Below are 115,100 nucleotides of genomic sequence, written 5' to 3'. Positions count from 1 at the left end.
AACACCGCAGAGAAAGCGGAATGTACGCGTGGTACATGAGCATTTCGAAACGGTACTCACCGTGCCACGTCTCGCGACGCGCAGCGATCGTCAACAGGTTCTGAGGCCGCGAACAGACACCGCGGCTATCGCCTTGCTATCGGCAAGTGGCGCGCACGCCCCCGCCGACGCCTGCATGGAAAAGCAATGGCGCCGTTTCCTGCTGCTCGTCTTGAACGGCGGAACTGAGTTGTTGCAGGCGGGCGGCATAGTCATCCAGCACTTCGATGGATAGACGCGCCAATAAATATTGGTGGGAGCCGGGAATGGACTTGGCCTGGATGGCAGCCAAGGTGGAACGCAATAGAGAGAAGCCGTTCAAGGCCAGCGCACAAGCGTCCAAGGTTTGGGACAGCAGGCGCAGTTGATCTTGCCCGTTGACCGGGGGCGGTTTGGCTAAAGGAAGAAGGGAAAACAGTGGAGTCATTGCAATCTCCAAGTCAGCTTTGGAAGCCTGCTCGGATACGAGCAGGAGCGTGACAAGGTGGCAAGACCGGTTCTCCGTGATGTCGACCGGCAGCCCCGAGAGGCTCCCTGCCACGCCCTGCTCAGATGCAGATGCGTGGCAACAGACGTGCAGCGCCCAAGTGGACGCAACATGACTGCGATCACGGAGATTGATAGGCTTGCCTGCCCGGCGCGGCGTTATTTGGCGCAGCGCGAGGCAAAGAGTACTGAGATGGGGGCGTAGCGTCAAGCCGGAGACGGCCGCCCGGACAGGCGGAAAGCGGGAGGGAAGGTTTAAAGAGCCTGTTCAAAGCCCGGCGAGCCAAAGCGGGACTTTGAACAGCATCTTGGCAGGTTTCAAATAGTGGACAGCAGCTTCAATACGGTAGCGGACAGCCGCTCCGCGCACAACTCAATGCCATGCTCGGGCGTACCGGTATCCTGGCCTTGGCCGTCAATGATATTGCTGACCGCCCGCAAGACCAGCACCGGGGTGGAACCCACCCGGCGCGCGGCGCGCATCACGCCGGAGGACTCCATTTCAATCACGCCGCGGCCCAGTTCCAGCATTGCGGGAAACTTGTCGGCGGGCACCGGAAACTGGTTGCTGCTGAAGATCAGCCCCGGCTTCACCCTGGGCAGGGCTTTCAGCTTCGCCAGCCAATAGGGGTCCGCGTCCCATTCCGTTTCCAGCTGGCCATGGGTATTGCTGTTAAACAGACAGGACTCAAACGGCGTGCCTTTCAGGATCTTGTCGATGCCGTAAAGATCCATCTGCACGACTTTGTTGCCGGCAACGACATCGCCAATCCCCCAGCCATCCCCCACCGCGCCGGAAGTCCCCAAAAACAAGACCAGATCAATATCGCGCTGTTGCAGTAGCGCCAGCGTGGTCAACGCGGCGTCTTCCGTGCCCACGCCGGTCTCGGCCAGGTAAAGTTGGTGGAGATTGTATTGAAGGCTGCGACAGGACAAGGCGCCGAGCACAGGATCCGGCATCCACGTCGCGGATAATTGCTGCGACAGATGAGCGGATTCGGCGGGGAATGCCGACAATAGCAAAATATTCATATAAAGCCCCAAATTAGGTGGTTTAACGGCGAATACGCTAGCGCCTTCCGGCAAGCTACGCCGCATCAGGTTCAAACTGGCTGCGCGCCGGCTTGCCCCCAAGGCCGATGTTGATCGGCGGCTGTTGAATTGGCAGACCCAAACCTACCAATGATCTCCAGAGGCTCCAGATAGCATGATGTGCTGAGGGGTATTACGCGCTTCTGTCGGCAATGAGTAGGCGCGCCATGGGGCATGCATGGACTTCAAGATATCCTGCTCACACAAACCTGAGGACAGCTGCAAGACAATGGTGGTCATCCCATTGTCCGCCTTAAGGTCATTCACTGAAAAAGCCGCGCTATGCGTAACAATATTTTCAATATCGCCCTGGCTTAAAGTGATGTCGCTGACTTTATGATTTCCAATGCTGATGCTTAGCTGAATAGGCTGGTTTTCCTGGGAACAAGCGTTGAGTAAAGCGTTGTCGACAGAGACTTGAAATAACTGCGGCATGATACCTATACCTTTGCCTAAAGCGTGGCGTTAAGAACGTGTTTACAGTCTCGCGAGCGAAGGCGAGAAAAGGCTAAACCGGCGGAGGAAGCGGAATGTACATACCACCATAACGCATCGCACTTCCAAGCCGCGCCACTTAATACCCGCTAACAAAACCCCTGATCCTGCGTTGCGCCTCCTTGTCGTACGACTTGTACTGCCTGCGTCAGCGCGCCTTGGCTCAGGTTTTCTGCGAGGTTTTCTTAGCGGCTCTAAGCCGCCATGAGCTTGGCGCGACAATGCGGAATCATTTATGACATGCCCCACCGCCATGAATAATGCCAAGCGCAACGCTACACTTTAATTTTCTAAATTTTAATAGGACCAGTACTAAATTAAGGCGGCAAAGCATATTTCATATTGATACAGTTTTTGAGCGTGTTTGCGCTCAGCCCGGCAAAAGCAAGGCTTTGAACAGGTTCTCAAACCAAGCGGTGCCTCGCTGCCCTAAACGCTTGCGGCTGCGCGACATGATGGGCGGGCCCGCTCGGCTAGACAGTCCGTATTGGACAACTACAATACGAAATACCCCGCGCGGCCCGCCTCACCGGCTAGGAAACAAAGCAGCCCCCTATAAGAGCCTGTTCAAAATCTCGCGAGCAAGGGCGAGACAAGGCGAAAACGGCTGAGAAAGCGGAATGTACACGTGGTACATGAGCATTTCGAAGCGGTTTTCAACGCCGTATCGCCGCAGCGCAGCAGATTATGAACAGGTTCTAAGGCGTCTGGCCGAATAGAGGGGATCACTCCGCCCTGACCACATGGGCCCGAAACGCTCATAGCCCGCTGGACTGCAATTAAATGATGCGATATATTCCCCTCCTATTGGGAGATGGTGTTCCTCCTCACTTGAACCGCAGCAATAAGCTGCTGATGACGCCTACATAAACCTGGCCTTGGTCGGGAATGTGGGTGCGCACGCGCATATACCTTTCCCCTTGGTCAGCCTCAATCCCTTTGATACAGGCATGACTAATGCGTCCGTTACACCGCCCCGAACAACTTAAACTACTGCCCTACGTAGGCAAGTGGCTCGTGATTGCCAGCCTTATTGCCTTACTTGCAGGCAGTATCTCGGCTTTTTTTCTACTCTCTCTCGATCAAGCCACAGCTTGGCGCGAAGCCCACCGTTGGGTCATCTGGTTGTTGCCAGTGGCTGGTTTTGGTGTCGGCTGGATCTACCACCGGCTGGGCAAAACCGTCGATGGCGGCAACAACCTCATCATTGACGAAATCCACGAGCCCAAGAAAGTCATTCCCTTACGGATGGCGCCTCTGGTATTGGGCGGCACCATTATTTCCCATCTGTTCGGCGCATCGGTTGGCCGCGAGGGCACCGCCGTGCAAATGGGCGCCACGCTGGCGGATCAGCTGACTCACGCGTTCCGCATGAAGCCCGAGGAGAGACGCATTCTGTTGATGGCCGGCATGAGCGCCGGCTTCGCCGCCGTGTTCGGCACGCCGTTGGCGGGCGCTGTGTTTGTGCTTGAAGTTCTTGCTATCGGACGCATGCGGTATGACGCGCTGTTTCCTTGCTTTGTGGCCGGCGTCGTCGCCGATCAGGTATGCCTCGCCTGGGGGGTGCGCCACACTCACTATGCGATAGGCGCGGTTGTGCCTATTGGTTTCTGGAGCGTGCTGGCCGTGGTGGCCGCAGGCATTGTGTTTGGTCTTGTGGGGATGCTGTTCGCAACAGGCGCTCACTCGCTCAGCGCCGTGGTCAAACGCTTCATCGCCTACCCGCCGCTGCGTCCCTTTGTCGGCGGCATTGTCGTCGCCTCGGCGGTGTACTTGCTTGATGCTTACCACTACATCGGCCTGGGCATTCCCGACATCGTGCGCGCCTTTCAAGAGCCGGTGGCCCCCTGGGATTTCTTTGGCAAGCTGGTGTTTACGATTGTTTCGCTGGGCACCGGCTTCAAGGGCGGAGAGGTCACCCCGCTGTTTTACATTGGCGCAACGCTGGGGAACGCCCTGGCGCCGCTGCTGCATCTGCCTTTTCCCCTGCTCGCCGGCATCGGCTTCGTCGCCGTGTTTTCCGGTGCCGCCAACACCCCCATCGCCACCACGCTGATGGCGATGGAATTATTTGGGGCGGATATCGGACCTTTAGCCGCCATCGGCTGCATCACCGCTTACTTGCTCTCCGGCCATACCGGCATTTATCACGCCCAGCGCGTGGGTCGCAGCAAATATCGCGGCTCCATCCCCGAGGGGCTGCGCATTTCGGACCTGGCGCGGCTCCGCAAAGAAGAGCAGCGCGCGCCAACAAAAGAAAAGAAGGAAACATCGGGGAGCAAAACATCAGACAGCCCGTAAGGCTGCCACGCTCTGGCTTGCAAGACCGTGAACACCCCCTATGGAACAGGCTCGATGACCTCAAACCCCAGCCCACAGCACATTGTCGCCTTGCGGCTATATTTCCCCATGGCCTCCAAGGCCAAAGCAACGCGCTTCTGGCATCGCTTGAGCGCGCCGGCTCTTGCTCTCCGCCTACTGACCCTCGCCCAACAGGCGAAGATCCTGCAGGCGACGCTCCACCCAGTCAGCGCCGGCTACCTGCCTGGCCAGCGGCTGTCGCACAGCCATCCGGAACTGACAGGCATGCGGCACCCGCAATGCCTGGAGCTGCTGGACTCCGAGCAGCGCCTACGGGACTTCATGGCCGAGCACGCAGAAGAACTGCGCAAGGTGCACGCCGTTCTGCTCCTATGCGAATTGCCGCTTACTCAACCAGGCGGCGCGGCGGCGACGCACGCAGATCCTCCCAGTCAAAACCAGGCCGACTAACAATAACCGCCAACACCGCATAGCCGCCGCGCCTAGTCCCCAGGCTCCCTACGTTCCAGATAATCACGCGTAAGATAAAACCACCATGAATCACCTTGAAACGCTTAACCACACGCTATTTTTACTATTGAACGCAAATGAAAACACGCCAGCCTGGCTAATCCGCGTGGCCGTTGTCATCGCTAACGATCTGATCTACATCATCCCGCTACTCTTGGTCGCCCTGTGGCTGTGGGGCGACGACAAGCTTCGCCATCAAGCCGTCAAGGCATGCCTCGTCGTCCTGCTGGCTTTAGGGGTGAACGGGTTAATCGGCCTGGGATATCCGCAGCCAAGGCCCTTCGTGATAGGCCTTGGGCATCTCTGGACGGATCATGCGCCGGACTTCTCTTTCCCCAGCAATCACATGACCATCTTGACCTGCATCGGCCTGACTCTGCTGTTTGCCGGCATGCTCAAACTGGGTGTCGCCATCCTGGCGCTGGGCATAGCCGTCGCCTGGGCGCGCGTATTCGTAGGCGTGCACTTCCCGCTGGACATGTTGGGCGCGCTAGCCGCAGCGGCCGGCGTTTGCGCGGTGACGACCGCGCTCTGGCCCAAAATAGGGGATCCCATTGCACAAGCGGCCATTCGGCTGTACCGCTTCTTATTTGCATGGCCGATTGCCGCAGGCTGGGTCCGCGGCTGACTTCCACTGGAAAGGGAAGCCACTCACCAAGGGGGAGTCAAACAAGCCCAAGACGGGCCGGGAGACGAGGCGGAGCTCCGCAAGGCTCCGCTCTGTGATGCGCAGGGCTGCGGCCAGTCAAGGCCGCCGCCCCTTGCTTTAACGGCCGATGCGGCTAAAACGCTCCTCCAACTGCCTGCGCCTGGTCTTGCCGGCGTGCATTTGATGTTGGCTGTCCACGTGGCGGTAAACCTTTACCTGCTGCGCGCCCAAGAACAGCATTTGCTCCAGATAGTTGAAAAAGCCTATCCAGTAGCCGCGCTGCTCACGGTCGTCAAAGCTGATGTCGCGCGCCACCCGGCCCAACAGGCCGCAGCCCACGTAGTAACGGTTGTCCTTCAGCCATTGCAGTAGATGGGCCGCGCATTCGCGGCCGTAGGCGCACATGGCGTCGAAGTCCTCGGAGGTTTCGGGCATCTGCCAGTAATGCGGATAGTCGCGCTCAGGGGTGTAGCGAACGAAGGGGAGCAGGATTTCCTGCTGTTCGATGGCGGCCAGTTTGTAGCGACGACGGCGAGGTAGGATAAGGGACATGCTGTTTCTCCTGCTGTAACACAAGATAAACCACCTGCCTGAAAAGCGAGGTATTGGGCAGGCGCGTGGCAGGATTGGCGTTACCGTGTACACAAACCGGCGAGTGCATGACACTCTCCTACCATGCACCTGCCAAGTGGCACAGCCATAGTAAAGCAGGACCGCACCCATAAGGTGCGAATCCGTTGTGTACAGGGCGGGACGCCAATCCCGGCGCCGTTAATGAGAACGACGCTCGGGGATTGTCGCCGACGGAGCGGGGAGGGTCAAGGAGGGGAGGCTTTTGGAGTAAAGAGGAACTTGGCGGAGCAGTGCCTCTCTCTGCCCTATTCCTCACGACGCTGCGCTTGTCTTGCTTGGCCAGGTCAGCCCCGGCAATAAAAGCCGCGGATTCAATACCCGCCCCGCCGCGCGAAAGCAGCGCTTAGAGCCTGTTCAAAGGCTTGCGAGCAAGGGCAAGACAAGGCGAAAACAAGCGATAACTACGAGGGGGGGACATGAGCATTTCGAATGCCGGTTTCAACGCCGTATCGCCGACGCGCAGCAGACTATGAGCAGGCTCTTAGCGCTCCCCCGTCTCCAGCAGCAAGCGCCCGCCGCTGTTCAAATGCTCCACATCGCGCGCGCGCAGCGCATTGGTCGCCACTTGCGCGTCCACCCAGATTTGCGCCGTGAACAGCTTGCCGCGCGCCGGCTTGCCGTCCGCCACCGCCCATATTCTATGCTCAGCGTCCATCGCCACCTCCGCCGCGGCCTGCTCCAACGTCGCCTGCTCGGTGCGCGCGGCCGCCAGCAACACCGGCTGGCCGTCCAGCTGCGCCGCGCCCATGCTCATCCGGTAATGGCCCTTGCCATTCCACAAGGCCATGCCCTTGGCGGCCGGCTCCGCCTCCAGCCGCAGCCGGATGGCGCTTGGCGCCTCGCATTGAATGCTCAGCGTCATCCGCCGCTTGCCCAAGGCCTGCATTCCGGCTTGGGATCGCCCAAACTGGCCCTTGTTCAACACGCCGTAATCCAGTTGCTCGCCGCTCAAGCGCATCACGCAGTTGTCGGCCAACACGGCCTGGCACAAGAGCAGGCCGGCCAGACCGGCCGTTGCCCGCTTAATCATCGACTTCATTCCTTGCTCCTCGCTCACGCTTCCGCCCGACATACCGCATCCAGCTGCTCGTAAAACACCTGCTCGTCCACCGTTTCCGGCAGCGCGAAATCCAGCTGACAACGGTTGCCGTTAGCCGTGGTCACGGTCAGCGTCTGCCCCGGCTCGGCATTGTCGAGAAAGACCTTGCCGCCTTCCACCACGGTGGTGACGAAGCGATTTTCCGCCGTCAGCACCGATCCGCCGGCGCTCAGCGGCTGCCCCATGCCGTCCTTGACTTCCAACAACACGCGGCGGGTCTGGAACACGTCGAATTCGACATGGCGCACCGCGCCGCGGCTGACTTTCAGCTCCTTGTAGCCGTTTTTCAGCTCCACCGTGCGCGGCAAACTCTTCACGTCCACTTCCAAGCGGCTGACGTCGTAAGCCGTCAAGCTGGGGATCACCGCGCGGCCGCCGGCGTCGGTCCACACCGCCCCGCCCGGCGTATTGACCCGCACCCCGGACACCTTACCGGTGGACAATACGCCAAAACTGTCCTGGATCTGCGCCGGGGAGGCGGTGACGCCATCGCGGTGGAAGGCCAGGCCGCCGCTCAGCCCGGCGGAAAAATGGCGGCCGGCGTAGTTCTGTCCCATGCCCAGCCGGGCACTGGCGTAACGCGGTTGCACGTTGACATTGGCGCTCACCCCAGTGCCGCGGCGGCTCTGTTCCGCGCTCAGCTGATAGCCCCAATACTCGTTGACGGTTTCGCTGACCGAGGTATTCAGGCTGGTGTCGCCGCCGCTGCTGCGCACGGTGCTGTTGATGCGGCGCTTTTCCAACGGCAGGCTGAAATTCAGATACCAGGCTTGATAACGGCGGCCGTCAAAGGAGTTGCGGCCGTTCTCCACGTTCAAATTCAGCGACATCCACTTGAAGGAGCGGCCCCAGCTGCCCAGCCAGCGGCTGCTGACATGCCCGTCGAAACTGCGGCTGGAGGAGTAGGACAGCCGGAAGCTGCCCGCGCGCTGATGGCTCCAGCCCAGAGAGGCGGAATACTGGGCGCGGGTGCGGCGCTTGCGCGCTTCACTAAGCTGTCCTCGCCCATAAACCGCCGTCGCCTCGCCCAGATCGCGGTAGCCCTCGGATTGAAACGAGGCCGACAAGGACGCGCTCATCGCCTCGCTCATCCGCGTGCTCATCGCCCAGTTGGATTGATGGCCGAACACGCCCTCTTCCCGCGCATGGGAGCTCACGCCGCGCACGCTCAAGCTGGTATCGGCGCTCAGGCCGATATCCGCCCCCAGGCCCAGGGCCTGGTATTGCGACGTGCTCAGCGCGCCCAGCGTCCCTTGCGCCCGCGCCCCCAGCGCCCAACTGCCGGAGCCGGTCAACAACAAGGGTTCCTCGCCGTCGTCGGCATAGTCGCGCAAGCGGCCCATGGCCAGCGAATAGCCTAGCGGCGCGGCCGCATCCAAGCCCAGGCTTGCCGCCGGCACGGTGAAGCGCCGCTCGCCGCCGTCGCTCTCCGCCACCGTCACCTCCAGATCGACATAACGGTTGTTGAGACGAAGGTTATCAAAAGAGAAGGGCCCGGCCGGCACTTGCGCAACATGGATCAGCACCCCCGCCTGCCGAACTTCCACCCGTGCCACGCTATTGGCGATGCCCTCCACCCGCGCGCCGGGGCCGCCCTGCTCCAAGCCGCTCTCCGGCGTCCATTGCGCGCCTAGCAACTGGCCGGCGGCAAACAGCGGACTGTCGACATTGATCACCCCCAGTTGCAGACGCGCGCGCTGGGAGACGAAGGAGCGTTGGGCGTAAGCGCCCAGATCGCTGAACTGCCCCTGGCCGTTATTGGAGTAGTAGAACTGGCGGCTGCGCACAATCCAGTCGCCAACGTTGACGCCGGCCTCGGTATCCAGCGACAAGCTGCGGCTGCCGCTGCCCAGGCCCTGATAGCTGCTCGCGCTGAGGTCGTAGTTCAGCATGCCGCCGACGCCGCCGCTTTCCAGCTGAATCTCTTCTTGCGGCTGCGGCAGGATGGCCGCGGTGGGCACCAGCAAGGCCACCCGGTTCAGATTGGGGTTCAACTGCACCTGGGTCTGCGGCCAAGCGCCGACAAAGTCGTAGCAGGCCGGCGCCACGGAGACGCCCTCCGCCTCATCCGGCGGCGGACCTTGCAAACTCGCCCACTCCAGCAATGCAGGGCTGAAGCACAGCTGGCCTTGCGCGTCGAACTCCGCCTCCACCTCGCCCAGCACCTCGCCATTGCGCAGCAAGGTCACCTGCTGCCGGCCCTCGGCAAAGCGCGGCTTGCCGCGGAAGTACTCGGCCAAGGCCGGGTCCAGGCCGCGCGCGCGCAGAATCTCCGTATCGAACACCGCGTCGACAGCGGCTTCCGCACCCAGCGACGGCATCGCGCCCAGCGCTAACAGCAAGGCTGTTTCCAGTGGCCGCCCGCGCCAACGGCATACAGACTGCAGGGTACCTACCGATGCCCCTCCACTTTCGCTTTGGGGCAGGGACTCTCTCCAAACAACCAATTTAGCTGGCCTTGACCGTTAAAGGTGCGTCATAGCCACCTACTGAGTAGCTATACAAGGTAGCTGGGTACAACGTGACAGCCTCCGCCTCGGCATCTGCTACCGGAAATGATAGCTTCTGTCCCGGCAACACATAGTTATGCCCCAACTGCACTGCAGTGCCCTGTGGTTTGAGATGCACCACTTGCGCCATGCGTACCACATAGGGACTATCATTTTCTAAATTCAACTGTCCGTCACCCAATGACCACTTCAATAATTTCCATGGTTCACGGTTTTCTGGCAAACCCTTTGGATGAATTACCAAAGGTAGATTTTGGCGTATGGTAATACCAACCTTTACCCCCACACCGCCTATCTTCTGTGGGATACCTTCAAAAATCACTCTCTTCATTAGCTGCATTTTCAAAGGCTTATTGCTCTGCAACATAAAACGTACTTGCTGCTGCTCACCAGCTTCAACACGCGTCACTGGCGGAGTTAACATTACTGACACATGTTCATTATCATCATCTGGTAAGTTTTTAATTTTTGAGAATAAAAGCAGTGGTTGATTATCCGTATTTCTTAACAATATAGCGGAGTCACCGACAGCCTCATCCAACATCACCAAAGATGTCTCAGGTAACATCCCCTCTGCCACACAGAAACTTACCTTACAAAGTAGAAAAATAGAAAAAAAACACCAAATTATTTTATAAAAAGATTTCATTGCAGCCCCTCCCCACCCCTGTGGGGAGGGAAAAATTACACCATACACCAAGGTGAATTACTCAATCACAAAAATTTCAGTCAAAAATTCATCAATAGTACAGCTCAACCAAAACCCCACCTCTAAAGCTCTCCTCACTCTTTACATCTAACTTCTTATCCAATTGAATTACAGATGTAAATCTTTGCTCCAAAACATTAAAATTCACAGGACTACCTTCAGCACCAACAGCGGTATAGAATCTTGACGCGCGCTGATACCAGTCTTGACCTGTTTTTTTCCAACTTACCTGATCTACACTATCACCTAAAACAGCACCAGCAACCTCTTTGCCATCCGACCCTTTCACCTTGAAATCCATATAATTCATTGTGTGGAAGCCGATACCCTCTCCACTTGAATCCAAAACAAGGGAAAAACGCGTAGAATCATTAGCAGCATCTCTCTGATCCATCAAACGATAACGAACACTTGCTGCTTGATCACAAACAATTTGAAAATTATGAGTTACACCGACTCTTTTATAAAAATCACCTTTAGCATTTTTAATATCGCTAGCGGGAATGGTTCCATAGTCCCACACATTGCCACCAGGCAAAACCACGTTACATGCCGTTGGTTTAATCTTTCCAACAACTTCGAACAAAGAAGTTGCTTGAAGCTCTTTCTTTTCCTCAGCCTGGGCAAAAGCTCCACAAAAAACACTGGACACCACAACAAAAGATGACACAAACTTCATAGCAACTCCCTAAAAATTTAACAGGAGCAATTATTATTGCACCACCCTTTATCGAAACAAATATGACTAGTACGAAAAACACACTCGCAACTCTAAGACACCATCAAACAACCTCTACTTTCATAACAACGAAAAGTGAATAAAAAATTCACAACCAACTACTTTAAAAATCAACATCATTCAATTTTCACAACTAGGCAATTTAGTCCAAAAAATATTTCACTTCTTTCCAGCGATATCGGCAACCCATGTAGCCCATACTTCCCCATCACGCCGATAACAACCATCATGATCTCCGCCCCTCATAAACAACTTTGTTTTAGGCTGCGGACTGAGTTGATATAGACGTTCACCTAACTCGATCGGCACCACCTCGTCGCCGGAGCAATGAATGAATAGTTTTGGCGCGGCAATGGCCGGCAGTTTGGAATAGGAGGAAAAGTTATGGCGGATCAGCGCGTCAAACGGCAGCCATGAGGCGGTATGGGATTTAGCGATGTCCGCGATGGACAAGAAACCGCCGTCGATAATCACCCCGTCCACCCCCAGCGATACCGCGGCCAAATCCATGGCGATGGCCCCGCCCAAGGAATGGCCGTACACCAGATGCTTGGACGCCTCCGGCGATAGCTTCATGAACGCTTGCCAGGCGGCCCGGGCGTCGGCGTAAACCGAGCGCTCCGACGGCAAGTACCAGGCGCCGCCGCCGTAGCCGCGGTAGTCGATCGCCATCACCGCCAGGCCCAGCCGGCGCAGACGGAGGATCAAATCAATATCGGTGTACAGCGTGCTATCGTTGCCGTGTAGAAACAAGACCGCCGGCGCGGCGGGCGATTCGGCCGGCAACCACCATACATGCACCAGGCCGCCACCTTCCGTCTTGGCAACCGGCAACCAGGTCTCCTGGTACGTCACGCCGTAATCTTGCGGGGTTTTGCCGGTTTGATACGAGGGGCTGAGGATGAAGCAACGCTGGGCCAGTTCCCATAAGCTCAGCGCCAGTAGAACGGCGGCCAACAGCCCCAGGATTCTTTTAAGCGTGCCCATGCGCACCGCCAGACTTTAAAACGCCACCCGCCATCAACAGAGCACCCAGTTCAATCTAAACGCCATGCTCGCCTGCCTGCCGTCTTTCAGGCCCAGGCGAAATCCAATCCGGCAGCATAGCCATGCTCAGCGCGCGGGGATATTTGACCAGTACGAAATGCGCGCTGCGCAGCGGGGATCACACCTTAAAACGACTATACTGACCGGCCTTTGCGTTAGCAGACAGGCAGGATGCGCGGGAACCCGCGGCGGGGAAGCGGCCCCAAGGAAGGGCCGCCGGGAGAAAAGGAAGGTATCAGGACTTGTACAGCAGCAAGAGGTCCGCGTCGCGTTGCGCGCCCAGTTTGCGCATGGCGCTGGCTTTCTGGGTGCTGATGGTCTGCTTGCTGCGCTTGAGTTTGGCGGCGATGTCGTTGACGGTGAGCCCGGCGACAAAGAGCCGCACCACCTCGGCTTCGCGCGCGGTCAAGGCGCGCTTGTCGGCGGGTTGGGCCAGGTGGTCGACCTCCAGCAAACGCGCCACTGCCGGCGAGAAGTAGGCCGTTTTGGCCATGGCGCCGTAAACCGCCGGCAATAGGTGCTCAACGGCGTCGGATTTGCTCAGGATGCAGTGAATGCCCAAGCCGCGCAGCGAGCGCACCACCAGGGCGTTGTCCATCATGGTGAGCACCACGATGCCCAGTTCCGGGTACAGCCGGCGCAAGCGCTCGAACATGGCCGCGCCGTCGCCGGATTCACAGCCGGGCATGGAATAATCGGATACCAGCACGTCGCAAGGCTGACTGGCCAGCATGTCCCACAGAGCGGTGGCGCTATTGGCCTTGCCCGCCACGCGGATGGAGCGCTGCCCTTGCAAAGCGTGCTCCAAGCCGCTGAGCACTGAGGGGTGGTCATCCACCAAGAAGACTTTTATTTCCGCTGTCGCCATGTCGTTCACATGAAATTTAAACAATTGTTTTCAAGACATTCTATTTTTATAGCTAAGCAAATATCCTGAATATGGTCAATCGCCTAGCCAAGTCACCTTCCGGAAGCCGCATGCGCAACTCAAGCTCGCCCGCTCCCCAAAGCCAGCCCCTCAGCCGCTTGCGGCGCATCCAACGCGTCACGCTGTTTGGTGGCGGCATCGCGATTTCGCTGACCCTGTTGGCCTTGACCATGCTGACGCTCTGGCTTTCCGGCAAGGAGATGTTGTCCGACCGCCATCAGGTATTCAACGCGGAAAACACGGCCTTGAAGGTGGTGCTAAGAGGACATGCGATTGATCTCTACCATCAGGTGAGCCAGGCGGAGGCTGCCTGGTTAACCCTGCCTAGAAGGAGCCCAACACTGCTACGCCAGTTCACCACGAGTAACGGTCAAGCTTGGCTGCAAGCTTCCCCCACTCTCCCCCCAACACTGGCCTTGGGCAAGCTATCCTCCCAGTATCCAGCTTCACGTTTCGAGCCTTATCTTGTCCTAGCGGAGCATGTCGCCAGCTCTCTATGCGGAGGGGACTGCGAATTGCGGAAATCCTTAACCGCATATCTGTATAGCCCGGACCAGCAGTTTCTGGCGATAGTCCCTCCTCCATTGTCGCCATTGGCGCAAAGTGATCAAAGAGCAAGAACTCAACTGTGGCGTGAGTTTTTCGCCAACATGACCATGCTGCCTCCCGTAGCAACCGCCGATAGCCAAAGCAAACGCCAACAAGTTTGGCTAGGCTCCGCCGCCACTCCACTGACCAAGCACCCCACTATTCGCCTGGCTCAAACCGCCATGGCCCACGGCAAGCCCTTCGCCGTGTTCGCCCGGGATATCCGCATCGATACCTTGCTGAACACCTGGCGCCCGGACATCAATGATGAAACCACCTTGCTCGCCAGCCCCTCGGGGGCGTTCTATTTAAGCATTGGCCACCAGGCGGCCCAAGGCGCGCAGCTCATCGCGGCACTGCGCAAAATGGCCTTGCCGGCAATCAGCAATACAGTGTCGGACCTCCAATACCGCGATGGTCTATTCATCTTGCGCGCCCGCTTGCCCACACCGGGTTGGGTTCATATCCAAGTGTTTCCCTGGCATGGCTTGCTCAATGACGTGAGGCTGCCGCTGATCATCAATCTCAGCGCGTTGCTGTTCGCCCTGATCTGTCTGTGGACCTTCATCCTGTTGCTGGACCGGAGAATCTTCAAACCCGCTTTTAGCAACGCTCAACGCATTTACGAAAGCGAGAATCTGAATCGCATCATGGTGGACACCTCGCCTTCAGGCCTGACACTGCTGTCCATCGCCGATGGCTCCGTGCTGCTGGAAAACGAAGTGATGCGCCAGTGGGCGCGGCAAGGTGCCATCTCCCGCCCGCCCCTGCACCTGCAGCTGCTGGACGCTCACCTGGCCGCGTCCCCCCTCGGCACAACGCCTTGCCACCGGGATATCCAGTTTGCACTGGCGGACGGCAGCGCCATGGCCTTGCACAGCACCACGATGGCCACGCGCTATCAGGGCATCCGGGTCCTGCTGTGCAATGTAGTGGACATCACCGCGCGCAAGGCGCTGGAACGCCAGCTGGAAGCCGCGCGCCAAACGGCGGAAGCGGCCAACCAGGCCAAGTCCTCTTTCGTGGCCATGGTCAGCCATGAGATCCGCACTCCGCTGCACGCCATCGTCAGCAGCCTGGACCTGCTAGGCCGGGCCGGCTTGGCCGCGCCGCAGCAAGAGCGCTTGTCCGTAGCCAAGCACTCGTCGCAGGCGCTGCTGGCCATCATCAACGACATTCTGGACCTGTCCAAGGTGGAGGCCGGGCTGATGAGCGTGGAGAGCATCCCCTTTGATCTGGCCGCGCTCGGCCGCGAAGCCGCGGCCGTCATGGAGCCACTGGCCCGTGCCAAGGGCCTGGAATTCTCCTGCATGATAGACTCGCAATTAGCGCCGGCTTATCTGGGCGACCCCGGCCGCGTCCGGCAAATCATGCTGAACCTGCTTGGCAACGCCATCAAGTTCACCCTCAGCGGCGAGGTGCAGTTGGAAGTCTACCTGCAGGACGACAGCCGCGCGGATTCGCCGGTGGTCATTGGCGTGAGCGACAGCGGCGTGGGCATTCCCGCCGAATATCACGATCAAGTCTTCACCGAGTTCTCTCAGGCAGACCCCTCCATCACCCGCCGCTTCGGCGGCACCGGCCTGGGCCTGTCGCTCTGCAAAAAGCTGGCGGAATTGCTGGCGGGGACGATTGAATTCACCTCCATCCCCGGGGTGGGCAGCACCTTCGTCGCCACCTTGCCCTTGCCGCCTTGCGCCGCCGCGCCAACCGTCAAGCCGCCCGCCGTCGCGCCGATCCCGGCAGCGCCGGCGGCCCGTGTCCTGGTGGTGGACGACCACCCGGCAATCAGGTCGCTGATTCAGGACCAGCTTTGTGAACTGGGCCACCAGGCGGACATCGCAGCCAACGGCGCCGCCGCGCTGGCGTTGGCCGCCCGCCAGGATTACGCCTTGGTGCTGACCGATCTGAGCATGCCGGACATCAGCGGCTACAACCTGGCCCAGGCCCTGCGCGACAACGGCTTTTCCGCCCCCATCGTCGCCATCACCGCGCAGGCCGGCAACGCGGAACAACCGCTCTGCGCTCAGGCCGGCATCAACGAACTCATGCTCAAGCCCTTTACCCTGGAAGAGCTGGATCAGGTGATCCGCAAACACCTGGCACTGAGCCCCCCCAGCGCCCAGCGTCCCACAGCCCCCGCGCCCTTGTCCGCTGTCCGGCGCGCCGAACTGCTGAACGCACTAGACCATTCGCTCGTACTGATGCGACAAGCGCTGGAGCCGATGGATAAGCCACTGTTGATGCAGCAGTTGCACGCCACCAAGGGGGCTTTCGCCATGGCGAGGCTGGAGTCTGTGGCTGAGTTGTGCGCGGAGATTGAACAAGTGATAGAAGCCGACCGACGCGAGGAAGCCGGCACTCTGCTGGATCAGTTGGAGGCGCTGGCGAACGCGCGCTTGGCTCAAGCGTGAAACGACTATCGTTGTCCGGGCGGCATAGGCGACAATGACCAAGCGCTTAGAACCTGTTTATGATCTGCTGCGCGTCGGCGATACTGCGTTGAAACCCGCTTCGAAATGCTCATGTACCCTATGTACATTCCGCTTCCTCAGCCGTTTTCGCCTTGTCTCGCCTTAGCTCGCGAGATCGTAAACACGTTCTTAGAACCCTTGCAGAGGAGCCGCCCATGAAAATATCCGACATCCCGTTTGGAATCAGCGACTGGTCCGCGCTGGAACCCACCCGACACGACGGCGAAACCGGCTGCGCCTATTGGCGCACCCAGCGCTTCGGCGACATCCGGGTACGCATGGTGGAATACACGCCGGGCTACCGCGCCGATCACTGGTGCGTCAAAGGCCACATCCTGTTGTGCCTGGAAGGAGAACTACACACCACGCTGGCGGACGGCCGCCGCTTCACCCTGAAGCCGGGCATCAGCTACCAAGTGGCCGACGACGCCGAGCCGCACCTGTCCCATACCGAAACCGGGGCCAAGCTGTTTATCGTTGATTGATGCCGGCTCAAGCAGCCCTCGCGTGGCCCCACTGCTCATCGACGCCAAAGCGCTCATGGGCCGTGCAGCGGCATAAAGGGTTTCACTCCGCATCCCAATTACGAAACGAGCCTCCATGAAAAAACTTGGCCTGCTAGGCGGCATCAGTTGGGTATCAACGCTGGATTACTACCGTTATCTAAACGAAGGCGTCAACGCTGCGCTAGGCGGTCTCAACTTCGCCGAATGCATCGTCTACTCGCTGAATTTCAACGATATCCAGCAGCGCGGATGGGATGACTGGGAGCACACCCATGCGCTGCTGCTCAAGGGCTGCCTGCATTTGAAAGCCGCCGGGGCCGAAGCCATCGTGCTGTGCGCCAATACCGCGCATGCTGTTGCCAATCAGCTGGAAACCGCGGTCGCTCTCCCCATCATCCATATCGCCGAGGCGACGGCGCGGGAAATCTCGCGGCAACGGCTGCAAACCATCGGCCTGCTAGGCACCAAGTTCACCATGGAACTACCGTTTTTTCAGGACAAGCTAAGCCAGCAAGGCATCCGCGCCTTGATTCCGGAGCAGCAGAATACGCGCGATTTCATTCAACGCACCTTGCGCGACGAGCTGGGCCGCGGCATGGTTTCGCTGGCCACCAAGCGCGCCTATCTGGAAGTGATCCAGCAGATGATCGAACGCGGCGCCCAAGGCATCGTCTTCGGCTGCACCGAACTGCCGCTGCTGTTGGGCCAGGCCGACGTGCCGGTATCGGTGTTCGACACCACGCGGATTCATATCCGCGCCGCGCTAGAGTTCGCGCTCTCGGATACAGTGCTCCCGCAATAGGCGCTTGGAGCGGGTTCAAAGCCTAGCGAGCCAGAGCGAGACAAGGTGAAAACGACTTAGAAAGCAAAATGTATTCGTGGTACATGAGCATTTCGAATGCCGAGACTCATCGCACAATCTCTCTACCGACCCTCAGCAGATCGTAAACAGGTTTGTAGGTCGAAAGAGCTACAGGCGTGGTCCCCGCTTCTACATATACTGCCGGCAGATTGCCTATGGCGAAAACACACCCACCCATCCGACATCAAGGACATTCCATGCTCACTAGCGCCCGCAATCAATTCACAGGCAAGGTCGCCGCCATCCATCCCGGTGTCGTCAATGATGAGATCGACATCGCCCTGCCGGGCGGCAACAAGATCACCGCCGTCATCACCCAGCGCAGCACAGCCAATCTGGGCCTGACCGTGGGCGGCGAAGCCTTGGCCATCATCAAGGCGCCCTGGGTGGTCCTGGCCAATCCCGAGGCCGGCATCAAACTTTCCACCCGCAACCGCCTGGAAGGCAGGGTGTCGGCGCTGCGTCCAGGCGTGGTCAATACCGAGGTTGAAATCCGCCTCAACGGCGGCGACGCCCTGGTGGCCATTGTCACCAAGGAGAGCGCGGAAGGCCTGGATTTGGCCGTAGGCAAGGCGATCGTCGCCTTCTTCAAGGCCTCCCACGTGATTGTCGGCGTCCGCACCTGAAGTCAGCCGGCGGTCTCCCCCGCGCGGAAATTCCATAGGCTCCATGCGGCAAACCATTACGCCCTCTCCGCTCGTCGCCGGTCGCGCAGATAACGCCACACGCCGTTCAGGATGGCCGCCGGCGACAGTTCGGCCATGGCCAGCAAGCCATGGCCTTGGTGATAGTCCGGGTTGTGTTCGACAAAATAGCGCGCCGCCGGACGCGGATGCCGCAGCCAGAACTGGTGGTCTGTCTGACTGTCTCGGGTCAGAATGCCCAGCTTCACCACATAGGGCCGTTCCGGCGCGGGAACCGCCATGCCGAAACTGCCGCACAACTCCGCCGCCAGCCGCGCCAGCGGCTGCTCCATGCCCCGCTCCGGGCTGGGCCACATTCCGGCGGCGTATTTATGCATCTGGATGAAGCTGGACGGGTGGATCATCGCACCCAGAAAGTACATAGGCCGCCACGGGCTGCGCAGCCAATAGCGCAGCATGCAGCCGGCCAGAAACGGCATATTGCTGTTGCGGCCGCGGTAGTCTTTGAGCAGCCCGGCTTGACCCCGCAAGATTTTGACCTCGCGCCCCGCCGCGCTGCGCTGGAACAGGTGAACGGCGCAATAGCCCACCGCCTGGCCGTGTTCTCCGCGATGCAGCAAAATGCTACTGTGCTCGGACTCCGGCAACACCATCTTGCGAAAGGCCGCCCGGTCCAGGCCGCTGAAGACGGCGTCGTGCACTTGGTAGGCCTCGTCGACCAGGCGCTCGCGCCCGGCCGGGGTCAACAAGTGCGGATAAAGGGTGTCTGAGTGAGTGATGGTGCCCATGGGTCCTCGCGCGGAATGGCGACGTCGAAACGCAGCGCATGGTAAGCAGCGGGTCCGGACACAACCACTGACAGATATGCCACTGTTGTTGTTTCTTGATGAAACCGTCCAAACGCGACTGGCTGCGCCCGCTTTGACCGTCGGCGCATGATCCCGCCGCAAAAAAACCCCGCCAAGGCGGGGTTTGTCGTTTGACGCTGCGGATCAGGACTTGGCCGGTGTTTCCCAGCCGCCGCCCAGCGCCTTGTACAGGCCCACCACCGCGTTGAGCTGGTCCAGCTTGGCGCTGACCAGGCCCAGTTCCGCCTGGAAGCTGTTGCGTTGCGCATCCAGCACATCCAGATAGCTGGCGTAGCCGTTGTCGTAACGCAGGTTCGCCAGACGCAGCGATTTGTTCAAGGCCTGGAACTGCGTGGTCTGCGCCGCCTGGATGTCCCGCGCCGCGCCGTAGCCGGACAGCGCGTCCAGCGCGTCCTTGAACGCGCTCTGCACCGTCTTCTGGTACTGCGCCAGCGCCTGCTTCTGCCGCGCGTTGGCCGCGTCCACCGCGTAGCCGGTCTGGCCGAAGTTGAACACCGGCGCCGCCAGGTTGCCGACGAAGCTCCAGGTCCGCGTCGGGCCGGTGAACAGCGTGTCCAGCGACAGGCTTTGTGAACCCAGCGCCCCGCTCAGGCTGATGCTGGGGAAGTAAGCCGCGCGCGCCACGCCGATGCGGGCGTTGGCGGCGATCAGCTGCTGCTCGCTGGCGGCGATGTCCGGCCGACGCTCCAGCAAGCTGGAGGACAGGCCCGCCGGCACTTCCGGCGGCGCGGACAGCGCGTCCAGGCTTTGGCCGCGCTGGATGCCGCCGGCCACCAGCTGCTTGGGCGAGTGGCCGAGCAGCACGCCCAGCGCGCTTTCGGTCTGCGCCAGCGCGCTGGCGATCTGCGGCACCTTGGCGCGGGCGGAAGCCGCTTCGGCCTCGGCCTGCTGCTGGTCCAGCTCGGAGATCAAGCCGCCCTTGAAGCGCTTGGTTTGCAGCTTCAGCGATTCCTCGCGGCTTTGCAGCGTGCGCTTGGCGATGTCCAGTTGGGCGTCGTAGGCGCGCAGCTGGAAATAGGTCTGCGCGGTTTGCGCGGCGATCGCCAGTTTCGAACTGTCGCGGGCGAAGCGGCTGGCGGCGAAGTCCGCGCGCGCCGCCTCGTTGCCGCGGCGCAGCTTGCCCCACAGGTCCAGTTCCCAGGACGCGGTGAGGTTGGCGTTGCGCACGTCGCTGACCAGCGGCGCACCCGGCGTGGTTGTCGCAGTGGAGGTGCGGCCGCGCTGATAGCCGGCGTTGGCGTTCAACGCCGGCAGCAACTGGGCGCGGGCGATGCCGGCCTGGGCCGCGGCTTCGTCGACGCGGGCGGCGGCGGCGGCCAGGTCCTGGTTGTGTTCCAGAGCCTCTGCGATCAGCTGGTCCAGCACCGGATCGTTGAACTGTTTCCACCAGTCCATGGCGATGGCCGGACTCTGGGCCTGGGCGCTGTCCGGCAGCTCCAGTTTGGGGCGGCTATAGTCGGGGCCAACCGCGCAAGCGGTCAGCGCCAGCGCCGCCAATGAGGGAATCAGGGCGCGTTTAAACATGGTCGGCCTCCTCCGCCGCAACCGGCTTTTTGCGCCGCTCGGACGCCTGCATGATCAGCCGGAAGAACATCGGCACAAAGAATGTGGCGATGAAAGTAGCGGCCAACATGCCGCCCACCACCGGGGTGCCCAACGCGCGACGGCTGGCGGAACCGGCCCCGCTGGAAATCACCAACGGCACGCAGCCCAGGATGAAAGCCATCGAAGTCATCACGATGGGGCGGAAACGCAGCCGCGCCGCTTCCAGCGCGGCGTCCATCAACGGCAAGCCCTGCTGACGCTGCTGCACGGCGAACTCCACGATCAAGATAGCGTTCTTGGCCGCCAGGCCCACCAGCGTGACCACGCCGATCTGGAAGTAGACGTTGTTGTCCTGATGGCCAATGACGGCGGCGAGCAAAGCGCCGAACAAGGCGAAGGGCACCGAGGTCACCACCGCCAGCGGCAGGCTCCAGCGTTCATACTGCGCGGCCAGGATCAGAAACACCATCAGGATGCCGAAAAGGAAAGCCGTGGCGGCGGTGCCGCCGGCCAGTTTTTCCTGATAGGCGCTGCCGCTCCAGGCCAACGCGTAGTCGTTGCCCAATACTTGCCGGGTCACCTCCTCCAAGGCCTGGATGGCCTGGCCGGAACTGACGCCGGGCGCGGGCTGGGCCAGGATCTTGGCGGCGTTGAAGATGTTGAAGCGGTCCACCAGTTCCGGCCCGTAGCTGGATTTGACTTCCACCAGGCTGGACAGCGGCACCATCACCCCCTCGGCGGAACGCACATAGATATTGGCGATATCCTCCGGCCGCGCGCGGAAATCCGCCTCGGACTGCAACTGCACCTTGTAGGTGCGGCCGAACTTGTTGAAGTCGTTGACGTAAAGCTGGCCGAAGGTGGCTTGCAGGGTGTCGAACACTTGGTTGATGTCCACGCCCAGCGCCTTGGTTTTTTCACGGTCCAGGTCCAGGTATTTCTGCGGCACGTTGGCGCGGAAGGTGGTGGTCACGCTGGCGAACTCCGGCCGCTGCCGCGCGGCGGCCAGCAGTTTCTCCGCCGCCTGGCTGAGCTTTTGCGCGCCATGGTCGCCGCGGTCCTGCAGATAAGCCTCCAGGCCGCCGGTAGTGGACATGCCGATGATGGGCGCCGGGTTGAAAGCGCTCATCACGCCGGTCTGCACGGTACGGCCCAGGCGATTGAACTCGGTGGACACGGAGAAAGAGTCCTCGCCCTTGGCCTTGCGCTGGTCCCAATCCTTGAGGGTGACAAAGCTGGTGCCACGGTTGGTCTGCTTGGAGCCGGACAGGATATCGAAACCGGTGAAGGTGGTGACACTTTCCACATTGGGGTTGGCCATCATCAGCCGGTCGAATTCCGCCGTGGCCTTGGCGGTGCGAGTCAACGCGGCCGCGTCCGGCAGCGCGGTGCTGGCGAACAAGGTACCCATATCTTCATTAGGCACCAGCGAACCGGGCACTTTCTGGTACAAACCAACCGTGGCCGCCAGAATAACGGCAATCAGGCCGAAAGCGACGCCCACGCGGCGGTTGAGAAACAACACGCCCAGCACATAGCGGCCGGTCAAGCGTTCAAAAGCGCGGTTGAACCATTGGAAAAAACGCGGCGGCTGATGATGGCCGGGCTTGAGCAACAAAGCGCACAACGCAGGGGTCAGCGTCAGCGCGACAATGCCGGAGATGATCACCGACATGGCGATGGTGACGGCGAACTGCTTGTACATCACGCCAGTCATGCCGCCCATGAAGGCCACCGGCAGGAAAACCGCGCACAAGACCAGCACGATGGCCACCAAGGCGCCGGACACCTCCCCCATCGCCAGCACCGCCGCCTCCTTGGCGCTGCAGCGCCGCTCGCTCATGATGCGTTCGACGTTTTCCAGCACCACGATGGCGTCGTCCACCACGATGCCGATGGCCAGCACCATGCCGAACAGGGTCAACAGATTGATGGAAAAGCCCAACAGCAGCATGCCGGCGAAGGTGCCGATCAGCGACACCGGCACCGCGATGCAGGGAATCAGCGTGGCGCGGAAATTCTGCAGGAACAAATAAACCACCAGGAACACCAGCACCGTGGCTTCCAGCAGGGTTTCCACCACGCCGTGGATGGAGACCTTGACGAACTTGGTGGTGTCGAAGGGAATGGTGTAGTCCACCCCGGCCGGGAAGCGGGCCTTGAGCTCCTCCATCTTGGCGGCGATGGCGGCGGATACCTTGAGCGCGTTGGCGCTGGGTTGCAGATAAGTGGTGATGCCGACGCTGGGCTTGCCGTTGCGGGTGCCGAGCACATCGTAGTCGTTGCCGCCCATTTCCACCCGCGCCACATCCTTGACGCGGATCTTGGAGCCGTCCGGCATCGAGCGCACGATGATGTTCTCAAATTCCTTGGGTTCGCTGAGCCGGCCCTTGGCGTTGACGGTATAAGTAAAGCTGATGGGCGCGCTGGTGGGCTGAGCGCCGATCTTGCCGGCGGCGAACTGAGCGTTCTGCTCGCGCACCGCCTTGGCCACGTCGGACGGGGTCAGGCCCAGCTGGGCCATGCGGTCCGGCCGCAGCCACAGCCGCATCGCGTAATCCGTGCCGCCCATCATCGCCACATCGCCCACGCCGGGAATGCGCTTGAGCTCGTCCATTACGTTGAGCAGAGCGAAATTGGACAGGTAGTTGCGGTCGTACTGGCCTGTGGGCGAGCCGATGGAGATCACGCTGAGCACCGAGGTGGACTTCTTGCGCACCGTGACGCCCTGGCGCTGCACCTCGTCCGGCAGCTGCTTCATCGCCGCCTGCACCCGGTTGTTGACGTCGATGGTGGCCTGGTCCGGATCCGTGCCCACGGCGAAATAGACATTGAGGCTGAGCTGGCCGTTGGAAGCGGCGCTGGATTGCATGTAGAGCATGTTTTCCACGCCGTTGAGCTGCTGCTCCAGCGGCGCGGCCACGGTTTGGGCGATGGTTTCCGGCGTGGCTCCCGGGTAATTGGCCGACACCGACACCACGGCCGGAACGATCTGCGGGTACTGCTCCACCGGCAGCGCGCGCATCGCCGCCAGGCCGGCCAGCACGACGACGATGGACAACACGCTGGCGAAAATGGGGCGATTTATGAAGAAACGCGAAAACATAAGCCGCTCCTTACGCCTTGGCCGGCGCGGCGGTCACCGGCTTGACCACCGTGCCGGGACGGGCTTGCATCAGGCCATCGACAATCACCCGCTCGCCGGCCTTGAGGCCGGATTCGATCACCACCCGGCCGCCCACATGAGCGCCCAGCTTGACCATCCTGGCCTGCACCTTGTTGTCCGCGCCCACCACCATCAGTTGATTGTCCGCTTGAGCCTGAACCACAGCCTGCTCCGGCACGGTCAGCACGTTCTTGCGCACGCCCAGATCCAGCAGCACGCGTACGAACTGGCCCGGCAACAAACGCTCGTCCTCATTGGGAAATTGCGCCCGAGCGCTAATGGTGCCGGTTTTGGGATCCACGCGGTTGTCGCGGAAATCCAGCTTGCCGCTTTGCGCATAGACCCGGCCGTCCGCCAGACGGATGCGTACCGGGTGGAGGGTGCCGTCATCCGCGCTCACTTTGCCGGTGGACAGGCTGTGCTCGTAATTGAGACTGTCCTGCTCGGAAATGGAGAAATTGACGTAGATGGGATTGAGCTGAGAAATGGTGGTCAGCGGCTCGGCGGCGTCCACGCGGATCAGGCTGCCTTCGGATTGCACCTGCTTGCTGGTCAAGCCGGGAATCGGCGCGGCGACGCGGGTGTAGTCCAGGTTGAGCTGGGCTTCCTTGACCTTGGCGTCGGCGGATTGTTTGGCCGCCTTGGCGGAGTTCAGCGCCGCCACCGCGTTGTCGTAGTCCATTTTGGAAACCGCCTGTTCCTGGTACAGCGGTCGGATGCGAGCCAGGTCGGCTTCGGCTTTTTGCAACGCGGCGAGCTGCACCGCCTGCGCGCCCTTGGCCTGTCCCAGCTGTGCCTGGTACGGAGCGGGATCGATCTGGAACAGCGTCTGGCCCTGCTTCACCGGCTGGCCTTCCACATAGGTGCGCTTGAGCAAAATGCCGCCCACGCGGGCACGCACCTCGATATCGCGGTAACCGGCGGTTTCACCCACCAGTTCCATGGTCATGGGCACGTCGCCGGGCGCGGCGGTTTCCACGGTGACTTGCGGCACGGCGGCGGCCTGTTGCTGCGGCGAGCCGCAGGCGGCAAGCCAAACGGGCGAGGACAATAGCAGGGCAAGCGACAATAGCTGTCGCGGCGAATAGCGCATTATTATTTCTCCATATGAGCGGGTATTCAGGATGGGCGGGCCAATCCAGGCGCAAGCGGAAACCTTGTAGGGTCAAGCGGACTGCTCTGAACCAGAGGCGCGGCAGCCCTGTTTGGAAGCGGCTTTAAACCGCCTCCCATTAGAACAGCCTGTTATGAAGGGTTTTTTTGAAAACAGCCGTTTTTGTAAATTGCGGGTAAATTCACGGGAAAACGGTGTAAAAAGTTGTGAATGCGAATCAAATCCATAATGACGGACGCGGCGCGCCGTTTTGGCGGTTTCCAGCCGCGCCGCCAACTGCCACCATCGCTAACGTGTAACGCTCCACGACGCGTAGCAGATCGTAAACCGGTTCATGGCAAAGGCTGGAAGGCTTCCAATAGACGCTCATAGCTGCCGTCCCGACGCATTGCGCTCAGGCCGGCCTCGAACTTCGCCGCGTTCTCCCTACCCTTGGGCCGCGCTTTGGAGAAAGCCAGCCAAAAGCCATCCAGGCTGACGCTCCCTGTCTTGTGGACGCGTCCTGCGGCGGCGGGGTTACCCCGGATGCGCAGCTGGCCGGGGCGCGTGTTCATCAAGATATAATCCACGCGGCGGGCCAAGAGCATGCGAATCAGGTCGTCATCCGAGTGCGCCACGGATTTCATGATTTTGGCATCACGCATAAAAACACTGGGATAGGTGTAGCCCTGGGTGATTCCCACTCTTCGTCCGGCCAAGTCGCGCAGATTCAGCTCGGCATCGGCGGCGGCAAGCGAGAAGATGGCCAGTTCCTCAGTGAACATCGGCGTGGGATGCCACCAGAACTGCCCGCGATTGTCGTCGGTAACGGTGGCGCTGAGACAACCGGCAACGCGGCCCACCCGCGCCAGCATCAAACAGCGCGCAAACGGCACCAGTACGAAGCTGACCAAAACGCCCTGGCGGCGGAAGGCCTCGCGCGCCAGTTGCGGCGCCAGCCCCTGCGGCGCGCCGTCGGCGCCGCGCGCCGAATACGGCGGCCAGTCATCCTCCACGGCGATGAGCAAAGACGGAGCCGATGCGGCCGCTTGCGCCGCCACCGCCAGCAGGGCTGCGCACAAGATTCGTCGAAACCAAGCTTGCATCTGTATTCTCTCTCCCGCCACGACCCGGCCCGACAAGTGACAAGCGCCGCGCGCCAACAATCACCCGATGCCAAGGTACTGTTTCCTGGCCACGCGCGCGGATACGTTTAATATCGACAGTTTCTCTAGCCAAGACGCCCTCATCAGCGTCGCGGCCTTCCCTTTCCGGCGAAACCGCGCATGAAAACCGCGAGCCCGTCGATCGAATCTCCCTGAAACCGTATGACGCCACTGGACAACGTCCATCTTCGGTCGCCTCGGGAACAGCCGGCCTCCTGCGCCACCACTTTAGCTGAAGCGTGCTACGGCAAAGCGCTTGACCCCCACGCGCGGGCAATGCCAAGATCATGAGCCGCCCGCCTTCATGCTAACCGCTGCCGCTCGAGGAGATTGGTTTGGAACCGTTTTGCCATCCGCTGGAAGTGCGCTGGTCCGACTGCGACGCCAACCAGCACGTCCGCCATACCGCCTACGCCGATTTCTGCACCCACGCCCGCATCGAATGGTTGCGCGGCCAGGGCTTCGGCTTCGAACAATTTCAGGCGCTGGGGTTTGGCCCGGTCATTTTCAAGGAGTGGACCGAGTATTTCAAGGAACTGCGGCTAAGCGAACGCATTCACGTGCGCCTGGCCATCGCCGGCCTGAGTCAGGACGGCAAGCGCTTTTGCATCCGCCACGAGATCTACAAAGAGGACGGCCGTCTGGCCGCGCGTCACGAAGTCAGCGGTTCCTGGATAGACCTGACGCTGCGCAAGCTGACCGCCCCGCCGCCGGAACTGAGCGCCATCTTCGCCTGGGCGGAGCGCACCGAGGACTTCCAGCCGCTGGATTGAGCAACGCCGAACGCGAAAAAGCCCTGACTGAAACAGTCAGGGCTTTTTGCTTGCTTTGGCGGAGAGGGGGGGATTCGAACCCCCGTTAGGGTATTACCCTAAACACGCTTTCCAGGCGTGCGACTTAAACCACTCATCCACCTCTCCGGAGGTGTCTTGCTTGTTTGCGCCGGCTGAGCCGGAGCAATAAAAAAACCGCCAGGGCAGTTTTTATTGATTCTGGCGGAGAGGGGGGGATTCGAACCCCCGTTAGGGTATTACCCTAAACACGCTTTCCAGGCGTGCGACTTAAACCACTCATCCACCTCTCCAGAATCCCCGTGAAACAAGGCGCTTGGCGTTTCGTTCACAGAGGCTGCGCAGTATATAAGCCCTATTCATCCGGCGCAAGTGTTTTGTAAGCGGAATGAGAAAAAAGCGCGTCGACATACTCGCCCACCCCTTCGCGCTCGCGCCGCAGCCAGCCGGCTATCGCCGCGCGAAAGCGCGGGTCGACGATATAGTGGGCGGACCAGGTGCGCTCCGGTTCAAAGCCGCGCGCCAGCTTGTGCTCGCCCTGGGCGCCGCCCTCGAAGCATTGCAGGCCGGCGTGGATCGCATACTCCAGGCCCTGGTAATAGCACAGCTCGAAATGCAGGCAGGGAATGTCGACCAACGCGCCCCAGTAACGCCCGTACAGCACCCCGTCCTGCACCAGGCACAGGCTGGCCGCCGCCGGCTCGCCGTCCCGCTCGGCGACGAACATCAGGCAATGCGGACCCAGCCTCTCCGCCAGCAAGGCGAAAAAGGCCGGATTCAGATAGGGCGCGGAGCGATGCTCCAGATAAGTCTGGCGGTAGCAACGGTAGAAAAACGCCCAGTCCTCGGCGGCTATGGCCTCGCCGCGCAGCGCCCGCACGCTGACGCCGGCCTCGGCCACCTTGCGCCGCTCCTGGCGGATCTTCTTGCGCTTGTCGCGGCTCAGCGTCGCCAGCAAGGCGTCGAAGTCGGCGTAGCCGCGGTTGCGCCAGTGGAACTGCACGCCATCGCGCAGCAGCCAGCCGGCCTCGCCCAGGACTTGCGCCTCCTCCGCCGTGGGAAACAGCACATGAGCCGACGACAAGCCGTGCTCGTCCACAACCTGCTCCAGGCCGGCGATCAATTGCGGCCAGGCCGCCGCGTCGCCCAGCAGCCGTCGGCCGCTCACCGGGCTGAACGGCGACGCCACCACCAGCTTGGGATAGTATTGCAGCCCGGCGCGCGCATAGGCTTCGGCCCAGGCCCAGTCAAACACGTATTCGCCGCGCGAATGGCGCTTCAAATAAGCCGGCGCCAGCGCCTGCAAGCGGCCCTCCCGCTCTACTGCCAGCGGCAAGGGCTGCCAGCCGCTGGCCTCGCCCACGCAAGCGGCCCGCTCTAGCGCTTCCAGCCATGGGCGGCCCATGAACAGATTGCCGCTCTCCCCCAGCCCGGCCCATTGTTCCGCGCTCCAGGCGCCCACTCTCTCATGCAATTGCAGCGACACCATGATTCCTCTCGGGCGTTTGCGCCGTCTATCAGGTAAAATTCCAGCTATCTCGAAACATTCGGTTCCCTATCAAGATGCGTATCGCGCTCGCCCAGTTCAACCCCGTTGTCGGCGATATCGCCGGCAACACCCGCAAAATCCTCGACCTCGCCCACGCCGCCATCGCCCAGGGCGCGGACGTGCTGGTCACGCCGGAGCTGGCCTTGACTGGCTACAGCCCGGAAGATCTGCTGCTGCGCGACAGCTTCTACCGCGCCTGCAGCCAGGCGCTGGACGAGTTGCTGGAGCTGGACGGCATCACTCTGGTGGTGGGACACCCGGCCCGGATGGGCTCGGAGCGCTTCAACGCCGCCACCGTGCTGCGCGACGGCAACCGCCTGGGCCAGTATCACAAGATGCTGCTGCCCAACGACGAAGTGTTCGACGAATGCCGCTATTTCACCCCCGGCGCGGCGCCCCTGGTGTTCCAGCAGGGCGACGCCAAGGTGGGCGTGCTGATCTGCGAGGACGTGTGGTCCGTCGACCCGGCCGCCGAAGCAGCGGACGCGGGCGCGGACGTGGTGGTGGTGCTCAACGCCTCCCCCTTCCATCGCAACAAGATTGAAACCCGCCACGACGTGGTGCGCTTCCGCGCCGAGGAAACCGGCCTGCCCTTCGCCTACGTCAACCTCACCGGCGGCCAGGACGAACTGGTGTTCGACGGCGCCTCCTTCGCCGTCAACCGCGCCGGCGAGGTGGTGGCCCAGGCCGCCGCCTACGACGACGAGCTGCTGATCGTCGACTTCGACAACGGCGACCTGCTGCCCGGCGCTAAAGCGGCGCTGCCCGGCCCGCTGGAAAGCGTCTACCGGACGCTGGTGACCGGCGTGCGCGACTACATAGGCAAAAACGGCTTCCCCGGCGCGCTGCTGGGCCTGTCCGGCGGCATAGACTCCGCGCTGACGCTGGCGGTGGCGGTGGACGCGCTGGGCGCGGACAAGGTGCACGCGGTGATGATGCCCTCACGCTACACCGCGGACATCTCGGTGACCGACTCCCGCGACATGGTGAACCGCTTGGGCGTGAAATACGACGAAATCGAAATCTGGCCGATGTACGAAAGCTTCGTTCAGGCGCTGGCGCCCAGCTTCGCCGGCCTGGCCGAGGACACCACCGAGGAAAACCTGCAGGCGCGCATCCGCGGCACCCTGCTGATGGCGCTGTCCAACAAGAGCGGCAAGCTGGTGCTCACCACCGGCAACAAATCGGAAATGACCACCGGCTACTGCACCCTGTACGGCGATATGGCCGGTGGTTTCGCCGTGCTCAAGGACGTGGCCAAGACCCTGGTGTTCGAACTGTGCCGCTGGCGCAATCTGCAAGGCGAGATCATCCCGGAACGCATTATTACCCGGCCGCCGTCGGCGGAATTGCGCCCGGACCAGACCGACCAGGACAGCCTGCCGCCCTATGAGGTGCTGGACGCCATCATGGCGCGCTACGTGGAGGAAAACCTGTCCGCCGAGGCCATCATCGCCGAAGGCTACGCCGAGGCCGACGTGCGCCGCGTGGTGCGGCTGCTGAAGATCAACGAGTACAAACGCCGCCAGGCGCCGGTGGGCCCGCGCGTCACCCACCGCGGTTTCGGCAAGGACTGGCGCTACCCGATCACCAATAAATTCAGCTGACGCCCGCAGCCGGGGCCGCCGCGCCCCGGCTCCGCATGACATAGGCGATGCCGGATGCGTTAAAATGTCCGGCTCGCGCCGAAACCGCCCCCCGCCCACCCGGCGCAGAATCTCGCTCAAGGAAACTCCATGCGTCTGAAAAAATCGGGACTATGCGCCGCGCTGTGCGGCATTGTGCTGCTGACCGGCTGCGTCTCCCCGCTCGCCAACAAGAGCGCCGACCAGGCCGTCCGCAAGATCATGCTGCAAAACTGGAACAGCAAAGGCTACAACATCGACGCCGACATCGGCTTCGACGAACTGAACGTCGCCGAAGTCGACAAAGCCAAGGAAGACGGCGGCCAACTGGAGCAGGCCGCCGCCTCCGCCGCCGATCAAATCGCCCGCAGCATGCGCCTCAACGTCAGGGCCGCGCTGGACGTGCCGGGCGGCAAGCTGGAGCTGATTCCGGCGCTGCGTCTGGAACGCCGCAACCTGCTGACCAGCGTGCAACTGCCGCTGCAATTCCACGCCAAGGACCTGTCCTTGCTGGTGGACCCGTCCGCCGCCTATCTGTTCGTGCCGGAAATGCAAGCCTACGAAGGCAAGTTCCTGCGCGTGCGGCTGCCGCAGCGCGTGGCCGACAACTTCCCGCTGCAGGCCATGTACCAGGCCATGCCGAAACTGCTGGACGAAGCCTACGCCAAGGTAGACAAGCAGGCGTTCAGCTTCCAGCCGCTAGACTCGCGCGCAGCGGAACTGGGCGCGCGCTACCGGCTGCGCATCGCCATGAACCGCGCCCAGGAAAACCAGATGGCTTCCCACATCATCGCCGGCCTGATCCAGGTCGCGCGTCAGGAAGCCGCGCGCAAACCGCAGATCAAACCCGGTCCGCTGGGCAGCGAAAGCCTGCTGCAACTGATCGACAGCCTGATCAAGGCCTCCGAAGCCAATCCGCTGAACAGCAGCACCGTCAGCGATCTCTACGTCAGCCGCGGCGGTGACCTGCTGGCCATCCGCCAGACCATACGCTTCGACAGCCCGCGCTTCCGCGGCCAGGCCCACGCCGACATCCGCTACAGCAACCAGGGCAAGCCGGTGTTCGCCTTCCAGCCCGCCGAGGCGGACATTCTGGACCTGGAGCGCCTGGACAAGCCGGAATGGCTGAAATCGCTGGGCCTGGCGCTGCACGCGCTGAACCAGGCGCCGGCCGCCGCGCAATAATCGCTAACAAACCAGCAACGCCGCCGGCCCGCTCGAGGAAACCCCGCGCCGCGCCGGCGGTCCCATCTTGGTCACGCGGCCCGGGCCGCCCACCGCAAGGATTTCCCCGCATGAAGATGAAACCGATCTCCGCCACACTCATCCTCGCCGCCCTGGCGCTGCCGGCCGCCGCCAACGCTGACGCCGTAGCCCAGCTCAAGGCCTTCGTCGCAGGCAACAAAACCCTGAGCGCCGACTTCAAACAAGTGGTCAGCAACAAGAACAAGCGCGAGGAAGCCAGCGGCCGGCTGGAAATCGCTCGTCCCGGCAAATTCCGCTGGGAGTACAACAAGCCCTATGAACAATTGATCGTCGGCGACGGCAAGACGCTGTGGGTCTACGACAAGGACCTGGCGCAAGTCACCCGCAAGGCGCAGGGCGCGGCGCTGGGCTCCAGTCCTGCGGCGCTGCTGGCCGGCAACAACGCCATCGAACAGAACTATCAATTGAAGGAAGCCGGCAAGAGCGGCGAGGTGGAATGGCTGTCCGCCAGCCCCAAGCAGGCCGACAACAGCTTCAGCGCCATCCGCATGGGCTTCAAGGCCAATATGCTGGTGGAAATGGAATTGACCGACAGCTTCGGCAACCACACCAAGGTCAGCTTCAGCGCGCCGCAGCGGAACCCGCCGCTTTCCGCCTCCCGCTTCGCCTTCGTGCCGCCCAAGGGCGTGGACGTGGTCAGCGGCGACTGAAACAGCGCCCACTTTCTTCCAGCCGCCTCCGGGCGGCTTTTCTTTTGCCCCGTGCCAAAAACGCCACAGCCCAGCTCTTTTCCCACCGGGCCGGCTTGACTTTCTTATATCGTAAAACATATCTTAAGATATATTTTCTTCAGGAGAGCCGCCATGCCTCACCGTCTCGACACCCTGCTCCGCCGCCTGGGCGGACGCCACGCGCATCATCGCCTCCACGCGATGGCCCATCACGGCCACGGCGGCGGCCATGGCCGACACAGCGGCTTCGGCGGATTTGGCGGCGACGACGAGAGCATGACCCGCGGCCGCAAATTCAGCTCCGACGAACTGCAGCTGCTGTTGCTGGCCCTGCTGGAAGAGCGGCCCAGCCACGGCTACGAATTGATCAAGGCGCTGCAAAGCCGCAGCAACGGCTTTTACAGCCCCAGCCCCGGCATGGTCTACCCGGCGCTAACCTATCTGGAGGAGTTGGGCCACGTCACCGTGAGCCAGGAGGGCAACCGCAAATGCTACGCGCTGGCGGGGGCCGGCCGCGCCTATCTGGAACAAAACCGCGAGCAAGTGGAATGGATGATGGCGCGGCTGCAGCACATCGCGCGCAAGATGAACTCGATCCGCCGCGCGCTGACCGGAGAAATGCCGCCGCCGGACGATGCCGCCGGCAGCTGGATTCCGGAACTGACCCGGGCCCGCGGCGAACTGAAGCAAGCGCTGATGCGAACCGCCAACGTCGACGAGGACGAACAGCGCCGCATCGCCGCTATTCTGCGGCAGGCCTGTGAGCAAATTCTGGGCGACACCGGCTAAGACCCGCCAACAAAACCCCTGATCCCGCGTTGCGCCTCCTTGTCGTACCACTTGTACTGCCTGCGTCGGCGCGCCTTGGCTCAGATTCTCTGCGAGGTTTTGTTAGCGGCTCTAACCCCACGCGCCCAGCCACGACTTCAAGACAGGACACCCGATGACCACACCCGAACTGACCGTTCAGCGCCTGCGCCACCCGCTGCGCTTCCGCCTGCTGCAAGTGCGCGCCATCCGCTCGCTCGGCCCCAAGCTGCTCCGCGTCACCCTGGGCGGCGAAGAACTGGCCGGCTTCACCACCGCCTCCTTCGACGACCACCTCAAAGTGTTCTTCCCCGAGCACCCGGACGCCAAGCCCGCGTTGCCGGCGCTGGTGGACGAAACCCTGATTTACCCGGAAGGCCAGCCGCGCCCGACCGCGCGCGACTACACCCCCTGCCGCTTCGACCCGGAACGGCTGGAGCTGGATCTGGAATTCGTGCTGCACGACGCCGGCCCCGCCACCAGTTGGGCTGCCCAGGCCAAGCCCGGCCAATACCTGGGCATAGGCGGCCCGCGCGGCTCCTTGGTCATTCCGGCGGCTTTCGACTGGCATCTACTGATCGGCGACGAATCCGCCTTGCCCGCCATCCGCCGCCGCCTGGCCGAACTGCCGCCCGCCGCCAAGGTCATCGCCCTGCTGCAAACCAGCGAGGCGGATCAGCGCTGCGAACTGCCCGAGCACCCCAACGCCGACGTCCGCTGGGTGCACCAGGACGCCGAAGCCGCGGAGCCGGCGCTGCTCGCCGCGCTCAAGCCGCTGACGCTGCCGGCGGGCGAAGGCTTTGTCTGGGCCGCCGGCGAATACCACGCCATCCGCGCGGTACGCCAACACCTGCGCGAAGAGCGCGGCATAGACAAGAGCCGCATCCGCGCCGCCAGCTACTGGCGCGAGGGCAAGGCCGCCAGCCACGAAACCCTGGAAGACTAAAACGACAAAGCCCCCGCCAGGGGGCTTTGTTCATCCGCCAGGCGAGCCTTAACCCAGCGGCCAGTTCAATACCACGATCGAATCGTTGTAATCCTGATCCGCGCCGTCTTCCGCGCCCACCAAGGCCAGGTTCAGGCGATTGGCCAGCACCACCTGGCTGGACACCAGATCGGACTGCTTGCCGTTGACCGTCACCGCGATCCGCACCGCGCCGGAGCCGGAATTGATCACCCGGGTGCCCAAGTTGCGGTCGTCCACGCCGCTGCCGCTGAAAGTGGCGCGCGGCTCATTGTCCACGTACACGGTGATGTTTTGCTGGTAAGCCGCGTTGGTCAACGCGGTGACGCCGAAGTTGATGCGCGGGGGAAGAGTGAATACACCTTGCTGAGCCATGATCGTTCTCCTGTAAGGGTTCAAACGCCAAACCTCTCAGGCCGGTTTCCACGCGTCGACGCGCGGAAGGCGGCCACCGTCTCAAGCTGCCACTGCCTCCATTACCCTAGGCAAGCTCGCCCGCGTATTCACCGGGCCCAAAGGTCAGCAAGCCGCCAAGCCAAGACAGGCAAGGCCCGCAAGAAAAAACCGCAGCCGAGGCTGCGGTTTTAGTCTACAAGCGCCCAACAGGTCCGCTCGACCGGACCCCGTTTACCAAGCTGTCGGCAGAATGAATTCGGCCGGCACCTCATCCGCCAGCCACACCATCTCATTGCCGTGGTAGAAGGCCGTTCCCGCCGCATGCGCTGCGGCGGCATCCACCTTGAGCAAAACTGGCGCACCTGCCTTACGGCCACCCACCTGCATCGCAGTTTCGGTATCTACCGACAAATGCACATACTGCCGCTCCATGGGCAGCAAGCCGCTTTGGCGTATCAACGCGGCGGCTTCCGGCGACGTTCCATGGTAGAGCCACGCCGGCGGCGCGCTCCGCTGTTTTGACAATTTGCCCGGCAAAGAATGGCCGTAAAACGCGCGGATGCAGTCGCCGTCGATCTCATGTCGCTTCTTCTCGGAACGCGCGATCATTTCAATCAGGTCAGCAACCGCCAGATCGCGCCATTCTTTACGCTCGGCGCGCAGTGCCGCCAGCAAGGCCGTTAACGGCACCCAGCCGGCGTCGTCCAGCTCCAGTTCATACAGCCAGGGCTCGTGACGCAAGGCGTGCGACACCGTCCGGCTCAAGCTTTGGTAATCCATGAGGTTCTTTCGCAAAACCGCGACCTTGGGCCGCGGCTGAATTGTCTATTTGCCGGCCGCGCTCAGTTGCGCGTCACCGCGTCTCCGGGCGAGTAAGCCGCGGCGTCTATGGGCGAATGCGCGGCGATGTATTCGCGCAGCATCTCGGCGTCGACGAAGCCGGTGTTGACGTAACCCGGATGCTTGTTCATCACCGGGTAGCCGTCGCCGCCCGCGGCGATGAAGCTGTTGATCGCCATCCGATAGGTCTTGGACGGATCAATGGGCTGGCCGCCGATCAGCGCCTGCTGCAGCTGGCCGCCGACGATGCGCAGCTTGACACCGGCAAACTGGCCGAAGGCGCCCGCGCCGGGCGTCATGCTCGCGGCGGCTTTCAGATAGTCCAGCGCCTCCTGGCCGTTCAGGTCCACATAGGCCAGGGTGCTGCCGAAGGGGAACACCTTCAACACGTCGCGGTAGTTGATCGCGCCGGCCGGCAACGAATCGCGGATGCCGCCGGAATTGGATACGGCGAAGTCCGCCTTGACCTTGTCCATCATCACCTTGCCGACGAACACACCCAGATTGGTGGGCTGACTGCGCACCACGCCGCGGTCGCCGTCCAGCTTGGCGCTGGTCCGGCCCACCGGCACATCCAGCGCCGCCTGACCTTTGTTCTGATAGTTTTGCAGGAAGTTGCGCAACTTGCCGTCTTCCTCGATCAGCTGGGTGTACGGCACTTTCTGTTCCTTGCCGTCCACGCCCTTGACGCTTTTCTTCAGGTTGACCGGCATCAGCTGGTATTTGGAAAGCTTGAGCTTGCCGTTGCGGAACTCGAAATCGGCGCGGCCCACGTATTTGCCCCACTCGTGCGCCTGCACGATCCAGGCGCCGTTCTGGCGGTCCGGCGCGCAGGGCGCGCCCGGCACATAGGCGTCGTCGCGCTGGTTCTCCGCCTTCATGCACACTGGGTTCTGGCTGTGGCCGCCCACGATCAGGTCCAAGCCCTTCACCGCGCGCGCCATTTCCACATCGCCCGGCGCGTTCACGCCGTGCTGGCCGTCGGTGTAATGGCCCATATGAGTGGCGGCGATGACGATATCGGCCTTCTGGCGCAGTTCGGGCACCAGTTTGCCGGCCTCGGCGATCGGGCTGCGGAACTCGATGCCCTTGACCTGCTCCGGGTTCACCATCTTGGCGGTGTCGTCGGTGGTCAGGCCCAGCACCGCCACTTTCACCCCGCCCAGATTGAACATCGCGTAGGGATCGAACATGCGCTTGCCGTCCTGGTAGATATTGGCGGACAGCATGGGGAAGTTGACCCACTGGCGCTGCTTCATCAGCACCGGCACCGGCTTGTCGAACTCGTGGTTGCCCACCGCCATCGCGTCGTAGCCGATGCGGCTCATGCCGCGGAAGTCCGGCTCCGCGTCCTGCAGATCGGATTCCGGCACCCCTGTGTTGATGTCGCCGCCGGACAGCAGCAGCATGTAGCCGCCGTCGGCCTTGACCTCGGCGCGCACCTGGTCCACCAGCGTCTTTTGCGCGGCCAGCCCGTATTCACCGTCGCTATTGGGCCAGAAACGACCATGGTGGTCGTTGGTGTGCAGGATGGTGATTTTGTAAGTCTTGTCTTCAACGAAATTGCCTTTGCCCGGCGTGGCGGCGCAGGCGGAGAGCAGGCCGGCGGCCAACAGGGACAGGGCAAGCGGTTTCACGGACAGTTTCATCGTTAATCCTCGTTCTTATGCAGGCGGCGGCTTGCGCAAGCCGCAAAAATGGCGGACCCGCGGGCCCGCCATTGCTGGAAGTGATTCACCAGCCGGACACGCAAAGCGTCCAGCCAAGCGCCGGCGCTTACTTGCTCCAGCTATCCTTCAGGCCCACGGTGCGGTTGAATACCGCCTTGCCGCCGGCCTGGTGGTCGTGGCGGTCGGTGACGAAGTAGCCCAGGCGTTCGAACTGGAAGCGGGACTCCGGTTCGGCCTTCAACACGGCGTCTTCGACATAGGCGGTGACGGTGCTCAGCGATTCGCCGTTCAGGAACTGGCGGAAATCGACATACTCGCCGTCTTCGCCGCGCACCGCGTCCGGGCGCGGCTCGGTGAACAGACGCTCGTACCAGCGCACTTCGGCCTGGATCGCGTGTTCGGCGGACACCCAGTGAATCACGCCCTTGACCTTGCGGCCTTCCGGGTTCTTGCCCAGGGTGTCGTGGTCAATGCTGCACTTGAGTTCCACCACATTGCCAGCCGCGTCCTTGACCACTTCCTCGCACTTGATCACGTAGGAATAGCGCAGGCGCACTTCGCCGCCGGCTGTCAGGCGCTGCCACTTGGGCGGCGGCACTTCGGCGAAATCGTCCTGTTCAATCCAGATCTCGCGGGCAATCGGCACTTCGCGCTCGCCAAACTCCGGATGATGCGGATGGAAGGGCGCGCTGCGGCTGGCGGTAACGGCGGCGTCGTAGTTGGTCAACGTCACTTTCAATGGTTTCACCACCGCCATCACGCGCGGAGAGTCGTTTTCCAGCGTCTCCCGCACCGCGCCCTCCAGCACGCTCATGTCAATGATGTTCTCGCCCTTGGACACGCCGATGCGCTGAGCGAACAGGCGGATGCCGGCCGGGCTGAAACCGCGGCGGCGCATGCCTTCCACCGTGGGCATGCGCGGGTCGTCCCAGCCGCTCACCAGGCCGTCGTTGACCAGCGCCTGCAGCTTGCGCTTGGAAGTCAGCGCGTACAGCAGCTCCAGCCGCGAGAACTCGTACTGGCGCGGGTGGCAGCCGATGCTGATATTGTCCAGCACCCAGTCGTACAACGGCCGGTGGTCTTCAAACTCCAGCGTGCACAAGGAGTGGGTAATACCCTCGATGGCGTCGGAAATGCAGTGGGTGTAGTCGTACATCGGATAGATGCACCACGCGTCGCCGGTGCGGTGATGATGCGCGCGGCGGATGCGGTAGATCACCGGGTCGCGCAGGTTCACATTGCCGGAAGACATGTCTATTTTCAGACGCAGCGTCTTGCTGCCGTCCGGGAACTCGCCGGCCCGCATGCGGGCGAACAGGTCCAGGTTTTCTTCCACGCTGCGATCGCGGAACGGGCTGTTCTTGCCCGGCTCCGTCAGGCTGCCGCGGTACTGGCGCATTTCTTCGGCGTTCAGATCGCAGACAAAGGCCTTGCCGTTCTGGATCAGCTCCACCGCGTAGCCGTAAAGCTGCTCGAAATAATCAGAAGCGAAACGGACGTTGCCGTCCCAGTGGAAACCCAGCCACTCCACGCTGTCCTTGATCGACTGCACGAACTCGTCGGACTCTTTCTCCGGATTGGTGTCGTCCATGCGCAGATTGCACTTGCCCTTGTAATCATCGGCCAGGCCGAAGTTCAGGCAAATGGATTTGGCGTGACCGATGTGCAGGTAGCCGTTGGGCTCCGGCGGGAAGCGAGTGACGATGCCGCTGTGCTTGCCGGAAGCCAGGTCCTCGTCAATGATGTTGCGGATGAAATTGCTGACAACCGGCGCGTTGTTTTCCGTGCTCATTGTTTTGTGCAGTGCGATTTATGACTAATCGAAGATTGTAACCGATTTCGCCCCGACTGGGAGCGGACCGGCCACGTCCGCCTCCCGTTTGATCGCCTTACACCAAGACCTTGCCCGTCAACTGTTCCAACAGCGCCAGCGGCGACTGTTGCGGCTGCGCCATCTCCGCCGCCGGCAGCCAGAAAGTCTGCTCCAGCATGAACTGGCCGGACATCACCGCGTGAGACGCGTGGTCGGAGAAACAGACCCAGGCGCAGCCGGGCGGAAACGGCATGGTTTCCTGCGGGCATTGGCGCTGGTAATCTAAATCCGCCTTCATCGCGTCGTGCAAGTGCAACATGATATGGTCGTATGCGCTGCGCTTGCGCTTGGTGATCTTCAAGGCCGCCAGCAAGGCCGCCGAGCCCGGCCACTGCCGCGGCACCCGCGGCAGCATGCGCCGCGCCATGTCGGTGAACGGCTCGCCCACCCGCCACACCCTGGGCTCGCCATGCGGATTGATGTTGCAGAACACCCGCAGAATGCGTTCGCCGTAGTTGGGACGGGACGGAAACGCGTCCACGTGCAGCCGGCTGTCGTCCTTGCGCCAGGAGGTCCGGCGGTCTTCCACCCGCATCAGCCGCAGGCTGGTGGGCGCGGCGCGCAGCTTGCCCTGGTATTCCGGCAACAGCCGCGCGGCCAGATCGGCGGCCGCCCGCTGGTAACGCGCGATCAAACCGCGCACCGCCGCCTCCCGCTCCGCGCCGCCCACCACGCCGTGCAAGGCTCCGTTGTCCGGCTCCAGGCTGATGTTCTTGCGCTTGGGATCGGCGACGGCCGGATCCAGCAAGCCCCCCTCCTCGGCCAGCAGCTTGAAATCGAAGCTGGGCAGATACAAAACCTTGCCCTGCTCCAATTCATCCACGTAGCGGCCTTGCGCCGCTTCATCCACCAATACGATCTGGCTCGTCATATTGAGCTCCTACCTGAAACAATAATTTCCCTCGCGGAAGGAGCGTCGGACGCAAGGGGCTGACGCCCAGGCCGGACCGGCTTTACCCGACGCCCTCCTCCGGCCGCGCCATGGCGGCGGCTTGGCAAGCCGTTTCCGGCTTGGCGAGTGGGCCGCTAGGATACGCCTGCGACAGGAGAATGTCATGCCGAAACCCTCGTCTCCCATTCCTGCGGCCAGGACGCGCAGCGCCTTGATTTTGATAAGCAAAACCGTCCCTCCGGCAAAACCCTACTGCAACCAAGGCAATTCCCAATAAAAAACAAGCGCTTATTCCACAAGCAAGGCTCAACTATGGCATAATGTCGGGTTGCTCGAACTTCAGTCCATTGCCAGCATGACGACCGCACACGCCGCCAAACCGATCACCTCCTACCGCAAGTACTGGGCCAGCCGCTTTGGCCCCGCCCCGTTCCTGCCGATGACCCGCGCCGAGATGGACCAGCTGGGCTGGGATTCCTGCGACATCATCCTGGTCACCGGCGACGGCTATATCGACCACCCCAGCTTCGGCATGGCGTTGGTGGGCCGGCTGCTGGAAGACCAGGGCTTCCGCGTGGGCATTATCTCCCAGCCGGATTGGCACTCCGCGGACGCTTTTCGCGAGCTGGGTAAGCCCAATCTGTTCTTCGGCGTCACCGCCGGCAATATGGACTCGATGATCAACCGCTACACCGCGGACCGCCGCCCGCGCTCGGACGACGCCTACACCCCGCACGCCGCGGCCAACAAACGGCCGGACCGCGCCGTCACCGTCTATGCTCAGCGCTGCCGCGAGGCCTACCCCGGCGTGGGCGTGATGGTGGGCAGCATCGAGGCCAGCCTGCGCCGCATCGCCCACTACGACTACTGGAGCGAGAAAGTGCGCCCGTCGGTGCTGATCAACTCCAAGGCCGACCTGCTGCTGTACGGCAACGCCGAGCGCGCGTTGGTGGAAGTGGCGCATCGCGCCGCCAGGGGCGAAAAACTCAGCGAGATCCGCGACGTGCGCGGCACCGCTTTCATCGTGCCGCACGGCTGGCGTCCGGACGAAGAATGGCAGGAGATGGATTCCAGCGTGGTGGACCTGCCGGGCAAGGTGGACGCCCACCTCAACCCTTACCAGGAAATCCCGGAACAGGCGGCCGAAGCCACCAAGGACCAGGACCCGTCCAAGCCGCAGGTAATCCGCATCGAATCGCGCGAAGAACGGCTGGCCAAGCGCCGCGCCGAACGCGCCAAGACCGTGATCCGCATCCCGGCCTACGAAGCCGTGGCCCACGACCCGGTGCTGTACGCCCACGCCAGCCGCACCCTGCACCTGGAATCCAACCCCGGCAACGCCCGCGCACTGGTGCAGATGCACGGCGAGCGCGACGTGTGGCTGACCCCGCCGCCCATTCCGCTGACCACCGAGGAAATGGACCACGTTTACGGCCTGCCCTATGCCCGCAATCCGCACCCCAGCTACGGCGACGCCAACATTCCGGCCTGGGAAATGATCAAGTACTCGGTCAACATCATGCGCGGCTGTTTCGGCGGCTGTACCTTCTGCTCCATCACCGAGCACGAAGGCCGCATCATCCAGAGCCGTTCCGAGGAATCCATCCTCAAGGAAATCGAGGAAATCCGGGACAAAACCCCGGGCTTCACCGGCCACATCTCGGACCTGGGCGGCCCAACGGCCAATATGTACCGCCTCTCCTGCAAGGACCCGAAGATCGAGCGCTCCTGTAGGAAGCTGTCCTGCGTGTTCCCGGACATCTGCGAAAACCTGAACACCGACCACAGCCACCTGATCCAGCTCTACCGCAAGGCGCGCGCCCTGCCGGGCGTGAAGAAGATCAACATCCAGTCCGGCTTGCGCTACGACTTGGCCGTGCGCTCGCCCGAATACATCAAGGAACTGGTGCAACACCATGTGGGCGGCTATCTGAAGATCGCCCCGGAACACACCGAGGACGGCCCGCTGTCCATGATGATGAAGCCGGGCATGGGCGCATACGACAAGTTCAAGGAACTGTTCGAACGCTTCAGCCGCCAGGCCGGCAAGGAACAGTATTTGATCCCCTACTTCATCGCCGCCCACCCCGGCACCAGCGACGAAGACATGATGAACCTGGCGCTGTGGCTGAAGAAGAACAACTTCCGCCTGGACCAGGTGCAAACCTTCACCCCCACGCCGATGGCGATGGCCACCACCATGTGGCACACCCGCCGCAACCCGCTCAAGCGCTTGAGCCGCAGCTCGGAAAAAGTGGACGTGGTGCGCGACGGCTACCGCCGCAAGCTGCACAAGGCCTTCTTGCGCTACCACCACCCGGACAACTGGCAGATCCTCCACGACGCGCTGATCCAGATGGGCCGCGCGGACTTGATCGGCCACAGCAAACACTGCCTGATTCCGCCGACGCCGCCGGGCGACAAGGCCGCCGCCGTGCGCCACCGCATGGGCGCGCCGCTGTCGCGCAACAAGGCGCCCGGCCAGCGCGCCGCGGCCCCCGCCGGACACGGACAGCGCGGCAAACCCGCGCAGGCCAAAGCCACCGCCAAACCCGCAACCGGCAAAGCGCCGGCCGGACGCGGCAAGCCCATTAGCAAACCGGCCGGCAAACCAGCAGGCGCCGGCAAGGGCCGCAGCCGTTGAATCCAGCCGCCCACGGGCGGCTTTTTGCCGGCCGGCGGCCGGGCACTTTGCCCCGCCGCCGGCGTCTCAGAACGTGTTTACGATCTCGCGAGCTAAGGTGAGACAAGGCGAAAACAGCTGAGAAAGCGGAGTGTACACACGGTACATGAGCATTTCGAAGGTGTTTTCAACGCCGTATCGCCAACGCGCAGCAGATCGTAAACAGGTTCTCAATCCCCTACCCCGCCCAACGAGCCCGCCATGATCCACATCGACTTCGACCACAGCTACGCCCGCGACCTGCCCGACGCCTGCATGCCGGTCAAGCCCGAGTTCCCGCCCGCGCCGGCCCTGCTGTACTGGAACGCCGAGCTGGCGGAGGAACTGGGCCTGGACAGCAGCCAGACCAACGCCACGGAGCTGGCCGCCGCCTTCTCCGGCGCCGCGCTGCCGGCCGGCGCCAAACCGGTGGCCCAAGCCTATGCCGGCCACCAGTTCGGCGGCCTGTCCCCATCGCTGGGCGACGGCCGCGCGCTGCTGCTGGGCGAAGTCATGGACCGCAACGGCCAGCGCCGCGACATCGCCTTCAAGGGCAGCGGCCGCACCCCGTTCTCGCGCCGCGGCGACGGCAAGGCCGCGGTGGGGCCGATGCTGCGCGAACTGATCATAGGCGAAGCCATGCACGCGCTCGCCATCCCCAGCACCCGCGCGCTGGCCGTGGCCGCCACCGGCGAAACCGTCTACCGCGAACAGGCGCTGCCCGGCGCGGTGCTGACCCGCGTCGCCGCCAGCCACCTGCGCGTCGGCACCTTCCAGTACTTCGCCATCCGCGGCGAGCGCGACATGCTGCGCCGGCTTGCCGATTACACCCTGGCGCGCCACTACCCCGGACTGGCCGGCGCCGAACAACCTTATCTGGCGCTGCTGCAAGCGGTGGCGGAACGCCAAGCCGAGCTAATCGCCCGCTGGATGCACGCCGGCTTCATCCACGGCGTGATGAACACCGACAATATGGCGCTAAGCGGCGAAACCATAGACTACGGCCCTTGCGCCTTCATGGACATCCATCACCCATCCACCGTGTTCAGCTCCATCGACAGCGGCGGCCGCTACGCCTACGGCAACCAGCCGGCCATCGCCCAATGGAACCTGGCCCGGCTGGCGGAAACCCTGCTGCCGCTGCTGGACCCGGACGAGCCCAAAAACGCGGTGCCGGCGGCCACCACCGTTATCGAAGACTTCGCCGAGCGCTACCAGGCCCACTGGCTGCGACAGGCGCGCCGCAAACTGGGCCTGAGCCAGGCGCAGGACATCGACCAGGAACTGGCGGAAGACTGGCTGGCGCTGCTGGCGCGCCAGGACGCCGACCACACCCTGGCCTGGCGCCGGCTGGCCGACGCCGCCGAAGGCCAAGACCAGGCGCTGACCCAACTCTTCAACGACCCGGCCGCCGCCGCGCCGTGGCTGGCCCGCTGGCGCCAGCGGCTGGACGCCGAGCCGCAAGCCGCCGCCGAACGCGCCGCCGCGCTGCGCCAGGCCAACCCGCTCTACATCCCGCGCAACCACTTGGTGGAAGAAGCGCTGGCCGCCGCCAGCGATCATGGCGATATGGGGCCGACGCTGGCGCTGCTGGACGCGCTGCGTCAACCGTTCAACGAACGCGCCGGCCTGGAGCGCTACACGCTGCCGGCCGCGCCGGAAGTGGCGCAGGGGTATCGGACCTTCTGCGGCACCTAAGAACCTGTTTACGATCTGCTGCGCGTCGGCGATACGGCGTTAAAAACCAGCTCAAAATGCTCATGTACCGCTTGTACATTCCGCTTTTTCGCTAGTTTTTGCCTTGTCTCGCCTTAGCTCGCGAGATCGTAAACACGCTCTAAGAACTTTCCGACGCGACAAGGGCAAGCCGCCCGGCTTGCCCTTGCTACGCCACCCATCCTTCAAGCGCTCTGGCTCAAGTTCAGCAGCAACACGCCAACAACGATGAAGCCCACGCCCAGCACCTTCATCAACGATGCGCCCTCGTTGAAGATCCACACCCCCAGCAAGGCGGTGGTGGCGGTGCCCACCCCGGCCCATACCGCATAGGTCAGGCCGATTTCCAGCTTCTTGCTCACCAAGCCCATCAGCCAGATCGCCAATAGATAACACACGCCCATCGATAGGGTTGGCCATAGCCGCGTCAGCCCATGAGATGCCTTCAGAAGCAGCGTGCCCACCACCTCCGCGACAATGGAACAGGCCAGCAATAGCCAAGGATTCATGTTTGCTCTTTCAGGCAACGGCGCCGGCGGGATGACGCGCGCGCAAAGACAAATTAATCCAGACCAATCCAATGCGGCAATTCCGTACAGTTACCGCTCCCCTTCGGCATTGACCGCCTACCGCTCCGCTGCTAGATTCCGCCTTGGTGCTGAACACACCTGTCAGGCGAAACCCGCGCTCGTCAGTCGCGGCTTCTCAGCCCTATTCCGAACACGCCGTCAAAGCGGCCCGGAACGCCATGCCAGGAGTTCATCATGGATAAACATCCCGTCCCCACAGCCCCCGTCTCCCAACTCGAAACCGCGGAAGCGCTGGCCAACGGCCTGGAAGCGCTGAACCTGCTGCGCCCCTTGCTGATCATCATGCGCCAGCAGATCGCCATGCCCAATCCGGATCTGGCCCAGCTGAATGGCCTGTGCCAGGCCGCCGGCTGGATCGCCGACGAGTACCACCATTATCTGGATGCGATGTGGCGGGAGGAGACCCGCAACAAAACCACGCGGTCCTGAGAGTCTGTTCACGATCTCGCGAGCAAGGGCGAGACAAGCCGAAAACGGTGGAGAAAGCGGAGCGCGCACAAGGCGGATGAACATTTCGAAGGCGCACTCACCGTGCAACGCTCCACGCAGCGCAGCAGATCGTCATAGGCTCCCAACCGGCCTCTGAAAGGAAAAGGCGCAAGGCATCCCGCCTTGCGCCCTTCCATTGGCCATGCTTGCAGACTGCTCACAGCCTTCAGGCCAAGCGCTTCTCCATCACATAATCATCCATCACGAAGCCGTTGCCGATATCGAACACCGCCTCCTCGCGCACCTGGAAACCGCCGCGCTGATACACTGCGATGGCACCGGCATTGTGTTTGTTCACTGTCAGCGCCAGCGCATCGCAGCCGCGCTGCCGCGCCGCCCGCTCCGCCGCGTCCAGCATGTAAGCGCCCAAGCCGCGGCCGCGCATTTCCGCCAACAAATACAACTGCTCCAGCTTCATCTCCCCCGGCGTCGCCGTCAGCGCGTAACTGCAATAGCCCACCAGCCTGCCGTCCAGCCGCAACAGGCCAAACCAGCGGTCCGGTGCCTCCAGATAGACGGACAGCTTCTCCGGGACATAGCGGCCGGCCAGCATGTAGTCGATCTGCTCGCGGCTGATCATGCTGATGAAGTGCTGATGCCAGATCTCGCCGGCCAGCTCGGCCAGGGAGGGAAAATCGGCGGCGGTCAACGGATCCAGACAAAGGTTTTGGCTCATGCGCGGCAGTCTCCAGATTGAACGGTCATATAAGAGCCTGTTCAAAGTCTCGTGAGCAAGGGCGAGACAAGGCGAAAACGAGCGAAAAAGCGGAATGTACAGGTGGTACATGAGCATTTTGAGCTTGTTTTTAACGCCGTATCGCTGAAGCGCAGCAGACTTTGAACAGGTTCTAAGGAAAATGTGGGCGATACCGCTTGCTGACAAGTCCACAGGCATTCCATTCAGCGCGGCGGCTTCACCCGAGTTGGCAAGACAGTTAGAATACAAACATCATAAAATGGCGCTAAAAACCAGCCGCCGCCACCTTCCCGCAGCGAGACCCCATGCACTTCATCTTCGATATCGACGGCACCATTTGCTTCAACGGTAGAACCATCAGTCCGATCATTCAGGACGCGCTGGACGGCCTGCGCCAACGCGGCCACCAGCTGGGCTTCGCCTCCGCCCGCCCCTACCGCGACATCCTCCCGCTGCTGGATGCCCGCTTCCACGACGCACTGATCATCGGCGCCAACGGCGCAATGAGCCATCAGCAAGGCGAACTGCGCCGGCTGACCCCCATCCCGGACCCGGTGTTCGCTGACATCACCCAACTGGCGCAACGCTTTGCCGCGTCCTATCTGGTGGACCTGTGCTGGGACTACCATTACAGCGGCGACGCCGGCCATCCCTTCCTGGCCAAAGTGGACCCAGGCAAGCTGGCCAGCCATGTCGGCGCGGAAGACATCCGCCAGCCGGCCAAGCTGCTGATCACCGCCTGCGCCGATGTCCCCGGCCTGCGCCGGGAGCTGGACGCCCACTCCGGCGTGGAACTACACCACCATTCCGACGAACAGATCTTCGACATCACCGCCGCCGGCGTCAGCAAGATGGCCGCGCTGCGCCAATGCGGCATCGACGCCGATGAGCTGATCTGCTTCGGCAACGACAGCAACGACGTCAGCATGTTTCTGGAGGCCGGTCACTCGGTGCAGGTGGGCGCCCACCCGCGGCTGGCGGAACTGGCCAGCGAACGTCTGCCGCTGGATCAAGACATCGAAGCGCGGCTGGTGGACGCCATCGCGCGGCTGAGCCGCGCCCCCTCGCCCGCGCGGCGAGATTGAAAAAGCAGGCTTCGCCAAGGATAAATAAGGTAGCGCCGCTCACAAAGAGGCTGCGTTGCGCCGGCTTGTCATACTCAATGAACCACCTGCGTCAACGCGCCTTGCTCCAGATTATCTGCGAGCGGCTCCGCCGCCCACATCCCGCCCGCCTCAACCCCATGGAGCGCTCATGGCCGCCACCCTGAAGCTGTCCGAACTGATCAGCTCGCTGAGCTACGCGCTGGACATCACCGAAGGCCAGCCGGAGGGCCACGGCATCCGCAGTTGCTGGATAGGGATGCATATCGGCCAATGCATCGGCTTGCCGCCGCAGCGGCTATGGGATCTGTACTACGCCATCCTGCTCAAAGACCTAGGCTGCAGCAGCAACGCGGCGCGCATCTGCGAGCTCTACCAGACCGACGACCGCAGCTTCAAACAGGACTTCAAGCAAGTGGGCGCCGGCCTGACGCAGATGCTGGGCTTTGTGTTCAAGAACACCGGCACCCACAGCGCGGGCTGGACGCGGCGCGCGGTGTCCATCCTCAAGGTGCTGCGCCACGGCCGGGCGATGGCGGACGAGCTGATCAACACCCGCTGCCACCGCGGCGCCGACATCGCCCGCCAGCTACGCTTCAATGAAAACGTGGCGCGCGGCATCCAGTCGCTGGACGAGCACTGGGACGGCTCCGGCCGGCCGCTGGGGCTGCGCGGCGACGCCATTCCGCTGAATTCGCGCATCGCGCTGCTGGCCCAGGTGATCGACGTGTTCCACATCACCCACGGCCGCCAGGCGGCGCTGGAGCAGGCGCTGCGCCGCGCCGGCGGCTGGTTCGACCCGGAACTGGTGGCCGCCTTCCGTAGGGTGAGCGCCAGGCCGGATTTCTGGCGGCAGTTGGAGGCCGACGACATCGATCAGGCGGTGCTGAGGCTGGAGCCGGCCCAATGCGCGGTGCCGCTGGACGAGGATTATCTGGATGAAATCGCCGAGGGCTTCGGCCTGGTAGTGGACTCCAAGAGTCCCTTCACCGCCGGCCACAGCCAGCGGGTGGGCCATTACGCCGACCAGATCGCCGCGGAGCTGGAGCTGGGCCTGGAACGGCGGCGCTGGCTGAAACGCGGAGCGCTCTTGCACGACGTGGGCAAGCTGGGCGTCAGCAACACCATACTGGACAAGCCCGGCAAGCTGGAGGCGGACGAATGGGAGGCGGTGAAACGCCACGCCGGCTACACCGAGGCCATCCTGGGCCGCATCGAACACTTCGCCGAACTGGCCTGGGTGGCCGGCGCCCACCACGAACGCCCGGACGGCGGCGGCTACCCGCGCGGCCTGTCCGGCGACGCCATCGCGCTGGAAACCCGCATCATCACCGCGGCGGACATCTTCGACGCCATCAACGCGGAACGCCCCTACCACCCGGCCACCCCGGCGCCGCAAACCCTGGACATCATGCGCCGGCACCTGGGCAGCGCCATCGACCCCGCCTGCTTCGCCGCGCTGGAACAGGTGCTGCGCCATGAAGGCGCATTGTCTTGAGCGCATAAAAAACCGCCGGCGCGAGGCCGGCGGTTTTAGTGGCGATCAGCGGTTTTCACTCCAGCTGTTCGTTCAGCTTGAGCTTGCCCACCAGCCAAGTGTGATCGTAGCTGACAATCTCGAACGGATTGCCGAAGGGGTCGACGAAGGACAGCGAGCAGAAAAAGCGATGGTCGCGCACGGAGTCCCGAGCGATGGTCTGACCGTCGCGATTGGTGACGCGTTCGCCGGCCAGCTGGTCTATCCACTCCAGAAAATCCTGGCCGCTCACCACAAAGGCGATGTCGCCCTGATGGTTGGCCGCCCCGCTCTTGTCTTCGCTCACCGCCAGACGCACCGCCCCGTTGGCGTTGGCCAGCATGACCGCTCCGTGCGGGCCTTCGCGCATGTGTTTGTAGCGCGGGTCCGGGGCCATGGCCAGCACGCGCTGATACCATTTCAGGGCCTTGGGCACGTCAGTCACACGAATGTGGATGTGATCGATCTTGCCTAAAGTCAGCATGACTTCCTCATATTGTTTTTGATGCGATGGCCCTTGGGCGACGCGCAGTCCAGCTGAGCGGCGACGCTGTTCGCCCCTTGCCGCCGCCGGTATTTCTTTATAACAGCAAGCAGTCTATCCGCGCATTGTACTTGATTGCCATCAGGCTTGCTCGCGCTGCAACAAGGGCTGCAAATAGCGCCCGGTATGGCTGACCGGATTGGCCGCCACTTGTTCCGGCGTGCCGGTGGCGATGATCTGGCCGCCGCCGGCGCCGCCTTCCGGCCCTAGGTCGATTAGCCAGTCCGCGGTTTTGACCACGTCCAGATTGTGCTCGATCACCACCACGGTGTTGCCGCTTTCACGCAGGCGGTGCAGTACTTGCAACAGCAGATCGATGTCATGGAAATGCAGACCGGTGGTGGGTTCGTCCAGAATGTACAAGGTGCGCCCGGTGTCGCGCTTGGACAATTCCAGCCCCAGCTTGACGCGCTGGGCCTCGCCGCCGGACAGGGTGGTGGCGCTCTGCCCCAGCCGGATGTAGCCCAGGCCCACTTCCATCAGGGTGCGCAGCTTGCGCGCCACGGTGGGCACCACGCTGAAGAACTCCAGCGCCTGCTCCACCGTCATTTCCAGCACTTCGTGGATGTTCTTGCCCTTGTATTGCACTTCCAGGGTTTCGCGGTTGTAGCGCTTGCCGTGGCAAACGTCGCAGGGCACGTAGACATCGGGCAGAAAGTGCATTTCCACCTTGATCATGCCGTCGCCCTGGCAGGCTTCGCAGCGGCCGCCCTTGACGTTGAAGGAGAAGCGGCCCGGGCCGTAGCCGCGCTCGCGCGACAGCGGCACGCCGGCGAACAGCTCGCGGATGGGAGTGAACAAGCCGGTGTAGGTGGCCGGGTTGGAACGCGGGGTGCGGCCGATCGGGCTTTGGTCGACATTGATCACTTTGTCCAGCTGCTTCAGGCCCTGGATGTCCTGATAGGCCGCGGGCTCTTCGCTGGCGCCGTTCAGTTCCCGCGCGGTGATCTTGTACAAGGTGTCGTTAATCAGCGTGGATTTGCCGGAGCCGGACACGCCGGTAATGCACACAAGCATGCCCAGCGGCAGTTCCAGGGTGACGTTCTTGAGGTTGTTGCCGCTGGCGCCGATCAGACGCAGCATGCGCTCCGGGTCCACCTCGCGGCGCTCTCCGCCCAGCGCGATGCGGCGGCGGCCGGACAGGTAGTCGCCGGTGATGGAATGGCCGCAAGCGGCCACTTCGGCCGGGGTGCCGGCCACCAGCACTTCGCCGCCGTGCTCGCCTGCGCCCGGCCCCATATCCACCAGATAGTCCGCGGCGCGGATGGCGTCTTCGTCGTGCTCCACCACGATTACGCTGTTGCCCAGATCCCGCAGCCGCATCAAGGTGGCCAGCAGGCGGTCGTTGTCGCGCTGATGCAGGCCGATGGACGGCTCGTCCAGCACGTACATCACGCCGGTGAGGCCGGAGCCGATCTGGCTGGCCAGACGAATGCGCTGCGCCTCGCCGCCGGACAGGGTGTCCGCGGAGCGGGACAGGTTGAGGTAATCCAGGCCCACATTATTGAGGAAGGACACCCGCTCGCTGATTTCCTTGACGATTTTTTCCGCCACCGCCTGCTTCTGACCACTGAACGCCAGTTGGGCGAAGAAGAGCGCGGTCTCCTTCAAGGGCATCTGGTTGATCTCGTACAGGGTTTTTTCGCCGACAAAGACGTGGCGCGCCTCCAGGCGCAGCCGCGAGCCCTCGCAATGCGGGCAGGGCTGGTTGTTCTGATACTTGGCCAGCTCTTCGCGCACGGCCGCAGAATCGGTTTCGCGGTAGCGACGCTCCAGGTTGGGGATGATGCCTTCAAAGGGGTGCGCACGGCTGAACTTGGTGCCCTTCTCCGACATATAGCTGAATTCGATGCTGTCGCGGCCGGAGCCGTGCAGCACCACATTGCGCACTTTTTCCGGCAGGTCTTCAAAGGCGAGCTCGGCCACGGAGAAGCCGTAATGCTCGCCCAGCGACATCAGCATCTGAAAATAGAACTGGTTGCGTTTGTCCCAGCCCTTGATCGCGCCGGCGGCCAGGCTCAATTCCGGATGCGCCACCACGCGGCGCGGATCGAAGAAAGTGATTTCGCCCAGGCCGTCGCACTTGGGGCAGGCGCCCATCGGGTTGTTGAAGGAGAACAGCCGCGGCTCCAATTCCGGCAGGCTGTAGGAACACACCGGGCAGGCGAACTTGGCGGAGAACCAATGCTCTTCGCCCTTATCCATTTCCACGGCGATGGCGCGGCCTTCGGCGTGACGCAGCGCGGTTTCGAAGCTTTCCGCCAACCGTTGCTTCATGTCTTCGCGTACTTTCAGGCGGTCTATCACCACTTCGATGGTGTGCTTCTTGTTCTTGTCCAGCTTGGGCACGGCGTCGATTTCAAACACTTCACCGTCCACGCGCACCCGCACAAAGCCCTGGGCGCGCAGGTCTTCAAACAGGTCAAGATTCTCCCCCTTGCGGCCGACGATGACCGGGGCCAGGATCATCACCCGGCTTTCCTCCGGCAGCGCCAGCACGTGATCCACCATCTGACTGACGGTTTGCGAGGACAAGGGCACGCCGTGCTCCGGGCAGTGCGGCTCGCCCACCCGGGCGTACAGTAGCCGCAGGTAGTCGTGGATTTCGGTGACGGTGCCGACGGTGGAGCGCGGATTGTGGCTGGTGGCTTTCTGTTCGATGGAGATCGCCGGAGACAGGCCTTCAATCAGGTCCACGTCCGGTTTTTCCATCAATTGCAGGAACTGGCGCGCATAGGCGGACAGGCTTTCCACGTAGCGGCGCTGACCTTCCGCGTACAGGGTGTCGAAGGCCAGCGAGGATTTGCCGGAGCCGGACAGGCCGGTAATCACGATCAATTGGTGGCGGGGCAAATCCAGGTTGATGTTCTTCAGATTGTGCGTGCGTGCGCCGCGAATGCGAATGCTGTCCATATTGGAGCGTAACTCACCGTCGGTCAGGGAACCTGTTAATATACCTGACTTGGCAAGTCTGACTCCACCAGATCTTTAACGCGCGGCGTCATCCGGAACGGCGCCGGACCGTTACTAGAACCATGGGGCGCGGCCCTCAGGCCGCAGCCCGCCAGCAACACAAACGACGCACACAAGAATGAACGCAACAGAACTCCGGGCCAGCCTTGGCCTCGCCGGCATCTACGCCCTGCGCATGCTGGGCATGTTCCTGATCCTGCCGGTATTCGCCCTGTACGCCCAAACCCTGGAAGGCGCGGACAACCACACGCTGATCGGCATCGCGCTGGGCAGTTACGGCCTGACCCAGGCCCTGCTGCAACTGCCGCTGGGCATGCTGTCCGACAAGATAGGCCGCAAAAAAGTGATTTACGGCGGCTTGCTGCTGTTTGCGCTGGGCAGCTTCGTCGCCGCCGGCGCGCACGACATCGCCACCCTGACCGTGGGCCGGATTATTCAGGGCGCCGGCGCCATTTCCGCCGCCATCACCGCGCTGCTGGCGGACCTGACCCGCGAGGAAAATCGTACCAAGGCGATGGCGATGATAGGCATGTCCATCGGCACCACCTTCGCCGCCAGCCTGGTGCTGGGGCCTCTGCTGGCCAAGTACATCGGCGTCAACGGCATTTTCGCGCTCACCGGCGCGCTGTCGCTGGCGGCGTTGATCGGCGTCTGGCTGATCATTCCGGACCCGGTCAGCTCCCGCTTTCACTCTGACACCGAAGCCAACGCCAAGCGGCTGCCCGCGGTCTTGAAAGACCCGCAACTGCTGCAACTGAATTACGGTATCTTCGCGCTGCACGCGGCGCAGATGGCGATGTTCGTCACCATTCCCTTCGCGCTGATCAAGACCGCCCATCTGGACAAGACCCAACACTGGCAGGTGTATCTGCCGGTGACGGTAATCGGCTTCCTGCTGATGGTGCCGGCCATTATCTACGGCGAGAAAAAAGCCAGACTCAAGCAAGTCTTCGTCGGCGCCATCGCGCTGATGGCCGCCGCACAGATGGGCATGGCGATGGCGCTGGACAGCTTCTGGCAGATCGTGATCTGGCTGGGCTTGTATTTCATCGCCTTCAATATCCTGGAAGCCACGCTGCCCTCATTGATTTCCAAGATCGCTCCGGCCGATGCCAAGGGAACCGCGATTGGCGTGTATAATACGGCCCAATCCCTTGGCCTGTTCCTGGGCGCGGCGGCCGGCGGCTGGCTGTATACCCGCTTCGGCCCGGCCGGCGTGTTCGGCTTCACCAGCCTGCTGATGCTGACCTGGCTGCTGTGGTCGCTGGCCATGCGGCCGCCCAAACCGGTGCGCTCGGTGATGTTTCACATCGGCGAGGACTGGCGGGGCGACGCCGGCGACCTGTCCCGCCAATTGGCCGGCGTGGCCGGCGTGCATGAAGCCGTGGTCGTGTTGGAAGACCGCGTGGCCTATCTGAAGGTATCGCAGCAACAGTGGGATGAAGCGACGGTGCAGCGCCTGATCGGAGCCACCTTCTGAGCCGCGGCGACAGGCCAAATATTTAGATTTTTATTCGGAGACATCGATGAACAGCATCACCTTTGACGGCCGTCTGGCCGCCGACGCCGAACTGCGCTACACCCCCAGCGGTGAGCCGGTACTGTCGTTCCGCGTAGCCAGCGACATCGGCTTTGGCGAGCGCAAGAGCACCAACTGGTTCAGCTGCCAGGTATGGGGCAAGCGCGGTGAATCGCTGAAGAATTACCTGGCCAAAGGCCAGCAGGTAACCGTTTACGGCCAACTGACCCTGCGCGAATGGCAGGACAAGGAGGGCAACAAGCGCTTGTCCCCGGACGTGCGCGTCAACGAGCTGAGCCTGCAAGGCGGCCGCAATGAGATGGGCGGCTCCGGCGGCGGCATGAGCGGCGGCGGCATGGACGACGGCTACGGCTACAACGCCCCGGCCCCGCGCCAGGAGGCGCCGGCCGCGCCCCGTCGCCAAGAGCCGCGCCCGGCGCCCAAACAGCTTGACGATATGGACGACGACATTCCGTTCTGATCCTCCCGGATCGTCAACTGTCGCACAAGACCGAAATGCATGGCGCCCTCAGCGGATGGCGCCGGAATTTCGGTCTTTTTCTTTGCGCATCATTCAACTCTCCGCAGGCGTCAACCGGATAGGGGTTAACAGCCCATGCGTCTTTCTTGCCCGCTCGTCACACCGCCCCCCATTTGCCGCGCCGCGGCATGATCGCGCTACCCGCCTTCCCAGCCAGCACAAAGTTTGCTGCGTCGCACCGTTTTCCGCATAGCTACCATAGCCTTTAAACACATGTATTGAGCAAGATTAATATTCCATCCACCCTCTCAAAATGTGCGTTTGCACAAATGAGACAAATCCCTCTTGCCAACATATGTCGAGTGAATTTTACTGTATCAATTTCATGCCGTATTGATATAATTTCCGCGTATTATCAAAACAACATATTCGACCCGTCTTATACGACATGTGCAGGGCAACCATGAAAAACGCCATAACGCGCACCCACCCCCCCCGGCCACGCCAATCCACGGCGTCGCCGACAGACCCCCCCTTCCCCGCGCCTATCTGCCGGCAGTAAACCAAGCCATGTACTAAGAGCCTGTTCAAAGTCTCGCGAGCAGGAGTGAGACAAGGCGAAAACAGCTAAGGAAGCGAAATGTACAAATGGTACATGAGCATTCTGAAGCGGCACTCACCGTGTCACGTCTTACAGCTCGTTGCAGATCGTAAACAGGTTCTAAAAGCGGCTAACACACCCCTGATGCTACGTTGCGTCGACTTCCCGCACTCAAGTACTGCCTGCGTCGTCGCGCCTTGCCTCGGTTGTAACGCTGACTGTTATTAACCGCTCTAAAACCGCCGCAATAGCGGAACGCGCGCTTTTCTGCCTTTGAAGCCGCGCCCTATCCGCCATTAATCCAATTTTAAATACATTGAATTAACTGAAAACACAATTTATTGGAAATATCATGCTAGAAGATAAATCAATCTGCCCACTGAGCGCCGCTCAGCAAGAAGTCTGCCTGGCCATCGGTCAAGAAGGCCGCAATCTTCATTACCACCTGTGCGATGTGATCGAATTCAACGGCGATTTGCAAACGCCCTTGCTGGAACAAGCCATCAGAACCGTGTGCCAACAGGTGGACACCCTGCGCGCCGCTTTCGAAACGGACCCTGCCACCGGGCAATACCGGCAACGCCTCCGCCCCAAGCTGCACAACGACTATTTTTCCTGGCACGACCTGTCCGCCAAACCGAACCCGGAGCAGGCCTACTCGGCCATGCTGGAAGAACTGCTGGCCGACGATATGGACCTGGCCGAGCAACCACTGATCCGCTATCTGATAGTCAAGCTGGCCGATCGTCGCCACCGCATGATAGAGCTGGGCTCCCACCTGGTGGTGGACGGTTTCGGTCACGCCATCTTGTTCAAACACATTACCGACTGCTATGTCCGGCTGGCGCGTGGAGAAGCCATCGAGCCGCTGCCGGCGCAGCCGCTAAGTCAAGTGTTCGATGCGGAGCAGGCCTATCGTCAGAGCGAGTCTTATCTCAAGGACCAATCTTACTGGCGCCAGTACTGCCTGGGTCTTCCCGACCCCACCCAGCTGGTGCCGGGCGAAGCTCCCCTACGCAAGCTGAACCGGCTACGCAAGGTCTTCTCCGGCGCGGCGGTGGACGGACTGCGAGAAACCGCTTCACTGCATCGGCTCCGCCTGTCCAGCGTGCTGCTGGCGGCCTGCGCCACCTATCTTCACAGAATGACCGGACAAAGCGAGCTGGCGGTGGGCATGCCGGTGGCCGCCCGCCAATTGAAAGCCCTGCGCGAGATTCCGGCCATGGTGGCCAACATCCTGCCGCTGCGCATCTCGTTCACGCCGGAATCCACGGTGTTGTCCATCGCGGCGGACATCCAACGCCAGTTGCGGCGTCATCTGTTGCATCAGGGCTACCGCTCGGAAGCCATGATCCGCGACCTGTACGCGGAGCGCGGCCACAAGCCTCTGTTCAACACCCTGCTCAATATCGTGGCCTATGACCAGGAAGTGGACTTCGACGGCTGCGAAGCCACGGTTCAGAACGTCGCCAACGGCCCCGCCGACCATCTCGGCATAGACATCTTCGACCGCAACGCCGATGGCCGACTGGAGATAGGCTTCAACGCCAACGCCGATCTTTACCCGCTCGAGGCGCTGGAGCTGCATTACGCGCGGATGACTTTATTGCTGGAGCGTTTCGTCGACGGGCCGGAAACCTTCGCCTCAGACTACCAACTGCTGTTGCCCGGCGAGCTCGAGCGCTGCTATCCGCTGCCAGCACGCGCCGACGCGCCGCCAGTCTTCGCCGACGCCTTCGCCGCCTCTGCGCGGAGCCACGGCCACCTGCCGGCCCTGCGCCAGGGCGAACGCGAACTCAGCTACGCCGAGCTGGACGACCGCGCCGACCGTCTGGCCAGCCTGCTGCTGACGCGCGGCGTGCGACCCGGCGACGACGTCGCCGTCATCGTATCGCGCAGCATCGAATGGGCGGTTGCGACGGTGGCGCTGTTCAAGCTCGGCGCCGGTTATGTGCCGGTTGACCCCGATCTGCCGGAAGCCCGCATCGAATACATTCTGGCCGACGCCTCGCCGGCCGCGGTCATCGTCGCCGCCGGCGGCGTCGTCAAAACCGAGCTTGCGCCGGAGAAACTGCTCTATCTGGACGCCGAGGCGCTGGACGCGCTGCCGCCTGCCGCTCTCCCGCTCCCTCGCGTGCCCCCCTCCGCGCCCGGCTATCTGATCTACACCTCCGGCTCCACCGGCAAGCCCAAGGGCGTGGAAGTGACTCACCGCAACCTGGTGCCCATCGCGGATACCGCCATCCGGGCGGCGGGGTTGCAAGCCGGCCAGCGCGTGCTGCAATTCATCGCGGCCGGTTTCGACATGTCGGTTCTGGAAATCATGATGACGCTGCTGGCCGGCGCCACCCTGGTCCTCTGCGATAAAGTCTCCAGCGCGCCCGGCAAGCCGCTAGCCGCGCTGGTGAAACGGGAAAACATCAAACTGCTGGTGATGACGCCCAGCCTGCTGGCCTATCACCAGACCGAGGACTTCCCTCGGGACACCGTCCTGATGCTAGGCGGAGAGCCGTGCACACCGGCGCTGCTGGCGCGCTTCTCCCACTGCCGGCTGCTCAATGTCTACGGTCCGACCGAAACCTCCTTCGCCACCTCGATCAACGCCGACTACGGCGACGGCGACCTGTCCATCGGCCCCGCTACCGCCAACACCCGGCTCTACGTGGTGGACCCGCGGCAACGGCTGCTGCCGCCCGGCGCCTGGGGAGACTTGTTCATCGGCGGACCCGGCGTGGCCCGCGGTTACCGCAACAGTCCGGAGCTGACGGCCAAAGGCTTCGTCCCCGATCTGCTGGACCCCGCCGACACCATGTACCGAGCCGGCGACCGCGTGTTCTTTGACCACGCTGGCCGCATTCACTATCAGGGCCGCCAGGACAACCAGATCAAGCTGCGCGGGCTGCGCATCGAGCTGGACGAGATCAAAAACGCCTTGCTAGGCTGCGGCGGCGTAGAGGACGCCGTGGCCTTGCTGCGCGATCTGCCGCACGGCCCGGCCATCGTCGGCTATGTGGCCAACCAGCAGTTGGAGCTGGACAGCGAGGGGCTGAAACAGGCGCTAAGCCGTCAATTGCCCCATCACATGATCCCCAGCGTCATCATGGTGGTGCCGGCCTTTCCGCTCACGCCCAACGGCAAGCTGGCCACCAGCGAACTGCCCACGCCGACGCTGCAGGACGACGGCGAGCAAGCGCCGCCGCGCACTCCGGAAGAAGAAATCATGTGCCGGCTGTTCGCGACAGCGCTGGAATGCGGGGAGGTCTACGCCAATCAGAATTTCTTCGCGCTGGGCGGGCATTCGCTGCTGGGTCTGCAGCTGATCAACACTATCAGGGAAACCTTCGGCGTCTCTCTGGGCATCGCCGACTTCCTGGCAGCCCCCACTCCGCGCCAACTGGCTCAGCGGCTGGAGCGGCCAGCCGCTTTCAGCGATCCCTTCGACGCCATGTTGCCGCTGCGCGCTCAGGGCGGCCGGCCCCCGCTGTTCTGCATCCATCCGGGCGGCGGCATCGCCTGGCCCTATGCCGGCCTGCTGCCCTTCCTTCCGGAGGATCAGCCGCTGTACGCCATCCAGTCACCGATACTGCGCGACCCGGACCGCGTCATTGAATCGCTGGATGAGTTGGCGGAGGAATACCGGCAGCGCATCCAGGCGGTGCAGCCGCGCGGGCCGTACCAACTGGCCGGCTGGTCGGTGGGCGGCAACTTGGCGCTGCGCCTGGCCGCCATGCTGCAGGCCGACGGCCATGAGGTCAGCTTCCTGTGCATGTTCGACAGCTACCCGCTGCAAGGCGGGCCGGCTTCTCTGAAGCTGGACGACGCCACCATCATCACCCGGATGACGCGCGCCATCGTCGGCGCGCCGCGCGCCGGCATCAAGGGGCTGAAGAGCGCCATGGAGGAAGTGCTGGGCGGCAGCCAGGTTGGCGATGAGTTTCTGACCCGGCTGGTGAACGACTCCAAACTGATGCTGGAGCTGCTCGCCCGCTGCCGCTATCAACGCTACGACGGCGACTTGATCTTCATCCGCGCCACCACCGACATCCTGCGCCCCGAGGATCAGCAGCCGTCGCTGTGGCAGCCCTACATCTCCGGCAAGCTGATCGAGTATGAAGTGAACGCGCCGCATGAATGTCTGCTGCAGCGCCAGTATCTGGAACAGTTCGGCGCTCAATTCGCCGCCGAACTACAACGGCGGGCCTCGATCGGCGTCGTCCAGGCTCAGGCGCAGCCGGCGTAGTCCCCCAGTATCAGCCTTGGCCCGCGGCTTGCCGCGGGCTTTTTCATTCCGACGAGGGCAGAGCGCCGCGTGCGGGGAACGGCTGCTAGCCGCCTGCGCGCTTCACCGTCCAGCCGCGCTGCTTGAGCAGCCCAACCACCTGTTCGCAGTGATCGCCCTGGATCTCGATCACACCGTCCTTGACCGTGCCGCCGCTGCCGCAGGCGTTTTTCAGCTGCTTGCCCAGTTGCGCCAACTCCAACGCGTTCAGCGGCGCGCCCTGGACCACGGTGACCGCCTTGCCGTTGCGGCCCTTGGTTTCTCTGCGCACCCGCACCACGCCGTCGCCGGCCGGCGCCTCTTGCTTGCCGCATTGGCATTGGGCAACGGCGAAGCCGCACTGCGGACACATGCGGCCGTGTTCGGTGGAGTACACCAAGCCGCCGGAAACATTGCGCGATTTCATGATTTCAAACCCTGGGCCATTGACGAAACGGCCTGCATCGTCGCGGTTTTGCCCGGCTTTGGCAAGCCCGCGTCGCCGCCCCCTGCATCAAAAGCGCTGGCAAACGCATCAGTCTTTTGGCATATTTAAAAACCACCCCAGCCCCTCCCAGACCATGGACGAACTCTACCGCGACCCAGCGCCGGAACGCGCCCAACTGGATGCCCAGCCCGGCGTCACCGTGCTGGAATTCGGCGCGCCCTGGTGCGGCCATTGCCAGGCGGCCCAGCCCTTGATTCAACAAGCGTTGACGGAATGCCCCGGCGTCCGTCATCTGCAAATCGAAGACGGCCCGGGCCGCCGCTTGGGGCGCAGCTACCGCGTTAAGCTATGGCCTACGCTGATTTTCCTTCGTCACGGCCAGGAAGCCGCCCGCTTGACCCGGCCCGACAAGGCGGCGGCCGTCAGCGACGCGCTGCGGCAATGCTTGCCGCCCGAAGAGCATGTTTACGATATCGCTAGCTAAGGCGAAAACAGAGTACACATAGGGTACATGAGCATTTCAAAGACAGTTCAACGCGGTATCGCCGACGCGCAGCAGATCGTAAACAGCTTCTGAAGCAAAGCCGGCCTCTCCCCCACCACCAGGAGTCTCTCTGATGAAAACCCTGCTGCCCTACATCAACTTCCACGGCCAGTGCGAACAGGCGCTGGCCTTCTACCGCCAATGCTTCAACGGCGAGATTGTGGCGCTGATGCGCTTCGGCGACGCGGACTTCCCCAGCCCGGACGAAGCCAAGAACAAGATTCTGCACGCGGAGTTCAAAGCCGAAGGCGTTCATTTCATGGCCTCCGACGGCATGCCGGGCCGCACGCCCGTCCTGGGAGAAAACATCACGCTGAACTTCATGCTGGACAGCGAGGCGGAGCAGACGGCGATCTTCGAAGCCCTGGCTCAAGGCGGCCAAATCAACGAACCGCTGCACGACGCCTTCTGGGGGGCCCGCTTCGGCATGCTGGTCGACCGCTTCGGCATACGCTGGATGAGCAACTGTCCGAAGCCGAGTTAAGCCTCCGCTCAATGCGGGCCGCGAGGCGGCGAGCGCGGCACGAACCCCGCCAAGAAACCGTCCTCGCGGCACTTTTCCCGCATTTATCTATACAAACATAGCTATGCTAAAATAGCCGAATGCCACACCTGACCGTCACACCGGAAGCCGCTTCCCAGCTGCGCCTGCAGCTGATGGCCTTGACGCGCCGGCTGCGCCTGGAGGCGCAGGACGACGAACTTCCGTTCGCCCAACTCTCATTGCTCGCCTGCATCGAACGTGCCGACGGCGCAGCAACGCCGTCGGCGCTGGCGCGCGCGGAAAAGCTGCGCAGCTCCAATCTGGCCAGCCTGCTGCGCGAACTCGAGGCCGGCGGCCTGGTTCTGCGCGCGGCCGATCCCGAAGACGGCCGCAAGGTCCGGGTCCGTCTGAGCGAAGCCGGCCGCAGCGTCCTTGAGGCTCACCGCCTGCGCAAAGACGACTGGCTGCGCGCCGCGCTGGCCGGACTGCCGCCGCAACGCCTGGAGCTGCTGCTTGCCGCCGGCGAGGTGCTGGCGGAGTTGGCCGCCGCTGAACCGCCGACCGCGCGCCAGCCTTGATCAATACGTAATTAGAGCCGCTAACAAAACCTCGCAGAGAACCTGAGCCAAGGCTTGCCGACGCAGAAAACGAAGTTTCTGCGAAGCTACAGTACAAGTGGTACGACAAGGAGGCGCAACGCAGGATCAGGGGTTTTGTTAGCGGGTCTTAAGGAGCTCAGCGATGAACACCGCTTTTATTGGTTTGGACTACATCCACGACATCATGGTCGACGGCGGCAAGGTTGCCCGCTGCGCCGAACACGCGCGCCAACGCGGCGTCATCGCCGCCGCCAACCAGGCCATTGCCGAGGCGCGCCGCCGCGGCTGGCTGGTGGTACAGGTGAAAGTGGGCTTCTCGCCCTCCTATGTGGAGCAAGCCAAAAATTCGCCGCTGTTTGGCCGCGCGCACGAATTCGGCGCGCTGGACCTGTCCGGCCCCGGCACCGCCTTTCATCCGGATCTGGACGTGAGGCCGGAAGACGCCATCGTGATCAAGCCCCGCGTCAGCGCGTTTTACGCCACCTCGCTGGAAGCCGTGCTGCGCGCCCACCGCATTGAACGCCTGATCTTGTCCGGGGTCAGCAGCACCTGGGCGGTGCAGGCCGCCGCGCGCGACGCTCACGACCGCGATTATCAGGTGCTGGTGCTGGAAGACGGTTGCGCCGCCGCCAGCGAAGAAGAGCATCGAACCTCGATGCGTCAGTTGGAAACGATAGCGCGCATCATTCGCCTGGATGAGCTAGCCGCGCTATAAGAGCCTGTTCAAAGTCCCGCGAGCCAGAGCGAGACAAGGCGAAAGCGAGCGGAAAAGCGGAATGGCCAAGGGGTAGATGAGTATTTTGAGGGTGTACTCACCGTGTAACCCTCCACAACGCGCAGCAGATCGTAAACAGGTTTAAACCCCGATCAATACAAATAAATGCCCTGCTGCTCCGGCGCCGGCGCGGCCACGTCCTCGCCCTGCATCTCGCGCAGCGAGGCCTCAATGCCGTGGCACAGCGCGGACAACGGCAGGTCGTTGCCCTCCTTGCCAAACGGCTCTTCCAGCTCCTCGCCTATCACTTCCAAGGCCAGATAGGTGTAGGCGATGAAGACGGCGATCGCCGGCGTCAGCCAGCCTATGCTGGTGACCAGGCCGGCCGGCAGCAACAAGCTGTACACGGTGACGGTGCGGTTGAGCAACACCCGGTAAGTGAAAGGGATGGGCGTGGAGGCGATGCGCTCGCAGCCGCCCAGTACTTCGGACAAGGAGTTCAGATTGCGGTCCAGCGCATGCCATTGCATATCGCTCAACGCGCCGTCGCGGCGCATGCGCGCGGTCAATTGTCCCAACCAGGCCAGGATCAACGCCGGCTTGAAGCGTCCCGCCAACGCCTTGTCCAGGATCTCCTCCGGCAGCAGCCGCCGCAAATGCGCGTCGGCGTCGTCGCCGCGCAGCTGCGCCTTCAACGCGTAAGCGAAGGCGCAACAGCCGTCTATCAAGCGCCGCGCGTCGGCGTTGTCCGGCGCCAGCGACAAGGCCTGCCGCGCCAGCGAGCGGTTGACGATCAGCAAGCTGCCCCATAGCTTGCGCGCTTCCCAGAAACGTTCGTAGCTGACCGAGTTACGAAAGCCCAGGAAGATGGCCAGCGACACCCCCATCAGAGTAAAGGCGGGAATGCTGAGCGCCGAATCCGCGTGCTCGCTCAGCCACCAGCCGCGCACAGCGGCGGCGGCGATGGAAATGAAGAAAACCAACAACAGGCGCGGCATGATGCGCGGCAACACCGAACCGTGCCAGACAAACAGCAAGCGCAGCCAGGAAGAGGTGGATCTAACAATCATGGTGGGAATATGACGAAGTAAGAACGTGTTTACGATCTCGCGAGCTAAGGCGAGACAAGGCGAAAACCGCTGAGAAAGCGGAATGTACACACGGTACATGAGCATTTCGAAGGGGTGTTCAACGCCGTATCGCCAACGCGCAGCTGATCGTAAACAGGTTCTAAAATGGTTGACCGGACTACATGATAGGGCAGCTTGCCCCTGCGCCGCCATGTTTGCGCCGGATTCAGAGCAAGTGGGGCGCCAGCGCCTCCGCCAGCCAATCCATGAATACCCGCGCGCGGCGCGGCAGGTTGCGTCGATGGGCATACAGCAAGGTCACCGGCATCGGCGCGGCGCGGAATTCCGGCAAGACTTCCACCAGTTCGCCTCTGTCCAGCAAATGACGCACGCCGGACTCCGGCGCCTGGATCAGTCCCAAGCCGGCCAGGCAGGCCGCCTGGTAGGCGTCGGCGTTGTTGACGATGACGCTGCCGCTCATGGCCAGCCAATGGCTGCCGCTATCGTCCCGCCATTCCCAGCCGGCCGGGCGCGCCCCCAGGGTGGAGACATAATGGACCAACCGGTGCCGCGCCAGGTCCTCCAGGCCGGCCGGCGCGCCGTAGCGCGCCAGATAGGCCGGGCTGGCGCAATTGAGCTGCCGAAAGCGTCCCAACGGCCGCGCCACCAGGCTGGAATCGCTGAGCTCCCCCACCCGCAATACGCAATCAAAGCCCTCGCGCACGATGTCCACCTTGCGGTCGGTGCTGCTCAACTCCAGCTCCAGCCGCGGGTGGCGTTGCAGGAATTCGTCCAGGCGCGGCAACACCTGATAGCGCGCCACGCCGCTGGGCATATCCACCCGCAGCCGCCCGCTCAGCGTCTCTTCGCCGCGCTGAAACATGCCCTGCAGCTCGTCCATCTCCGCCAACACATCCTTGCAGCGTTCGTAAAAAGCCTGGCCGTCCTGGGTCATCTGCACTTTGCGCGTGGTCCGATGCAACAAGCGCGCGCCCAGCCAGGCTTCAGTCTGTTTAACCGCCACCGAGATGCTGGCCTTGGGCAGGCCCAGGCTGTCCGCCGCCTGGGTGAAGCTGGATAGCTCGGCTACCCGGACAAAAATCTGCATTGCTTCCAGCTTGTTCATCTCCACCGCCAATTGTTATGAATATACGAACACTATAATTAAATAACTCATATTTGTTTATTGAAAACCACACAATAAACTGAACTCATCGGGTCCAAACCTGCACCCGCCCCTACAGGAGATTCCCATGAGCAAGAAGATCGCAGTCATCACCGGCGGCAGCCGCGGCCTGGGCAAAAGCGCGGCCCTGCACCTGGCGCGCCAGGGCGTGGACGTAGTCCTCACTTATCAAAGCCGCGCCGCCGACGCCGAGGCGGTGGTTGCCGAAATCCGGGCCTTGGGCGGCAAGGCCGCCGCGCTGCCGCTGGACGTCGGCCAGAGCGCGAGCTTCAGCGTCTTTGCCGCCCAGTTGCGCCAGACGCTGAGCGAACAATGGCAGCGCGCCGACTTCGACTTTCTAGTCAACAATGCCGGCATCGGCATTCACGCCGCCTTCGCCGACACCAGCGAGGCGCAGTTCGACCAATTGATGAACATACAGCTCAAAGGACCGTTCTTCCTGACCCAGACGCTGCTGCCGCTGATCGCCGACGGCGGCCGCATTCTCAACGTTTCCACCGGCCTGACCCGCTTCGCCCTGCCCGGCTACGCCGCCTACGCGGCGATGAAGGGCGGCGTGGAAGTGCTGACCCGCTACCTGGCCAAGGAACTGGGTCCTCGCGGCATCGCGGTCAACGTCATCGCCCCCGGCGCGATTGAAACCGATTTCGGCGGCGGTCTGGTGCGCGACAACGAGCAGGTCAATGCCCATATCGCCGCGCAAACCGCGCTGGGCCGCGTCGGCCGGCCAGACGACATCGGCGGCGCCATCGCCACCCTGCTCAGCGACGGCGCGGCCTGGGTCAACGGCCAACGCGTGGAAGCCTCCGGCGGCATGTTTCTGTAATCCCCCCCATATCGGCGCATGCCAAGCGGCCACGTCAGGTTTTGTCAGTGAGATAAGTGGAAGTACTTATCACACTATCCACCCCCCGCGTAAGCCTTGCCAGGCAAGGCTTACGCGGGGGGCGCCGCGCCGCGCCACCTCCCGGCTACGCACTTGACATGAGCGCGGCTTGCCCCCTCCGGCAGCAGGAACTAATTTTTGATTATTCCCTGTCCCGGAAAGTAGCCGCCACATGCGCGCAGGCCTAAACCGCACTCTGTCCGCCGTCAGCGGGTTGGGCCTGCGTACTCAATTACTGCTGTTCGCGCTGGCCTGCCTGCTGCCCGCCGCCGTGCTGATCGGCATCGGCGCCTACGAATCGGCCCGCAATCTGCGCGACGCCGCGCAAATGCAAACCCGCGTCGTGGCCGACCAAGTGGATCAAACTCTGGCGGACAAGATCGTCGAACTGGAACGGCTGCTGGCACAACTGAGCCAACGGCCGCCGCTGCGCCGGCTCAACCCCGCCGAATGCGCCGACGCCTATCGCGATCTCACGCTGAGCTTTCCCTCCGTCACCCAGTTAACGCTCAGCAACGCCGCGGGGCAGCCGGTCTGCCGACATGCGCAAAACCTCGCCATGCACGCGCCCCCGCCCAACCACGGCTGGTTCTCCCGCGCGCTGGACGCCCCCGGACTAATGCTCAGCGAACCGCTGCAAGAGCCCGCCACTCGGCGTTGGATCATCATGCCCAGCTATCCGGTGCGTGATGAACAAGGCCGACGCGTAGGGCTGCTGACGCTGCAACTGGACCTGCTGGCGCTACAGTCCCATGTGCTGCCGGCCACGCTGGACCGCAGGCTGATCATCGCGGTGCTCAGTTCACAAGCGGCCTTTTTGCTGCGCTATCCGGACCCCTCGCTCTGGCACGGCAAAACCTCGGTCAATGTCGTCCGCACCATCTCACGTATCCACAGCAACGCCTCCGGCTTCGAACTGGGCGTCGGCCGCGACGGCGTGTCGCGCCTCTACTCCTATCGCAAGTTCTCCCAGGCGGACTGGCTGATCATCGCCGCCTTGCCGGAACAGGATGTCTTCGCGCCCTACTACAACCGCTTGCGCTGGGGCGCCGCCAACGGCATCGCCACCTTGCTGCTCTGCGGCTTGTTGGCGCAAAGCTTCAGCCGCGCGCTGACCCGCCCGGCGCGGCAGTTGGCGGAGACAGCGCAAGCCGTGGCCAGCGGCGCCTCTCAGGCGCGGGCGCAGGAACTGGGGCCGCGCGAACTACGCGCAGTGTCTCGCCAGTTCAATCACATGCTGGACCAGCTGCAAGCTCACGAAGCCGCCATCCGCCTCAGCGAAATGCAACGCGCCGGCATCATCGACACCGCGATGGACGCCATCGTCACCATCGACGCCGACTTGAACATCATCCTGTTCAATCCCGCCGCGGAACGAGCCTTCGGCTACCGCGCCGAGCAAGTGCTGGGTCAACGGGTCGACATGCTGGTGCCGGAATCCTTTCGTTCCCACCACGCGCGGCTGATCCGAGACTTCGGCCGGAACGGCCCGGTCAGCCGCAGCCTTGCGCCGGCCGGCGGGGTACGGGGCCTGCGCGCCGACGGCAGCGAATTCTACGCCGAAGCCTCGGTGTCCCAGCTGGAGGTGGGCGGCCAGAAATATTACACCGCCATCATGCGCGACATCACCGAGCGACTGAAAACGGAGCAGGAGCTCAAACGCCACAGCCGACAACTGGAGTCGCTGCGCGACATGGGGCTCACCCTGCTGTCCGCCGCCAGCCCGAAGCAAACCGCGCAGGAAGCGCTACGCATGCTAGCGCAGTTGGTGCCGTTCTGGGGCGCATCGGCCACGGTGTTCGACTGGCGACACGAGGAGATCATCTTTTTGGCGCTGGAATGCGACGCCAAAGACGAAATCCCGATCGACAGCCGCTTCCCTTTCTCCAGCTTTGGTTTAAGCGACCTGGAGCAGCTCAAGCGCGGCCAGCCCAGCTTCATGCATGACATCACCACGCAGGCGCAACCATCCGCGCTGGTCAAATGGCTGCGCAGCCACGGCGTGCGCGCCTATCTGCGGCTGCCGCTGATGGCGGAAGGACAGCTGCTGGGGTCCCTGAACCTCGCTTTTCAGACCATCGCCCGCCACGACTTTGAACATCTGGAGGTTTCGCGGGCCTTCGCCCAGCAACTAGCCATCACCCTGCAGCACTCCTTGCTGCGGCTGCGCATAGAACGGCTCAACCGCGTCTACGCCATTCTCAGCGGCATCAATATGCTGATCGTGCGCTGCCACGACCGCCAGGAACTGTTCCAGGAAACCTGCCGCATCGCCACCCATAGCGGTGCGTTCAAAATGGTCTGGATCAGCACGATGGACCAGAGCGACGGCCAACACCGCCTAGCCGCTCTGCAAGGGCAAGCGGAACCGTCGCCCAACCCCGAGGCGCTGCTGCAGTTGTCCGCCGTTGCCATCAACAGCGGCGACAACCTCGTCTGCAATCAGCTTGGCGCGCAGCTGCCCTACACGGCGCGCGAACAATTGCTGGCGCAAGGCATCCGCTCGCTGGCCTGCCTGCCCTTGCCGCTGCCTGGACAACGCGCCGCCTCGCTAACGCTGTGTTCCAATGAGGCCAACGTCTTCGATCACGAAGAAATGCAGCTGCTATCCGAACTGGCCGGCGACATCGCTTTCGCGCTGGACCACATCGAAAAAGAGGAACGGCTGCATTTCCTGTCCTACTACGACGAGTTGACCGGCCTGGCCAACCGCAGCCTGTTCCACGAGCGCCTGGCGCAGCAAATCAGCGCCAACCACAACGAGCAGCGACGCCTGGCGGTGGTCTTCCTCGACATCGAACACTTCAAATCCATCAACGACGTCTATGGCCGCTGGGCCGGCGACCAAGTGCTGCGCCTGCTGGCGGCGCGGCTGGAATCCTTTACCGAGGAAGCCCGGCTGCTGGCCTGCGTCAAGATAGACCGTTTCGCGCTAATGATCCCCGAAGTCAAAAGCGAGGAGGATATCGCGCGACAAGTCATGCAACTGCAAGAGCGCTGCGTCGCCCAACCCATCGCCATCCTGGACAAACAGCTGCGCGTTTCCGCCAAATTCGGCATCGCCACCTTCCCGGAAGACGGCGACAACGCGGAGAGCCTGCTGGAGAACGCGGAGGCCGCGCTCAAGCTGGCGCAAAACACCAATGAGCGCTATTTGTTCTACCGCCAGGAGATGAGCGAACGCGCCGCCGTGACGCTGGAGCTGGAAAATCGGCTGCGTTTGGCGCTGGAGCATCAAGAGTTCGTGCTTCACTACCAGCCCAAAGTGGACGCGGTGTCGCGGCAAATCATAGGCGTGGAAGCGCTGTTGCGCTGGCAAAGCCCGGAGCGCGGCCTGGTGTCGCCGGCGCAGTTCATCCCCTTGCTGGAGGAAACCGGCCTGATCCTGGAAGTGGGCGCCTGGGCGCTGCGGCAAGCCGCGCGCGACCATCTGCGCTGGCAGCAAGCCGGCTATCCGGCGCCGCGCATCGCGGTCAACGTTTCGCCGCTGCAATTACGCCAGGCCGATTTCGCCGAACAGCTGCAAAAAGCCCTGAGCGAAGGCGCCGCCGTGCCGGGCATCGACATCGAAATCACCGAAACCGTGGTGCTGGACAATTTGGATACTTGCGGCGAAACCCTGCGCCGCATCCGCGATATGCAGGTGGGCATTTCCATCGACGATTTCGGCACCGGCTACTCCTCGCTGTCCTACCTGGCCAAGCTGCCAACCCAGGAGCTGAAGATCGACCAGTCCTTCGTGCGCGCAATGCTGGAAGATCCGGACGCGATGACCTTGACCGGCGCCATCATCGCGCTGGCCCATTCCCTGCAGCTCAAAGTGGTGGCGGAAGGCGTGGAAACCGATGAACAAGCCACCGCCTTGACTTATATGTTCTGCGATACCCTGCAAGGTTACCTATTCTGCAGGCCTCTGCCGGCGGCGGAACTGGAGCGCCGCTTCTGGCTGGATCGGCCCGACCCGCGCGCGCCGCTGCTCAATATTGTTCAGGAGCCCGCCGCCACGCCGGCCACCGGCTAGAACCTGTTCTAAGTCTGCTGCGCTTAGAGCGGCTAACAAAATTCCTGATGCTGCGTTGCGCCGACTTGCCGTACTCAAGTACTGCCTGCGTCGGCGCGCCTTGCCTCAGCCGTAAAACTGATTTTTGTTAGCCGCTCTTAGGCGATACGGCGTTGAAACCGGCTCTAAACAGCTGTACACGATCTCCCTAACCGCCGCGTCGCCTTGACCCCGCCCCCGCTCTCGGCAACAATCCCCACGTTGCCGCCCAACAAGCGGCACACGGGATTGGCGTCCCGTTAAACGATAAAAAGCGGCTGTGGTTCTACAGCCGCGCACACCACAGCAATGCTCTGACGGGCAGGCTCGTGGTGGGAGAGTGCCATGCACTCGCCGGTTTGATAGTTAAGTCCGGTACGCCAATCCTGCCACGCGCCTGCCCAATACCTCAGCCTTACCCGGCAGGTGGTTTATCTTGTGTCACAGCAGGAGAAACACCATGTCTTACACCCTACCTCCCCGTCGCCGCTACAAACTGGCCGCCCGCGAACAGCAGGAAACCCTGCTTCCCTTCGTCCGTTATCTGCCCTCCCGCAACCACCCCCACTACTGGCAGATGCCCGCCGCCGCCGAAAACTACGCTCTCGCCTGCGCTTACGGCCGCGAATGCGCCGCCCACTTGCTGCAATGGTTGAAGGACAATCCGGAATACGTCGGCTCCGGCCTGCTCAGCCGCGTCGCCCGCGACATCGATTTCGACGACCACAGCCAGCGCGGCCACCGGATGGGCTTCTTCAATTATTTGGAGCATATGCTGTGGCTGGGCGCGCGCCGGGTCCAGGTCTACCGTCACCTGGACAACCAACACCAGTTGCATGACGCGCAAACCCTACGCGCATGGCTGGAAGCGCGCCGGCAGCGACGTCAGAAACGTCCTCGCTAAAAACGTGTTTACGATACGTGCTGCATAAGCGTTGAGAAGGAGTGCGCCTCACGACGCACAGCAGATCGTAGACAGCTTCCAAGCACGCAAAAAAAGGGAGGCCTAGGCCTCCCTTCATCCCCGTTTGGGCCGCGCTGCGCGCGCCCTTGTTCTTCAGCTTACTTGGCTGCGGAAGCCGCGGCTTTCTTGTGGGTTTTCTTTACGGCGTGCTTCTTGTGCTGAGCCGGCTTCTTGGCGGCTTTGGCCGGAGCGGAGGCTTCCGCCTTGGCGGCTTGGGCCTTTTGAGCCGGAGCCGAAGCAGCCTGCTTGTGGGTTTTCTTAGCGGCGTGCTTCTTGTGCTGAGCCGGCTTTTTGGCGGCCTTGGCCGGGGCGGAGGCTTCGGTCTTGGCGGCTTGCGCTTTCTGCGCCGGGGCGGAAGCGTGCTTCTTCACGGCCTTGTGCTGCGCTTTCTTGGCGGCGGGCGCGGCTTTGGCAACCGGGGCGGAAGCCGGCTTGGCGGCTTCGGCGGCGAAGCCGGCGGCGGAGCTCAGGGCGAAAGCGGCGGACAGTACGATCAGGCTCAGTTTTTTCATGGTGACATTCTCCAGTCGGGTCAGGGGGGCGTCCGTCTGCTTAAGTGCTGCCGCGACGCCGGGGCTTTGGTGTTTCCTTGCTGCGTATCCTAGGCGCCCCGGCTCGCCCCCGTCTGTGAGTCAGTTGTAAAGGCATGTAACGCAAAGTAGCCTTCCTACTGAGTCTGCACCTCAAGCTCGCTGATCCGATACTCTCCATCCAGCCAGGCCACCACCTCCCGCGCGCAGGGATGATCCACCGCCGCGTAACGCGCGCGCAGCGCTACGGCGCGTTCGCCCAGTTGATCCAGCCCCACGTCCTGCAAGGTCAGCAAATCCCGCCACAACATGTCGGCCAGTTCCTCGCCGGCCACCACCTGGGCGGCGCGACGCATCGAGGCGCCGTATTGATAGCGCGGCCCCAACCTGTAGCTGTCCGCCAGCGTCAGCGCGGGAATCAGGCTGAGCGCGGCTTGCTGCGCCGGATTGATCCCGTGCGCCGCCAGCAGTTCGGCGTTGGCCGCGGACCGGCCGGTGAAACCGCGCACATGCAGGTATTGCGACATCCGCGCGCCGTCGTTCACCGGATAGTTGTCCCACAGCACCGGCTTGCGGCCCAGCCATTTGCCCACTTGCAGCAAGTGTCCTGGCGAGATTTCACGCGAGCACACCTCCTCGCCGGTCCAGAAAATGTCGATGTCCGGCGCCAGCCACTGGCCCAGTTGCTGCAGATAACCGGCGGGACGCTGGCCGAACACCCGGTCCAGCACCGGGTCGCTGGAATAGTAGCTGGGGCACACCAGCAGACGCTCCACTTCGCAGCGCTGGCTCACCCAGGCGACGATCTCCGCCTGGCGTTCCGCCAGATCAGGCAGATCGCCGCGCATATCGTCGAACAGGATGGCCAATTGGCGGACGCCGATGCGCTGCAGTTGCTCCAGCTTGCGCGCCAGCGCCCGGCGGGCGTCGTCGTTGAAGTTCAGATACGCTTCGTACGGACTGAGCCCCATGCCGAAGCTGACCTCCTGCCCCCGGCAATGAACGGCGAACGCCGCTAGCCGCGCTTCCTGCTCCGCCGGGTAGTCCTGCTGCCACTCGCGGCGCAGATACGCGTCCGCTTTCGGCGCGTACAGATAGAAACGATAGCCGTGCGCCGCCAGCGTGGTGACCAGCAGCTCCCGCTGCGCCCAGTTCCATGGCTTGCCGTAGAAGCCTTCGATAATGCCTAAAGGGATATTCATTTAGAGAAACCTTCCGCGTCCTCGACGCATCGGGGCCAGGCTGGCTCTTCGCGCCCGACCGGCTGCCGGGATGGCCGCCAGTCATCGGAAAATGATGACTTCATGCTATTAATTGACTCAATAAGCAGCGTCAAGTTGCATTAAAAGTCGAGAACATGGCTCGCTTATGCCATAGACGGCAATGCGTCCAACGCCGCGCACAAGGCCGTCAGTTCGCGGCCCAAGGTCTGGATATGCGCCGGCGTCGCGTCTTCGGCCCGTCCTTGTTTCAAAACGGCTTCCAGCGCGGCGGCCTCGGCCTGAACGCGGACCAGCCCCAAGGACCCGGCCGCCCCTTTCAGCGAGTGGGCGATGCGGCACGCTTCCTCGCCTTCCTCCGCGCGCGCCGCGTCCTCCAACCTGGCCGCGTCGTTGCGATGAAGGTCCGCGAATTTGCGCAGCAAACGCTCAAAGCGCTCCAGATCATTCCCAACAGTGCGCAGGCCCGCCGCCAGATCCACGCCGGGCAGGCCCATCAACTGCTCGCGTCGCCCGACGCCCGGCGCCGGATCGGGCGGCACGATTCCAGGCGGCGCAAGCGACGGCAGCCATTTCAACAACAATCCGAACAGTTGCTCCGGGTCCACCGGCTTTGCCACGAAGTCATTCATGCCGGCAGCCAGACAGCGTTGGCGGTCCTCTTCAAAAGCGTTGGCGGTCATGCCCAGGATGGGGATTTGTTCCCAACGCGGCAAAACCCGGATCCGACGCGTCGCCTCCAGTCCGTCCAGTTCCGGCATCTGCACGTCCATCAGCACCAGATCGTATATTCCGGCGGTGGCGCACTCCACGGCCTCCCTGCCGTTGCGCGCCAGCTCGGCCTTCAGGCCAACGCTCCCCAGCAGCCAGAGCGCCACCTCCTGATTGATGAGGTCGTCCTCCACCACCAGCACCCTCGCGTCCGCGCGCAGTCGTAATTCGGCCTCAACCTTGTCAGGCTCCACACCGGCCGGCTCGGCGGCAACGCTCTCCCCTTCCGTCAGCCAGGCCGTCAGCCAAAACACGCTGCCTTGCCCCTCCCGGCTTTCCGCGCCCACTTCGCCGCCCATCAACGCGGCCAGGCGCTGAGTGATCGCCAAACCCAGGCCGGTGCCGCCGTATTTGCGGGTGGTGGAATCGTCCGCCTGCTGAAACGCCTGGAACAGGCTGGCCAGTTTGTCGGCGGGAATGCCGATGCCGGTGTCGCGCACTTCGAAACGCAGCAGCAGACGCTCGCCCTCGCTCCGCAACAGCCGCGCACGCATGGTGATTGTTCCCCGCTCAGTGAATTTGACCGCGTTGCCCGCGTAATTGAGCAAGGCTTGCCGCAAACGGGTGGAGTCCCCGCGCAGACACGGCGGCACGCCGGCGTAATCGCTCTCCACGCGCAAACCCTTGGCCTGCGCCGGCTCGTCGATCAGCGAACGCACATGATCGAACAGCCCGCCGATGGAGAAGTCGGTCAGCTCCAGTGACAACTTGCCGGCTTCTATCTTGGACAGGTCCAGAATGTCGTTGATGATGCCGAGCAGATGCCCGCTGGCCACCAGCACTTTTTCCAGTTTGACCTGCTGCTCTGGCCGTGGTTGAGTGCGCATCAGCAAATGGGTGAAGCCGATAATGGCGTTCAAGGGCGTGCGGATTTCATGGCTCATATTGGCAACGAAGGCGCTCTTGGCCAGATTGGCCGCCTCCGCGCCCTCCTTGGCGCGCACCAGGGCCTGCTCGGTCTCCTTGCGCCGGGTGATGTCGGTGACGAAACCGATGATTTTGTCCGAGCCCCCCGGCTTGTCCGGCAGGTAGTACGCAATCATCTCCACCGCCACCAGCCGCCCGTCCCGGGTCCGTTGCTGGGTTTCAAACTGCGCCCGGCTTTGCTGCCGCAGGCGCTCCACAGTGCGCGCGTAGATTTCAGGCGTGGTGTTGGGCACGATGTCCGACACGTTCAGGCGCAGCATTTCATCGATGCCGTAGCCCAGCAGCTCCGCCGCGTAACGGTTGACGTAGACCAGCCGCCCGCTCTCCGCATCCACCCAGTGGATGCCGATGCCCACACTGTCCATGGCGAACTGAGTGGTTTGCAGCTTGGCGCTGGTGGCGCGCACCTCCGCGGTGCGCACCGCCACCAGTTCTTCCAGATGATGACGGTGCTGATCCAGCTCCATGGCCAACCGTTTTTTCTCGGTGATATCCTCTTGCAAGGACAGGTAATGACTGATCCTGCCATCCGGTTGCCGGATAGGCGAAATGTGGGCGAAGTCAACGTAATCGCTGCCGTCCTTGCGCCGGTTGAACAGTTCGCCTTTCCACGGCTGACCGGCCCGCAGCGCGCCCCACAACTCAGCATAGGTGTCCGCTGGAGTCAGCCCGGACTTGAGTAGATTGGGCGTCCGCCCCATCACCTCTTCCCGGCTGTAGCCAGTGTTGCGGACAAACGCTTCGTTGACGTATTCAATTCTCGTTTCCAGATCGGTGATGACGATGCTCTCCGGACTCTGCTCCACAGCCATGGATAGCTGGCGAATCCGCTCCGCCGCCTGCCGCCTCAGGCTGATGTCGCGGAAAGCACCGTAGACGCCGCCGTCCGGCAGGCGGATCGCGTTCACTTCCACCGGCACCTCGGCGCCGTCCTTGCGCCGCAACAGCATCTCGGCGCTCAACTGTTCGTTGGACAGCAACCGCCGGAACAAAGACTGCGCATTGTCCGCCGTGGAGCCCACGCTGAAATCGCCCACCCGCATCGCCAGGATTTCCGGCTCGTCATAACCCAGCAACTGACAGGCCTGCAGGTTGGCGTATTGATAGCGCCCCTCCGCATCGGCCACCAACACCGCGTCGGCGGCATGATCCAATACGCTGCGATAACGCGCTTCGGCGCTGGCCAGCGCCTGGGTTTTTTCGTGCAGCGGCCGCAAATCGTTATAAGTGTCAAAAAAGCCGCAGAACGCGCCGGTCAGATCGTGCATGGCGGTGACGGACGCGTAAACCGGGATGATTTCGCCGTTGCTGGCGACGCGCGCTTGCTCGCCGGTCCAGCGCCCCTGCTGTTTCACCTGCTGCTCCAGCGCCGCTCGTTCCGCCCTCCTGACTGGATCATCCGGAATGAAGCGAGCAATCGAGGTGCCCAGCAGCTCGCCAATCGAATACCCCATTAATTCGCCAAACGCGGCGTTGACGTACAAGATGTTCTTGGCCGCATCGGTCATCACCACCGGCTGCGCTGACTGATCTAGCGCCTCCGCCAATTGGTGACGCTCTTCTTCCATGGATTTGCGCGCGGTGATGTCCTCGGAGAAGATCACAATGCCGCCGATGGCGCCGTCTCGCGCGTGCCATGGCCGCACTTCCCAACACAGCCACTGCGCCGCGCCGTTCTGGCGCAGAAAGCGGTCTTCCTCTTCGCGCACCACCTCCCCGGCCAGCGCGCGGCGATGAATTTCTCGCCAAGCCTCGGGGATTTCCGGAAATACCTCATAGTGGGATCGGCCGATGGTGTTCTGGCCATCCAGTTGGTAATCGTCCAGCCAACGGCGGCTGGCCGCCAGATAACGCATATTGCGATCGAACATCGCCAGCGCCGCCGGGGCGTGTTCGATGAATAGCAATAGTCTTTCCTCGCTTTCCAACAGGGCGGTTTCCATGGCTTTTCGGTCGGACACATCCTGCATTGCGCCCCGCACCGACACCACCTTGCCGCCCGCCAACACAGGCCTCCCGGACACCCTAACCCACTTGCGCCGGCCGGTGGCGCTGAGCAATTGCAGCTCCAGATCATAGGGCTCGGCCTCCGTCACGACGCGGCGCACCGCTTCCTCTATCCGCCGGCGATCCTCCCCATGGAAAAAATCCAACCCAATGCAGGTGTTGGCCGGAGCATCCGCCGGCAGGTCATGGATGCGGGCCACTTCCGAGGTCCAGCCGCAATCTCTGGTTGCGGGATCAAACCACCAGCCGCCCACCCGAGCGATGGCGCTCATTTCCTGCAGCAATTGCTCGCGCTTCCCCTGCTCCGCTTCGGCGCGCTTGCGCGCACTGATGTCCGATGCGATCCCGCATACCGCGTAGGCGCGCCCCTCTGCATCGAACAAGGGAAATTTGTACACCAAGTAGGTATGCGGACCATCGTCATGCGGCACGGTTTCCTCATACTCTCGAGCCTGACCGGTGCTCAGCACTTCCAGATCGGCGTCGCGCAACTTGGCCACCACCTCGGGCGGAAACAAATCCTCATCGCGCAGGCCGCGCATGGCCTCTACGCTGATATGGAACAAATCGGGATAGCGTTGATTGACCAGCAGATAGCGGCCGTTTATGTCTTTGACGAAGATGACCGCGGTGGAGTTGTCGATGATGGCGTGCAATAACGCTTGCTGACGCGTCAGCTCATTCTCCGCCCAGCGCGACCGGCGGCGGATGAGGCGCTGGCTGAACAGGCTAAACATCAAGCCGCACAAGGCGAACAAGACAATAGAGGCGGCATCGGCCGTCCGGGTAATGACAAAGCTCCACTGCGGGGGTATGAACAGAAACCAAACCAAGGATACCGACAAGGCGGTGGCGACCAGGCCGCCGGTCAGCCCGCCCAGCATGGCGGAGAGGAAAACCGCGGGATAGAACAGGAACCAGACGTATGGGTGGATCCAGCCCCAAAACCACCACTGCCCGGCCAAAGCGAGCAAGGGCACGAGAACCCCCACCCCGAACGCGCGCCATGACAGGGAGGCGAGGCCCCCCCGGAAACGCCCTTTCCGCGCCTCTTGTTTAAAATCCGTCAATTCTCGGCCCCGACTCGAAAGCTGGCTTGGTTTTGTCAGTTCTCACGATAGACCACGCCTCTACGCCGGACAAACCGCCTACTGCCGACGCAGGCGTCTGGTTTCCCCCTCGGCGTCACACCATTGCAGCGTTCCGGCCTCAATCAACAGAGTCTCCGGCAGCACGGCGCTGCGCGCCAGTTGCGGCGTTTGCGCTTCCACGGTCAGCGGATAGGCGATTGGCTCGCCGTAACGGCGCGGGCTACGCGCATAGCAGCCGTGCTCGTTGTAAAACAACTCCAGCCAAGCGCCTTCTCCATTCTCATAACGCCCCGGAACAAACAACTGCTCATCCGGCTGCTCCCGCCCCGGCGTTGGCAGGGCTTCCACCCCCTCTCCGCTGGCTATGCGCGCCAAATCCAGCCCCAGGCGCTCCACCGGCGAGCCGAAGGCATTGGCCAACACCACCACGCCGCCTCCGCCGGGCAAGACGCTCATGAAGGAGAAAAAGCCGTTGACATCGCCAAAGTGCTGGGCCAGCCGCAGCCGGCGGCCGGCCAGCGTCCAGTCCTCGCCGTAAAACCCATAGGCGTATTCCAGGGCGCCCACGTCCAGCATCAGCGCGGCCAGCCGGGCCGGCAAGGCCTCGCCCCGCTGCAGCGCCTCCAACCAGCGGCACAGATCACCCGCGCTGGAGGCCAGATCGTAGACGCCCCAAGCCACCGACATGTCCATCGGCTCCGCGTAGCGCCACGGCGCTCCGGGATGCAGGCCGCGCGCGGCCTGCGGCAGAATAACGCGGCCATCGTCGACGAAAGTGCGCTCCAGACCCAGCGGCCGAAACAGGTACTGCTGCCGATAGCTGGAGAAATCCTGATCCGCCACCCGCTCCACAATGGCCGCCAATAATAAATAGCCGGTATTGCTGTATGCGTGGGCAATGCCGGGCGGGCAAGCCGGCGGCAAAGCGTGCGCCCAATCGAGCAGTTCCTGCGGCCGATGCGCCAGCCGCATCCGCGTCGGCCAATATTCCGCCGCGCTGGTGAAGTTGGCGGTGCCGGCGCTGTGATTCAGCAATTGATGCAGGCTGATGCCCGCCGCATTGGGAAAGTCGGGAAAAAACCGCTCCAGGCTGTCGCTCAGTTCCAGCCGCCCCTGGGCCACCTGCTGCAGTACCGCGGCGGCGGTAAAGCTCTTGCTCAACGAGCCGATGCGAAACACCGTGTCCGGCTCGTTGGCCACCGCCAAACCCGGATCGGCCATGCCGCCGGCCACGACCACCCGCTCGCCGTTGGCCAAGCCGACGGCGGCCACGCCGTGCAGACAGCCCGCCGCGTTCCAGGAGCGCAGATACGTTTGCAACGCGGCCACCGTGCTCATCCCCATGCCCATCCCCTCTGTTCAGGATCGTTTCGCGCCTCATCATCACTATGGTTTGTTTCCCCGCCGCTCGCCATGCGATCCGCGCCGCGACAGCCGCCTCGCCTTGCCTCCTCCGAGGCCGGCTCACGATCTCAGTAAAAGTAGTCGACCAGCAATTGCCAGACCCGCCGCGTCGGGCTCGCGCCGTAACGGCTGTCCGGCGCTCCGTCAAAACGCTGCCACTGCAAGGCCAGGTCCGCCGCGCCCAGGTGATAGCGGACCTCGGCCCAATTCATGCCGCTATGATCCACTAGGTCGAAACTGCGCATCGCGGTCAGATCCAGGCCATCCACCAGCGCATCCTGCCAATGCGCGCGCAGCAAGGCGGCGCGCCGGGTGAGCAGGCCGCCGCTTGCGCCGACTCCTGCCCGATAAGCGCCGTAGAGCGCCGGCTTGTCCCGCAGCGCGCGCCATTCATCGCCATCCGGCGCCGCGCCGTCCTGCTGCCCCTCCAAGGTCAGGCTCAGTTTGTTGGCGCCGGTCCAGGTCAGGCCGCCGGCCAGACGATTGCGCCAAGCAGAATCCGGCAGCCCCAGGCTTTGCCTCCAAGTAGTCTGCTGCCGCCCGCCGGCCCATTCCAGATAGACCACGGTGGAGTTGCCAAGCACACGCGACACATTGAAGCCCAGTTGCGGAGAACGGCCTTGCTCTTGCAGCAACAGCCATTGCGGATTCAGGTTTTCAGCGAAGCGATAGCTGCCGGCCAGCAGCAGCCGCTGCCGTGGATTGCTGGCGCCCCAGTCCAGGCTGGCCCCGTCCGGATTAGGCCCCGAACCCAGCTTGGGCGACCAGATCGCGGTCAAGGAAGCCCGATCCCATAGCCGCTGCCAGCGCAACATGGCGTTGCCGAGACGGTTCTGACGCAGGCTGTCCGGGTCCGCCGACACCACCGAGCGCACGGTGCCGGCGCCGAGAAAATCAGTGGGGTTGTAGCCCACGGCCACGCCGTAGCGGGTATTGACGCGCCCCAAGTCCAGCATCGCGTCGACGCCGAACTCGCGGCTCAGATAGGCCTCCTTCAGGGTATTGACGCCGTGGTCCCGCTGCGGCGAGCCGGCGAAGCGCCAATCCAGCCGGTTGGCCAGCACGCCGCGCCAGGCGGGGCTCAGACGGCCGTCCCAGCGCAGATCGAAAGACAGCCGCTGGCTATCGTCTCCCGGTCGCGGAGACAACGCGGACGCCTCCAGTTGAAGCTTCAGATCACGCGGCTTCTCTTCCTCCATCCGGGTTTGATCCGCCAGCCGCAACGCTTCCTCGTCCAGCGGCGCGTCGGCGCCCCGCGCGGCCGCGCACGCCAGTAGCAACCACCCAAGCGCTAGCTTCCGCATCGTCATTCGGCCCGAAAACGCGGCAGATAGTCGCGTTGCAACCAAGCTTCCGGCACCTCGCGCCAAGCGAACTGGCTGTTGCGCAACACCGTTATCCAGCGCGGATTGAGGCCGTCTATGATCACGGTTTCCGTCGGGCGCTCTCGTCCCAACACTGGCTGATAAGCGCGGTAGTACGCGGTCTTCAGCAAGCTTCCGCTCTCTGCGTAGAATTGCGCCTTGCGGCTGCGATAGCCATCGCGGTCCACCCACAGATCAATCGCGTGGTAGGTGACGCCGGGATTGCGCGCGCTGAGCCGCAGCTTGTAGCAAAGCCGCGCCTGGCGGTCCCCGTCCTGTATCGTCTCCTCGCCGGCCAGCACCGCTTGATAGTCCAGCGCCAGGTTGACAGTGACCACGTCGCCGTTGGCCGCCTGGCCCAGCAGCCGCTGCTGCGGCGAAATCGGCACGCTGGCCTTGCTCGCCGGATCGAAAAACCAGAGATCGTTGCCGCTTTTGAGCATCAGCTTGCCGGCGTCCCGTTTGGGATTGATGAAACGCAGCAGGCTGCGGAACTGGCCGCTTTTCGGATCGGCGCGCGAATACACCGCCAGCGCGCTGGCCTCGTTCTGCTTGCCGTCCTTATAGCTGATCAAGGACACCACCAGCCCGAAGGAGCGTTCCGGATTGCGCACCGCGTCGCTATTGGTCAGGATGGTCTGCGCGTCGGGCGCGGCCAGCGTCGTCGTCGCCCACAAGGCAACGCTCAGCGCGGCCCAGCGTACCGTTCTCACTCTCTTGAGAATTCCAAGCCTGTCACGCATGACGCAAAGCCTCCACGATATTGGCCGCGGCCGCGCGCCGCGCCGGCCACCACGACGACAGCAAAGCCATCGCCATCAAACCGCCGGCGGTCACCGCCATCATCCGCCACTCGCCCCAGACCCGCACCAGGATGGGGCTGGGGTCCACCTGCCCCGGCGGCAGCCAGGTTAGCCCGGCGTGATTGATCAGCCAGGAGAGCAACAGCGCCAGCGCAATGCCCAGTACTCCGCCGCCAAGGCCCAGCAGACAGCCCTCGCACAGGAACAGCCGCTGGATGCCGCGGCGGCGCAGCCCCATCGCCCGCAGCGTGCCAATCTCCACTGTCCGCTCCAGCACCACCATATTCATGGTGTTGCCTATGGTGAACAGCGCCACGCAGGCGATCAACACCGCCAGAAAGCCGAAAATGGTGCCGAACATGCCGGTGATTTGGCCGTATTGCGGCTGTAGCGTGGCAAAGTCGTGCGCCGCCAGCGGCTGGCCGCGCAAGCGGGTGGCGAACAGCTGACTCAAACGCGCCTCGGCCGCCGGAATCTGCGCGGTGTGCCTGAGCTGCAGCACGATGGCGGTGGCCATCGGCTCGCCCTGGCCGTACACCAACTGCTGAGCCTGGCGCAGATGCAGGCCGACATACATATCGTCCAGCTCCTTGATGCCTTGGCTCTCCACCTTGGCCACTTGCAAGCGTGCCACATTGGGCGCGCCGGCGGCGGTGGCGGCCAAAAGCTCGATCTGATCGTCGCGGCCGCCGGCCGGCGCCGCCGCCGCGGACAAGGCCGCCAGATCGGCCGGCAAATCGTCGCCGCCGGCCGGAACCGGCGGCGCCGCGCAATCCTTGAGCTTGAACGCCGCGCACAATTGCAGCACTCGCGCCACACCGGTGCCGATCACCGCCGCGTTCGGCGCGGTGCCGGTCAGCGCCACCGGCTTGCGCTTATCGTTGAAGCCATAATCGTCCCAGCGTCGCAGCCGGTTCTGCGCGTCCACTTCGCTGCCGCGGGCGATCACCGTTCGAGAGGCGCCGGCCGCGTAATGGCCGGCAATGCCGCCCAAGCTCAACGTGGGCGTCACCACCGTCAACATCGGCCGCAGCACCGGGTCGTTCTCGATCTGCCGCATCACGGTCCGGTAATCGCGGATGCCATAAGCGGCGGGGTTGCCGCTGCCGTACAGGAAATAATCCCGATGCTGCACCTGCAGATGGCCGCCAGCGCGCACCATGCCGGTTTGCAACCCATATTGCACCGTGCGGTTGTAACCGCCGAACAGCAACACCGCCACCAAGCCGATAATCATCGTGGACAAGGTCGCCAAGGTGCGGCGACGATTGCGCAGCAGATTGCGCCAGGCCAGCTTCAAGGTATTCACGCCAAGGCCTCCTCTGCGTTCAGCGCGCCGACCCGGCCATCGCTGACCAGGTAGCGGTCATCCGCCGCCGCGATCACCTGTGGATCATGCGAGGAGAACACTACCGCCACACGGCGTTCGCGCTGCAATTGGCGCAACAAGGCCAGGATGGAGGCCCCGGTATGGCTGTCCAGATTGGCGGTGGGTTCGTCGGCCAGCACCAAGGCCGGTTCGTGCACCAATGCGCGCGCAATCGCCACCCGCTGGCGCTGACCGCCGGACAGCTGACCGGGCCGGTTCGCCGCCTTGTCCGCCAGTCCCACCGCCGCCAGCATCTCCAATACCCGCTCGCGCCGCCGCCGCGCCGGCACGCCTTGCAATTGCAACGGGTACTCGACGTTCTCAAACGCCGACAGCACCGGCATCAGATTGAAATTCTGGAAGATGAAACCGATGTGGCGCGCGCGAAAATCACTGAGCGCGTCGTCGCTCAAACAGCCCAAATCCTGATTCGCCACCATGATCTTGCCGGCATCGGCGCGGTCTATGCCGCCGATCAGGTTCAGCAAAGTGGTCTTGCCGCTGCCGGACTGGCCGGACAGCACGGTGAAGCGCGCCGCGGAGACTTTGAGGCTGACCTCCGCCAGCGCCGGCACGCGCACCTGCTCCATCCAATAGCTCTTCGACACCCCATTCAACTCCACCGCCCACATAGCTCCCCCCATTGCTTAAATCCAACGGCATCAATATGCATGAAATCAGCATAAAAAGCTTTGCCTTGCGACAAAACGCCCATGACGGGCGCCAAATGCGTGCCATCCACGCCAAGCAATGCGCATCGACACCGGTTTTCCATGGGAGTAGCATGGTTTTATCCCCCGCAAAGGAGCTTGCATGACACAAGACAAAACCCCGCCCCAAGCCCCCCTGCCCTCGGAAGCCGTCGCCGACGCACACCCTCCGGCCGTCAAGCCGCCGCCGCGTCGAGCCGCCGCCCACCGCCGCACCAATGTGGAACGCGCCCACCAAGAATCGGTGCAAGCCATCGAAACCGTCAGCCAACAGCCGGTGGCCTTGCAAGTGGCCGCCGCGCCGCAGGGCAGCGCGGAGGACAGCGTCAGCGCCGAGCTGCCGGCCAGCTATCCTTACCGCACGCGGATGCGCCGCCCGGAGTACGAGCAGCAGAAACAGGCGCTGCAGATCGAGCTGCTGAAAGTGCAGAACTGGGTCAAAGAAAGCGGCCAGAAAATCGTGATCCTGTTCGAAGGCCGCGACGCCGCCGGCAAGGGCGGCACCATCAAACGCTATATGGAACACCTGAACCCGCGCGGCGCGCGCGTGGTGGCGCTGGAAAAGCCTTCGGACCGCGAGCGCGGCCAGTGGTACTTCCAACGCTATATCGAGCACCTGCCCACCGCGGGCGAGATCGTGTTCTTCGACCGCTCCTGGTACAACCGCGCCGGAGTGGAGCGGGTCATGGGCTTTTGCCATCCGCACGAGTATCTGGAATTCATGCGCCAGACGCCGCAACTGGAACGCATGCTGGTCAACAGCGGCATCCGCCTGTTCAAGTTCTGGTTTTCGGTCAGCCGCGAAGAGCAGCTGCGCCGCTTCATCTCGCGCCGCGACGACCCGCTGAAACACTGGAAACTGTCGCCTATCGACATACAGTCGCTGGACAAATGGGACGACTACACCGCGGCCAAGGAAGCAACCTTCTTCCACACCCATACCGGCGACGCGCCGTGGACGGTGGTGAAGTCCGATGACAAGAAGCGCGCACGCCTCAACTGCATCCGCTACTTCCTGTCCCGGCTGGACTACCCCGGCAAGGACGCGCACGTCGCCAGAGCGGCGGACCCGCTATTGGTGGGCGAACCGCATAGCATGGACGCCGAGGACGGCGACGCGCCGCTGCGGATTTGAATGGCCGGCGCCACTCACTCCACCCTGAAGCGCGGCAGATAATCCCGCTGCAGCCAGGCCTCGGGCACCTCGCGCCAAGCGAAGCCGCTCTTGCGCATCACCGTCACCCACTGCGGATTAAGACCGTCGATGATGACGGTTTCCGTGGGGCGGTCCCGGCCCAGCGCCTGGCGATAACCGCGGTAATAAGCGGTTTTCAGCAGCTCACCGCTGGCGGCGTAGAACTGTGCCTTGCGGCTGCGATAGCCGTCACGATCCACCCATAGCTCAATGGCGTGGTAAGTCACATCCGAGCGCCGCGCACTCAGCCGCAGCTTGTAGCTGGCGCGCGGCTTGCGATCACCATCGATCACGGTCTCTTCCGCCACAAGCGTGGCCAGATAGTCCAGGGCCCAGTTCGCTGTCACCACATCGCCGTTCGCCGCCTGGCCCAACAGCCGCTGCTGCGGCGAAATCGGCACGCTGGCCTGGCTCGCGGGGTCAAACACCCATAAATCCTTGCCGCTTTTCAGGGTCAATTTGCCCGCGTCGCGGCTAGGGCTGACAAAGCGCAACAGGCTGCGAAACTCGCCGCGCCGCGGATCGGCCCGAGAATACAACACCAAGGAACTGGCGTCGCTGGGCTTGCCCTGCTTGTAGCTGAGCAAATCCACCGTCAGGCTGAAAGACTTGCCGGGATTGCGCACCTCGTCGCTCCAAGCCAGTATCTGCTGCGCGTCCGGCGCCGCCTGGGCCTCCCCCCCCAGCCAAACAAGCGCAATCACCCCAAAAATGTGCGGGCACTTCATGCTCCGTTCCCCTCCCTCTTCCGCCATCCCGGCTCAGGCCTGCCTCAAGGCGTCGACGATGTTCCAACGCCCAGCCCGGCGCGACGGCCACCAGGACGACAGCAGCGCCACAGCCATCCCTCCCCCCATACACGCGGCCACCATGCGCGTCTCGCCCCAGATCCTGATCAAAATCGGACTGGGCTCCACCACTCCGGGGGGTAACCAGCTCAGACCGGCGCGGTTGATCAGCCAAGCCAACCCCAGCGATAGCAGCACGCCGCCCAGGCCTCCAATTGCCCCCAGCAAGGCACCCTCGCATAGAAACAGCCACTGGATACCGCTGCGTCGCACGCCGATGGAACGCAGCGAGCCGATTTCGCGGGTGCGCTCCACCACCGCCATATTCATGGTGTTGCCAGTGGTGAACAGCGTTACGCTGGCAATAAGCGTCGCCATAAAACCGAAGATGGCGCCGAACATGTCAACGATCCGCTGGTACAGCGGCTGCAGAGCGGCAAAATCGTGAGCCGCCAGCGGCTGCGCGCTCAGACCGGATTGAAACAACTGTTGCAGCCGCTGGCGCGCCGCCCCAATCTGGCCGCTATTCTTCAACTGCAGCAGGATCGCCGTCACCATCGGCTCCCCCTCCCCATACAGCAGCCGCTGTGCCTGAGCCAAATGCAAGCCCACATAGACATCGTCCCACTCCCGAGCCCCCTGCCGCTCCACCCCCAACACCTGCAAACGGGCGACGTTGGGCGCGCCGGCAGCCGTGGCCGTCAGCAGTTCGATCCGCTTGCCGTCCTCGGTTTGCGCAGGCCCAGTCAAGGCGGCCAGGTCCGGCGGCAATCGCTCGCTCTCCACAACGGCGGCCGTGCAGCTGCGGTCGCCATCGGATAGGCACAGCCCCAGGGTTCTGGCAACACCGCTGCCCAATACCACCGCATTGGGGCTGCTGCCGGTCAGCGCCATCGGCTTGGACACCTGCCGAAGGCCGTGGGCGTCCCAGCGCCGCAAACGATCCTGGCCTGCCGGCTCGCTGCCTTGCGCCAACACCGTGCGCGATGCGCCGGTAGCGTAATAGCCGGCAATGCCGCCCAGGGTCAGGGTAGGTGTGACTGTCACCAACATGCCCGCCAATACCGAATCCGACTCGATCATGCGCTGGATGCGCCGATAGTCGCGGATACCGTAGGCAGCCGGATTGCCGCTGCCATATTGCAAATAATCGCTGTGCTGAACCTGCAAATGGCCGAGCTCGCGAACGAAAGCCGTTTCCAAACCGTACTGGACCGCTCTCTGATAGCCGCCGAACAACAACACACCCGCCATGCCCACCGCCATGGTCAGGACGCTTGCCCAAGTTCGCCGACGGTTGCGCAACAGATTGCGCCACGCCAGTTGCAGGACGTTCATGCCAGCGCCTCGCCCTCAGCCAGGGCGCGGACTCTTCCGTCACGGACCTGGTAGCATTCGTCCGCCGCCGCGATCACCAGCGGATCGTGCGAGGAGAACACCACCGCCACGCCGCGCTCGCCTTGCAAGCGCCGCAGCAGCGCCAGGATGGAGGCTCCAGTGCCGCTATCCAGATTGGCGGTGGGTTCGTCGGCCAACACCAGCGCCGGCTTGTGCACCAGCGCACGCGCAATCGCCACCCGTTGACGCTGACCGCCGGACAACTGCCCGGGCCGATGCGCCGCCTGTTTCAACAAGCCCACCTCGGCCAGCATCTCCAGCGCGCGCGCCTTACGGCGCCCCGCCGATTCGCCTTGCAAGTGCAGCGGGTATTCCACGTTCTCCAGTGCGGACAGCACCGGCAGCAAGTTGAAACTTTGAAACACAAAGCCCAAATGGCGGGCGCGGAAATCGCTAAGTTCGTCATCACTCAAGGCGGCTATGCTTTGTCCAGCAATAACGATATCCCCGCTGTCGGGGCGATCCATGCCGCCCAGCAAATGCAGGATCGTGCTTTTCCCGCTGCCGGAGGGGCCGGCCAAGACGGTGAATCTGGCTGCGGCCACTTTCAAATTCACATTCAACAAAGCCGGCACCTTTATTTGATCTAGCCAGTATTGTTTAAATACGCCACGCATTTCCGCCCCCATGAATCCGCTCCATAAAAATTGGCGCCACCCATTGATGATCCAAAGCCAAGCCACCCACTTTCCAACCGAATATATCTCAAAAAAACACCACGTTTTCACCAAGGATAAACAAAGCAATAAATCAGCAATTTAACGGCAAAATTAAATAATTAAAATCTTAAATAAAATTACAATTAATATTAAAAATTAAATAAATCATCAGGCAAAAGCCGGGGCGTGGATTGGAGAGCAGCGCCAAGCCGGCAACCGCTGGCCGGCTCAAAAAGACAATGCCTCAATAAGTATTGAGGCATTGCATACGACGCTTGGACTTACCGGGAGTCAGGAACGCTGCCGCTTCCACTCGCGCCGCGCGTCGCAGGCGGCGCGCAAAGGCGTGGACGACAGGCTGGTGGCGGCGAAATGCCCCACTTGGCGTGAAACCTTGGACAAGGCGGAACCGGACAGGCTGCCCACCTGCCAGGCATGCCGTAGCGGGTGCAGCGAGGGCGAGTCGTCGCTGGCCGCGTCCAGACGCGCCTGCACATCGCGGTTCACCTCGGACAGCCAGCGCTCGGTCAGCAGCATCCAGTCGCGCTGAGTATCCGCTTGCGCTTGCAACAGATTGGCGCCCACCAACAAGGTGTCATCCAGCCGGCGCTCCAGATCGCCCTGCGATATCGGATAAGCCGGCGCAAAAGCCGACCACCAGCCGACACAGGCTTCGTGCTGCGCTTCCAACAAGCGCTGCTGGCCGCGCTCCACCGCGTTGCGGTAGCTCTCCATCGCGCCGATCAACCAACTACGGGTCATTGCCACTCCTTCGGTCAAACCAGGCGGCCAGCGCGCTTTCGCGCGGCAACCGCCTCAGGAGCCTGCTTACGGAGACAAAGCGTTGCGGCTGAGAAAAAGACGCGCAGCGTCGTAAACAGGTTCTTAAGCCGCAACAGCGGGCAAACGCCACACTTGCAGCAATTCTTGCAACAAGGTTTCCAGCACCGGGTCGCCCCCCCGGTCCGATGGGTAAACAAATTGCAACTCAGCCAATTTGCGCACATCCGGCAGTACTGTCAACCTGCCTGCGTCCCGCCAGGCTTGCGCCGCCTCTTCCCGCGCCAGCGCCACCCCCACTCCGGAGGCCACCAGTTCCAGGATAGCGTCGAGATGATCGCACTCCGCTACCTTCTTAGGCGAAATGTTAAGTTCTCGCCACAACTCCGCGGTGATTTTGGAAAGGCTGGAGAATTGCGAAATGCCTATCCACGGCAATTTGCCCAATTCCTTCAAACCGCCGGCCAAACGCGGCGCCCAGGCGGCGGGCAAAACGATTCGGAACGGCAATTCCGCCAACTTGACCGTAGAGACGTTCACATAAGGGTTCTTGCCCAGGTAGAAGCCGGCATCCAGCTCCTTCTTACGGACCAGATTCAGCACATCCACCGTCACGCCGTGACGCAGTTGGATGTCCAGCAAGGGATAGCGCTCCACCAAACCGGCCACCCAAGGCCCGATTTTCAGCGTGTCCGGCGTCAGCGTGATGCCTATCCGCGCCTTGCCGGACAACTGGCCCTTCAATTGTTTGGCATGGTTGATGATGCCGCTGGCCGCGCCCAGTATCGCCTGCGCCTGCGGCAAAAGCTCCTGTCCGATGCGAGTGAGCGACACGCCTCCCGCGCTGCGCTCGAACAACTGCATGCCCACTTCTTCTTCCAGCGCCTTGATTTGCGCGGTGACCGCCGGCTGCGACAGATGCAGCAATTCGGCCGCCTGTGTCAGGTGCCCTTGCTGAGCGACGGTGACAAAGGTGCGCAACTGATAGATTTCCATGTTCTCCCCTGACTTGGATGCCAGACGGCGGACCGGATCGCCGCGTGCCGGTCATGGGCGGCATGACGGCGGGGCTCCGACGCCCGTTTGAGCACTACCGCGCAACGCGGCGGCATGGCGGCCTGAGCAAAGCTTGGCCGATAGCGGGTTTTTCTTGTGCGAGCCATTTTCAGCGTAATGCCGGCTAAATAACAAGCGTTTTGTGCCTCGCCACCGCCCTGTCCAAGCATTTGCGCAAAGGCGTTCAGCCACCAAGGCAACCAGGACAACCCCCGGTCACACTGACAACAGGACAACAATTTCACACCAGACAAAGAGTAAAAATTCTAATATAAATAATTGATTTTGCTTGATTATTGCACCACAGCATCGGTATGAATAATTTTACGCATCAAAAAAAGCGATTAGATTCGCCGCCACCGCCTCCCTTATGTTTTTAGCAGCGGCACCCTAAGCCGCGACCACAAAGGAGGATGCAATGAACGAGGACATACTCAAGAAAGTGCAGTCCAATCCCAAATTCAAGGAACTGGTGCACAAGAAAACCAGCCTGGGTTGGCAGCTCACTTTGATCATGCTGGCCATCTATTACGGTTTCATCTTGGTGCTGGCGTTCTCGCCGGCCACGCTGGGCCATCCGATCAGCGCCGGCGCCACCATGACCATAGGCATTCCCATCGGCGTGCTGATCATCATCTCGGCCTTCGTGTTGACCGGCATCTACGTCCGCCGCGCCAACACCGAATTCGACCTGCTCAACCAGCAAATCGTCGAGGAGTCCAAACAATGAAGCAACGCGTCTTGCAACTGGCCTGCGTCGCCGGCGTTCTACTGCCCTCCTTGGCCATGGCGGCCGGGGCCATTGAGGGCGATGTCAAACAACAGGCCACCAACTGGCACGCCATCATCATGTTCCTGCTGTTTGTGGCGTTTACGCTGTGTGTCACCTATTGGGCGGCTCGCCGCACCAAGTCCGCCAGCGACTTCTACGCGGCCGGCGGCGGCATCACCGGTTTTCAAAACGGCCTGGCGATCGCCGGCGACTACATGTCCGCCGCGTCCTTCCTCGGCATTTCCGCCATGGTGTTCGAAAAAGGCTACGACGGCCTGATCTACTCGATGGGCTTCCTGGTCGGCTGGCCGGTGATCCTGTTCCTGGTGGCCGAACGCCTGCGCAACCTGGGCAAATACACTTTCGCCGACGTCGCCTCCTACCGGCTGCAACAAACGCCGGTGCGCAGCTTCGCCGCCACCTCCACACTGGTGGTGGTAGCCATCTACCTGATTGCGCAGATGGTGGGGGCTGGCAAGTTGATCCAGCTCTTGTTTGGCATGAGCTACACCTCCGCGGTGCTGATGGTGGGCGTGCTGATGGTGTGCTACGTGCTGTTCGGCGGCATGCTGGCCACCACTTGGGTGCAAATCATCAAGGCGGTGCTGCTATTGTCCGGCGCCACCTTCATGGCCATCATGGTGCTGGCCACCGTGGGTTTCAGCCCGGAACTGATGTTTGAAAAAGCGGTGGCCGCGCATAGCAAGGGCGTCGCCATCATGGCGCCGGGCAAAACGGACCCTATCGACTCGATCTCGCTGGGTCTGGCGCTGATGTTCGGCACCGCCGGCCTGCCCCACATCCTGATGCGCTTCTTCACCGTGTCCGACGCCAAAGATGCCCGCAAATCGGTGTTCTTCGCCACCGGCTTCATCGGTTACTTCTACATCCTCACCTTCATCATCGGCTTCGGCGCCATCATGCTGGTGCTGAACCAACCGGGCATGATGGAAACCGTGGTCAAAAACGGCAAATCCGTCACTCAGCTGATCGGCGGCAACAATATGGCGGCGGTGCACCTGGCCGAGGCCGTGGGCGGCGACATGTTCCTGGGCTTCATCTCCGCGGTGGCCTTCGCCACCATCCTGGCGGTGGTGGCCGGCCTGGCGTTGTCCGGCGCCTCCGCGGTGTCGCACGACCTGTACGCCAGCGTGATCAAAAAGGGCAAAGCCAACGAGGCCGACGAAATCCGCGTGTCCAAAATCACCACCGTGGTGCTGGGCGTGGTGGCCATCGTGCTAGGCCTGGTATTCGAGAAGCAGAACATCGCCTTCATGGTGGGCCTGGCCTTCTCCATTGCCGCCTCGGCCAACTTCCCGGTGCTGTTCCTGTCCATGTTCTGGAAAGGACTGACCACGCGCGGCGCAGTGATCGGCGGCTTCATCGGCCTGCTGTCCGCGGTGGTGCTGATCGTTCTGGGGCCGACGGTCTGGGTGGAGGTACTCAAGCACGAACACGCGGTGTTCCCGTACAAGAACCCGGCCATCTTCTCGATGACCCTGGCCTTCGTTTCCACCTGGCTGATCTCGGTGCTGGACAAATCTCGTCAGGCCGATGAGGAAAAAGCCAAATTCGAAGCTCAGTTCGTGCGCGCGATGACCGGCATCGGCGCATCCGGGGCCTCCAAGCATTGACATTGACATAAGGCCGGGCCGAGGATGTCGGCCTGCCTTAAATACCCCACCGCGCCGCTCCAGCGATTCCGGAGCGGCGGCATGATAACAAAGCTAATCCAGGAGAAGTTTATGTCCACGCTAGAATCCGTCCTCAAGGAAACCCGCAGCTTTCCACCTTCCGACGATTTCCGCCAGAAAGCGGCAATCTCCGGAATGGAGGCGTACAACACGCTGTGCGAGCAGGCGGACGCAGATTACCTGTCGTTCTGGGGCGACCTGGCGCGCGACCTGATCACCTGGAAAAAACCGTTCACCCGCGTGTTGGACGACAGCCAGGCGCCGTTCTTCAAATGGTTCGACGACGGTGTGCTGAACATCTCCTACAACTGCCTGGACCGCCACCTGGCGGTCAACGCCAATCGCATTGCGCTGATTTTCGAGGCCGACGACGGCGCGGTCACCCGCGTCACCTACGCCGAATTGCACCGCCGCGTCTGCCAGTTCGCCAACGGCCTGAAGAGCCTGGGCGTGTCCAAGGGCGACCGCGTGGTGATTTACATGCCCATGGTGATCGAAGCCATCGTGGCGATGCAGGCTTGCGCGCGCATCGGCGCCATCCACTCCGTGGTGTTCGGCGGCTTTTCCGCCGGGGCGGTGCGCGACCGCGTCCAGGACGCCGGCGCCAAACTGGTGATCACCGCCAACGAAGGCCTGCGCGGCGGCAAGAGCGTGCCGCTGAAAGCCACGGTGGATGAAGCGCTGGCGATGGGCGGCTGCGACAGCGTCAAACACGTGGTCGCTTATCAGCGCACCCAAAACGCGGTCGCCTGGAGCGAGGGCCGCGACGTATGGTGGCACCAGCTGACCAGCGGCCAGCCGGAGCAATGCGAACCGGAATGGATGAACGCCGAGGATCCGCTGTTCATCCTTTACACCTCCGGCTCCACCGGCAAGCCCAAGGGCATTCAGCACAGCAGCGCCGGCTATCTGCTGGGCGCCGCCAACAGCTTCCGCTGGGTATTCGACTACAAACCCAACGACGTGTTCTGGTGCACCGCCGACGTGGGCTGGATCACCGGCCACAGCTATATTTGCTACGGCCCTTTGGCCAACGGCGCCACTCAGGTGATCTTCGAAGGCGTGCCCACCTATCCGGACGCCTCACGCTTCTGGCGCATGATAGAGCAGCACAAGGTCAGCATTTTCTACACCGCGCCCACCGCCATCCGCTCGCTGATCAAGCTGGGCGCGGACCTGCCCAAGCAGCACGACCTATCCAGCCTGCGCCTGCTCGGCACCGTGGGCGAGCCGATCAACCCCGAAGCCTGGATCTGGTATCACGAAACCGTGGGCGGCGGCCGCTGCCCCATCGTGGACACCTGGTGGCAGACCGAAACCGGCTCCATCCAGATTTCGCCGCTGCCCGGCGCAGTGGCCACCAAACCCGGCTCGTGCACGCTGCCGCTGCCCGGCATCATGGCCGACATCGTCGATGAATCCGGCGCCCAGGTGGACCCTGGCCGCGGCGGTTTCCTGGTGATCAAGAAGCCCTTCCCCAGCCTGGTGCGCACCATCTGGAACGATCCGGAGCGCTTCAAGAAAACCTATTTCCCGGAAGAGTTCAACGGTCAGTACTACCTTGCCGGCGATTCCGCCAACCGCGACGAAAACGGCTATTTCTGGATCATGGGCCGCATCGACGACGTGCTGAACGTTTCCGGCCACCGCCTGGGCACCATGGAGATCGAATCCGCTCTGGTGGCCAACCCGCTGGTGGCCGAGGCCGCCGTGGTCGGCAAGCCGCACGAGGTCAAGGGCGAGGCGGTGGTGGCCTTCGTCGTGCTCAAAGGCGCGCGCCCGCAGGGCGAGGAAGCCAAGAAAGTGGCGGCCGAGCTGAAAAACTGGGTGGCGCACGAGATTGGAAAGATCGCCCAGCCGGACGACATCCGCTTCGGCGAAAACCTGCCCAAGACCCGCTCCGGCAAGATCATGCGCCGCCTGCTGCGCTCCATCGCCAAGGGCGAAGAGATCACCCAAGACGTGTCCACGCTGGAAAACCCGCAGATTCTGGAGCAGCTGCAACATCCGCTGTGATCAAGCCATCGTCCGCCGCACCCGCAGGAGCCGTCGCGCAAGCGACGGCTTTTTCACTCCTTCCGCGCCCTCATCGTCCATCCGGGTGTTGAAGCCATTCGCCGTAGCACCGATAATTAGCGGTTTTTCAAGTGGAATCCGACAGCATGCCCGTTATCCCCCTGGTCGAAAGGATCGACGCCCTGCTGCCCCAGACCCAATGCGGACAATGCAGCCACGCCGGCTGCCGACCGTATGCGGAGGCGCTGGCGGAAGGCCGCGACCCGATCAACCGCTGCCCGCCGGGCGGCGACGACGGCATCCGGGCGCTGGCGGAGCTGCTGGGCCGGGACGTCATTCCCTTCGCCCCCGACGGCCCGCAGCCCAAACCGCGGGCGCTGGCCGTGATACGCGAAGACAGCTGCATAGGCTGTACCCTATGCATCCAGGCCTGTCCGGTGGACGCCATCGTAGGCGCAGCCAAGCAGATGCACACCGTCATCGCCTCCGAATGCACCGGCTGCGAGCTATGCCTCGCTCCCTGTCCGGTGGACTGCATCGACTTGGTTCCGGTGGCCGACCCGGCCGACGGCGAGCGCGATCGCGTGATGGCGCGCGCCGCCCAGGCCCGCATGCGCTACGAACGACGCCAAGCGCGCAAAACGCGCGAACAAGAAGACAAGGCCAGACGCCTGGCCGAGCGCGCCGCGGTAAGCGCCGCATCGCCGCCTCCGACCGCAGCGCCGGTCGCCGCGGCCGCTTCCGCGCCGGCGGCCGACAAAAACGAATTGATCCGCAAGGCGATGGAACGCGCCGCCGCGATGCGCGCCGCCCGCGAACAAGCAGACAAGGACAAGCCGTGAACGCCGTCAAACGCAAAGAAATATTCGCCCGTCTGCGCGACGCCAACCCGCACCCCACCACCGAACTGGAGTACAGCAGCCCGTTCGAACTACTGATCTCGGTGCTGCTGTCGGCGCAAGCCACCGACGTCAGCGTCAACAAGGCCACGCGCCGCCTCTACCCCGTGGCCAACACCCCGGCGGCCATGCTGGCGCTGGGAGAAGAATCGCTGGCGGACTTCATCAAGACCATAGGCTTGTACAAGACCAAGGCCAGAAACGTGATCGCCACTTGTCGTCTGCTGCTGGAAAAGCATGGCGGCGAAGTACCGCAAACCCGCGAGGCCTTGGAGGCGCTGCCCGGCGTCGGCCGCAAAACGGCCAACGTGGTGCTGAACACTGCTTTCGGCCAGCCCACCATCGCGGTGGACACTCATATTTTCAGGGTATCCAACCGCACCCGGATCGCGCCCGGCAAAGACGTGCGAGAAGTCGAGGATAAGCTGGTAAAATACATCCCCGACGAATTCAAAATCGACGCGCATCACTGGCTGATCCTGCTCGGACGCTATGTCTGCAAAGCCAGAAAGCCTGAATGCGAGCGCTGCGTCATCGCCGACCTCTGCGAATATCCGGCAAAAACCGTTATGATTAAAGACAACTGAATCCAATACTGGAAAAACTCCGGTTCCGCCCTTATTTTCCGCATAGACATCAACCTAAAAGGATAGCCTGTGACAACGTATCTGCGCACCCTGGTTGGCGCCTTGCTCGCAGCCTCGTTGCTGTCCGGCTGCGACAAGGTCGAGCGCTTCTTCAAAGGCAACTCCCAACCCGCGCCGGTCGCCATTCCCGCACAACAGGATGGCCGCGTCGCCATGCTGCTGCCGGACTTCACTCAATTGGTCACCCGCGACGGACCGGCGGTGGTGAACATCCAGGCCAGCCGCGAAGAAAGCGGCGGCGCCCAAGCCAGCAACCTGCCGATTCCCGTACCGGAAGACGATCCGCTGTACGACTTCTTCCGCCGCTTCATCCCCAATCATCCGCCTCAACGCGAACAGCCGCAGGAAGAAAGCGTCTCCTTCGGCTCCGGTTTCATCATCAGCGCCGACGGCTACATCCTGACCAACGCCCACGTAGTGGCGGACAGCCAGCAGGTCAAAGTCATGCTGACCGACAAGCGCGAGCTGCGCGCCAAGCTGGTGGGCGTGGACAAGCGCACCGACGTGGCGCTGCTGAAAGTGGCGGCGGCGGACCTGCCGGTGGTCAAGATAGGCAGCCCGGCGGACTTGAAGGTCGGCGAATGGGTAGCCGCCATCGGCGCGCCGTTCGGCTTCGACAACACCGTCACGGCCGGCATCGTTTCCGCCAAGGGCCGCAGCCTGCCGGACGAGAACTTCGTCCCCTTCATCCAGACCGACGTGGCGATCAACCCCGGCAACTCCGGCGGCCCGCTGTTCAACCTGCGCGGCGAAGTAGTGGGCATCAACTCGCAGATTTACAGCCGTTCCGGCGGCTTCATGGGCATTTCCTTCGCCATCCCCATCGACTTGGCGATGAGCGTGGTCGATCAGCTCAAGGCCAGGGGCAAGGTCAGCCGCGGCCAGTTGGGCATTAACATCCAGGAAGTCACCCAAGAGCTGGCGCAGTCCTTTGGCCTTCAGCGCCCCAGCGGCGCGCTGGTGGTGCGCGTCGATCCCAAGGGACCAGCCTCTCGCGCCGGCCTGCAAGCCGGCGACATCATCCTGAAGCTGGACGGCAAAGCGATAGAAAGCTCCAAGGATCTGCCGGTGCAAGTTGGTTCCTTGCAACCGGGCACCAAGATCAAGCTGACGGTGTGGCGCAAGGGCGTGGAGAAGGAGCTGGAAGCCACGCTGGCGGAACTCGCTCAGGACGCGCCAAGCACTCAGCAGCCTCAGGAGGAAAACACGCCGCAGGGCTTCCAGTTTGGCAAACTGGGGCTGACGCTGAGCGAACTGACGCCTAATCAGCGTTCGGAGCTGGGCGTGCGCGGCGGCTTGCTGATCCAGAAAGCGCAAGGCCCCGCCGCCCGCTCCGGCCTGCAGGCGGGCGATGTGATCCTGGGCTTGAACCAGGTGGAAGTGTCCACCATCGCCCACTTCGAAAAAGCGTTGGCCAGCGCCAAAGGCCACATCGCCCTGCTGGTGCGGCGCAACGAGGCCGTATTGTTCGTGCCTCTGCGGCTGGAATAACCCCCGCCTCAATACGCAACGCCCAAAGCCGCCGCCAGGCGGCTTTTTCATTTCTCCGGCATATCGCCCGCGCGCTCGCGCTGCTAGGATTAAGCTTTCGCCATCCGCCCACAGGAGAGCCGCCATGGACTTTCACACAGCCGATCTATGCGATCAGTTCGACGAGCAACTACAGGTGTTGACGCCCGCGCTGCAACGCTACGGCGGGCAGACCCGCTTTTACGGCCGCATCGAAACCCTGAAGCTGTTTGAGGACAACAGCCTGGTGCGGGAAGCGCTGAGTCAGAACGGAGCCGGCAAAGTGCTGGTGGTGGACGGCGGCGGCTCGCTGCGCTGCGCGTTGCTGGGCGATCAACTGGGCGTGCTGGCGGTGGCCAACGACTGGGCCGGCGTGGTGATCAATGGTTGCATTCGCGACTCCGCCGCCTTGAACAAGCTGGCGCTGGGCATACGCGCGCTAGGCGTCCATCCGCGAAAATCGGTGAAGCGCGGCGAAGGCCAGCGCAATCTGAGCGTGGAGTTCGGCCAGGTGCGCTTCAGCCCCGGCCACTGGTTGTACGCAGACGAGGACGGGGTGGTCGTCGCGCCGGGCGCGCTCCACCCCGCGCCGTGACGCGAGGGCTTCTTCAGCCCTCTTCGCTCTTGCCCTCGGGAGCGTAAACGCGCGGTTCAAGCCTCGCTGCGTTGATAGATGGGCAGTTCTTGCTGCGCGGCGGGGCTGCCCCAGGGCAGGTGATGCTCCCACCAGATATGTCCGGCCGGCGCCACCCGTTCCGGATGGTCCAGCGAAGACACGGTGATGTCGAGCTCCTCCGGGTCCGATTCGTGGCGGTAAGTCAGGGTGGAGCCGCAATGCGGGCAGAACCCCCGGCTGACCGCCGCCGAGGAGTGATACAGCACCGGTTTTTCACCGCGCCAGTCCAGATCGGCCACGCGAACGGTGAACCAGGTCACGAAGGCCGCGCCGCTGGCTCGGCGGCAGCTTTTGCAATGGCAGTGCACCACATCGTAAGGCTCGGCGCGCAAACGGTAACGCACCGCGCCGCACAGACAACCTCCAGTCAGATTCTGGCTCGCGCTCATGATGCCTCCCTCGCTGCTGGGTTGACGATGGATTAAGAAACGGCCGTCCCCGCCAGCCCAAACCGGCAGTCAGACACCTCCGCTTTTTAAATATGATTCACCGCCGCCGCCAACGACAAGCTCAACCGCCAAATTAAGCGGGCCGCCGCCGCCAAGCTGATGCTGTGCCGCAACAAAACACAACGGCCGCCCTGAGGCGGCCGCTAATGGGCGAAACCGGAGACGGATCAGGCCGCCTGCGTCGGGGTTGCGCCCTTGACCTCGGTCATCTGGTTGTCGGCGTCGACGAATACCAGCTTTGGCTGATGATTCTTCAGCTCCGCGGCCTCGTACTGGGCAAAGGAGGCGATGATCAGCAGATCTCCCGGCGCGGCGCGGCGCGCGGCGGAACCGTTGACCGAGATGGTCCCGGAACCGCGCTCGGCCTTGATCGCGTAGGTGGCGAAACGCTCGCCGTTGGTGACGTTCCAGATCTGCACTTCTTCGTACTCCAGAATATCCGCCGCTTCCAACAGGTTCTCGTCAATGGCGCAGGAACCGATATAGTGCAACTCGCTGTGCGTGGTGGTTACTCGGTGGAGCTTGGATTTGAGCATATTGCGCTGCATGATTGCATCCTTCGTCCGCTGATCAGCGGAACACTTCGATGTTGTCGATCAGGCGGGTGCGCCCCAGTCGGGCGGCCGCCAGCACCACCAGGCGTTTTTCGCCGGCGTGCGCCACCGCCAGGGTGTCGGCCTGGCGAATTTCCACGTAATCCACTATCCAGCCGGCTTGGGCCAGATCGTCGCGCGCGGCCTGTTCCAGCGCCGCGTAGTCATGATCGCCATCCTGCAGCCGCTGCCGTATCTGCTCCAGATTGCGGTACAAACGCGGAGCTTCGGCGCGCTCTTCCGCGCTCAGATAACCATTGCGCGAGGATAGCGCCAGGCCGTCGTCGGCGCGGCCGGTATCTACCGGCACGATCTCTATCGGCGAATTCAGGTCGTCCACCATTGCTCGGATCACATGCAGCTGCTGGAAGTCTTTCTTGCCGAAGCAGGCCAGATCCGGCTGCACGATGTTGAACAGCTTGGTCACCACGGTGGCGACACCGCGGAAGTGGCCGGGGCGGAAAGCGCCGCACAGCTCGTTCTGAATATTCGGCGGCTCCACGTTGAAGTCCTGACGCACACGCGGATACAGCTCCTGCTCCTCGGGGAAGAACAAGGCATCCACGCCGGCAGCGCGCAGCTTATCGCAATCGGCGTCGAAGGTGCGCGGATAGGCGCCGAAGTCCTCGCCCTGGCCAAATTGCAGCCGATTGACGAAGATGCTGACCACGACCTTGTCGGCGCGTTCGCGCGCCGCCTTGACCAGGGCCAGATGCCCTGCGTGCAGATTGCCCATGGTGGGCACGAAGGCGAGCTTGCCCGCCTGGCGACGCCAGGCGCGCATCTCCGCCACGGTACGAATGATTTCCATTATTTGATGTCCTGGGCAGAGCCGATCAGAAAGTATGTTCCGCCGCCGGGAAGGACTTATCCTTCACCGCCTGAACATAGGACTGCACCGCGCCTTGGATGCTGCCGGCCTCAGCCATGAAGTCCTTGACGAAACGCGCCTTCTTGCCCGGGTACACGCCCAGCATGTCGTGCAGCACCAGCACCTGGCCGGACACATCGACGCCGGCGCCAATGCCTATGGTGGGCACGGAAATCGACTCGGTGATCTCGCGCGCCAGTTCCGCCGGCACGCACTCCATCAGCACCAGACTGGCGCCGGCTGCGGCGTGCGCCTTCGCGTCGTTGACGATGCGGCGCGCATCTTCCTCGCTCTTGCCCTGCACTCGATAGCCGCCGAAAGTGTTGACGAACTGCGGCGTCAGGCCAATGTGGGCGCACACCGGCACGCCGCGCTCCACCAGGAAGCGTGTGGTATCGGCCATATAAGCGCCGCCTTCCAGCTTCACCATGTGCGCGCCGGCCTGGATGATGCGGGCGGCGTGGGCGAAGGCCTGCTGCGGGCTTTCCTGATAAGCGCCGAAAGTCATGTCGCCCAGCACCATGGCCTGCTTGGCCCCGCGCGCCACGCAACGCACGTGGTAGAGCATTTCTTCTTCGGCCACCGGCAGCGTGGAGTCTATGCCCTGCACCACCATGCCCAGCGAATCTCCCACCAACAGAATTTCCACCCCGGCTTGCTCCAGCAAGGTGGCGAAGCTGGCGTCGTAACAGGTCAGCATGGCGATCTTTTGCCCTTCCTGAGCCATTTTCTGCAGGGTGTTGACGGTAATTTTCATGCCCGTTCTTCCTCGTTCAGTCGTCCATATCAACCGGCGGGGCGCTTAAAACCTGTTTACGATCTGCTGCGCATCAGCGATACGGCGTTGAAAACGGTGACGCACCCCTTGTACATTCCGTTTTCTCGGCCGCAAGGCCTTGTCTCACTCTAGCTCGCTAGATCGGCAAACAGGCTCTGAGCGCGCGGCGGCTCAGACGCTCTTGTTGAAATAGTTGCGCTGGCCTCGCGCTTCGCTGATGCAGCGGATCAGCAGCTCGAAGTCCTCGTCTCCATCGACCAGATTCAGGTGATCGGTATTGACGATCAGCAGCGGCGCGGCCTCGTACTGATGGAAAAATTCGCTGTAGGCCTGATGCACGCGCTTCAGATAGCCTTCGGGGAAATTGACTTCGTACTCCGCCGCCCGCGCGGCCACCCGGCTCAGCAGGTTTTCCTCGGACGCCTGCAAATAGATCACCAGATCCGGCACCGGATGTTCCGGCATCGCCAGCGACGCCAGGCGCTTGTACAGCGCCAATTCGGCCTCGTCCAGATTGATCTTTGCGAACAGGGCGTCCTTCTCGAACAGGAAGTCCGACACCAGCGGGCTGGCCAGCAGTTCGCCGTTCAGCATGCTCTTGGCCATATCGGCGCGTTGCAGCATGAAGGACAGTTGGGTGGACAGGCCGTGAGCCGGCAGGTTGCGGTAAAAGCGCGGCAGGAAAGGATTGGCGGCGGGGTCTTCCGCCAGCATGCGCACGCCCCAGTATTCCGACAGCCGGCGCGCCAGAGAGGATTTGCCCGCGCCGATCGGCCCTTCGACCACGACATAACGCAATTGACTCATCGCTCGCTTCCTCTTAGCTAGTTGTTTCGAGACGCTCCACGCCTTGATCGGCGAGTCCGGCGGCCAGTTCGCCGGCCGTGCCCAGCTCCGGCAGCGTCAGATCAGGAGCGATCTCCGCCAGCGGGATCATGACGAAGCCGCGCAAATGCATGCGCGGATGCGGCAGGGTCAAGTCTTCGTCGCTCTGGGCGACGCCGCTGTAATACAGCAGATCCAGATCCAGCACCCGCGGCGCATTGCGGAAAGTGCGCACCCGACCGAACTCGGCCTCGATCGCCAGCAGCCTGCGCAGTAATTCGCGCGGAGCCAACGCGGTGCCCACTTCCGCAACGGCGTTGATGAAATCCGGTTGATCGGCATAGCCCACCGGCGCGGTGCGGTACAAGGCGGACTGCCGCGTCAACTCGGTATCGGGCAAGGCGGCGATCGCGGCCAGCGCGGCGCGGATTTGCGCCGCCGGCTGTTCAAGGTTGCTGCCCAGCGCGATGAAAGCCTGAGCCACTTAGGCCTCTCCGCCGGATTCGCCCGCGGCTTTGCGGCGATTGGCGGGACGGCGGCGGCGGCGTTTCTTGGCCGGATCCGGCTCGCCGCTGGCCTTGGCGATTTCCAGCAGTTGCTCGCGCTCTTCCTCGTCGGCGCGCTGGAAGTCGTTCCACCAGCCCACCAACTTCATGTCCACCTCGCCGGCTTCTCCGCGCAGCGCGAAGAAATCGTAAGCGGCGCGGAAGCGCGGCTGCTCCAGGAAGCGATAAGCGCGCTGGCCGCTGCGGCTGTCGAAACGCGACTGCAACATCCAGATTTCGCGCATGGTCACGCTGAAGCGGCGCGGAATGGCAAAATCGTTGTCCTGCTCGGACTCCACGTCGGCAATCGCTTGCGCCAGCGCGTACACCGCGCGGTCGCCGGCGTTCAAACGCTTCTGCCAACGCTGATACACCTGCTTCCACAACAGGGTGGCCAGCAGGAAACCCACCGACACGGGCTTGTCGGCGCGGATGCGCTGATCAGTGCTTTCCAGACCCAGCTTCAAGAACAAATCGTCGCCCTTGTCGTCCAGCACTGCGTCCAACAGTGGAAACACACCGCGCGCCATGCCTTCCTCGCGCAGCTTCTTCAGGCAGCCGTAGGCTTGGCCGGACATCAGCAGCTTGAGCATTTCATCGAACAGGCGCGCCGGCGGCTCCTTCTTCAGCAGATGAGCGTGGGTGCGGATGGGTTTGCGGGTGGCGTCGTCGATCTCGAAACCCAGCTTGGCCGCCAGGCGCACCGCGCGCAGCATGCGCACCGGGTCTTCCTGATAACGGCGGGCCGGCTGGCCTATCATCACCAGCTTGCGAGCGCGCAAGTCCTTGACGCCGTGGTGATAGTCGATGACGGTTTCGTCGGACGGATCGTAGAACAGCGCGTTCACGGTGAAGTCGCGACGGTGGGCGTCCTCTTCCTGGCTGCCGAAACTGTTGTCGGCCATGATGCGGCCGGTTTCATTGGTGTCGTCCACAGAGCCGCCGCGGAAGGTGGTCACCTCGATGGTTTCCGGCCCCATCATCACGTGGACAATGCGGAAACGCCGGCCAATGATGCGGGAACGGCGGAACACCCGGTGCACTTCCTCCGGCGTTGCGTTGGTGGCAACGTCGAAATCCTTCGGCGACACGCCCAACATCAAGTCGCGCACGGCTCCGCCCACCACATAGGCGGAAAAACCGGCCTCCTGCAGTCGGGTGGTGACTTTCAGCGCAGCGGAGCTGAGCTGGTCTCGGCGGATGCCGTGTTGCGGCAGAGGAATCACGCGCGCCTTGGTGCGGCGCTTGCCCATGCCGGCGGGCAGGTCCAGTACTTTACGGATAAACTTGCGGATCATTATGAGAAAGATAGTCGACTTGGAATGCCAGGATTCGCAAGACTAGTAGGTAGTCAAGCCGGCGATTATATCCCTATTCTTTGCAGAAAATACAATTCGCCGCCATATCCCGCCCCGTGGCCGCCTCCACGGCCGCCAATTGCCCCCTATCGATGATAGGCATACAATCGCTGCCGATTCGCCGACTCCGACAAGACCCCTCTCGTGCGCCCTACTCTCAGCTTTCATCTCCAAACCATTCCCAACGTGCCCGCCATCCGCCAGCTTTATGAGCTGGATGGCGAAATCGGGGAGGCCGACGTCGCCGATTTCGTGCTGCAGCGCTGCCGCGCCCAAAGCGGCACCGACTTCATTCCCTTCCATTTGCACCGCGTGGTTGCCATCGCCGGCGTACTACAACAGGATGGGCACACCCGTCTCGTCCAGCGGCTTGCCGTCGATGCCGGCGACGAAGCCGCGATGCTGGCGGACTGGCTAGCCCTGCTGCGCGACAGCCGGGCGCAGTTGATCAGTTGGGACGGCTCTCGGCTGGACTTGCCGGTGTTGCTCCATCGCGCGCTGGCCTTGGGCTTGCAACTGCCGGAACAGCTCCGCGCCGGCCGGACGCCGGACGCGCATTGCGCGCTAAGCGAGATCCTGAGCGGCGGCCATGCCGAACTGGCCACTCCGTTGGGCGAGCTGGCCCGTCTGTGCGGCCTGCCCGGAGAAGCCGAACTCAACGGCCCTCGGCGCTGGGAACTGTATCGAGCCGGCAACGCCGACGCGCTCGCCGAACACAATGTCCGCCAGGCCGCCAGCTGCCACCTGCTGTGGCTGCGCCAGCAATGGGTGGAAGGCGCGCTGACCCCGGCCACTCATCAGGCCTGTAGACAAAGCTTGCGCGCCGTCATCGCTGCGCAACCGGAGCCGCACTGGCGCGGCTGGCTGGCCGAGTGGCGCGAGGAGGCTGCGCAAGGGGATTGACAGCCAAAAGCCAAAAGCATAGGCTGACATGTATGCGCCGATTTGACACAGCTTGCGGGCGCTTAACAAATGCCAGCTAAAGCGTCAAACCGGTGAACCCGCTTGCGCTCTTAGTCGTAGGCGGGTTTTCTTTTACCCGTACAGGCAGTTAAGCAGACCAATCGCTTCGGATCGATGCATGAGCCGCGCCCCGTTTCCGTTTCGGGCATGCGCGGCAGGCGCCGAGTTAATGACAACTTGCAGGGCGCCCAAAAATCCTGCTAAAGCGTCGCCGGCGAAACCCAGAACCGGCGCGCCAACTGCGACCGAACCCTCTGGAGAACCGCCATGTACGACTGCCTGCAAGATAGCTATACCGATTTCTCTTTTGCCAATTTCGACGCCGTGGGAAGACCTCGCCCCCTTTGCGGCAGCCTGAGCGCCTCTCCGCTCACGCCGGCCGACACCCCCGCCCTGCAACAGCTGGCGGATTTCGCCCATGAGCTGGGCTATGAACTGGAACGCAACGGCGAACAGCTAACCGTACAGGACATTTCGCTGGTGGACGCGCTCAGCATCAACGCACGCTTTGGCGGCGAGTTGCTGATCAGTTGCGATCTGCGCCGCGACCCGCCCGCGCGCTTCTGATCTGGAGGCACCGCGCTCCCGCTCCGCCGGGGGCGCTTCCGCGCGTCCGTCTTGCTCTTGCCGCCCCATTGTCATGGCGCGGCAAAGACAAGGCAGCCCCGCAGCCGGTATAATGGCCAGTTCTCCGAGCCATCCCGCCCTACTCCCATGCTGTTTGAAATCAATCGCGCCCCGCGCGGGGCCGTGCTGCTGGAAGCCCGTCAAATCAGCCGGCTGGCCTTGCCGATGATGATCGCTCAGATCGCGCAGGTGGCCACCGCCTTCGTCGACACCGTGATGGCGGGCCGCGTCAGCACCGACGACCTGGCCGCCGTCTCCCTGGGCGCCAGCGTTTTCATCACCTTCTACGTCACGCTGATGGGCATCGTCACCGCGCTCAACCCCATACTGGCCCACCAGCTGGGGGCCGGCGAGCACGACAAATTCAAGGACACCGCGCGCCAGGGGCTGTGGTTCGGCCTGCTGATCGGCCTCTTGGGCGCGGCGATGATGGTGGCGCTGGAGCCGGCGCTGCGGCTGTGGCTGCACCTGCCGCCGGAAGTGACCGACAAGGTGATGCTGTTCATCACCGGCGCCGCAGTGGGCATGCCGGCGGCGATGACCCACCGCGCGCTGCACGCCTACGCATCCAGCCTGGGCCGCCCCAAGGCCATCATGGTGGTCAGCCTGTTGGCGCTGGCGCTGAACATTCCGCTCAACTATATCCTGATCCACGGCCTCTTCGGCCTGCCCAAGCTGGGCGGCGCCGGTTGCGGCTGGGCCACCGGCATCGTGTTCTGGTTCAACTGCCTGGCCCTGCTCGCCTATGTCAGCTGGCATCGCAATTTCCGCCAGTTCCGCCTACTGGAGCGACTGCGCGGCCCGGATTGGCGCATGTACCGCGGCTTCCTCAAGCTGGGCGTGCCAATCGGCCTGTCCTTCTTCGTGGAAGTCAGCCTGTTCTCCTTCATCGCGCTGCTGATCGCCGAACTGGGCACCGTGGTGGTCGCCACCCATCAATCCGTGCTCAATTTTTCCAGCATCATCTACATGTTGCCGCAAAGCGTGGCCACGGCGATGTCCGTGCGAGTCGGCCATCATGTCGGCGCCGGCGACTACCGCGCCGCCCGCTTCAGCTCCGGAGTAGGCCTGCTGCTGGGTCTGAGCATGGCCTTCTGCGCGATGCTCGCGGTGTTGCTGTTCCGCGAGCCCATCATGCGCATGTACACGCCGGACCCGCGCGTGATCGCGATGGGCTCCACCCTCTTGCTGTTCGCGGCGGTCTACCAGTTGACCGACGCCGCCCAAACCATCGCCTCCGGCGCCTTGCGCGGCTACAAGCTGACCACGGTGCCGATGATTATTCACATTCTGTCGTTCTGGTGCGTTGGCCTGGGTCTGGGCATCACCCTGGGCCTGACTGACTGGCTGACCAAAAAGCCCATGGGCGTATTCGGCTTCTGGACCGCTCTCGTCATCAGCCTGAGCGTGGCCGCGCTGTTCCTGACTCGCTATCTGGCGAGCGAAAGCCGCCGCCGCCTGCATCGACAACTTCAACCGGAACCGGCGCAATGAGCCTGACCTTCAGCCACCACTATCCGCTCAAACCGCTGAACACCTTCGGTATGGACGCGCGCGCGCGCGACTTCTGCCAGCTGGACTCGCTCTCTGATCTGCCTGCGCTGCTGGAAAGCCCGGCCTACCGCGCCGGCCCCGTGCTGTGGCTGGGCGGCGGCAGCAATCTGCTGTTCACCCGCGACTATTCCGGCCTGGTGGTCAAACTGGGGCTGCGCGGCATCCGCCTGCTGGAAGAAAGCGGCGACGATGTGATTGTCGAAGCGGCCGCCGGCGAAAACTGGCATGGCTTCGTGCTCCACACCCTGAGCCAGGGCTGGTACGGACTGGAAAATCTGAGCCTGATCCCCGGCACCGTCGGCGCCAGCCCAATCCAAAACATCGGCGCCTACGGCGTCGAGGCCAAGGACCAGATCCATCAGGTGGTCTGCGCCGACCTCGATCACGGCGGCGCCGCACTGACGCTGGACAAGGCCGACTGCCGCTTCGGCTACCGTGACAGCGTGTTCAAACACGATGCCGCCGGCCGACTACTGGTCACCGCGGTGCGTTTCCGCTTATCGCGCACGGCTCAGCTGCGCACCGGCTACGGCGATATCCAGCAAGAACTGAACGCCGCCGGCATCGCCGCGCCCACGCCACAAGACGTCAGCGACGCGGTGATTCGCATCCGTTCCAGCAAACTGCCCAACCCCGCCGAACTGGGCAACGCCGGCAGCTTCTTCAAAAACCCGGTTCTGCCGGCGGAGCAGGCGCAAGCGCTGCTGGCGCTCCATCCCGCGTTGCCGCACTACCCGGCAGCCGACGGCAAGGTCAAGCTGGCCGCCGGCTGGCTGATCGACCAGTGCGGACTGAAAGGCTATCGCGACGGCGACGCCGGCGTGCACGCGCGCCAGGCTCTGGTGCTGGTCAATCACGGCGCAGCCAGCGGCGACCAGATGCGCGCGCTGGCCGACAAGGTGCGCGCCGAGGTCCGTCAACGCTTTGGCGTGGAGCTGGAGCCGGAGCCCATCATTCTCTAAACAGCTGGCGCGAAACCCTCGCGCTCTCGACAAAAGGCGAAACGATGAATTCAAGCGTAGATGTGCTGGTATTCGATCTGGGCGGAGTATTGGTGGACTGGAACGGCATCGATCCGCTGGTGCGGCTTTCTCAGGGCAAGCTGAACCCGGAACAGGCCCGGCGCTTCTGGATGGAAACGCCGTGGATCGCCGAACTCGACACCGGCGCCTGCACGCCGGAAGCGTTCAGCGCCGCGATGGCGGAACACCTGGGGCTGGACATCGACGCGACGGAAATGACCGCGCAACTGGACAGCTGGCTGCGCGGCGCCTTCCCCGGCGCGGCGGAGATGCTGGCCCGGCTTGGCGCGCGCCATCGCCTGGCCGTGCTCAGCAACAACAACGCGCTGCACTGGGACAAAATCGAACGTGAATTCGATCTGCTGCACCGTTTCGACCGGCTATTCGCCTCCCATCTGATCGGCCTTCGCAAGCCGGACGACGAGGTATACCGTCATGTACAGCAAGAGTTGGACGTGCCCCCTCACCGCATCGCCTTTTTCGACGACAACATAGAATGCGTGGACGCCGCCCGCCGCGCCGGCTGGCAAGCGTTTCACACCAAGGGCTTGGACCAGGTGCAGGCCGCTCTGCGCGCCAACGGCTGGCTGGACGCCGTCTAGCGCTAGAACAGGCCGCCGGCCTTGCAGAAGATCGCCACCACCGTCAGCAGCCCAATCAGCCAAGACAATGAGCGCAAGCTGGCCTGGTCAGCCAAGTACAACAAGCCGTGCGCAACCCGAGCCGCGATGAAGACCGCGGCGGCGGCATCCAGAAATGCCGGCGGCACATGCATTCCCCACCCCACCAGCACCGCGGCGGCGAAGGTTGGGAACGCCTCCCAGGCGTTCTGCTGCGCCCAATTAGCCCGCTGCCGATAACCGCTGGCCAGGGCCATCGCCTCACGCGGCTTGTGGTTGTCCACCCGCGAACCGGCTTTGGCCACCCCGGCCCAGATCAATGGCAGCAGAGCGGCCAGCAAAAGGCTCCATAACGCGAACGGCATATCATTCTCCTATGTTGATCCAGCCTCAAACAAATGCTGCTTAAGATATTGCGAGTTAAGCGAGACAAGGCCTTGCGCCCAAGGACACGGAATACGCGGTTGGCTCATCGGCATCATGAAGCATGCTCGCCGCCCTCAAGACGAAACGGATGATAAACAGCTTCTCACGGCGCGCGGCGCCTATGCCCCAGATAGCGCCCGTCGTCAAAGGTGGCCACCCATTCCGGCCGGTAAACCACCAGCACCGCGGCCAGCAAACCTGTGGTAAAAGCCTCCGACCATGACAATAAAAAATAGAACGGAAGCGTCTCTTCAAGCAACTGGTCCCAGGGATAGGCGCCGGCCAGCCCCAAGGCCAACAAGCCGGACAGGCCGGCGGCGAACATGCCGGCGCCGCCGGCGAGGAAGCCGTTGACGAAGACATAAACAAACAGATTACTGGGCAAAACGCGCTGACTCAAGCGCAGCGCCGCGGCGGACAGAGCCACCGGCGGCAAGATCATGGTCAGATAATTCAGGCCCAGCGCCGGCAAATCGGCCTGCCCGCTCAAGGCCAGCGCCAGCAAGGGTAGCGCCAAGGCCAGCAAGGCCAGCCACGGCCCCATCATCAGGGTGAACAGGCCGGCGCCCAGCAAATGGAAGGACAGGCCCGGCGCCACGCCGCCGCGCAGCAGCCACAAGGCCAGCGCCAGCACGCAGGCGCCCATCCAGGCGTTGCAAGCCGGCAAGGGCAAGCCGCGCCAGGCCACCCGTCGCGCCGCCAGCGCCAACAAAGACAAAGCCGCGCCATTACTCAGCCAAAGCGCGACGTCGGGAAAAAATGATGCGGGCAAATCCATGACCTACCTACCGGCTTTATTATCCATTTCGGATGATACCAGAGCGTGCGCACCAACCCGCCTCCATTGGGTACAATGACGTTTTATTGGAGAGTTCCGCATGCCCGCTTTGCCCGCCCCTCACCTGATCGCCCAGCATGTCGCCGCCGCCCTGACCGAAGACATCGGCCGTTGCGACTGGACCGCCCTGCTGATTCCCGAACACAGCGCCGGCGCGGCGCGGGTGGTCGCGCGCGAGCCGGCTACCTTGTGCGGTCAGGCCTGGTTCGACGAATGCTTCCGGCAGGTTGACCCTGATTGCCAGGTGGAATGGCTGGCCGCCGAAGGCGAGCAAGTGGCCGCCGGCGCGGTGCTGTGCAATATCTCCGGCCCGGCACGCGCGCTGCTGAGCGCGGAGCGCTCCGCGCTCAACTTCCTGCAAACCCTGTCCGCGGTCGCCAGCGAAACCCGCCGCTACGTCGACGCCGTGGCAGGCACCCGCGCCCGGATTCTGGACACGCGCAAGACCATGCCCGGACTGCGACTGGCGCAGAAATACGCGGTGACGGTGGGTGGCGGCGACAATCAGCGCATTGGCCTGTTCGACGGCATCCTGATCAAGGAAAACCACATCATGGCCGCCGGCGGCATCGCCGCCGCGCTGCGGGCCGCGCAACAACTGGCTCCCACCGACGTCAGCCTGCAGATCGAGGTGGAAACGCTGGAACAACTGGAGGAAGCGCTGCGCCATGGCGCCAAGCTGGCGCTGCTGGACAATATGTCGCTGGAGCAAATGCGCGAGGCGGTGCGCTTGACCGCCGGCCGCGCTCTGTTGGAGGCCTCCGGTGGCGTGGACTTCGACACCGTGCGCGCGATTGCGGAAACCGGGGTCGACCGCATTTCCGTGGGCAAGCTGACCAAGGATATCCTAGCCGTCGATCTCTCGATGCGATTCACCACAGCCTGACGCCCCCGGACCCGCCTGCTGGCGGCGGGTTCCTGTCATACTTCGCCGCCTAGCGCTATAACTGGTTCATAACCCCCAATAACGAGCGTCATGGACTTCAACCTCCGCAAACGGAACAAACGCCCGGCACGCTATGCGATCTGGGGCTCCATTTTCTTCCTGCTAGCGACTCTGGCGTTGGTGGCTCTGGAACTGCTCAACACCTACCAACAGGAAGAGGAAAACGCGCTGCGACAGGCTAACGGCCTCAGTCAATTGCTGGCCGAGCGGCTGGCCGCCGGCGTCAGCGAAGCCGGGCTGATCCTGCAAAACACGAGTCAACTGCCGCAAGTCCAAACCCTGCTGCACACCGGCAAAAGCAGTGAAGACGGACAACAAAAACTGTATCAACAGCTGCAACAGCAACTGCAGCTGGCGCCCTATCTAAGCCGAATCGAAATCATAGACAGCGCCTGTCAGGCCATCTTCACTAGCCGCCAGGCCGCCATCGTGCGGCAGCCGCACAATGAATTCTGCCGCTGGCTGCATAGAAACGAAGACCCGGAAAACAGTTACACCGCCGCCCAACACAACCCCGAGCAACACGGCATCGTTCTGGCCAGCAAGCTGCGCGACGACAGCGGAAATGTCATAGGCATGGCCGCCGGCGTCATCGCCAACAATTTTTTCCAGGACGAAGTCTCTCGCGTCACCGTGGGTGAACACGGGGAAATCCTGGTGCTGGATCAACGCCAGCTGATGGTGGCGCGCTGGCCCAAACCGCCCAAGGGGCTGGAACGGCAGTTCCGGCCGCTCCAGCCGGCCAAACTACTCAGCCGCGACGGCAATCAGGCGCAATTCAGCGCGCCGTCCAATATCGACGGCGTCACCCGCCTGTACAGCCAAAGCCAGACGGGACGCTACCCGTTTCATGTGGCGGTGGGCATCGCCCGCAAGGATTTCACCCGTTCCGTGCAGGAAAAGGCGACGCTGGCGCTGCTGGGCTGGCTGTTCATCGCCGGCATGACGCTGCTGGCCTTGCGCAATTATCTGTCCAATCTGCGTCAGCACACGCTGCTGAGCCGTAGCACGGACCTGATCCGGCAAAGCGAGGAAGAAGCCAAGCTGATCCTGGACACCGCGCCGCTGGCGCTGCTGTTGGTCAATCCCAAAACACGCCGCATCCAACGTGCCAACGCGCTGGCGCGAGCCATGCTTCAGTTGCCGCCGCGCGCGCCAGGGACCAAGGAAGATTCGGACATTCTCAACCTGCCTTTTCGGCTGCAGCCGCTGGAGCAGTGGCTGGAAGCCGGCCAGGAAATCGAGAGTCAGGAAATGGAGCTGGAACTGGAGGACCACAGCCGGCTCTGGGTCATTGTCTCCCTGCGTCCCTTGGGCGAGCGCACCCCGCCGTCCACCTTAGTGGCGCTCTACGACATCTCCAGCCGCAAACAGCTGGAAGAGCAATTACAGGAAAGCAACCAGCAACTGAGCGAAATGGCGGCCACCGACCCACTGACCCATCTATACAATCGGCGCTACGCCGACATGATGCTGAAAGACGAAATCAGCCGCTGCGAACGCTATGGACAGTCATTGACCATCGCGGTATTCGACATTGACCACTTCAAGCAATTCAACGACCGGCACGGCCATCAGGCTGGCGACAATGTGCTGGTGGCCGTGGCCAACGCGCTGACCGACACCACGCGCAACACCGACATCAGCGCCCGGGTGGGCGGTGAGGAATTCCTGGTGATTTTCCCCTGCACCCGGCTGCGCGACGCGCAAAAAGTGATGGAACGAGTGCAAGTGGTGTTGAGTCAGACACGCTTCCCGCTGGTGGATCAGAGCGTGACCTTCAGCGGCGGCCTAACCGACTGGAGGCCTCACGACACGCCGGAACTGATGCTGGCGCGCGCCGACCGCCTGCTTTACGAAGCCAAGGTCGCGGGCCGCAACATTCTGTTCAATGATCTGGACATGACCTGAACGGCGGCCCATCCTGCCCCGCCACGCCCAAGGCGTCGGACAGCAGCCATAGCATCGCCGCGGTGGCGCCCCAGATGCGGTGGCGCTGCCAGTTCAGCGACAGATAAGCTCGCAGCTGGCCGTCGTCCCCCTGATGGCTGTGGCGCTGATAAGCCCCGGTATCCATCAAAAGCGGCAGCGGCGCCTCGAACACCTCCGCCACCTCTCCCGGTTCCGGGCTGAGTTCGAACGGCGGCAGCACCAATCCCACCACCGGCGTCACCACAAAGCCGGTAATCGTCACATAGTCCGGCAAACGTCCCAGCAGCCGGACATGGCTCTCCGCCAGCCCAGTCTCTTCCCGCGTTTCACGCAGCGCGGCGCGCTCGGCGGAACCGTCGTCCCGCTCCAGCTTGCCGCCCGGAAAGCTGACTTGGCCGGCATGCGCCGGCAGATTTTCAGCGCGCCGGGTCAACAACACCGTCGGCCCCTCGCTATGCCACACCAGCGGCACCAGCACCGCCGCCGGCCGCAGCCCGCCATCGGCCTGCCGGAAACTGAAATCGCCCACCCTGCCGGTAAAGTCATAAGCCGAAAGCCGACCGGCGATCCAGTCGGCCGCTTCTCCCGCCTCCATCGACCACATATTATTGTCCCCTGCCATCATCCACTCGCCGGGCCAACACGCCAGCGGCATCCTTGCTCCATCTTAGGCCAAATCACGACCTCTCTGTCGGCGCCGCCATGGCTATTAACAAAAAACCCGCGCGCCAAGCACCTGAACGGCGCCGGCGGACGCGGGCAAAAAAAATGCCAGGCGGCGAGCCTGGCACATGGCTGAGCATTTCTGCTTGAAACACTCTTAGAGTCTGTTCATCATCTGCTGCGCTTCGTGATACGCCCCACGGTGAGTACCGCTTTGAAATGCTCATGTACCACATGACCATTCCGCTTTCTCAGCGGTTTTCGCCTTGTCTCGCTCTTGCTCGCTAGATTTTGAACAGGCTCTTAGCGGCGCATCGAGTCGAAGAACTGCTGGTTCGACTTGGTGGCCTTGATCTTGTCCTGCAGGAATTCCATCGCTTCCAGATCGTCCATCGGGTAGAGCAACTTGCGCAGCACCCAGATCCGCTGCAACTGATCCTGCGGAATCAGTAGTTCTTCGCGGCGAGTGCCCGAGCGGTTGATGTTCAGCGCCGGGAAAATGCGCTTCTCCGCCATGCGGCGCTCCAGATGGATTTCGCTGTTGCCGGTGCCCTTGAATTCTTCGTAGATCACATCGTCCATGCGGCTGCCGGTATCAATCAGCGCGGTGGCGATGATGGTCAGGCTGCCGCCCTCTTCCACATTGCGCGCAGCGCCGAAGAAACGCTTGGGGCGCTGCAGTGCGTTGGCGTCCACGCCGCCGGTCAGCACCTTGCCGGAAGCCGGCACCACGGTGTTGTAGGCGCGAGCCAGGCGGGTAATGGAATCCAGCAGAATCACCACGTCCTTCTTGTGCTCCACCAGGCGCTTGGCCTTCTCGATCACCATCTCGGCCACTTGCACGTGGCGGGTGGCGGGCTCGTCGAAGGTGGAAGACACCACTTCGCCCTTGACCGAACGTTGCATCTCGGTCACTTCTTCCGGACGCTCGTCGATCAACAGGACGATCAGCACCGCTTCCGGATGGTTGGCGGTGATGGCGTGGGCGATGTGTTGCAGCATCACGGTCTTGCCGGACTTCGGCGGCGCCACCAGCAGACCGCGTTGACCCTTGCCGATCGGCGAGATCAGATCAATGATGCGGCCGGTGATGTTCTCTTCGGCGCGGATGTCGCGTTCCAGCTTGAACTGCTCGGTGGGAAACAGCGGCGTCAGATTCTCGAACAGAATCTTATGCTTGGAGTTTTCCGGCGCTTCGCCGTTGACCTTGTCCACCTTGACCAGCGCGAAATAGCGCTCGCCGTCCTTCGGAGTGCGGATCTCGCCTTCGATCGAATCGCCGGTATGCAGGTTGAAGCGACGAATCTGCGACGGGCTGACATAGATGTCGTCCGGGCCGGCCAGATAGGAGGTGTCTGGGCTGCGCAGGAAACCGAAACCGTCCGGCAGCACTTCCAGGGTACCTTCGCCGAAAATGCTCTCGCCTTTTTTGGCCTGGTTTTTCAGCAAGGCGAAGATCAAATCCTGCTTGCGCAGTCGATTGGCCCCGTCGATCTCGTTGGAAATGGCCATTTCAACGAGTTCGGAAACATGAAGATGTTTTAGATCAGATAAGTGCATAGCAGCCGTAGGTCGACTCGGTAACGATTTAGCGGAACGCTGAATTCGGAGGGTGGCGTAAAAATGGAACGGGCAACGCGTCTATCGCTACCCGTTTTGAGATTTTGCTGGAGAATAGACGCTTTACAGTTGGCTGTCAATGAAGGCGGTCAACTGGCTCTTGGCCAGCGCGCCCACCTTGGTGGCGGCAACCTGGCCGTCTTTGAAAATCATCAGCGTCGGGATGCCGCGAATGCCGAATTTCGGCGGCGTCAGTTCGTTTTGGTCGATGTTCAGCTTCACCACTTTCAGGCGGCCTTCGTATTCCTTGGCCACTTCGTCCAGGATGGGAGCGATCATCTTGCACGGACCACACCACTCGGCCCAATAATCGACCAGCACCGGCAGGTCGGCTTTCAGAACATCGGTATCGAAACTGTCATCGCTTACGTGGTGGATGAGATCGCTCATGGTTTCCTCGCTAAATATTTTGGTGGTGCATCTACTGCAATTGATGTGTGATGGTAGCAAGCGCGGAGTGCCGGAGCAACCGGAAATCCGGAGCGCGCCGCCGGGTTCGCTCTTCGTTCTTCCCTTATATACCACCTAGAACCACTTGACCTGGCCGACAATGCCGCTGCTGAAACGCCCAGGCTTCGGTATAATGCGCAGCTGTTTATTCCGAGAAGGACTCCAAATGGGCTTTCTGCAAGGCAAAAAGATTCTGATTACCGGCATGATCTCCAACCGCTCCATCGCTTACGGCATTGCCCAGGCCTGTCATCGCGAAGGTGCGGAACTGGCGTTCACCTATGTGGTGGACAAACTGGAAGACCGCGTGCGCGAAATGGCCGCGGACTTCGGTTCCAAGCTGGTTTTCCGCTGCGACGTGCAGAACGACGAAGAAATCAATAAATTGTTCGCCGACCTCGGCAAGGAATGGGACGGCCTGGACGGCCTGGTGCACGCCATCGCCTTCGCCCCGCGCGAATCGCTGGAAGGCGACTTTTTGGATGCGCTGAGCCGCGAAGCTTTCCAGACCGCGCACGATGTGTCCGCCTATAGTTTCCCGGCGCTGGCCAAGGCCGCGCGCCCGATGATGCAAGGCCGCAACGCCGCCCTGCTGACCCTGTCCTACTTGGGCGCGGTGCGAGCCATCCCGAATTACAACGTGATGGGCCTGGCCAAAGCCAGCCTGGAAGCCTCGGTGCGCTTCATGGCCGCCAGCCTGGGCAAGGACGGTATCCGCGTCAACGGCATTTCCGCGGGCCCGATCAAGACCCTGGCCGCCGCCGGCATTTCCGGCTTCTCCAAACTGCTGGCCATGGCCGCCGGACAGTCCTGTCTGCGCCGCAACGTCACCACCGAGGAAGTGGGCAATACCGCCGCTTTCCTGTTGTCCAATCTGTCCTCCGGCATTACCGGTGAAATCACTTATGTCGACGCCGGCTTCAGCATCAACTCGCTGAACGTTCCGGAAGCCTGATTCAATCGCCGCCATATCGAAATGGACCCGCCGGGTCCATTTTTTTTATCCTTTCCGATAAACCGCCACACCGTCATTTGCTCCAAGATTAATCTCATTGAAAATAGATAAGCGGAGCGCTATTGCATTAAAAACAGTGTGGCTGATATTCAAGGGACGCCAACGCCTGATTATAAAGTCATGCGGCCAAATCACATTGAATATCGATGATCCGCTCCGCAATGGGTCAGGCCGTCATAAACCCGGCCCAATCAGTCGTCAGTAACGAGAACCCAGATCTCGATCCTCAGCCGCCCCGCCCAGCATATGGGTTAGTTCATCGCAGGCGCGCACCATGCCGTCGCGCACACAAAACTCGGCGATGACCAGCATCCGCACCTGACCGCCGTCCCGCTTATCCGCGGTAACCAAATGGCGGGTGAACAGCCGCTCTCCCTGCTCCGCCCAGCTCAGGATTTCAAGGCCGACCCGGCTGCACTCCCGCTTCAAATGGCGCAAATGCCTGACGAAAGCGGGGTAATCCAGATTGCGACCGTCCGCCTGCTGCCGGTAGTCCGGATGCACCAGTCGGGCCAAGCGGCTTTCGTCTAGTTCCGGGCTCAGCAATGCGCATTCGAATAGTTCCCTCACCACAGTGATAGCGGTGTCTTGCATGGTTTTGCTCCTTAGTACCGGTTTACGATCTGCCTCGCGTAGACGATGCGGCATTGAAACCAGCATTCAAAATGCTCATGCACCACCTGTACATTCGGCTTTCTCAACCGTTTTCGCCTTGTCTCGCTGGGTCGTAAACACATTCTTAGAGTGGCTAACAAAACTCAGTTTCACGGCTGAGGCAAGGCGCGCCGACGCAGACAGTACATTGAGTACGGCAAATCCGGACAACGCAGCATCAGGGGTTTTGTTAGCCGCTCTTAGTTAGTAGGGACAGATGTCGATAAAGGGCGACGCGGCCCATGCCTCGCCGCCACCGTGGCCAGTATCACGCCCCGCGGCGGCGGCGCGTTATCGCTATAATGCCAACGGATAGCTCAAACAGGCCAAGACCATGCTGATCGCCGCCAACCGCATCCATCACAACGCCGCCGACCCCGACGCCTGGCACAGCCATGACAGCGGCCAGCTGAGCTTGCTGCGCCACGGCGTGCTAAGCATCGCCACCGACGACGGCCGGCTCTGGC

At 62.7% G+C, this 115,100-nt stretch carries 99 protein-coding genes, 2 tRNA genes and 1 riboswitch (1 of these 102 cut by a window edge); of the genes, 45 read left to right on the top strand and 56 right to left on the bottom strand.

The features are described 5' to 3' along the window. Nucleotides 1–136: 136 nt before the first annotated feature. The 3 genes from MOV80_RS01790 to MOV80_RS01780 form a co-directional block, all read right to left on the bottom strand. Nucleotides 137–466: a hypothetical protein gene (locus tag MOV80_RS01790; protein ID WP_019104091.1), complete on the bottom strand. Its 330-nt coding sequence runs from the start codon at nt 464–466 to the stop codon at nt 137–139. 377 nt (nt 467–843) lie between these two features. Continuing rightward, nucleotides 844–1,557, bottom strand: coding sequence for a 5'-methylthioadenosine/S-adenosylhomocysteine nucleosidase (locus tag MOV80_RS01785; RefSeq protein WP_249604785.1), 714 nt, complete (start codon nt 1,555–1,557; stop codon nt 844–846). A gap of 144 nt (nt 1,558–1,701) precedes the next feature. Beyond that, nucleotides 1,702–2,052: a hypothetical protein gene (locus MOV80_RS01780; RefSeq protein WP_019104093.1), complete on the bottom strand. Its 351-nt coding sequence runs from the start codon at nt 2,050–2,052 to the stop codon at nt 1,702–1,704. 861 nt (nt 2,053–2,913) lie between these two features. Further along, a riboswitch (Fluoride riboswitch) is annotated at nt 2,914–2,984 on the top strand. 145 nt (nt 2,985–3,129) lie between these two features. Here MOV80_RS01780 and MOV80_RS01775 point away from each other — a divergent pair. From MOV80_RS01775 to MOV80_RS01765, 3 genes are all read left to right on the top strand, one after another. Further along, a complete protein-coding gene (locus MOV80_RS01775) occupies nt 3,130–4,413 on the top strand; it encodes a voltage-gated chloride channel family protein (RefSeq protein WP_249604784.1) in 1,284 nt (427 codons plus the stop codon). A gap of 54 nt (nt 4,414–4,467) precedes the next feature. Next, nucleotides 4,468–4,884, top strand: a complete 417-nt coding sequence (locus MOV80_RS01770) for a hypothetical protein (protein WP_019103966.1) — start codon at nt 4,468–4,470, stop codon at nt 4,882–4,884. A gap of 85 nt (nt 4,885–4,969) precedes the next feature. Beyond that, the gene (locus MOV80_RS01765; protein ID WP_019103965.1) at nt 4,970–5,572 is read left to right on the top strand and encodes a phosphatase PAP2 family protein; all 603 of its coding nucleotides are present in this window, start codon (nt 4,970–4,972) and stop codon (nt 5,570–5,572) included. 138 nt (nt 5,573–5,710) lie between these two features. Here the strand turns inward: MOV80_RS01765 and MOV80_RS01760 are convergent, their stop codons facing one another. From MOV80_RS01760 to MOV80_RS01730, 7 genes are all read right to left on the bottom strand, one after another. Beyond that, a complete protein-coding gene (locus MOV80_RS01760) occupies nt 5,711–6,145 on the bottom strand; it encodes a hypothetical protein (RefSeq protein ID WP_019103964.1) in 435 nt (144 codons plus the stop codon). Nucleotides 6,146–6,707: 562 nt separating this feature from the next. Continuing rightward, the gene (locus tag MOV80_RS01755) at nt 6,708–7,265 is read right to left on the bottom strand and encodes a hypothetical protein (protein ID WP_118266970.1); all 558 of its coding nucleotides are present in this window, start codon (nt 7,263–7,265) and stop codon (nt 6,708–6,710) included. Nucleotides 7,266–7,279: 14 nt separating this feature from the next. After that, the gene (locus MOV80_RS01750) at nt 7,280–9,667 is read right to left on the bottom strand and encodes a fimbria/pilus outer membrane usher protein (RefSeq protein ID WP_249604783.1); all 2,388 of its coding nucleotides are present in this window, start codon (nt 9,665–9,667) and stop codon (nt 7,280–7,282) included. 106 nt (nt 9,668–9,773) lie between these two features. Next, nucleotides 9,774–10,484, bottom strand: coding sequence for a fimbria/pilus chaperone family protein (locus tag MOV80_RS01745; RefSeq protein ID WP_118266966.1), 711 nt, complete (start codon nt 10,482–10,484; stop codon nt 9,774–9,776). Between the two features lie 91 nt (nt 10,485–10,575). Then, nucleotides 10,576–11,223 (bottom strand): DUF1120 domain-containing protein, encoded by a 648-nt coding sequence (locus tag MOV80_RS01740; protein ID WP_249604782.1) that lies wholly within the window; start codon nt 11,221–11,223, stop codon nt 10,576–10,578. Between the two features lie 219 nt (nt 11,224–11,442). Then, a complete protein-coding gene (locus MOV80_RS01735; RefSeq protein WP_118266960.1) occupies nt 11,443–12,270 on the bottom strand; it encodes an alpha/beta hydrolase in 828 nt (275 codons plus the stop codon). A 295-nt stretch (nt 12,271–12,565) separates the two neighbouring features. After that, complete coding sequence (locus tag MOV80_RS01730; RefSeq protein WP_118268597.1) at nt 12,566–13,198, bottom strand: response regulator; 633 nt, start codon at nt 13,196–13,198, stop codon at nt 12,566–12,568. A gap of 110 nt (nt 13,199–13,308) precedes the next feature. Between MOV80_RS01730 and MOV80_RS01725 the strand changes: the two genes are divergently transcribed. The 4 genes from MOV80_RS01725 to MOV80_RS01710 all read left to right on the top strand — a co-directional run bounded on the left by MOV80_RS01725 (nt 13,309) and on the right by MOV80_RS01710 (nt 18,314). Further along, entirely contained in the window at nt 13,309–16,260 is a 2,952-nt protein-coding gene (locus tag MOV80_RS01725; protein WP_249604781.1) for an ATP-binding protein, read from the top strand. Nucleotides 16,261–16,475: 215 nt separating this feature from the next. Then, nucleotides 16,476–16,805: a DHCW motif cupin fold protein gene (locus tag MOV80_RS01720; protein ID WP_019103955.1), complete on the top strand. Its 330-nt coding sequence runs from the start codon at nt 16,476–16,478 to the stop codon at nt 16,803–16,805. A 115-nt stretch (nt 16,806–16,920) separates the two neighbouring features. Beyond that, nucleotides 16,921–17,628, top strand: coding sequence for an amino acid racemase (locus MOV80_RS01715; protein WP_118266954.1), 708 nt, complete (start codon nt 16,921–16,923; stop codon nt 17,626–17,628). Nucleotides 17,629–17,885: 257 nt separating this feature from the next. Beyond that, complete coding sequence (locus MOV80_RS01710; RefSeq protein ID WP_019103952.1) at nt 17,886–18,314, top strand: TOBE domain-containing protein; 429 nt, start codon at nt 17,886–17,888, stop codon at nt 18,312–18,314. A 56-nt stretch (nt 18,315–18,370) separates the two neighbouring features. Here MOV80_RS01710 and MOV80_RS01705 read toward each other — a convergent pair whose 3' ends face one another. The 5 genes from MOV80_RS01705 to MOV80_RS01685 all read right to left on the bottom strand — a co-directional run bounded on the left by MOV80_RS01705 (nt 18,371) and on the right by MOV80_RS01685 (nt 26,111). Further along, the gene (locus MOV80_RS01705; protein WP_019103951.1) at nt 18,371–19,120 is read right to left on the bottom strand and encodes a hypothetical protein; all 750 of its coding nucleotides are present in this window, start codon (nt 19,118–19,120) and stop codon (nt 18,371–18,373) included. A 204-nt stretch (nt 19,121–19,324) separates the two neighbouring features. Continuing rightward, on the bottom strand, nt 19,325–20,725 hold the full coding sequence (locus MOV80_RS01700; RefSeq protein ID WP_118266952.1) for an efflux transporter outer membrane subunit: 1,401 nt from the start codon (nt 20,723–20,725) through the stop codon (nt 19,325–19,327). Then, nucleotides 20,718–23,852, bottom strand: coding sequence for a multidrug efflux RND transporter permease subunit (locus MOV80_RS01695; RefSeq protein ID WP_249604780.1), 3,135 nt, complete (start codon nt 23,850–23,852; stop codon nt 20,718–20,720). Before MOV80_RS01695 ends, MOV80_RS01700 begins: the two co-directional genes overlap by 8 nt. Before the next feature lie 10 nt (nt 23,853–23,862). Beyond that, on the bottom strand, nt 23,863–25,005 hold the full coding sequence (locus MOV80_RS01690; RefSeq protein WP_118266947.1) for an efflux RND transporter periplasmic adaptor subunit: 1,143 nt from the start codon (nt 25,003–25,005) through the stop codon (nt 23,863–23,865). A gap of 353 nt (nt 25,006–25,358) precedes the next feature. Beyond that, on the bottom strand, nt 25,359–26,111 hold the full coding sequence (locus MOV80_RS01685; protein WP_118266945.1) for a transporter substrate-binding domain-containing protein: 753 nt from the start codon (nt 26,109–26,111) through the stop codon (nt 25,359–25,361). Between the two features lie 395 nt (nt 26,112–26,506). Between MOV80_RS01685 and MOV80_RS01680 the strand changes: the two genes are divergently transcribed. Continuing rightward, on the top strand, nt 26,507–26,944 hold the full coding sequence (locus tag MOV80_RS01680) for an acyl-CoA thioesterase (protein ID WP_019102011.1): 438 nt from the start codon (nt 26,507–26,509) through the stop codon (nt 26,942–26,944). Nucleotides 26,945–27,000: 56 nt separating this feature from the next. Here the strand turns inward: MOV80_RS01680 and MOV80_RS01675 are convergent. The 3 genes from MOV80_RS01675 to MOV80_RS01665 all read right to left on the bottom strand — a co-directional run bounded on the left by MOV80_RS01675 (nt 27,001) and on the right by MOV80_RS01665 (nt 28,451). Continuing rightward, nucleotides 27,001–27,091: transfer RNA gene (locus MOV80_RS01675), tRNA-Ser, on the bottom strand. A gap of 73 nt (nt 27,092–27,164) precedes the next feature. Further along, nucleotides 27,165–27,255, bottom strand: a tRNA-Ser gene (locus MOV80_RS01670). Between the two features lie 62 nt (nt 27,256–27,317). Then, nucleotides 27,318–28,451: a GNAT family N-acetyltransferase gene (locus MOV80_RS01665; RefSeq protein ID WP_019102012.1), complete on the bottom strand. Its 1,134-nt coding sequence runs from the start codon at nt 28,449–28,451 to the stop codon at nt 27,318–27,320. Nucleotides 28,452–28,525: 74 nt separating this feature from the next. Here MOV80_RS01665 and MOV80_RS01660 point away from each other — a divergent pair, with 74 nt between their 5' ends. From MOV80_RS01660 to MOV80_RS01640, 5 genes are all read left to right on the top strand, one after another. Next, entirely contained in the window at nt 28,526–30,118 is a 1,593-nt protein-coding gene (locus MOV80_RS01660) for an NAD+ synthase (protein ID WP_019102013.1), read from the top strand. A 129-nt stretch (nt 30,119–30,247) separates the two neighbouring features. After that, nucleotides 30,248–31,321, top strand: a complete 1,074-nt coding sequence (locus MOV80_RS01655) for a hypothetical protein (protein WP_118266943.1) — start codon at nt 30,248–30,250, stop codon at nt 31,319–31,321. Between the two features lie 110 nt (nt 31,322–31,431). Further along, nucleotides 31,432–32,052 (top strand): outer membrane lipoprotein chaperone LolA, encoded by a 621-nt coding sequence (gene lolA, locus MOV80_RS01650; protein ID WP_019102015.1) that lies wholly within the window; start codon nt 31,432–31,434, stop codon nt 32,050–32,052. Nucleotides 32,053–32,205: 153 nt separating this feature from the next. After that, complete coding sequence (locus tag MOV80_RS01645; RefSeq protein WP_081576401.1) at nt 32,206–32,862, top strand: PadR family transcriptional regulator; 657 nt, start codon at nt 32,206–32,208, stop codon at nt 32,860–32,862. A gap of 154 nt (nt 32,863–33,016) precedes the next feature. Beyond that, on the top strand, nt 33,017–33,826 hold the full coding sequence (locus MOV80_RS01640; protein WP_118266941.1) for a siderophore-interacting protein: 810 nt from the start codon (nt 33,017–33,019) through the stop codon (nt 33,824–33,826). Nucleotides 33,827–33,874: 48 nt separating this feature from the next. Here MOV80_RS01640 and MOV80_RS01635 read toward each other — a convergent pair whose 3' ends face one another. The 5 genes from MOV80_RS01635 to MOV80_RS01615 all read right to left on the bottom strand — a co-directional run bounded on the left by MOV80_RS01635 (nt 33,875) and on the right by MOV80_RS01615 (nt 39,494). Next, nucleotides 33,875–34,219 (bottom strand): fucose-binding lectin II, encoded by a 345-nt coding sequence (locus MOV80_RS01635; RefSeq protein WP_019102018.1) that lies wholly within the window; start codon nt 34,217–34,219, stop codon nt 33,875–33,877. 252 nt (nt 34,220–34,471) lie between these two features. Beyond that, a complete protein-coding gene (locus MOV80_RS01630) occupies nt 34,472–35,020 on the bottom strand; it encodes an RNA 2'-phosphotransferase (protein ID WP_118266939.1) in 549 nt (182 codons plus the stop codon). 62 nt (nt 35,021–35,082) lie between these two features. After that, nucleotides 35,083–36,729, bottom strand: coding sequence for a bifunctional UDP-sugar hydrolase/5'-nucleotidase UshA (gene ushA / locus MOV80_RS01625; protein WP_019102020.1), 1,647 nt, complete (start codon nt 36,727–36,729; stop codon nt 35,083–35,085). Nucleotides 36,730–36,856: 127 nt separating this feature from the next. Beyond that, nucleotides 36,857–38,542: a glutamine--tRNA ligase/YqeY domain fusion protein gene (locus MOV80_RS01620; protein ID WP_081576404.1), complete on the bottom strand. Its 1,686-nt coding sequence runs from the start codon at nt 38,540–38,542 to the stop codon at nt 36,857–36,859. A gap of 97 nt (nt 38,543–38,639) precedes the next feature. After that, nucleotides 38,640–39,494, bottom strand: coding sequence for a Kdo hydroxylase family protein (locus MOV80_RS01615; RefSeq protein ID WP_081576405.1), 855 nt, complete (start codon nt 39,492–39,494; stop codon nt 38,640–38,642). Between the two features lie 376 nt (nt 39,495–39,870). Between MOV80_RS01615 and MOV80_RS01610 the strand changes: the two genes are divergently transcribed. Then, nucleotides 39,871–42,159 (top strand): YgiQ family radical SAM protein, encoded by a 2,289-nt coding sequence (locus MOV80_RS01610; RefSeq protein ID WP_039755501.1) that lies wholly within the window; start codon nt 39,871–39,873, stop codon nt 42,157–42,159. A gap of 240 nt (nt 42,160–42,399) precedes the next feature. After that, a complete protein-coding gene (locus tag MOV80_RS01605; protein WP_081576406.1) occupies nt 42,400–43,875 on the top strand; it encodes a protein adenylyltransferase SelO in 1,476 nt (491 codons plus the stop codon). A 203-nt stretch (nt 43,876–44,078) separates the two neighbouring features. Here MOV80_RS01605 and MOV80_RS01600 read toward each other — a convergent pair whose 3' ends face one another. Further along, complete coding sequence (locus MOV80_RS01600; RefSeq protein ID WP_118266937.1) at nt 44,079–44,402, bottom strand: multidrug efflux SMR transporter; 324 nt, start codon at nt 44,400–44,402, stop codon at nt 44,079–44,081. A 255-nt stretch (nt 44,403–44,657) separates the two neighbouring features. On the opposite strand from MOV80_RS01600, the gene MOV80_RS01595 reads away from it, so the two are divergent. Further along, nucleotides 44,658–44,912 carry a hypothetical protein gene (locus tag MOV80_RS01595; RefSeq protein ID WP_019100950.1) on the top strand — a complete coding sequence of 85 codons (255 nt, stop codon included), beginning with the start codon at nt 44,658–44,660 and terminating at the stop codon, nt 44,910–44,912. A gap of 226 nt (nt 44,913–45,138) precedes the next feature. Here the strand turns inward: MOV80_RS01595 and MOV80_RS01590 are convergent, their stop codons facing one another. Further along, a complete protein-coding gene (locus MOV80_RS01590; protein WP_162897021.1) occupies nt 45,139–45,648 on the bottom strand; it encodes a GNAT family N-acetyltransferase in 510 nt (169 codons plus the stop codon). Between the two features lie 326 nt (nt 45,649–45,974). On the opposite strand from MOV80_RS01590, the gene MOV80_RS01585 reads away from it, so the two are divergent. Both MOV80_RS01585 and MOV80_RS01580 read left to right on the top strand, forming a co-directional pair. Next, nucleotides 45,975–46,754: an HAD family hydrolase gene (locus tag MOV80_RS01585; RefSeq protein WP_081576482.1), complete on the top strand. Its 780-nt coding sequence runs from the start codon at nt 45,975–45,977 to the stop codon at nt 46,752–46,754. A 169-nt stretch (nt 46,755–46,923) separates the two neighbouring features. Continuing rightward, complete coding sequence (locus MOV80_RS01580) at nt 46,924–48,270, top strand: HD-GYP domain-containing protein (protein ID WP_118266934.1); 1,347 nt, start codon at nt 46,924–46,926, stop codon at nt 48,268–48,270. A 55-nt stretch (nt 48,271–48,325) separates the two neighbouring features. Here MOV80_RS01580 and MOV80_RS01575 read toward each other — a convergent pair whose 3' ends face one another. Next, a complete protein-coding gene (locus tag MOV80_RS01575) occupies nt 48,326–48,772 on the bottom strand; it encodes a VOC family protein (RefSeq protein WP_081545504.1) in 447 nt (148 codons plus the stop codon). A 141-nt stretch (nt 48,773–48,913) separates the two neighbouring features. Beyond that, nucleotides 48,914–51,745, bottom strand: a complete 2,832-nt coding sequence (gene uvrA / locus MOV80_RS01570; protein ID WP_118266931.1) for an excinuclease ABC subunit UvrA — start codon at nt 51,743–51,745, stop codon at nt 48,914–48,916. Between the two features lie 178 nt (nt 51,746–51,923). On the opposite strand from uvrA, the gene MOV80_RS01565 reads away from it, so the two are divergent. The 3 genes from MOV80_RS01565 to MOV80_RS01555 all read left to right on the top strand — a co-directional run bounded on the left by MOV80_RS01565 (nt 51,924) and on the right by MOV80_RS01555 (nt 58,646). Next, the gene (locus MOV80_RS01565) at nt 51,924–53,285 is read left to right on the top strand and encodes an MFS transporter (protein ID WP_118266929.1); all 1,362 of its coding nucleotides are present in this window, start codon (nt 51,924–51,926) and stop codon (nt 53,283–53,285) included. A gap of 46 nt (nt 53,286–53,331) precedes the next feature. Then, nucleotides 53,332–53,805, top strand: a complete 474-nt coding sequence (locus MOV80_RS01560; RefSeq protein WP_019102147.1) for a single-stranded DNA-binding protein — start codon at nt 53,332–53,334, stop codon at nt 53,803–53,805. 953 nt (nt 53,806–54,758) lie between these two features. Beyond that, a complete protein-coding gene (locus MOV80_RS01555) occupies nt 54,759–58,646 on the top strand; it encodes a non-ribosomal peptide synthetase (RefSeq protein ID WP_118266927.1) in 3,888 nt (1,295 codons plus the stop codon). Nucleotides 58,647–58,731: 85 nt separating this feature from the next. Here the strand turns inward: MOV80_RS01555 and MOV80_RS01550 are convergent, their stop codons facing one another. Next, nucleotides 58,732–59,091: a translation initiation factor Sui1 gene (locus MOV80_RS01550; protein WP_081545508.1), complete on the bottom strand. Its 360-nt coding sequence runs from the start codon at nt 59,089–59,091 to the stop codon at nt 58,732–58,734. A 154-nt stretch (nt 59,092–59,245) separates the two neighbouring features. Between MOV80_RS01550 and MOV80_RS01545 the strand changes: the two genes are divergently transcribed. From MOV80_RS01545 to MOV80_RS01530, 4 genes are all read left to right on the top strand, one after another. Next, complete coding sequence (locus tag MOV80_RS01545; protein WP_249604779.1) at nt 59,246–59,596, top strand: thioredoxin family protein; 351 nt, start codon at nt 59,246–59,248, stop codon at nt 59,594–59,596. Nucleotides 59,597–59,729: 133 nt separating this feature from the next. Further along, the gene (locus tag MOV80_RS01540) at nt 59,730–60,140 is read left to right on the top strand and encodes a VOC family protein (RefSeq protein WP_019102151.1); all 411 of its coding nucleotides are present in this window, start codon (nt 59,730–59,732) and stop codon (nt 60,138–60,140) included. Between the two features lie 119 nt (nt 60,141–60,259). Beyond that, nucleotides 60,260–60,718, top strand: a complete 459-nt coding sequence (locus tag MOV80_RS01535) for a MarR family transcriptional regulator (RefSeq protein WP_107731434.1) — start codon at nt 60,260–60,262, stop codon at nt 60,716–60,718. Nucleotides 60,719–60,881: 163 nt separating this feature from the next. Then, entirely contained in the window at nt 60,882–61,454 is a 573-nt protein-coding gene (locus tag MOV80_RS01530) for an isochorismatase family cysteine hydrolase (protein ID WP_043633712.1), read from the top strand. A gap of 152 nt (nt 61,455–61,606) precedes the next feature. On the opposite strand, the gene MOV80_RS01525 is transcribed toward MOV80_RS01530, so the two are convergent. Further along, entirely contained in the window at nt 61,607–62,524 is a 918-nt protein-coding gene (locus tag MOV80_RS01525) for a bestrophin family ion channel (protein WP_039755311.1), read from the bottom strand. Nucleotides 62,525–62,750: 226 nt separating this feature from the next. After that, nucleotides 62,751–63,650: a LysR family transcriptional regulator gene (locus MOV80_RS01520; protein WP_039755315.1), complete on the bottom strand. Its 900-nt coding sequence runs from the start codon at nt 63,648–63,650 to the stop codon at nt 62,751–62,753. Nucleotides 63,651–63,777: 127 nt separating this feature from the next. Here MOV80_RS01520 and MOV80_RS01515 point away from each other — a divergent pair, with 127 nt between their 5' ends. The 3 genes from MOV80_RS01515 (at nt 63,778) to MOV80_RS01505 (ending at nt 69,539) form a co-directional block, all read left to right on the top strand. Next, complete coding sequence (locus MOV80_RS01515) at nt 63,778–64,536, top strand: SDR family oxidoreductase (protein WP_107731430.1); 759 nt, start codon at nt 63,778–63,780, stop codon at nt 64,534–64,536. Between the two features lie 232 nt (nt 64,537–64,768). After that, nucleotides 64,769–68,617, top strand: a complete 3,849-nt coding sequence (locus MOV80_RS01510) for an EAL domain-containing protein (protein WP_118266925.1) — start codon at nt 64,769–64,771, stop codon at nt 68,615–68,617. Between the two features lie 478 nt (nt 68,618–69,095). Beyond that, entirely contained in the window at nt 69,096–69,539 is a 444-nt protein-coding gene (locus MOV80_RS01505; protein WP_249604778.1) for a hypothetical protein, read from the top strand. 158 nt (nt 69,540–69,697) lie between these two features. On the opposite strand, the gene MOV80_RS01500 is transcribed toward MOV80_RS01505, so the two are convergent. The 8 genes from MOV80_RS01500 to MOV80_RS01465 form a co-directional block, all read right to left on the bottom strand. Beyond that, complete coding sequence (locus MOV80_RS01500; RefSeq protein ID WP_019103898.1) at nt 69,698–70,111, bottom strand: hypothetical protein; 414 nt, start codon at nt 70,109–70,111, stop codon at nt 69,698–69,700. A 155-nt stretch (nt 70,112–70,266) separates the two neighbouring features. Beyond that, a complete protein-coding gene (locus MOV80_RS01495) occupies nt 70,267–71,331 on the bottom strand; it encodes a beta-N-acetylglucosaminidase domain-containing protein (RefSeq protein ID WP_249604777.1) in 1,065 nt (354 codons plus the stop codon). A 164-nt stretch (nt 71,332–71,495) separates the two neighbouring features. Next, nucleotides 71,496–76,046 carry a PAS domain S-box protein gene (locus tag MOV80_RS01490; RefSeq protein WP_345944374.1) on the bottom strand — a complete coding sequence of 1,517 codons (4,551 nt, stop codon included), beginning with the start codon at nt 76,044–76,046 and terminating at the stop codon, nt 71,496–71,498. Between the two features lie 156 nt (nt 76,047–76,202). Further along, nucleotides 76,203–77,489, bottom strand: a complete 1,287-nt coding sequence (locus MOV80_RS01485; RefSeq protein ID WP_161523445.1) for a serine hydrolase domain-containing protein — start codon at nt 77,487–77,489, stop codon at nt 76,203–76,205. 128 nt (nt 77,490–77,617) lie between these two features. Then, nucleotides 77,618–78,853, bottom strand: coding sequence for a hypothetical protein (locus tag MOV80_RS01480; protein ID WP_162897019.1), 1,236 nt, complete (start codon nt 78,851–78,853; stop codon nt 77,618–77,620). Nucleotides 78,854–78,855: 2 nt separating this feature from the next. Then, complete coding sequence (locus MOV80_RS01475; protein WP_233423321.1) at nt 78,856–79,626, bottom strand: outer membrane lipoprotein-sorting protein; 771 nt, start codon at nt 79,624–79,626, stop codon at nt 78,856–78,858. A gap of 22 nt (nt 79,627–79,648) precedes the next feature. Then, on the bottom strand, nt 79,649–81,025 hold the full coding sequence (locus MOV80_RS01470) for an FtsX-like permease family protein (RefSeq protein WP_249604775.1): 1,377 nt from the start codon (nt 81,023–81,025) through the stop codon (nt 79,649–79,651). After that, nucleotides 81,022–81,729, bottom strand: coding sequence for an ABC transporter ATP-binding protein (locus MOV80_RS01465; RefSeq protein ID WP_232060537.1), 708 nt, complete (start codon nt 81,727–81,729; stop codon nt 81,022–81,024). The genes MOV80_RS01470 and MOV80_RS01465 overlap by 4 nt, the downstream gene beginning before the upstream one ends. Nucleotides 81,730–82,078: 349 nt before the next feature. Here MOV80_RS01465 and ppk2 point away from each other — a divergent pair, with 349 nt between their 5' ends. Continuing rightward, on the top strand, nt 82,079–82,930 hold the full coding sequence (ppk2, locus tag MOV80_RS01460; protein ID WP_200122537.1) for a polyphosphate kinase 2: 852 nt from the start codon (nt 82,079–82,081) through the stop codon (nt 82,928–82,930). Nucleotides 82,931–82,944: 14 nt separating this feature from the next. On the opposite strand, the gene MOV80_RS01455 is transcribed toward ppk2, so the two are convergent. The 5 genes from MOV80_RS01455 to MOV80_RS01435 all read right to left on the bottom strand — a co-directional run bounded on the left by MOV80_RS01455 (nt 82,945) and on the right by MOV80_RS01435 (nt 87,611). Then, the gene (locus tag MOV80_RS01455) at nt 82,945–83,718 is read right to left on the bottom strand and encodes an outer membrane lipoprotein-sorting protein (RefSeq protein WP_043591592.1); all 774 of its coding nucleotides are present in this window, start codon (nt 83,716–83,718) and stop codon (nt 82,945–82,947) included. 33 nt (nt 83,719–83,751) lie between these two features. Continuing rightward, the gene (locus MOV80_RS01450) at nt 83,752–85,116 is read right to left on the bottom strand and encodes an FtsX-like permease family protein (RefSeq protein WP_118266912.1); all 1,365 of its coding nucleotides are present in this window, start codon (nt 85,114–85,116) and stop codon (nt 83,752–83,754) included. Then, nucleotides 85,113–85,697, bottom strand: a complete 585-nt coding sequence (locus MOV80_RS01445; protein WP_249604792.1) for an ABC transporter ATP-binding protein — start codon at nt 85,695–85,697, stop codon at nt 85,113–85,115. The genes MOV80_RS01450 and MOV80_RS01445 overlap by 4 nt, the downstream gene beginning before the upstream one ends. A 429-nt stretch (nt 85,698–86,126) precedes the next feature. Then, entirely contained in the window at nt 86,127–86,597 is a 471-nt protein-coding gene (locus MOV80_RS01440; RefSeq protein ID WP_019104524.1) for a hypothetical protein, read from the bottom strand. A 123-nt stretch (nt 86,598–86,720) separates the two neighbouring features. Continuing rightward, the gene (locus MOV80_RS01435; RefSeq protein WP_019104525.1) at nt 86,721–87,611 is read right to left on the bottom strand and encodes a LysR family transcriptional regulator; all 891 of its coding nucleotides are present in this window, start codon (nt 87,609–87,611) and stop codon (nt 86,721–86,723) included. 478 nt (nt 87,612–88,089) lie between these two features. On the opposite strand from MOV80_RS01435, the gene MOV80_RS01430 reads away from it, so the two are divergent. From MOV80_RS01430 to rraA, 7 genes are all read left to right on the top strand, one after another. After that, entirely contained in the window at nt 88,090–88,401 is a 312-nt protein-coding gene (locus MOV80_RS01430; protein WP_019104526.1) for a DUF485 domain-containing protein, read from the top strand. Then, nucleotides 88,398–90,077, top strand: a complete 1,680-nt coding sequence (locus tag MOV80_RS01425; protein ID WP_118266909.1) for a cation acetate symporter — start codon at nt 88,398–88,400, stop codon at nt 90,075–90,077. The genes MOV80_RS01430 and MOV80_RS01425 overlap by 4 nt, the downstream gene beginning before the upstream one ends. Before the next feature lie 111 nt (nt 90,078–90,188). Beyond that, complete coding sequence (gene acs, locus MOV80_RS01420; protein WP_019104528.1) at nt 90,189–92,153, top strand: acetate--CoA ligase; 1,965 nt, start codon at nt 90,189–90,191, stop codon at nt 92,151–92,153. A gap of 131 nt (nt 92,154–92,284) precedes the next feature. Continuing rightward, entirely contained in the window at nt 92,285–92,995 is a 711-nt protein-coding gene (gene rsxB, locus MOV80_RS01415; RefSeq protein ID WP_254894749.1) for an electron transport complex subunit RsxB, read from the top strand. Then, on the top strand, nt 92,992–93,639 hold the full coding sequence (nth, locus tag MOV80_RS01410; RefSeq protein ID WP_019104530.1) for an endonuclease III: 648 nt from the start codon (nt 92,992–92,994) through the stop codon (nt 93,637–93,639). Before rsxB ends, nth begins: the two co-directional genes overlap by 4 nt. Before the next feature lie 69 nt (nt 93,640–93,708). Further along, nucleotides 93,709–95,190, top strand: coding sequence for a DegQ family serine endoprotease (locus MOV80_RS01405; RefSeq protein WP_249604774.1), 1,482 nt, complete (start codon nt 93,709–93,711; stop codon nt 95,188–95,190). 124 nt (nt 95,191–95,314) lie between these two features. Beyond that, a complete protein-coding gene (gene rraA / locus MOV80_RS01400) occupies nt 95,315–95,803 on the top strand; it encodes a ribonuclease E activity regulator RraA (protein ID WP_019104532.1) in 489 nt (162 codons plus the stop codon). Nucleotides 95,804–95,859: 56 nt separating this feature from the next. Here rraA and MOV80_RS01395 read toward each other — a convergent pair whose 3' ends face one another. The 7 genes from MOV80_RS01395 to pcnB form a co-directional block, all read right to left on the bottom strand. After that, a complete protein-coding gene (locus MOV80_RS01395) occupies nt 95,860–96,273 on the bottom strand; it encodes a GFA family protein (protein ID WP_019104533.1) in 414 nt (137 codons plus the stop codon). 227 nt (nt 96,274–96,500) lie between these two features. Next, complete coding sequence (panD, locus tag MOV80_RS01390; RefSeq protein ID WP_019104534.1) at nt 96,501–96,881, bottom strand: aspartate 1-decarboxylase; 381 nt, start codon at nt 96,879–96,881, stop codon at nt 96,501–96,503. A gap of 22 nt (nt 96,882–96,903) precedes the next feature. Continuing rightward, nucleotides 96,904–97,737, bottom strand: coding sequence for a pantoate--beta-alanine ligase (gene panC, locus MOV80_RS01385; protein ID WP_019104535.1), 834 nt, complete (start codon nt 97,735–97,737; stop codon nt 96,904–96,906). A gap of 25 nt (nt 97,738–97,762) precedes the next feature. Continuing rightward, the gene (gene panB / locus MOV80_RS01380) at nt 97,763–98,554 is read right to left on the bottom strand and encodes a 3-methyl-2-oxobutanoate hydroxymethyltransferase (RefSeq protein WP_019104536.1); all 792 of its coding nucleotides are present in this window, start codon (nt 98,552–98,554) and stop codon (nt 97,763–97,765) included. 192 nt (nt 98,555–98,746) lie between these two features. Next, a complete protein-coding gene (locus MOV80_RS01375; RefSeq protein ID WP_019104537.1) occupies nt 98,747–99,382 on the bottom strand; it encodes a deoxynucleoside kinase in 636 nt (211 codons plus the stop codon). A 13-nt stretch (nt 99,383–99,395) separates the two neighbouring features. Continuing rightward, the gene (folK, locus tag MOV80_RS01370; RefSeq protein ID WP_043633763.1) at nt 99,396–99,884 is read right to left on the bottom strand and encodes a 2-amino-4-hydroxy-6-hydroxymethyldihydropteridine diphosphokinase; all 489 of its coding nucleotides are present in this window, start codon (nt 99,882–99,884) and stop codon (nt 99,396–99,398) included. Next, the gene (gene pcnB / locus MOV80_RS01365; protein WP_043591604.1) at nt 99,885–101,243 is read right to left on the bottom strand and encodes a polynucleotide adenylyltransferase PcnB; all 1,359 of its coding nucleotides are present in this window, start codon (nt 101,241–101,243) and stop codon (nt 99,885–99,887) included. Nucleotides 101,244–101,447: 204 nt separating this feature from the next. Between pcnB and MOV80_RS01360 the strand changes: the two genes are divergently transcribed. The 5 genes from MOV80_RS01360 to MOV80_RS01340 all read left to right on the top strand — a co-directional run bounded on the left by MOV80_RS01360 (nt 101,448) and on the right by MOV80_RS01340 (nt 106,071). Continuing rightward, the gene (locus MOV80_RS01360; RefSeq protein ID WP_118266907.1) at nt 101,448–102,206 is read left to right on the top strand and encodes a hypothetical protein; all 759 of its coding nucleotides are present in this window, start codon (nt 101,448–101,450) and stop codon (nt 102,204–102,206) included. Between the two features lie 327 nt (nt 102,207–102,533). After that, entirely contained in the window at nt 102,534–102,833 is a 300-nt protein-coding gene (locus MOV80_RS01355; RefSeq protein WP_019104541.1) for a hypothetical protein, read from the top strand. Between the two features lie 147 nt (nt 102,834–102,980). Continuing rightward, entirely contained in the window at nt 102,981–104,387 is a 1,407-nt protein-coding gene (locus MOV80_RS01350; RefSeq protein ID WP_019104542.1) for an MATE family efflux transporter, read from the top strand. Next, entirely contained in the window at nt 104,384–105,409 is a 1,026-nt protein-coding gene (gene murB, locus MOV80_RS01345) for a UDP-N-acetylmuramate dehydrogenase (protein ID WP_118266905.1), read from the top strand. Before MOV80_RS01350 ends, murB begins: the two co-directional genes overlap by 4 nt. Before the next feature lie 44 nt (nt 105,410–105,453). Beyond that, nucleotides 105,454–106,071, top strand: a complete 618-nt coding sequence (locus MOV80_RS01340; protein WP_118266903.1) for an HAD family phosphatase — start codon at nt 105,454–105,456, stop codon at nt 106,069–106,071. Between the two features lie 2 nt (nt 106,072–106,073). Here MOV80_RS01340 and MOV80_RS01335 read toward each other — a convergent pair whose 3' ends face one another. After that, a complete protein-coding gene (locus MOV80_RS01335) occupies nt 106,074–106,454 on the bottom strand; it encodes an MAPEG family protein (RefSeq protein ID WP_019104545.1) in 381 nt (126 codons plus the stop codon). A gap of 164 nt (nt 106,455–106,618) precedes the next feature. Next, nucleotides 106,619–107,293 carry an energy-coupling factor ABC transporter permease gene (locus MOV80_RS01330; RefSeq protein WP_118266901.1) on the bottom strand — a complete coding sequence of 225 codons (675 nt, stop codon included), beginning with the start codon at nt 107,291–107,293 and terminating at the stop codon, nt 106,619–106,621. 100 nt (nt 107,294–107,393) lie between these two features. On the opposite strand from MOV80_RS01330, the gene nadC reads away from it, so the two are divergent. Next, on the top strand, nt 107,394–108,239 hold the full coding sequence (gene nadC / locus MOV80_RS01325) for a carboxylating nicotinate-nucleotide diphosphorylase (RefSeq protein WP_043591611.1): 846 nt from the start codon (nt 107,394–107,396) through the stop codon (nt 108,237–108,239). 90 nt (nt 108,240–108,329) lie between these two features. Beyond that, nucleotides 108,330–110,210 carry a GGDEF domain-containing protein gene (locus MOV80_RS01320; protein ID WP_081576253.1) on the top strand — a complete coding sequence of 627 codons (1,881 nt, stop codon included), beginning with the start codon at nt 108,330–108,332 and terminating at the stop codon, nt 110,208–110,210. Here the strand turns inward: MOV80_RS01320 and MOV80_RS01315 are convergent. From MOV80_RS01315 to trxA, 3 genes are all read right to left on the bottom strand, one after another. After that, complete coding sequence (locus MOV80_RS01315; RefSeq protein WP_240333859.1) at nt 110,188–110,886, bottom strand: CoA pyrophosphatase; 699 nt, start codon at nt 110,884–110,886, stop codon at nt 110,188–110,190. The genes MOV80_RS01320 and MOV80_RS01315 overlap by 23 nt on opposite strands. A 311-nt stretch (nt 110,887–111,197) precedes the next feature. Continuing rightward, a complete protein-coding gene (gene rho, locus MOV80_RS01310; RefSeq protein ID WP_043591613.1) occupies nt 111,198–112,454 on the bottom strand; it encodes a transcription termination factor Rho in 1,257 nt (418 codons plus the stop codon). Nucleotides 112,455–112,577: 123 nt separating this feature from the next. Continuing rightward, a complete protein-coding gene (gene trxA, locus MOV80_RS01305) occupies nt 112,578–112,904 on the bottom strand; it encodes a thioredoxin TrxA (RefSeq protein WP_039755088.1) in 327 nt (108 codons plus the stop codon). A gap of 226 nt (nt 112,905–113,130) precedes the next feature. Between trxA and fabI the strand changes: the two genes are divergently transcribed. Further along, the gene (gene fabI / locus MOV80_RS01300) at nt 113,131–113,919 is read left to right on the top strand and encodes an enoyl-ACP reductase FabI (protein ID WP_043591772.1); all 789 of its coding nucleotides are present in this window, start codon (nt 113,131–113,133) and stop codon (nt 113,917–113,919) included. A gap of 258 nt (nt 113,920–114,177) precedes the next feature. Here the strand turns inward: fabI and MOV80_RS01295 are convergent, their stop codons facing one another. Beyond that, nucleotides 114,178–114,573, bottom strand: coding sequence for a nuclear transport factor 2 family protein (locus MOV80_RS01295; RefSeq protein WP_162897018.1), 396 nt, complete (start codon nt 114,571–114,573; stop codon nt 114,178–114,180). Nucleotides 114,574–114,967: 394 nt separating this feature from the next. Here MOV80_RS01295 and MOV80_RS01290 point away from each other — a divergent pair, with 394 nt between their 5' ends. Beyond that, on the top strand, nt 114,968–115,100 hold the 5' end (the start) of the coding sequence (locus MOV80_RS01290) for a helix-turn-helix transcriptional regulator (protein ID WP_118266897.1). Its footprint extends 623 nt past the window's final position; 133 of the gene's 756 nt are visible here — the first part of the coding sequence; the start codon lies at nt 114,968–114,970; its stop codon lies beyond the right edge, outside the window.

The organism is Chromobacterium sp. IRSSSOUMB001, assembly GCF_023507765.1.
GTDB lineage: Bacteria > Pseudomonadota > Gammaproteobacteria > Burkholderiales > Chromobacteriaceae > Chromobacterium > Chromobacterium haemolyticum.
The sequence above is the reverse complement of the archived record's forward strand: the minus strand, read 5'-3'. Positions and strand labels throughout refer to the sequence as shown.

What these genes read in the sequence shown, in the direction of transcription:
- MOV80_RS01710 (WP_019103952.1), top strand. Translation starts at nt 17,886, where the DNA reads ATGCTCACTAGCGCCCGCAATCAATTCACAGGCAAGGTCGCCGCCATC.
- MOV80_RS01555 (WP_118266927.1), top strand. Translation starts at nt 54,759, where the DNA reads ATGCTAGAAGATAAATCAATCTGCCCACTGAGCGCCGCTCAGCAAGAA.
- MOV80_RS01480 (WP_162897019.1), bottom strand. Translation starts at nt 78,853, where the DNA reads ATGCGGAAGCTAGCGCTTGGGTGGTTGCTACTGGCGTGCGCGGCCGCG.
- MOV80_RS01425 (WP_118266909.1), top strand. Translation starts at nt 88,398, where the DNA reads ATGAAGCAACGCGTCTTGCAACTGGCCTGCGTCGCCGGCGTTCTACTG.
- MOV80_RS01620 (WP_081576404.1), bottom strand. Translation starts at nt 38,542, where the DNA reads ATGAGCACGGAAAACAACGCGCCGGTTGTCAGCAATTTCATCCGCAAC.
- MOV80_RS01375 (WP_019104537.1), bottom strand. Translation starts at nt 99,382, where the DNA reads ATGAGTCAATTGCGTTATGTCGTGGTCGAAGGGCCGATCGGCGCGGGC.
- MOV80_RS01540 (WP_019102151.1), top strand. Translation starts at nt 59,730, where the DNA reads ATGAAAACCCTGCTGCCCTACATCAACTTCCACGGCCAGTGCGAACAG.
- MOV80_RS01590 (WP_162897021.1), bottom strand. Translation starts at nt 45,648, where the DNA reads ATGAGCCAAAACCTTTGTCTGGATCCGTTGACCGCCGCCGATTTTCCC.
- MOV80_RS01340 (WP_118266903.1), top strand. Translation starts at nt 105,454, where the DNA reads ATGAATTCAAGCGTAGATGTGCTGGTATTCGATCTGGGCGGAGTATTG.
- MOV80_RS01465 (WP_232060537.1), bottom strand. Translation starts at nt 81,729, where the DNA reads ATGGGGGGAGCTATGTGGGCGGTGGAGTTGAATGGGGTGTCGAAGAGC.
- MOV80_RS01655 (WP_118266943.1), top strand. Translation starts at nt 30,248, where the DNA reads ATGCGTCTGAAAAAATCGGGACTATGCGCCGCGCTGTGCGGCATTGTG.
- MOV80_RS01725 (WP_249604781.1), top strand. Translation starts at nt 13,309, where the DNA reads ATGCGCAACTCAAGCTCGCCCGCTCCCCAAAGCCAGCCCCTCAGCCGC.
- MOV80_RS01690 (WP_118266947.1), bottom strand. Translation starts at nt 25,005, where the DNA reads ATGCGCTATTCGCCGCGACAGCTATTGTCGCTTGCCCTGCTATTGTCC.
- MOV80_RS01755 (WP_118266970.1), bottom strand. Translation starts at nt 7,265, where the DNA reads ATGAAGTCGATGATTAAGCGGGCAACGGCCGGTCTGGCCGGCCTGCTC.
- panC (WP_019104535.1), bottom strand. Translation starts at nt 97,737, where the DNA reads ATGGAAATCATTCGTACCGTGGCGGAGATGCGCGCCTGGCGTCGCCAG.
- MOV80_RS01685 (WP_118266945.1), bottom strand. Translation starts at nt 26,111, where the DNA reads ATGCAAGCTTGGTTTCGACGAATCTTGTGCGCAGCCCTGCTGGCGGTG.
- MOV80_RS01545 (WP_249604779.1), top strand. Translation starts at nt 59,246, where the DNA reads ATGGACGAACTCTACCGCGACCCAGCGCCGGAACGCGCCCAACTGGAT.
- MOV80_RS01295 (WP_162897018.1), bottom strand. Translation starts at nt 114,573, where the DNA reads ATGCAAGACACCGCTATCACTGTGGTGAGGGAACTATTCGAATGCGCA.
- MOV80_RS01430 (WP_019104526.1), top strand. Translation starts at nt 88,090, where the DNA reads ATGAACGAGGACATACTCAAGAAAGTGCAGTCCAATCCCAAATTCAAG.
- MOV80_RS01720 (WP_019103955.1), top strand. Translation starts at nt 16,476, where the DNA reads ATGAAAATATCCGACATCCCGTTTGGAATCAGCGACTGGTCCGCGCTG.
- uvrA (WP_118266931.1), bottom strand. Translation starts at nt 51,745, where the DNA reads ATGGACAGCATTCGCATTCGCGGCGCACGCACGCACAATCTGAAGAAC.
- MOV80_RS01785 (WP_249604785.1), bottom strand. Translation starts at nt 1,557, where the DNA reads ATGAATATTTTGCTATTGTCGGCATTCCCCGCCGAATCCGCTCATCTG.
- MOV80_RS01320 (WP_081576253.1), top strand. Translation starts at nt 108,330, where the DNA reads ATGGACTTCAACCTCCGCAAACGGAACAAACGCCCGGCACGCTATGCG.
- MOV80_RS01645 (WP_081576401.1), top strand. Translation starts at nt 32,206, where the DNA reads ATGCCTCACCGTCTCGACACCCTGCTCCGCCGCCTGGGCGGACGCCAC.
- panB (WP_019104536.1), bottom strand. Translation starts at nt 98,554, where the DNA reads ATGAAAATTACCGTCAACACCCTGCAGAAAATGGCTCAGGAAGGGCAA.
- MOV80_RS01525 (WP_039755311.1), bottom strand. Translation starts at nt 62,524, where the DNA reads ATGATTGTTAGATCCACCTCTTCCTGGCTGCGCTTGCTGTTTGTCTGG.
- MOV80_RS01640 (WP_118266941.1), top strand. Translation starts at nt 33,017, where the DNA reads ATGACCACACCCGAACTGACCGTTCAGCGCCTGCGCCACCCGCTGCGC.
- MOV80_RS01695 (WP_249604780.1), bottom strand. Translation starts at nt 23,852, where the DNA reads ATGTTTTCGCGTTTCTTCATAAATCGCCCCATTTTCGCCAGCGTGTTG.
- MOV80_RS01550 (WP_081545508.1), bottom strand. Translation starts at nt 59,091, where the DNA reads ATGAAATCGCGCAATGTTTCCGGCGGCTTGGTGTACTCCACCGAACAC.
- MOV80_RS01515 (WP_107731430.1), top strand. Translation starts at nt 63,778, where the DNA reads ATGAGCAAGAAGATCGCAGTCATCACCGGCGGCAGCCGCGGCCTGGGC.
- MOV80_RS01520 (WP_039755315.1), bottom strand. Translation starts at nt 63,650, where the DNA reads ATGAACAAGCTGGAAGCAATGCAGATTTTTGTCCGGGTAGCCGAGCTA.
- MOV80_RS01740 (WP_249604782.1), bottom strand. Translation starts at nt 11,223, where the DNA reads ATGAAGTTTGTGTCATCTTTTGTTGTGGTGTCCAGTGTTTTTTGTGGA.
- MOV80_RS01440 (WP_019104524.1), bottom strand. Translation starts at nt 86,597, where the DNA reads ATGACCCGTAGTTGGTTGATCGGCGCGATGGAGAGCTACCGCAACGCG.
- MOV80_RS01605 (WP_081576406.1), top strand. Translation starts at nt 42,400, where the DNA reads ATGATCCACATCGACTTCGACCACAGCTACGCCCGCGACCTGCCCGAC.
- MOV80_RS01635 (WP_019102018.1), bottom strand. Translation starts at nt 34,219, where the DNA reads ATGGCTCAGCAAGGTGTATTCACTCTTCCCCCGCGCATCAACTTCGGC.
- MOV80_RS01575 (WP_081545504.1), bottom strand. Translation starts at nt 48,772, where the DNA reads ATGCTGACTTTAGGCAAGATCGATCACATCCACATTCGTGTGACTGAC.
- MOV80_RS01495 (WP_249604777.1), bottom strand. Translation starts at nt 71,331, where the DNA reads ATGAATATCCCTTTAGGCATTATCGAAGGCTTCTACGGCAAGCCATGG.
- MOV80_RS01665 (WP_019102012.1), bottom strand. Translation starts at nt 28,451, where the DNA reads ATGGTGTCGCTGCAATTGCATGAGAGAGTGGGCGCCTGGAGCGCGGAA.
- MOV80_RS01610 (WP_039755501.1), top strand. Translation starts at nt 39,871, where the DNA reads ATGACGACCGCACACGCCGCCAAACCGATCACCTCCTACCGCAAGTAC.
- pcnB (WP_043591604.1), bottom strand. Translation starts at nt 101,243, where the DNA reads ATGATCCGCAAGTTTATCCGTAAAGTACTGGACCTGCCCGCCGGCATG.
- MOV80_RS01330 (WP_118266901.1), bottom strand. Translation starts at nt 107,293, where the DNA reads ATGGATTTGCCCGCATCATTTTTTCCCGACGTCGCGCTTTGGCTGAGT.
- MOV80_RS01505 (WP_249604778.1), top strand. Translation starts at nt 69,096, where the DNA reads ATGTCTTACACCCTACCTCCCCGTCGCCGCTACAAACTGGCCGCCCGC.
- MOV80_RS01765 (WP_019103965.1), top strand. Translation starts at nt 4,970, where the DNA reads ATGAATCACCTTGAAACGCTTAACCACACGCTATTTTTACTATTGAAC.
- trxA (WP_039755088.1), bottom strand. Translation starts at nt 112,904, where the DNA reads ATGAGCGATCTCATCCACCACGTAAGCGATGACAGTTTCGATACCGAT.
- MOV80_RS01510 (WP_118266925.1), top strand. Translation starts at nt 64,769, where the DNA reads ATGCGCGCAGGCCTAAACCGCACTCTGTCCGCCGTCAGCGGGTTGGGC.
- MOV80_RS01395 (WP_019104533.1), bottom strand. Translation starts at nt 96,273, where the DNA reads ATGAGCGCGAGCCAGAATCTGACTGGAGGTTGTCTGTGCGGCGCGGTG.
- MOV80_RS01355 (WP_019104541.1), top strand. Translation starts at nt 102,534, where the DNA reads ATGTACGACTGCCTGCAAGATAGCTATACCGATTTCTCTTTTGCCAAT.
- MOV80_RS01535 (WP_107731434.1), top strand. Translation starts at nt 60,260, where the DNA reads ATGCCACACCTGACCGTCACACCGGAAGCCGCTTCCCAGCTGCGCCTG.
- MOV80_RS01530 (WP_043633712.1), top strand. Translation starts at nt 60,882, where the DNA reads ATGAACACCGCTTTTATTGGTTTGGACTACATCCACGACATCATGGTC.
- MOV80_RS01730 (WP_118268597.1), bottom strand. Translation starts at nt 13,198, where the DNA reads ATGGCGACAGCGGAAATAAAAGTCTTCTTGGTGGATGACCACCCCTCA.
- MOV80_RS01485 (WP_161523445.1), bottom strand. Translation starts at nt 77,489, where the DNA reads ATGGGGATGAGCACGGTGGCCGCGTTGCAAACGTATCTGCGCTCCTGG.
- MOV80_RS01780 (WP_019104093.1), bottom strand. Translation starts at nt 2,052, where the DNA reads ATGCCGCAGTTATTTCAAGTCTCTGTCGACAACGCTTTACTCAACGCT.
- MOV80_RS01715 (WP_118266954.1), top strand. Translation starts at nt 16,921, where the DNA reads ATGAAAAAACTTGGCCTGCTAGGCGGCATCAGTTGGGTATCAACGCTG.
- MOV80_RS01565 (WP_118266929.1), top strand. Translation starts at nt 51,924, where the DNA reads ATGAACGCAACAGAACTCCGGGCCAGCCTTGGCCTCGCCGGCATCTAC.
- MOV80_RS01435 (WP_019104525.1), bottom strand. Translation starts at nt 87,611, where the DNA reads ATGGAAATCTATCAGTTGCGCACCTTTGTCACCGTCGCTCAGCAAGGG.
- MOV80_RS01560 (WP_019102147.1), top strand. Translation starts at nt 53,332, where the DNA reads ATGAACAGCATCACCTTTGACGGCCGTCTGGCCGCCGACGCCGAACTG.
- MOV80_RS01660 (WP_019102013.1), top strand. Translation starts at nt 28,526, where the DNA reads ATGCGTATCGCGCTCGCCCAGTTCAACCCCGTTGTCGGCGATATCGCC.
- MOV80_RS01760 (WP_019103964.1), bottom strand. Translation starts at nt 6,145, where the DNA reads ATGTCCCTTATCCTACCTCGCCGTCGTCGCTACAAACTGGCCGCCATC.
- MOV80_RS01700 (WP_118266952.1), bottom strand. Translation starts at nt 20,725, where the DNA reads ATGTTTAAACGCGCCCTGATTCCCTCATTGGCGGCGCTGGCGCTGACC.
- panD (WP_019104534.1), bottom strand. Translation starts at nt 96,881, where the DNA reads ATGCAGCGCAATATGCTCAAATCCAAGCTCCACCGAGTAACCACCACG.
- lolA (WP_019102015.1), top strand. Translation starts at nt 31,432, where the DNA reads ATGAAGATGAAACCGATCTCCGCCACACTCATCCTCGCCGCCCTGGCG.
- MOV80_RS01770 (WP_019103966.1), top strand. Translation starts at nt 4,468, where the DNA reads ATGACCTCAAACCCCAGCCCACAGCACATTGTCGCCTTGCGGCTATAT.
- rraA (WP_019104532.1), top strand. Translation starts at nt 95,315, where the DNA reads ATGGACTTTCACACAGCCGATCTATGCGATCAGTTCGACGAGCAACTA.
- nadC (WP_043591611.1), top strand. Translation starts at nt 107,394, where the DNA reads ATGCCCGCTTTGCCCGCCCCTCACCTGATCGCCCAGCATGTCGCCGCC.
- MOV80_RS01745 (WP_118266966.1), bottom strand. Translation starts at nt 10,484, where the DNA reads ATGAAATCTTTTTATAAAATAATTTGGTGTTTTTTTTCTATTTTTCTA.
- ushA (WP_019102020.1), bottom strand. Translation starts at nt 36,729, where the DNA reads ATGAAACTGTCCGTGAAACCGCTTGCCCTGTCCCTGTTGGCCGCCGGC.
- MOV80_RS01595 (WP_019100950.1), top strand. Translation starts at nt 44,658, where the DNA reads ATGGATAAACATCCCGTCCCCACAGCCCCCGTCTCCCAACTCGAAACC.
- MOV80_RS01615 (WP_081576405.1), bottom strand. Translation starts at nt 39,494, where the DNA reads ATGACGAGCCAGATCGTATTGGTGGATGAAGCGGCGCAAGGCCGCTAC.
- MOV80_RS01450 (WP_118266912.1), bottom strand. Translation starts at nt 85,116, where the DNA reads ATGAACGTCCTGCAACTGGCGTGGCGCAATCTGTTGCGCAACCGTCGG.
- murB (WP_118266905.1), top strand. Translation starts at nt 104,384, where the DNA reads ATGAGCCTGACCTTCAGCCACCACTATCCGCTCAAACCGCTGAACACC.
- MOV80_RS01735 (WP_118266960.1), bottom strand. Translation starts at nt 12,270, where the DNA reads ATGGGCACGCTTAAAAGAATCCTGGGGCTGTTGGCCGCCGTTCTACTG.
- MOV80_RS01350 (WP_019104542.1), top strand. Translation starts at nt 102,981, where the DNA reads ATGCTGTTTGAAATCAATCGCGCCCCGCGCGGGGCCGTGCTGCTGGAA.
- fabI (WP_043591772.1), top strand. Translation starts at nt 113,131, where the DNA reads ATGGGCTTTCTGCAAGGCAAAAAGATTCTGATTACCGGCATGATCTCC.
- MOV80_RS01705 (WP_019103951.1), bottom strand. Translation starts at nt 19,120, where the DNA reads ATGGGCACCATCACTCACTCAGACACCCTTTATCCGCACTTGTTGACC.
- MOV80_RS01630 (WP_118266939.1), bottom strand. Translation starts at nt 35,020, where the DNA reads ATGGATTACCAAAGCTTGAGCCGGACGGTGTCGCACGCCTTGCGTCAC.
- MOV80_RS01790 (WP_019104091.1), bottom strand. Translation starts at nt 466, where the DNA reads ATGACTCCACTGTTTTCCCTTCTTCCTTTAGCCAAACCGCCCCCGGTC.
- MOV80_RS01585 (WP_081576482.1), top strand. Translation starts at nt 45,975, where the DNA reads ATGCACTTCATCTTCGATATCGACGGCACCATTTGCTTCAACGGTAGA.
- MOV80_RS01580 (WP_118266934.1), top strand. Translation starts at nt 46,924, where the DNA reads ATGGCCGCCACCCTGAAGCTGTCCGAACTGATCAGCTCGCTGAGCTAC.
- rho (WP_043591613.1), bottom strand. Translation starts at nt 112,454, where the DNA reads ATGCACTTATCTGATCTAAAACATCTTCATGTTTCCGAACTCGTTGAA.
- MOV80_RS01335 (WP_019104545.1), bottom strand. Translation starts at nt 106,454, where the DNA reads ATGCCGTTCGCGTTATGGAGCCTTTTGCTGGCCGCTCTGCTGCCATTG.
- MOV80_RS01600 (WP_118266937.1), bottom strand. Translation starts at nt 44,402, where the DNA reads ATGAATCCTTGGCTATTGCTGGCCTGTTCCATTGTCGCGGAGGTGGTG.
- MOV80_RS01500 (WP_019103898.1), bottom strand. Translation starts at nt 70,111, where the DNA reads ATGAAAAAACTGAGCCTGATCGTACTGTCCGCCGCTTTCGCCCTGAGC.
- MOV80_RS01315 (WP_240333859.1), bottom strand. Translation starts at nt 110,886, where the DNA reads ATGCCGCTGGCGTGTTGGCCCGGCGAGTGGATGATGGCAGGGGACAAT.
- acs (WP_019104528.1), top strand. Translation starts at nt 90,189, where the DNA reads ATGTCCACGCTAGAATCCGTCCTCAAGGAAACCCGCAGCTTTCCACCT.
- MOV80_RS01455 (WP_043591592.1), bottom strand. Translation starts at nt 83,718, where the DNA reads ATGAAGTGCCCGCACATTTTTGGGGTGATTGCGCTTGTTTGGCTGGGG.